Annotated in this window: 105 protein-coding genes and 1 tRNA gene (1 of these 106 only partly in view); 18 read left to right on the top strand and 88 right to left on the bottom strand. The window is 65.8% G+C overall.

Annotated elements, in window-relative coordinates; all coding sequences use genetic code 11:
* From GFD32_RS12870 to prmB, 8 genes are all read right to left on the bottom strand, one after another.
* Window positions 1-1,290, bottom strand: the 5' portion of a protein-coding gene (locus tag GFD32_RS12870) for a sugar ABC transporter ATP-binding protein (protein ID WP_240455640.1). It extends 252 nt beyond the left edge of the window; only the first 1,290 of its 1,542 coding nucleotides appear in the window; its start codon is at window positions 1,288-1,290; the stop codon falls past the left edge of the window.
* Window positions 1,287-1,706, bottom strand: coding sequence for a D-ribose pyranase (rbsD, locus tag GFD32_RS12865; protein ID WP_163577012.1), 420 nt, complete (start codon window positions 1,704-1,706; stop codon window positions 1,287-1,289). Before rbsD ends, GFD32_RS12870 begins: the two co-directional genes overlap by 4 nt.
* 148 nt (window positions 1,707-1,854) lie before the next feature.
* Window positions 1,855-2,628: an enoyl-CoA hydratase-related protein gene (locus GFD32_RS12860; RefSeq protein ID WP_163577011.1), complete on the bottom strand. Its 774-nt coding sequence runs from the start codon at window positions 2,626-2,628 to the stop codon at window positions 1,855-1,857.
* A gap of 242 nt (window positions 2,629-2,870) precedes the next feature.
* Window positions 2,871-4,712 (bottom strand): class I poly(R)-hydroxyalkanoic acid synthase, encoded by a 1,842-nt coding sequence (phaC, locus tag GFD32_RS12855; protein WP_163577010.1) that lies wholly within the window; start codon window positions 4,710-4,712, stop codon window positions 2,871-2,873.
* Window positions 4,713-4,848: 136 nt separating this feature from the next.
* Window positions 4,849-5,301 carry a phasin family protein gene (locus GFD32_RS12850; protein ID WP_163577009.1) on the bottom strand — a complete coding sequence of 151 codons (453 nt, stop codon included), beginning with the start codon at window positions 5,299-5,301 and terminating at the stop codon, window positions 4,849-4,851.
* Between the two features lie 122 nt (window positions 5,302-5,423).
* On the bottom strand, window positions 5,424-5,825 hold the full coding sequence (locus GFD32_RS12845; protein ID WP_163577008.1) for a DUF6489 family protein: 402 nt from the start codon (window positions 5,823-5,825) through the stop codon (window positions 5,424-5,426).
* Between the two features lie 55 nt (window positions 5,826-5,880).
* Window positions 5,881-6,966, bottom strand: coding sequence for a chorismate synthase (aroC, locus tag GFD32_RS12840; protein WP_163577007.1), 1,086 nt, complete (start codon window positions 6,964-6,966; stop codon window positions 5,881-5,883).
* A gap of 28 nt (window positions 6,967-6,994) precedes the next feature.
* Complete coding sequence (gene prmB, locus GFD32_RS12835) at window positions 6,995-7,948, bottom strand: 50S ribosomal protein L3 N(5)-glutamine methyltransferase (protein ID WP_163577006.1); 954 nt, start codon at window positions 7,946-7,948, stop codon at window positions 6,995-6,997.
* A gap of 116 nt (window positions 7,949-8,064) precedes the next feature.
* Here prmB and GFD32_RS12830 point away from each other — a divergent pair, with 116 nt between their 5' ends.
* Window positions 8,065-8,640 carry a Smr/MutS family protein gene (locus GFD32_RS12830; RefSeq protein WP_163577005.1) on the top strand — a complete coding sequence of 192 codons (576 nt, stop codon included), beginning with the start codon at window positions 8,065-8,067 and terminating at the stop codon, window positions 8,638-8,640.
* A 10-nt stretch (window positions 8,641-8,650) separates the two neighbouring features.
* Here GFD32_RS12830 and GFD32_RS12825 read toward each other — a convergent pair whose 3' ends face one another.
* The 3 genes from GFD32_RS12825 to GFD32_RS12815 are packed head-to-tail and all read right to left on the bottom strand — an operon-like array spanning window position 8,651 to window position 11,420.
* Entirely contained in the window at window positions 8,651-9,715 is a 1,065-nt protein-coding gene (locus GFD32_RS12825; RefSeq protein WP_163577004.1) for a patatin-like phospholipase family protein, read from the bottom strand.
* An 18-nt stretch (window positions 9,716-9,733) separates the two neighbouring features.
* The gene (locus GFD32_RS12820) at window positions 9,734-10,609 is read right to left on the bottom strand and encodes an alpha/beta fold hydrolase (protein ID WP_163577003.1); all 876 of its coding nucleotides are present in this window, start codon (window positions 10,607-10,609) and stop codon (window positions 9,734-9,736) included.
* Window positions 10,602-11,420, bottom strand: a complete 819-nt coding sequence (locus GFD32_RS12815) for an alpha/beta fold hydrolase (RefSeq protein ID WP_163577002.1) — start codon at window positions 11,418-11,420, stop codon at window positions 10,602-10,604. Before GFD32_RS12815 ends, GFD32_RS12820 begins: the two co-directional genes overlap by 8 nt.
* A 238-nt stretch (window positions 11,421-11,658) precedes the next feature.
* On the opposite strand from GFD32_RS12815, the gene GFD32_RS12810 reads away from it, so the two are divergent.
* Window positions 11,659-12,606, top strand: coding sequence for an AEC family transporter (locus tag GFD32_RS12810; RefSeq protein ID WP_163577001.1), 948 nt, complete (start codon window positions 11,659-11,661; stop codon window positions 12,604-12,606).
* Window positions 12,607-12,683: 77 nt separating this feature from the next.
* On the opposite strand, the gene GFD32_RS12805 is transcribed toward GFD32_RS12810, so the two are convergent.
* From GFD32_RS12805 to GFD32_RS12720, 18 genes are all read right to left on the bottom strand, one after another.
* Entirely contained in the window at window positions 12,684-14,261 is a 1,578-nt protein-coding gene (locus GFD32_RS12805; RefSeq protein WP_163577000.1) for an aldehyde dehydrogenase (NADP(+)), read from the bottom strand.
* Window positions 14,262-14,284: 23 nt separating this feature from the next.
* Window positions 14,285-15,022: a FadR/GntR family transcriptional regulator gene (locus tag GFD32_RS12800; RefSeq protein WP_163576999.1), complete on the bottom strand. Its 738-nt coding sequence runs from the start codon at window positions 15,020-15,022 to the stop codon at window positions 14,285-14,287.
* 72 nt (window positions 15,023-15,094) lie between these two features.
* On the bottom strand, window positions 15,095-16,426 hold the full coding sequence (locus GFD32_RS12795) for an enolase C-terminal domain-like protein (RefSeq protein ID WP_163577070.1): 1,332 nt from the start codon (window positions 16,424-16,426) through the stop codon (window positions 15,095-15,097).
* Window positions 16,427-16,428: 2 nt separating this feature from the next.
* Window positions 16,429-17,448, bottom strand: a complete 1,020-nt coding sequence (locus tag GFD32_RS12790; RefSeq protein ID WP_276208806.1) for an Ldh family oxidoreductase — start codon at window positions 17,446-17,448, stop codon at window positions 16,429-16,431.
* Between the two features lie 50 nt (window positions 17,449-17,498).
* Window positions 17,499-18,296 carry an NAD-dependent epimerase/dehydratase family protein gene (locus GFD32_RS12785; protein ID WP_163576997.1) on the bottom strand — a complete coding sequence of 266 codons (798 nt, stop codon included), beginning with the start codon at window positions 18,294-18,296 and terminating at the stop codon, window positions 17,499-17,501.
* A 74-nt stretch (window positions 18,297-18,370) separates the two neighbouring features.
* Window positions 18,371-19,234 carry an amidohydrolase family protein gene (locus GFD32_RS12780; protein ID WP_163576996.1) on the bottom strand — a complete coding sequence of 288 codons (864 nt, stop codon included), beginning with the start codon at window positions 19,232-19,234 and terminating at the stop codon, window positions 18,371-18,373.
* A 2-nt stretch (window positions 19,235-19,236) separates the two neighbouring features.
* Window positions 19,237-20,373 carry a mandelate racemase/muconate lactonizing enzyme family protein gene (locus GFD32_RS12775; RefSeq protein WP_163576995.1) on the bottom strand — a complete coding sequence of 379 codons (1,137 nt, stop codon included), beginning with the start codon at window positions 20,371-20,373 and terminating at the stop codon, window positions 19,237-19,239.
* A gap of 27 nt (window positions 20,374-20,400) precedes the next feature.
* On the bottom strand, window positions 20,401-21,681 hold the full coding sequence (locus tag GFD32_RS12770) for a TRAP transporter large permease (protein WP_163576994.1): 1,281 nt from the start codon (window positions 21,679-21,681) through the stop codon (window positions 20,401-20,403).
* A gap of 2 nt (window positions 21,682-21,683) precedes the next feature.
* On the bottom strand, window positions 21,684-22,226 hold the full coding sequence (locus GFD32_RS12765) for a TRAP transporter small permease (protein WP_240455639.1): 543 nt from the start codon (window positions 22,224-22,226) through the stop codon (window positions 21,684-21,686).
* Between the two features lie 58 nt (window positions 22,227-22,284).
* Window positions 22,285-23,280, bottom strand: coding sequence for a TRAP transporter substrate-binding protein (locus GFD32_RS12760; protein WP_163576992.1), 996 nt, complete (start codon window positions 23,278-23,280; stop codon window positions 22,285-22,287).
* Between the two features lie 40 nt (window positions 23,281-23,320).
* Complete coding sequence (gene kdgD / locus GFD32_RS12755) at window positions 23,321-24,238, bottom strand: 5-dehydro-4-deoxyglucarate dehydratase (protein WP_163576991.1); 918 nt, start codon at window positions 24,236-24,238, stop codon at window positions 23,321-23,323.
* Window positions 24,239-24,512: 274 nt separating this feature from the next.
* On the bottom strand, window positions 24,513-24,995 hold the full coding sequence (gene sixA, locus GFD32_RS12750) for a phosphohistidine phosphatase SixA (protein WP_163576990.1): 483 nt from the start codon (window positions 24,993-24,995) through the stop codon (window positions 24,513-24,515).
* Complete coding sequence (locus GFD32_RS12745; protein WP_163576989.1) at window positions 24,988-26,073, bottom strand: NAD(P)H-dependent glycerol-3-phosphate dehydrogenase; 1,086 nt, start codon at window positions 26,071-26,073, stop codon at window positions 24,988-24,990. The genes sixA and GFD32_RS12745 overlap by 8 nt, the downstream gene beginning before the upstream one ends.
* A 111-nt stretch (window positions 26,074-26,184) precedes the next feature.
* Window positions 26,185-27,627, bottom strand: coding sequence for an NAD(P)(+) transhydrogenase (Re/Si-specific) subunit beta (locus GFD32_RS12740; RefSeq protein WP_163576988.1), 1,443 nt, complete (start codon window positions 27,625-27,627; stop codon window positions 26,185-26,187).
* Between the two features lie 16 nt (window positions 27,628-27,643).
* Complete coding sequence (locus GFD32_RS12735) at window positions 27,644-29,215, bottom strand: Re/Si-specific NAD(P)(+) transhydrogenase subunit alpha (protein ID WP_163576987.1); 1,572 nt, start codon at window positions 29,213-29,215, stop codon at window positions 27,644-27,646.
* 266 nt (window positions 29,216-29,481) lie between these two features.
* Window positions 29,482-31,386 carry a molecular chaperone HtpG gene (gene htpG / locus GFD32_RS12730; protein ID WP_163576986.1) on the bottom strand — a complete coding sequence of 635 codons (1,905 nt, stop codon included), beginning with the start codon at window positions 31,384-31,386 and terminating at the stop codon, window positions 29,482-29,484.
* Between the two features lie 95 nt (window positions 31,387-31,481).
* Window positions 31,482-31,958 carry a PaaI family thioesterase gene (locus GFD32_RS12725; protein ID WP_163576985.1) on the bottom strand — a complete coding sequence of 159 codons (477 nt, stop codon included), beginning with the start codon at window positions 31,956-31,958 and terminating at the stop codon, window positions 31,482-31,484.
* On the bottom strand, window positions 31,951-32,475 hold the full coding sequence (locus tag GFD32_RS12720; protein ID WP_240455638.1) for a PaaI family thioesterase: 525 nt from the start codon (window positions 32,473-32,475) through the stop codon (window positions 31,951-31,953). The genes GFD32_RS12725 and GFD32_RS12720 overlap by 8 nt, the downstream gene beginning before the upstream one ends.
* Before the next feature lie 210 nt (window positions 32,476-32,685).
* Between GFD32_RS12720 and GFD32_RS12715 the strand changes: the two genes are divergently transcribed.
* The gene (locus tag GFD32_RS12715; RefSeq protein ID WP_163576984.1) at window positions 32,686-34,641 is read left to right on the top strand and encodes a transglycosylase SLT domain-containing protein; all 1,956 of its coding nucleotides are present in this window, start codon (window positions 32,686-32,688) and stop codon (window positions 34,639-34,641) included.
* 164 nt (window positions 34,642-34,805) lie between these two features.
* Here GFD32_RS12715 and GFD32_RS12710 read toward each other — a convergent pair whose 3' ends face one another.
* A complete protein-coding gene (locus GFD32_RS12710; RefSeq protein ID WP_163576983.1) occupies window positions 34,806-35,453 on the bottom strand; it encodes a LysE family translocator in 648 nt (215 codons plus the stop codon).
* 361 nt (window positions 35,454-35,814) lie between these two features.
* Between GFD32_RS12710 and GFD32_RS12705 the strand changes: the two genes are divergently transcribed.
* Window positions 35,815-36,021 carry a cold-shock protein gene (locus GFD32_RS12705; protein WP_089687709.1) on the top strand — a complete coding sequence of 69 codons (207 nt, stop codon included), beginning with the start codon at window positions 35,815-35,817 and terminating at the stop codon, window positions 36,019-36,021.
* A gap of 99 nt (window positions 36,022-36,120) precedes the next feature.
* Here GFD32_RS12705 and GFD32_RS12700 read toward each other — a convergent pair whose 3' ends face one another.
* Both GFD32_RS12700 and GFD32_RS12695 read right to left on the bottom strand, forming a co-directional pair.
* Window positions 36,121-36,894 (bottom strand): putative sodium/potassium/calcium exchanger, encoded by a 774-nt coding sequence (locus tag GFD32_RS12700; protein WP_163576982.1) that lies wholly within the window; start codon window positions 36,892-36,894, stop codon window positions 36,121-36,123.
* Between the two features lie 72 nt (window positions 36,895-36,966).
* Window positions 36,967-37,395, bottom strand: coding sequence for a VOC family protein (locus GFD32_RS12695; protein WP_163576981.1), 429 nt, complete (start codon window positions 37,393-37,395; stop codon window positions 36,967-36,969).
* Window positions 37,396-37,557: 162 nt separating this feature from the next.
* Between GFD32_RS12695 and GFD32_RS20090 the strand changes: the two genes are divergently transcribed.
* The 4 genes from GFD32_RS20090 to GFD32_RS12675 are packed head-to-tail and all read left to right on the top strand — an operon-like array spanning window position 37,558 to window position 40,113.
* Window positions 37,558-39,054 (top strand): DUF1538 domain-containing protein, encoded by a 1,497-nt coding sequence (locus tag GFD32_RS20090; protein WP_163576980.1) that lies wholly within the window; start codon window positions 37,558-37,560, stop codon window positions 39,052-39,054.
* Window positions 39,051-39,401 (top strand): P-II family nitrogen regulator, encoded by a 351-nt coding sequence (locus GFD32_RS12685; RefSeq protein WP_089687723.1) that lies wholly within the window; start codon window positions 39,051-39,053, stop codon window positions 39,399-39,401. The genes GFD32_RS20090 and GFD32_RS12685 overlap by 4 nt, the downstream gene beginning before the upstream one ends.
* Before the next feature lie 21 nt (window positions 39,402-39,422).
* Window positions 39,423-39,809: a CBS domain-containing protein gene (locus GFD32_RS12680; RefSeq protein WP_163576979.1), complete on the top strand. Its 387-nt coding sequence runs from the start codon at window positions 39,423-39,425 to the stop codon at window positions 39,807-39,809.
* Window positions 39,810-39,825: 16 nt separating this feature from the next.
* Entirely contained in the window at window positions 39,826-40,113 is a 288-nt protein-coding gene (locus tag GFD32_RS12675; RefSeq protein WP_163576978.1) for a hypothetical protein, read from the top strand.
* Between the two features lie 161 nt (window positions 40,114-40,274).
* Here GFD32_RS12675 and pepN read toward each other — a convergent pair whose 3' ends face one another.
* The 5 genes from pepN to GFD32_RS12650 all read right to left on the bottom strand — a co-directional run bounded on the left by pepN (window position 40,275) and on the right by GFD32_RS12650 (window position 45,263).
* Window positions 40,275-42,914 carry an aminopeptidase N gene (gene pepN / locus GFD32_RS12670; protein ID WP_163576977.1) on the bottom strand — a complete coding sequence of 880 codons (2,640 nt, stop codon included), beginning with the start codon at window positions 42,912-42,914 and terminating at the stop codon, window positions 40,275-40,277.
* Between the two features lie 72 nt (window positions 42,915-42,986).
* Window positions 42,987-43,388, bottom strand: coding sequence for a YbaN family protein (locus GFD32_RS12665; RefSeq protein ID WP_163576976.1), 402 nt, complete (start codon window positions 43,386-43,388; stop codon window positions 42,987-42,989).
* 174 nt (window positions 43,389-43,562) lie between these two features.
* Entirely contained in the window at window positions 43,563-44,099 is a 537-nt protein-coding gene (locus GFD32_RS12660; protein ID WP_163576975.1) for an Hsp20/alpha crystallin family protein, read from the bottom strand.
* 148 nt (window positions 44,100-44,247) lie between these two features.
* Entirely contained in the window at window positions 44,248-44,733 is a 486-nt protein-coding gene (locus tag GFD32_RS12655; protein WP_163576974.1) for a YajQ family cyclic di-GMP-binding protein, read from the bottom strand.
* A 53-nt stretch (window positions 44,734-44,786) separates the two neighbouring features.
* The gene (locus GFD32_RS12650) at window positions 44,787-45,263 is read right to left on the bottom strand and encodes a GNAT family N-acetyltransferase (protein WP_163576973.1); all 477 of its coding nucleotides are present in this window, start codon (window positions 45,261-45,263) and stop codon (window positions 44,787-44,789) included.
* A gap of 163 nt (window positions 45,264-45,426) precedes the next feature.
* On the opposite strand from GFD32_RS12650, the gene GFD32_RS12645 reads away from it, so the two are divergent.
* Window positions 45,427-46,926 carry a RimK family protein gene (locus tag GFD32_RS12645; RefSeq protein WP_163576972.1) on the top strand — a complete coding sequence of 500 codons (1,500 nt, stop codon included), beginning with the start codon at window positions 45,427-45,429 and terminating at the stop codon, window positions 46,924-46,926.
* A 121-nt stretch (window positions 46,927-47,047) separates the two neighbouring features.
* Here the strand turns inward: GFD32_RS12645 and GFD32_RS12640 are convergent, their stop codons facing one another.
* From GFD32_RS12640 to GFD32_RS12590, 11 genes are all read right to left on the bottom strand, one after another.
* A complete protein-coding gene (locus GFD32_RS12640; protein ID WP_163576971.1) occupies window positions 47,048-48,343 on the bottom strand; it encodes an adenylosuccinate synthase in 1,296 nt (431 codons plus the stop codon).
* 125 nt (window positions 48,344-48,468) lie between these two features.
* Complete coding sequence (locus tag GFD32_RS12635; RefSeq protein WP_163576970.1) at window positions 48,469-49,650, bottom strand: ATP phosphoribosyltransferase regulatory subunit; 1,182 nt, start codon at window positions 49,648-49,650, stop codon at window positions 48,469-48,471.
* 154 nt (window positions 49,651-49,804) lie between these two features.
* Window positions 49,805-50,689, bottom strand: coding sequence for a protease modulator HflC (gene hflC / locus GFD32_RS12630; protein ID WP_163576969.1), 885 nt, complete (start codon window positions 50,687-50,689; stop codon window positions 49,805-49,807).
* Complete coding sequence (gene hflK, locus GFD32_RS12625) at window positions 50,690-51,904, bottom strand: FtsH protease activity modulator HflK (RefSeq protein ID WP_163576968.1); 1,215 nt, start codon at window positions 51,902-51,904, stop codon at window positions 50,690-50,692.
* A 125-nt stretch (window positions 51,905-52,029) separates the two neighbouring features.
* Window positions 52,030-53,346, bottom strand: coding sequence for a ribosome rescue GTPase HflX (hflX, locus tag GFD32_RS12620; protein ID WP_163576967.1), 1,317 nt, complete (start codon window positions 53,344-53,346; stop codon window positions 52,030-52,032).
* Window positions 53,347-53,355: 9 nt separating this feature from the next.
* A complete protein-coding gene (hfq, locus tag GFD32_RS12615) occupies window positions 53,356-53,607 on the bottom strand; it encodes an RNA chaperone Hfq (RefSeq protein WP_163576966.1) in 252 nt (83 codons plus the stop codon).
* An 87-nt stretch (window positions 53,608-53,694) separates the two neighbouring features.
* The gene (gene miaA / locus GFD32_RS12610) at window positions 53,695-54,633 is read right to left on the bottom strand and encodes a tRNA (adenosine(37)-N6)-dimethylallyltransferase MiaA (protein WP_163576965.1); all 939 of its coding nucleotides are present in this window, start codon (window positions 54,631-54,633) and stop codon (window positions 53,695-53,697) included.
* A 155-nt stretch (window positions 54,634-54,788) separates the two neighbouring features.
* Window positions 54,789-56,717: a DNA mismatch repair endonuclease MutL gene (gene mutL / locus GFD32_RS12605; protein ID WP_163576964.1), complete on the bottom strand. Its 1,929-nt coding sequence runs from the start codon at window positions 56,715-56,717 to the stop codon at window positions 54,789-54,791.
* A gap of 81 nt (window positions 56,718-56,798) precedes the next feature.
* Window positions 56,799-58,277 carry an N-acetylmuramoyl-L-alanine amidase gene (locus tag GFD32_RS12600; RefSeq protein WP_163576963.1) on the bottom strand — a complete coding sequence of 493 codons (1,479 nt, stop codon included), beginning with the start codon at window positions 58,275-58,277 and terminating at the stop codon, window positions 56,799-56,801.
* Window positions 58,274-58,774, bottom strand: a complete 501-nt coding sequence (gene tsaE / locus GFD32_RS12595) for a tRNA (adenosine(37)-N6)-threonylcarbamoyltransferase complex ATPase subunit type 1 TsaE (RefSeq protein WP_163577068.1) — start codon at window positions 58,772-58,774, stop codon at window positions 58,274-58,276. The genes GFD32_RS12600 and tsaE overlap by 4 nt, the downstream gene beginning before the upstream one ends.
* Window positions 58,775-58,779: 5 nt before the next feature.
* Window positions 58,780-60,318 (bottom strand): NAD(P)H-hydrate dehydratase, encoded by a 1,539-nt coding sequence (locus tag GFD32_RS12590; RefSeq protein ID WP_163576962.1) that lies wholly within the window; start codon window positions 60,316-60,318, stop codon window positions 58,780-58,782.
* A gap of 142 nt (window positions 60,319-60,460) precedes the next feature.
* On the opposite strand from GFD32_RS12590, the gene queG reads away from it, so the two are divergent.
* Window positions 60,461-61,561: a tRNA epoxyqueuosine(34) reductase QueG gene (gene queG, locus GFD32_RS12585; RefSeq protein ID WP_163576961.1), complete on the top strand. Its 1,101-nt coding sequence runs from the start codon at window positions 60,461-60,463 to the stop codon at window positions 61,559-61,561.
* A 102-nt stretch (window positions 61,562-61,663) separates the two neighbouring features.
* Here queG and orn read toward each other — a convergent pair whose 3' ends face one another.
* Window positions 61,664-62,257, bottom strand: a complete 594-nt coding sequence (orn, locus tag GFD32_RS12580) for an oligoribonuclease (protein ID WP_163576960.1) — start codon at window positions 62,255-62,257, stop codon at window positions 61,664-61,666.
* A 95-nt stretch (window positions 62,258-62,352) separates the two neighbouring features.
* Here orn and rsgA point away from each other — a divergent pair, with 95 nt between their 5' ends.
* From rsgA to asd, 3 genes are all read left to right on the top strand, one after another.
* Window positions 62,353-63,402 carry a small ribosomal subunit biogenesis GTPase RsgA gene (rsgA, locus tag GFD32_RS12575; RefSeq protein WP_163576959.1) on the top strand — a complete coding sequence of 350 codons (1,050 nt, stop codon included), beginning with the start codon at window positions 62,353-62,355 and terminating at the stop codon, window positions 63,400-63,402.
* Window positions 63,403-63,433: 31 nt separating this feature from the next.
* Window positions 63,434-64,264, top strand: coding sequence for a sulfurtransferase (locus GFD32_RS12570; protein WP_163576958.1), 831 nt, complete (start codon window positions 63,434-63,436; stop codon window positions 64,262-64,264).
* 95 nt (window positions 64,265-64,359) lie between these two features.
* Window positions 64,360-65,244 carry an archaetidylserine decarboxylase gene (gene asd / locus GFD32_RS12565; RefSeq protein ID WP_163576957.1) on the top strand — a complete coding sequence of 295 codons (885 nt, stop codon included), beginning with the start codon at window positions 64,360-64,362 and terminating at the stop codon, window positions 65,242-65,244.
* 93 nt (window positions 65,245-65,337) lie between these two features.
* Here the strand turns inward: asd and epmA are convergent, their stop codons facing one another.
* Window positions 65,338-66,312, bottom strand: coding sequence for an EF-P lysine aminoacylase EpmA (epmA, locus tag GFD32_RS12560; protein WP_163576956.1), 975 nt, complete (start codon window positions 66,310-66,312; stop codon window positions 65,338-65,340).
* 194 nt (window positions 66,313-66,506) lie between these two features.
* Window positions 66,507-67,073: an elongation factor P gene (gene efp, locus GFD32_RS12555; protein ID WP_163576955.1), complete on the bottom strand. Its 567-nt coding sequence runs from the start codon at window positions 67,071-67,073 to the stop codon at window positions 66,507-66,509.
* Between the two features lie 99 nt (window positions 67,074-67,172).
* Between efp and epmB the strand changes: the two genes are divergently transcribed.
* Window positions 67,173-68,213 (top strand): EF-P beta-lysylation protein EpmB, encoded by a 1,041-nt coding sequence (gene epmB / locus GFD32_RS12550; protein ID WP_163576954.1) that lies wholly within the window; start codon window positions 67,173-67,175, stop codon window positions 68,211-68,213.
* 3 nt (window positions 68,214-68,216) lie between these two features.
* Here epmB and GFD32_RS12545 read toward each other — a convergent pair whose 3' ends face one another.
* The 11 genes from GFD32_RS12545 to pgi all read right to left on the bottom strand — a co-directional run bounded on the left by GFD32_RS12545 (window position 68,217) and on the right by pgi (window position 81,155).
* On the bottom strand, window positions 68,217-68,531 hold the full coding sequence (locus tag GFD32_RS12545) for an AzlD family protein (RefSeq protein WP_163576953.1): 315 nt from the start codon (window positions 68,529-68,531) through the stop codon (window positions 68,217-68,219).
* Window positions 68,528-69,250, bottom strand: a complete 723-nt coding sequence (locus GFD32_RS12540) for an AzlC family ABC transporter permease (protein WP_320416219.1) — start codon at window positions 69,248-69,250, stop codon at window positions 68,528-68,530. Before GFD32_RS12540 ends, GFD32_RS12545 begins: the two co-directional genes overlap by 4 nt.
* 172 nt (window positions 69,251-69,422) lie before the next feature.
* Window positions 69,423-71,129, bottom strand: coding sequence for a 2-isopropylmalate synthase (gene leuA / locus GFD32_RS12535; protein WP_163576952.1), 1,707 nt, complete (start codon window positions 71,127-71,129; stop codon window positions 69,423-69,425).
* The gene (locus tag GFD32_RS12530; protein WP_163576951.1) at window positions 71,116-71,304 is read right to left on the bottom strand and encodes a hypothetical protein; all 189 of its coding nucleotides are present in this window, start codon (window positions 71,302-71,304) and stop codon (window positions 71,116-71,118) included. The genes leuA and GFD32_RS12530 overlap by 14 nt, the downstream gene beginning before the upstream one ends.
* Window positions 71,305-71,431: 127 nt before the next feature.
* A complete protein-coding gene (locus tag GFD32_RS12525; protein ID WP_163576950.1) occupies window positions 71,432-72,292 on the bottom strand; it encodes an ion transporter in 861 nt (286 codons plus the stop codon).
* Window positions 72,293-72,888: 596 nt separating this feature from the next.
* Window positions 72,889-73,149 (bottom strand): TIGR02647 family protein, encoded by a 261-nt coding sequence (locus GFD32_RS12520; protein ID WP_320416218.1) that lies wholly within the window; start codon window positions 73,147-73,149, stop codon window positions 72,889-72,891.
* A gap of 65 nt (window positions 73,150-73,214) precedes the next feature.
* Window positions 73,215-74,438: a phosphoserine phosphatase SerB gene (serB, locus tag GFD32_RS12515; protein WP_163576949.1), complete on the bottom strand. Its 1,224-nt coding sequence runs from the start codon at window positions 74,436-74,438 to the stop codon at window positions 73,215-73,217.
* Window positions 74,439-74,587: 149 nt separating this feature from the next.
* Window positions 74,588-76,849 (bottom strand): DNA topoisomerase IV subunit A, encoded by a 2,262-nt coding sequence (parC, locus tag GFD32_RS12510; protein ID WP_163576948.1) that lies wholly within the window; start codon window positions 76,847-76,849, stop codon window positions 74,588-74,590.
* Between the two features lie 89 nt (window positions 76,850-76,938).
* The gene (gene parE / locus GFD32_RS12505) at window positions 76,939-78,819 is read right to left on the bottom strand and encodes a DNA topoisomerase IV subunit B (RefSeq protein ID WP_163576947.1); all 1,881 of its coding nucleotides are present in this window, start codon (window positions 78,817-78,819) and stop codon (window positions 76,939-76,941) included.
* Window positions 78,816-79,451: a YqiA/YcfP family alpha/beta fold hydrolase gene (locus GFD32_RS12500; protein ID WP_163576946.1), complete on the bottom strand. Its 636-nt coding sequence runs from the start codon at window positions 79,449-79,451 to the stop codon at window positions 78,816-78,818. The genes parE and GFD32_RS12500 overlap by 4 nt, the downstream gene beginning before the upstream one ends.
* Before the next feature lie 39 nt (window positions 79,452-79,490).
* Entirely contained in the window at window positions 79,491-81,155 is a 1,665-nt protein-coding gene (pgi, locus tag GFD32_RS12495; RefSeq protein ID WP_163576945.1) for a glucose-6-phosphate isomerase, read from the bottom strand.
* 82 nt (window positions 81,156-81,237) lie between these two features.
* Here pgi and cmoA point away from each other — a divergent pair, with 82 nt between their 5' ends.
* Entirely contained in the window at window positions 81,238-82,005 is a 768-nt protein-coding gene (gene cmoA, locus GFD32_RS12490) for a carboxy-S-adenosyl-L-methionine synthase CmoA (protein ID WP_163576944.1), read from the top strand.
* Window positions 82,002-82,997, top strand: a complete 996-nt coding sequence (gene cmoB, locus GFD32_RS12485) for a tRNA 5-methoxyuridine(34)/uridine 5-oxyacetic acid(34) synthase CmoB (protein WP_163576943.1) — start codon at window positions 82,002-82,004, stop codon at window positions 82,995-82,997. Before cmoA ends, cmoB begins: the two co-directional genes overlap by 4 nt.
* Before the next feature lie 51 nt (window positions 82,998-83,048).
* On the opposite strand, the gene GFD32_RS12480 is transcribed toward cmoB, so the two are convergent.
* From GFD32_RS12480 to GFD32_RS12440, 9 genes are all read right to left on the bottom strand, one after another.
* Window positions 83,049-83,324, bottom strand: coding sequence for a DUF2442 domain-containing protein (locus GFD32_RS12480; RefSeq protein ID WP_163576942.1), 276 nt, complete (start codon window positions 83,322-83,324; stop codon window positions 83,049-83,051).
* Entirely contained in the window at window positions 83,305-83,547 is a 243-nt protein-coding gene (locus GFD32_RS12475; RefSeq protein WP_163576941.1) for a DUF4160 domain-containing protein, read from the bottom strand. Before GFD32_RS12475 ends, GFD32_RS12480 begins: the two co-directional genes overlap by 20 nt.
* Before the next feature lie 173 nt (window positions 83,548-83,720).
* Entirely contained in the window at window positions 83,721-84,395 is a 675-nt protein-coding gene (locus GFD32_RS12470) for a zinc metallopeptidase (protein WP_163576940.1), read from the bottom strand.
* Between the two features lie 234 nt (window positions 84,396-84,629).
* Complete coding sequence (cysN, locus tag GFD32_RS12465; protein ID WP_163576939.1) at window positions 84,630-86,054, bottom strand: sulfate adenylyltransferase subunit CysN; 1,425 nt, start codon at window positions 86,052-86,054, stop codon at window positions 84,630-84,632.
* Window positions 86,055-86,258: 204 nt separating this feature from the next.
* On the bottom strand, window positions 86,259-87,248 hold the full coding sequence (gene cysD, locus GFD32_RS12460; protein WP_163576938.1) for a sulfate adenylyltransferase subunit CysD: 990 nt from the start codon (window positions 87,246-87,248) through the stop codon (window positions 86,259-86,261).
* Between the two features lie 116 nt (window positions 87,249-87,364).
* Window positions 87,365-88,099 carry a phosphodiesterase gene (locus tag GFD32_RS12455; RefSeq protein ID WP_163576937.1) on the bottom strand — a complete coding sequence of 245 codons (735 nt, stop codon included), beginning with the start codon at window positions 88,097-88,099 and terminating at the stop codon, window positions 87,365-87,367.
* Between the two features lie 43 nt (window positions 88,100-88,142).
* Window positions 88,143-88,589: a DUF1249 domain-containing protein gene (locus tag GFD32_RS12450; RefSeq protein WP_163576936.1), complete on the bottom strand. Its 447-nt coding sequence runs from the start codon at window positions 88,587-88,589 to the stop codon at window positions 88,143-88,145.
* 1 nt (window position 88,590) lies between these two features.
* The gene (locus GFD32_RS12445) at window positions 88,591-89,229 is read right to left on the bottom strand and encodes an NUDIX domain-containing protein (protein ID WP_163576935.1); all 639 of its coding nucleotides are present in this window, start codon (window positions 89,227-89,229) and stop codon (window positions 88,591-88,593) included.
* Window positions 89,230-89,566: 337 nt separating this feature from the next.
* Window positions 89,567-90,196, bottom strand: a complete 630-nt coding sequence (locus GFD32_RS12440) for a tetratricopeptide repeat protein (protein ID WP_163576934.1) — start codon at window positions 90,194-90,196, stop codon at window positions 89,567-89,569.
* Window positions 90,197-90,340: 144 nt separating this feature from the next.
* On the opposite strand from GFD32_RS12440, the gene greB reads away from it, so the two are divergent.
* Window positions 90,341-90,880, top strand: a complete 540-nt coding sequence (gene greB / locus GFD32_RS12435; RefSeq protein WP_163576933.1) for a transcription elongation factor GreB — start codon at window positions 90,341-90,343, stop codon at window positions 90,878-90,880.
* Here greB and GFD32_RS12430 read toward each other — a convergent pair whose 3' ends face one another.
* From GFD32_RS12430 to GFD32_RS12405, 6 genes are all read right to left on the bottom strand, one after another.
* On the bottom strand, window positions 90,881-91,888 hold the full coding sequence (locus GFD32_RS12430; RefSeq protein ID WP_163576932.1) for a class I SAM-dependent methyltransferase: 1,008 nt from the start codon (window positions 91,886-91,888) through the stop codon (window positions 90,881-90,883).
* Window positions 91,885-92,712 (bottom strand): methyltransferase domain-containing protein, encoded by an 828-nt coding sequence (locus GFD32_RS12425; RefSeq protein ID WP_163576931.1) that lies wholly within the window; start codon window positions 92,710-92,712, stop codon window positions 91,885-91,887. Before GFD32_RS12425 ends, GFD32_RS12430 begins: the two co-directional genes overlap by 4 nt.
* Window positions 92,713-92,939: 227 nt before the next feature.
* On the bottom strand, window positions 92,940-94,439 hold the full coding sequence (locus GFD32_RS12420; protein ID WP_163576930.1) for an amidase: 1,500 nt from the start codon (window positions 94,437-94,439) through the stop codon (window positions 92,940-92,942).
* 66 nt (window positions 94,440-94,505) lie between these two features.
* A complete protein-coding gene (thpD, locus tag GFD32_RS12415; RefSeq protein ID WP_163576929.1) occupies window positions 94,506-95,411 on the bottom strand; it encodes an ectoine hydroxylase in 906 nt (301 codons plus the stop codon).
* Between the two features lie 96 nt (window positions 95,412-95,507).
* Complete coding sequence (locus GFD32_RS12410) at window positions 95,508-98,639, bottom strand: efflux RND transporter permease subunit (RefSeq protein WP_163576928.1); 3,132 nt, start codon at window positions 98,637-98,639, stop codon at window positions 95,508-95,510.
* On the bottom strand, window positions 98,636-99,880 hold the full coding sequence (locus tag GFD32_RS12405; protein ID WP_163576927.1) for an efflux RND transporter periplasmic adaptor subunit: 1,245 nt from the start codon (window positions 99,878-99,880) through the stop codon (window positions 98,636-98,638). Before GFD32_RS12405 ends, GFD32_RS12410 begins: the two co-directional genes overlap by 4 nt.
* Before the next feature lie 173 nt (window positions 99,881-100,053).
* Between GFD32_RS12405 and GFD32_RS12400 the strand changes: the two genes are divergently transcribed.
* Window positions 100,054-100,130, top strand: a tRNA-Arg gene (locus GFD32_RS12400).
* 96 nt (window positions 100,131-100,226) lie between these two features.
* On the opposite strand, the gene fnr is transcribed toward GFD32_RS12400, so the two are convergent.
* The 11 genes from fnr to GFD32_RS12345 form a co-directional block, all read right to left on the bottom strand.
* Entirely contained in the window at window positions 100,227-100,994 is a 768-nt protein-coding gene (gene fnr, locus GFD32_RS12395; protein WP_276208808.1) for a fumarate/nitrate reduction transcriptional regulator Fnr, read from the bottom strand.
* A 186-nt stretch (window positions 100,995-101,180) separates the two neighbouring features.
* On the bottom strand, window positions 101,181-102,275 hold the full coding sequence (locus tag GFD32_RS12390; RefSeq protein ID WP_163576925.1) for a porin: 1,095 nt from the start codon (window positions 102,273-102,275) through the stop codon (window positions 101,181-101,183).
* A gap of 559 nt (window positions 102,276-102,834) precedes the next feature.
* Entirely contained in the window at window positions 102,835-103,785 is a 951-nt protein-coding gene (locus tag GFD32_RS12385) for a ProQ/FINO family protein (RefSeq protein ID WP_240455637.1), read from the bottom strand.
* A 95-nt stretch (window positions 103,786-103,880) separates the two neighbouring features.
* Entirely contained in the window at window positions 103,881-104,399 is a 519-nt protein-coding gene (locus tag GFD32_RS12380; protein ID WP_163576923.1) for a dihydrofolate reductase, read from the bottom strand.
* Window positions 104,396-105,223 carry a thymidylate synthase gene (locus tag GFD32_RS12375; protein ID WP_163576922.1) on the bottom strand — a complete coding sequence of 276 codons (828 nt, stop codon included), beginning with the start codon at window positions 105,221-105,223 and terminating at the stop codon, window positions 104,396-104,398. Before GFD32_RS12375 ends, GFD32_RS12380 begins: the two co-directional genes overlap by 4 nt.
* Before the next feature lie 250 nt (window positions 105,224-105,473).
* The gene (gene lgt / locus GFD32_RS12370; protein WP_163576921.1) at window positions 105,474-106,253 is read right to left on the bottom strand and encodes a prolipoprotein diacylglyceryl transferase; all 780 of its coding nucleotides are present in this window, start codon (window positions 106,251-106,253) and stop codon (window positions 105,474-105,476) included.
* A gap of 10 nt (window positions 106,254-106,263) precedes the next feature.
* On the bottom strand, window positions 106,264-107,058 hold the full coding sequence (locus GFD32_RS12365; RefSeq protein WP_089688259.1) for a sulfite exporter TauE/SafE family protein: 795 nt from the start codon (window positions 107,056-107,058) through the stop codon (window positions 106,264-106,266).
* Entirely contained in the window at window positions 107,055-108,434 is a 1,380-nt protein-coding gene (locus GFD32_RS12360) for a response regulator (RefSeq protein WP_163576920.1), read from the bottom strand. Before GFD32_RS12360 ends, GFD32_RS12365 begins: the two co-directional genes overlap by 4 nt.
* A 57-nt stretch (window positions 108,435-108,491) precedes the next feature.
* Window positions 108,492-109,277, bottom strand: coding sequence for an NRDE family protein (locus tag GFD32_RS12355; protein ID WP_163576919.1), 786 nt, complete (start codon window positions 109,275-109,277; stop codon window positions 108,492-108,494).
* A 4-nt stretch (window positions 109,278-109,281) separates the two neighbouring features.
* Window positions 109,282-111,543 (bottom strand): phosphoenolpyruvate--protein phosphotransferase, encoded by a 2,262-nt coding sequence (ptsP, locus tag GFD32_RS12350; protein ID WP_163577065.1) that lies wholly within the window; start codon window positions 111,541-111,543, stop codon window positions 109,282-109,284.
* 103 nt (window positions 111,544-111,646) lie between these two features.
* Window positions 111,647-112,138, bottom strand: a complete 492-nt coding sequence (locus tag GFD32_RS12345) for an RNA pyrophosphohydrolase (protein ID WP_163576918.1) — start codon at window positions 112,136-112,138, stop codon at window positions 111,647-111,649.
* Window positions 112,139-112,184: the final 46 nt, after the last annotated feature.

Below are 112,184 nucleotides of genomic sequence, written 5' to 3'. Positions count from 1 at the left end.
CACCACCTCGGGCTCGCTCATCAGCGCCTTGGCCAGCGAAACCTTCTGCTGGTTGCCGCCCGATAAGGTCTGAACGCGCTGTTGCGGATCGTTGAGCTTGATGCGAAACGCCTCGATGTAGTGATCGACGGCCGCCCTTGCACGGGCGTGCCGTATGATGCCCAGCGGCCCGCAAAACGCCGGTAGCGCGGTCAGTGACATGTTGTCGGCCACCGAGTGGTCGAGCACCAGGCCCGACTGCTTGCGATCCTCGGGCACATACACCAAGCCGGCCCCCAGCCCTTGCCCGGGCGAGGTAAAGCGCACGCCGCGGCCATGAATCCTGACTTCGCCCGATTCGCGTGGCACGTCGCCGCACAAGGCGCGGCACATTTCGGTTCGCCCGGCTCCCATCAGGCCACCGAACCCCAGCACTTCGCCGGCACGCGCCGAGAACGTCACGCCCTGCACGCCCGGGGCTACCATATCCTTCACCTCGAGCACCGTCTCACCCAGGCGAGGCGGTTCGTAGGGATAGCGATCGGCGAGTTCGCGTCCGACCATGCGTTGAATCAGCTGGTCCTCGCTGGAACTCGCCGTGGGCCCCTGGTGAACCAGACGGCCATCGCGCAGGACGGCGACGTCGTCGCACATACGGAAGATCTCGGCCAGCCGATGGGTGATCAGCACCAGCGACTTGCCGGCCCCTCTCAGGGTACGCACCACCCGCTCGAGAACGGCGGTCTCGACGTCGGTCAATGCATCGGTGGGTTCGTCCATGACGATGATCTCGGCATCCAGCGACAGCGCTCGGGCGATCTCGACCATTTGCTGCTGCCCGATGCTCAGCCGCGCCACCGGAGTCCGCGGATCGGTCGATTGCTCCAGGGACTCGAGAAGCTCGCCAGCCCGGCGGAACAGACGCTTCCAGTCGATGCGACCCCACCTGAGCGGCTCGCGACCCAGAAAGATGTTCTCGCCCGCGGAAAGAGTCGGCACCAGGTTGAGCTCCTGGTGGATGATGGCGATGCCGGCATCCATCGCCTGGCGCGGCGTGACGAAGCGCACGGCACGACCGCGCAGCGTCAATGTGCCGGCATCGGCCTGGTGAACCCCGCTGAGCACTTTCATCAGGGTCGACTTGCCGGCGCCGTTTTCCCCGGCCAGCCCCAGCACCCGGCCGGAAAACAGGGAGAAGTCGACGTCTTCCAGTACCGCAACCCCGCCGAAGGACTTGCCGATGCCCTGGAGCACCATCAGCGGTTCGGCGGCTTCGGACCGGGCAGTGCTGTCATGCGTGGCCAGGCTCAAAACGCGACTCCACTGTGCAGGGCAATGTTGGCGTAAGGGGAACACTCCCCGGTGCGGATCACGGCACGCGCCGAAGGCAGCAGGCGCTTGAACGCGTCGTGGGACACGAAATCACGCGCCAGCGACTGACCGTCGCGACGTTCGAGTGCCACCAGTCGCTGCTCGACCTGGTCATGCAGCCCTGAATTCGCCTCGCGAATTTCCTGGGCCAGGGTCACCCCTTCGACACACAACTCGTCGGCCAGGACATCGAAGACCTCGAGGAATCCCGGCAGACCGGGACGCAGTGCCAGATCGACCCTGGGCACGCCCGGGGGGATCGGCAATCCGGCATCGGCAATCACCAGCATGTCGGTATGGCCAAGCTCGGCAATGAGCCTGGAAAGGGGCGCGTTGAGCAGGCCTCGGCGTTTCATGGAGCGACACGATCTCGAGCTGTGGGACTCGTCTCAGCGTAGGACGCAAACGTTTGCGCACGCGATTAGCCATAAGTCTACTTGTGCAACGAATACGGCCGTGGCATTGCCGCCACGGCCGCGTCGTTTCGAGATAACCGCTAACGGTTCAGAAATTCGGCTTGCGCTTCTCGACGAAGGCGCTCATGCCTTCGCTCTGCTCCTCGCCGGCAAAACAGAAGGCGAACAGTGCCGTCTCCAATGCCAGGGCGCTGTCGAGGTCCTGATCCATGCCGTCGTGCACCGCCTGCTTGGCGGCACGTACCGCCTGGGGGCCGTTGCCACCCAGCTGCTGGGCGAGTTCCTCGGCGTAGGCCTCGAGTTCGGCCTGGGGCATCACGCGATTGACCAGACCGATGCGCAGGGCTTCCTGGGCGTCGATCTTGCGACCGGTGGTGCACAGATCGAGCGCCATGGCGGGGCCGACACGGCGCGGCAGGCGCTGGGTACCACCGAAGCCGGGAATCACCCCCAGCAGCACCTCGGGCTGGCCGAACACGGCATTGTCGCTGGCTACCGCCCAGTCGCAGGCCAGTGCCAGTTCGCAGCCGCCGCCAAGACAAAACCCGTTCACCAGGGCGACCACCGGCACCGGAAGCGTCTCGAGCCGCTTGATGGTACGCAACGCCTGGCTGGCGAAGGCGCGGGCTTCCTCGGGGGTCTTCTCACGCATCTCGGCGATGTCGGCGCCGGCCACGAACGACTTTTCGCCCGCACCGGTAATCAGCACGGCGCGCAGGTCATCGCGGCCTTCCAGTTCGGTGAGCACGCCTTCGAGCTCGGCGAGCACGGCACTGTTCAACGCATTCAGCGCCTTGGGGCGGGCGATGGTCAGGCGCACGACGCCAGCGTCGTCGACCACTTCGATCAGTTTCTCGCTCATGGCAGGCTCCTGCAGGTGATTGTTGGTGGGAATACCGCTCAACCCTAGCGAACGCTTGGTTGGTCGGCAATCCTTTCTTTCGTCGGAAGACGGCAGCGCTCTTCTGCAGGCCAACGCCGACGCAGGGGCGGGTGTACTCCGAGGGGAGTCGGGCGGCCATGGAACGCACCTCGCCCAGGACGGCAAAAGCCCCGTCATCGCGGGGCTTTTGCCAATGGCCAGGATGTCGCGAACGAAGCGAGTCAGCCCTCCGAGGAGGTGGCAGTCTCTCCCAGCACCTCGGGAATGGTCGTCTTGACGTAGCGGCCCGGCGCCTCCTCCAGCAACGGCAGTTCGCCGTCGCCCGGCTGGCGAGCCGGTACCATTTTCTGCGGGTCAGCGTAGCCATTGCCGGTCATCCACGCCTGCCAGTGCGGCCACCACGAGCCCTCGTGATACTCGGCACCGGCCAGCCACGCCTCGTGGTCGTCGGGCAGCTCGTCGTTGGTCCAGTAGCCGTACTTGTCCTTGTGCGGCGGGTTGACGATGCCGGCGATATGGCCGGATCCACCCAACACGAAGGTCGCGGGCCCCTTCGGCAACAAAGCCCCGTAGTAGGTGCTGTTCCATTTGGCGATGTGATCGTCGCGAGTGGAGATGAAGTAGCTCGGCGTGGAGATCTTGCGTAGGTCGATCTTGACCCCGTCGAGCTCGATGCCATCCGGCTCCACCAGGCGATTTTCCAGATACATGTGGCGCAGGTACCAGGCGTGGGTGCCGGCCGGCAGATTGGTGCCGTCGGTGTTCCAGTAGAGCAGGTCGAAGGCGGCGGGTGTCTCGCCCTTCAGATAGTTGCTCACATAGAAGGACCAGAAGAGGTCGTTCTCACGCAGCAGGTTGAAAGTGTAGGCCATGGAGCGGCCGTCCAAATAGCCGTCCTGCTCCATCTTGGCCTCGATGCCCTCGAGCACCGGCTCGCTGAGCAGCACGCCGAGTTCGCCAGGGTCGCGGAAATCCTGCAGGGTGGCCATGTAAGTCACCGACTTGACCTTGCGCCCGCGTCGGGTGCTGGTGAGGTAGGCCAGGGTAGAGGCCGCCAGCGTACCGCCGATGCAGTAGCTGAGCAGGTTGACCGATTTCTCGCCGGTAGCCTGCTCGATGGCCCCCATGGCGTCGATGGGGCCCATTTGCAGGTAGTCGGCCCAGGTCAGGTCGCGCTGTTCGGGGCCGGGGTTGCGCCAGGAGATCAGAAATACGGTATGCCCCTGGTCGACTAGCCACTTGACGAAGGAGTTGTCTTCGCGCAGGTCGAGGATGTAGTACTTGTTGATCCACGGCGGCACCACCAGCAGAGGCGTCTTGAATACCGTCTCGGTGCTCGGTGCATACTGGATCAACTGGATCAGTTCGTTCTCGTAGACCACGTGCCCCGGCGTCACGGCAATGTTCTTGCCCACCTCGAAAGCGCTGCGGTCGGTCATGGTCACGTTGAGACCGTCAGCGGAATTGGCCAGATCCGTGCGCAGCCGCTCGAGCCCTTCCACCAGATTCTGCCCGCGGGTCTCCATCGTGCGCCGCATCACCTCGGGGTTGGTGGTAATGAAATTGGTCGGCGCCATGGCATTGACCATCTGTCGGGAGTAGAAGGCGAGGTTGCGCTTCTGCTGCTCGGGCAGGCCGTCGAGGTCGTCGACGAGTTCATCCACGGCATGGGCGAACAGCAGGTACTGCTGCATGATCGCCTGGTAGTAGGGGTCGCTATGCCAGGCCTCGTCCTTGAATCGGCGGTCGCCCTTGGCCGGCGTCACGAGGGGCTCGACCGACTCGCCGGCCAGTGCACGCCACCCTTGCTGCCAAAGCTGGAACTGATCCTGCACGAGACGCGCCTGGGTTTCCCAGAGCCGTTGAGGATTGCGCATCAGCGACTCGGCCGCCGCTTGAAAGGCATCGCGAATGTCGGCCTGGATGGAATCGGCGGCCGCATCCGGAGCTCTCTGCTCGAACAGTTCCTGCATCAAGGCCTGGTACTGCTCACCGATCTCCTGCAGCTGCGTATTCCACTCTTCCAACTCGGCCTGTGATGGACCTTCCAACCCTGGCTGCATAGCCCCTCCTGCGCTTCACTGACGACTCAACGACACCACTGGTGCCATACCGTACTCCCCTGCCAACCCAGCCGGCGCGAAATCGGCTGGGCACCGGCGAGGAGGAAACCGCACGCGCTGCGTGCGTTCCGCAGGCTCAGCTCTTGCCGGAAGACTGACTGCGAGACGACTGGCTGGTCGCCTTGGCCGGAGCCTCGGACTTGGGTTGCGCGGCGCTCTTGACGCTCTCGCCGGCTTGGCGCGCCTGCTCGGTCATCTGCTGACCGGCTTCGGTGAACATCTGCTCCAGCTCGCTCTTGAAGGCCATGCTCATTTCGCTGAGCGCCTTGGCATCTTCCATCATCTGCTGGGAGAGCTCGTTCATCATTTCGGCCTGCTTGGCACCGAACTCGCGCAAGTCATCCGCATCCTGAATTTCGGTGGCGGTCCGCATGCGCTCGGTGCCCATCTGGCTGTAGCGCTTCATGGCTTCCAACTGATACTCGGTCATCTTCTCCATGTTGCCGAGCATCAGGGAGTTGAGCCGGCGCATGGGCTCGAAGAACTGACGAGACTGCTGGTTGAAGCTGTCGATCATCTTGTCTTGCATGGGGATATCCTCCTGTCAAGCGGGAACGCAAGGCGCGCAGCCTCGGCACCATCGCCATGCTGCACTGCACAAAGCGTAGTTCTCCTTGCCATGCCTTGCAAGCGATACTTCGCCTCAGCCACTCATTGGCTGCGCCGCGAGCGAGACGAAGCACTCGCGGAGGACGCAGTGCCGCTCTTGCTCTCGGCGCCGGTGCGGCTCCCCGCATTCTCTTTGGCGGCAGCGTCGTCTTCGTTGCCGCGACTGGCCTGACTGCCGGCCTTGCGAAGCATGTCGAGCATCATCTGCTGATAGGTGCCGAAGCTCGCCAACCCTTGAGAGAGCCCTTGAGAGAGGCCCTGCGGCATGCCCGGCTGCTGCAGGAAGGGCTGCATCAGACTCATGGGATCGTAGCCTTCCACGCCGGACTCCATCTGTTTCTGGATCCGGTCGAGCAGCTCCTGCTGGAAGGCTTCGACGTCCGGCAGGCCCAGAGCACGACGGAATTCCTCGGGGGTCAGGTCGAACTCGACGTTGATCTTCATGACGAACCTCACCTTGAGTGTGACTTCAGTGTAGCAGCCATGAACCGCCCATCGCTCAGCGCAGCACCGGCGTACTCACCTGAACGCCGGCATTCTGCGCCCGGTGGCGAAGTAGGTGATCCATCAGCGTGAGCGCCATCATTGCCTCGGCGATGGGCGTGGCGCGGATGCCGACGCAGGGATCGTGACGGCCCTTGGTCACGACCTCGACGGGATTGCCGTGCACATCGATGGAGCGCCCCGGCACGGTGATGCTGGAGGTAGGCTTGAGCGCCAGATGGGCGATCAGCGGCTGCCCCGAGGAGATGCCGCCCAGCACGCCGCCAGCGTGATTGGAGAGAAAGCCTTGCGGGGTCATCTCGTCACGGTGTTCGCTGCCGCGCTGTGCCACCGCCGCGAAGCCGGCGCCGATCTCCACCCCCTTGACGGCGTTGATGCTCATCAGCCCGTGGGCCAGTTCGGCGTCGAGGCGGTCGAACACCGGTTCGCCGAGCCCCGGCGGCAGCCCCTCGGCCACCACGCTGATCCTGGCCCCCACCGAGTCCTGGTCGCGGCGCAGCTGGTCCATGAACGCTTCGAGCTCCGGCACCTTTTGCGGGTCGGGACAGAAGAAGGGATTCGCGTCCACCGCCTCCCACGTCTTGAAGTCGATGGCGATGGGCCCGAGCTGGCTCATGTAGCCGCGTACCGTGATTCCCTGAGCGGCTAGGTAGCGTTTGGCGATGGCACCCGCGGCGACGCGCATGGCGGTCTCGCGGGCGCTGGAACGCCCGCCGCCGCGGTAGTCGCGAATCCCGTACTTGTGATGGTAGCTGTAATCGGCGTGGGCCGGGCGGAAACGGTCCTTGATCTCCGAGTAGTCCTTGGAGCGCTGGTCGGTGTTCTCGATGAGCAGACCGACGGCAGTCCCGGTGGTCACGCCCTCGAAGACGCCGGAGAGAATGCGCACCCGGTCAGGCTCGCGGCGCTGGGTGGTGTGACGCGAGGTGCCGGGGCGGCGACGATCGAGGTCGCGCTGCAGGTCCGCCTCGCTGAGCGGCAGCCCCGGCGGGCAGCCGTCGACGATGGCGCCCAGCGCCGGCCCGTGGCTCTCGCCGAAGGTGGTGACGGTGAACAGTTTGCCGAAGGTGTTGCCGGACATGGGCGTTCCTCGCAGGTGAAATCAGGGATCAGGCGAAGGCCTCGGCGTGAGCATCGAGCTGCGCGGCAGTGAGCGCAAAGACGCCATGCCCACCGCGCTCGAAGTCGAGCCACAGGAAGGGCACTTCGGGGAAGGCGGCCTCCAGATGGTGGTCGGAATTACCGACCTCCACGATCAGCACACCGTCATCGTTCAAGTGCCCACGCGCCTCGCGCAGGATGCGCCGCACGATATCCAGCCCATCGGGGCCAGCGCCCAGCGCCAGAGTCGGCTCATGGCGGAACTCGGCAGGCATGGTGGCCAGATCTCGGGCGTCCACGTAGGGCGGATTGGCAACGACCAGGTCATAGCGCTGCCCGCCGAGGCCGTCGAAGACGTCAGAGAGCACGGCGCGGACGCGGGCACCGAGGTCGTGGCGAGCGATGTTGCGCTTGGCCACCGCCAGGGCCTCGGCACTGATGTCGGCCAGATCGACTTCGCAGGTCGGCAGGTGCAGCGCCGTGGCGATGCCGATGCAGCCGGAGCCGGTGCACAGATCGAGGACCCGGGCCGGCGGCTCCTCGCCGAACCAGGCAGCAAAGCCATCCTCGATCAACTCGGCGATGGGCGAGCGCGGTATCAGCACCCGCTCGTCGACGTGGAAGGGCACGCCGGCGAAGAAAGCCTCGCCCAGCAGGTAGGGCAGCGGACGGCGCGTGGCGATGCGCTCGCGCACCAGGGCCACGAGACGTGTGCGCTCCATGGGCAGCAGGCGGGCGTCGAGCACGGCGGGGTCGACGTTCCAGGGCAGGTGTAGCCCGCCGAGCGTCAGCGCCACGGCTTCGTCCCAGGGTGAGTCGGTACCGTGGCCATGGAACAGCCCCGCCAGGGTGAACTCGCTGGCCGCCCAGCGCAGATAATCGCGCAGGGTGACGAGACATTCGCCAATCTCGCCATCGGTGAGTTGCAGCGTGGAAGCGTTGGCGGCAGGAGAATCAGCCACGAGAGTACCTGTGGTCGGTTGGCGGGGCTTGTAATTGTACCCGGGCTGGCAAGCGGTTCACAGCCGCTGCCAGGCCGCTATACTGGGCAGCCCGCCAACCGTCACGCGAGTCCTGCATGAGCCGCCGCCGCCCCCCTCCGAACGATGACGACGTCAGCGCCTTTCGCCAGGCGCTGCGCGATGCCGGCGTGCGGCCCATCGACAGCAACCGCGCCGACCCCGGTCGCCCACGCCGCGAGGACCCAGCGGCCGCCGCACGGCGTGCCGCGGCCGAGTCGGCCGCCGATGACACTGCCCCCAGCCGCACCAGCGACGGCCGCGTGGAAGCGGTGCGCCCCTCGGAGCCACTCGACTTCGCCCTGCCCGATCTCCCCTGGCGCACTCGCAGCCAGCTCAAGCGCGGCCGCATCGCCTGGGAGGCAGGGCTCGACCTGCACGGCTACACCCTGGACGAAGCGCGTGACGAACTGGAGAGTTTCCTGCGCGATGCCGCGGCACGCCGCCAGCGCTGCGTGCTGGTGGTCCACGGCAAGGCCTGGGGTGCCACGGCGGACTATCCGGTGATCAAGAGTCACGTCAACGCCTGGCTGCGCGAGTGGCCCGGCGTGCTCGCCTTCTGTTCCGCCCGCGATGCCGATGGCGGTACCGGCGCCGTCTACGTGCTGTTGCGCCGCCGCGGCCAGCAGGCGTGAGCGTCGGTCGTCAAGACTCGCCTTCCCGCTCATCTCCGGGTACCGGTTCGACCACCACTCCCGAGCTGCCCCAGCCGGGGTGCGACCTTCCTTCGAAGCGATCCAGCGCTTCCTGCGCCAGGTGCTCACCGAGCCGGATCAGTTCGCTCGCACGGTGGAATTCGTAGGCGCCGCATACCGTCTTGGGAACCTCGATCAGCACGTCGGGCGGATAGCCGGCAATCTTGTACTTGGCCAGCGAGGCCTGGGTGATATCGAAAGAGGCGAGAATCATGTCCAGGCGCCCCCAGGCACGGGTGCCACGCGTCTGGCCGTCGCCCTCTTCCTCACCGCTACCGGCACTGCCCAGCCCGTCGATCAGCCGCCGGGTGGCGTCGCGCACGTCGTCCATCCAGCCGGAGAGCTGCAGACTACCCGGGGCATCATCGGCCTGCACATCGCGCGACGCCGGTGCTGGACCCTGGGTCTGGGGCAACAGCTCCTCGAGGCTGATCGGTCGCGGACTGTGCGCCGTGACGTTGACGGCGAGCACAAAATCGGCGAGAGCCGCCACCGTGGGGGTGATGGGCAGCGGATTGAGCAAACCGCCATCGACCAGCACCTGCTCACCGCGGTGCACCGGGGTGATCACGCCGGGCACGGCAATGGAGGCGCGAATGGCCTCCAGCAGCGAACCGTTCTGGAACCACACCTCGCGCTGGCGCGTCAGGTCCGTGGCCACGGTGGTCACCGGCACGCTCAGCGCCTCGATCTGCGTGGTGCCAATCAGCGATTCGAGCTTGTTCATCACCTTGCTGGCGCGCATCGCCCCCATGGGGCTCCAGGTCACGTCGACCAGCCTGAGCACGTCGAAGTAATCGAGCTTGGTGACCCAGTCACGGTAGGCCGCAAGCTGGCCGGCCGCATAGACGCCACCCACCAGGGCGCCCATCGAGCAGCCCGAAATCGCCACGATCTCGTAGCCGCGCGCCTCGAGCGCTTCGATCACACCGATGTGCGCATAACCACGTGCCCCGCCGCTGCCTAGCACCAAGGCCACTCGCTTGCCCGATCCGGGTTGGGGTCGTTCGTGCATCGCTTCCTCCCGACCGTGCTACGTCATTTGCCTGTCACGCGCCATTATCCACTCGGCGAGACGCTCGGCCACCATGGGTGCTGACGATGGCTCGAGATGCAAGTGGTGGCCGCCCGGCAGTACGTGGCGAACCAGCCCGTCGACGGCGGCCCGCGCGGCCATGGCAGCCGAACGCTCGCCGAGGATGCCATTCTCGCCCTCGATCAACAGCGTCGGGCAGCGAATCGCCTCGAGCACCGCCCGAGCCTGCTCCGGGGACAGCCGCAACGGCGAAGGCCACAACAGACGCCCATCGGTGCGCAGCCGCATATGGCCATCCGCCAGCGGCTCGAGGTTGCGTCTCACCAGTGGCCCGGCGGTTTCGGCATCGATGGGTGTGACGCCACCGGCCACCCGCGCCGCCACCGCCATCCTTTCATCAGGATAGCGCGGCGGCGGCGACAGGGGGCGCCGCGCGGCCGCCAGCCCCTTGCGCAACTGCGCCGGCATCTCGGCTGCAGGCGTGGTCAGCGCTCCCAGGCCGTCGATCAGCAGCAGGCGCATCACCCGCTCGGGCAGCGCCGACGCGGTGAGACAGGCCACACCGGCGCCCATGGAGTGGGCCAGCAGAGTGAGACGCTCGATACCCAGCTCGTCGGCGGCATCCAGGACATCGTGGCAGTAGTCCCACAACGCATAGTCGCCGGAGCGATACGCCGACTCACCATGGCCGGCGAAGTCGATGGCCACCACGCGAATGCCGAGGCGCTCGACCAGCAACGGCGCGAGCCGGGTGAAGCTCGCCGCATTGTCGAGCCATCCATGCAACGCCAGCCAGGTGGGCGCCTCCCGCTCGCCCCAGGCCAACGCTGCCAGCCGCCCTTCGGCCAGGCGCAGGGATTCTGGCTCAGTCATCAGGCGCCTCCTGCAGGTCAGCGAGCATCGTCAGCAGTGACGCGCGGGTCTCCTCGGGATGCTCCATGGGGAACATGTGGCCGCCGGGCACCTGCGACAACGCAATGCCGTGGCGCATCAGGCGTCGCCGACGTCTGGGGGTGATCAGATCCGAGTCGCAACCGGCCAGAATGCCGAACGGCACCTGCAAGCGCTGCGGCAAGTGAGTCAGGTGGTCGGGCAGGTGGCGGAAGATCGCCACCTCGACGGCCGGGTCGAAGACCAGCTCCGCCTGGCCGTCATGCCCCAGGCGCGTGCCGCCAAGAACGTAATCGTCCAGCGCCTCCTCGGTGAAACGACGAAACAGGCCGCGACGCCGCAGGTAGTAGGCCATGGCATCGCGGTCGGGCCATACCGCACGGCGCCCGCGCGTCTTGCCCGCCGGCGTTACGCGGTCGACGAAGCCGAAACGCTTGGCCACTTTCATCCCCCAGGCATCGAGCCCCAGCATCAGCGGCGGGTCGAGCATCACCACGCAGCGGAAGCGATCGGGGGCGCGCTCTGCCGCCATGGCCATCAGCACTCCACCCATGGAGTGACCGACCCCGATGGCCGGCTCGTTGCCGGCGGGCAGGTGGTCGAGCAGCTCGTCGCGCAGCGCCAGCCAATTGGGCCCGACCGGGTAGTCGGGATGATGGCCGAGCCGGTCGACGGGATGGACATCGAAACGCTGGCGAAGCGGTTCGAGCAGGCTACGGTAGCTCATGCCGGGAAAACCGTTGGCATGCGCGAAAATCAGGCGGGGACGCTCAACATCGTGAGAGGACGGCATGGCACGGATTCCAATGGTGGGAAAACCTCTCGCCAGTGGCGATAGCAGGCTAACGGGTTTACCATCCCGACAGCAGTAACGCAAGCCATATCAAACGCTAGTTTACCAACCCAGCCAGCCGCCAGGAAAGCAACGTGACCGATCACAATCCCCGGCCCCGCGATACACGTCTGCGCAACCGCCTGTTCTTCGCCACCGTATTCGCCGCGATCGTCGTCGGCCTGTGGCTGGCGCGCTGATGGGCATGCTCGAGGTCTTTCAGTCGACGCTGGAGATCACCCTGCCCGTCTTCGCCATGGTGTTCGTCGGCTTCGCTCTGAAACGACTGAAGTGGATCGACCAGGCCTTCGTCAGCACGGCCTCGTACCTCGTCTTCAAGGGCACGCTGCCGATGCTGATCTTTCTCAGCATCATCGACGCCGACCTGGACGCCACGCTCAATCCGCACCTGCTGCTCTTCTTCGCCCTGGCCACCCTGGGCAGCTTCCTGCTTGCCTGGGGCTGGGCGATCCTGCGGGTACCGCGTATCGAGCGCGGGGTCTACGTACAGGGCGCCTTTCGCGGCAACTGCGGCATCGTCGGTCTGGCCCTGGCCGCCGGCATGTACGGCGACTACGGTCTCTCCACCGGCGGGCTGCTGCTAGGCGTGGTGATCGTCACCTACAACGCCTTCTCGGTCGTGGTCCTGGCCAGCTACCAGGACGATCGAAGCACCGATTGGCGCCACATCGCGGCGCACATCATGCGCAACCCGCTGATCCTCGCCGTGGTGGCGGCGGTACCGATAGCCGCCATGGAGTGGCGCCTGCCCGGCTGGCTGATGACATCGGGAGAGTACTTCGCCTCCCTGACGTTGCCCCTGGCGCTGATCTGCATCGGCGCCACCCTGTCGCTAGGCGCCCTTCAGCGCTCGGGACGCATCGCTCTCGGCGCCAGCTTCATGAAGATGGTCAGCCTGCCGCTGCTGGCCACCACGGCCGCCTGGCTGACCGGCTTCTCGGGTCGCGAGCTGGGGGTGCTGTTCCTGTTCTTCGCCAGCCCCACCGCCGCCGCCAGCTTCGTGATGGTCAAGGCGATGGGCGGCAATGCCGCACTTACCGCCAATATCATCGCCATCACGACCCTGGCGTCGCTATTCACGATCAGCACGGGCGTCTTCCTGCTCAGGCTGACCGGCCTTGCCTGACCTTCCACGAAAAAGGCGGCCCTAAGGCCGCCCAAAAGAGCTTCCATCGCCTGGCCGTGAACAGCCAGGCGATTTGGTTAGATTTCCCGCTTGCCATCCACCAGCCGGCTCACGCCCAGTGGATTGCCGTCCTGAAGTGCCTCGGGCAGCAGGCCTGCCGGCAGGGCCTGATAGCATACCGGGCGCAGGAAGCGGTGGATCGCCGCACTGCCCACCGAGGTGGTGCGCGAGTCGGACGTGGCCGGGTAGGGCCCGCCGTGGACCATGGCGTGGCACACTTCGACGCCGGTGGGCCAGCCGTTGGCGAGAATCCGCCCTGCCTTGCGCTCGAGGATCGGCAGCAGCGACTTGGCCGTTGGCGTGTCGCCGTCGTCCATCTGCAGGGTGGCGGTGAGCTGGCCTTCCAGGGCTTCGGCCACGCTGCGCATCTGGGCGAGGTCGTCGCACTCGACGATCAGCGAGGCGGCGCCGAACGCCTCGGCGTGGAGCGCCGCGTCAGCGAGGAAGTCACCGGCACTGGCCGCGAACAGCGCCGCCTGGCACTGATGCGGGCCCTCGCCAGCCTGACCGCGGGCCACTTCCCGCACCTTGGCGTGCGCCGCCAGGGCGCCGACAGCGTCCGCATAGGCGGCGTGGATGCCTGGCGTGAGCATGGTCTGGGCGGCGCTGCCCGTGACCGCCTTGCCGGCAGCCTCGGCGAAGGCGTCGAGTTCGGGACCCTTGACGCCAATCACCAGGCCGGGATTGGTGCAGAACTGCCCCGCCCCCATGGTCAGCGAGCCGACGAAGCCCTCGGCGATCTGGTCGGCGCGTGCCTTCAGCGCCTCAGGAAGCAGGAACACCGGGTTGATGGAGCTCATCTCGGCGTAGACCGGGATCGGCTGCGGGCGCGACTGGGCGGTCTTCATCAGCGCCGTGCCGCCACCGCGGGAGCCGGTGAAGCCGACGGCTTGAATGCGCGGGTCGGCGACCAGCGCCTGGCCGATCTCGCGTCCGGAACCGAACAGCAGCGAGAACACGCCTTCGGGCAGGTGGCACTTGGCCACTGCCGATTGCACGGCACGGCCCACCAGCTCCGAGGTGCCGGGATGGGCGGAGTGGGCCTTGACGATCACCGGACAGCCGGCGGCCAGCGCCGAGGCGGTGTCGCCGCCGGCCACGCTGAAGGCGAGCGGAAAGTTGGAAGCGCCGAATACGGCGACGGGGCCGAGCGGAACATGACGCTGGCGCAGGTCGACGCGGGGCATGGGCTCGCGCTCGGGTAGCGCCGGATCGTGGCGCACGTCGAGCCATTCGCCGGCGCGCACCACGGAGGCGAACAGGCGCAACTGGCCGCAGGTGCGGCCGCGCTCGCCCTGGATGCGCGCCTGGGGCAGGCCGGTCTCGGCCATGGCACGCTCGACCAGGGCATCGCCCAGGGCCTCGATCTCGCTGGCCACGGTCTCGAGGAAGGTGGCGCGGTCCTCGAGGGAGGACTCGCGATAGCTGGCGAAGGCCGTTTCGGCGAGTTCGCAGGCCTGGACCACCGCATTGTGGTCCAGCCCAGGATAGTCCGGGGCCAGGGCCTCGCCGGTGGAGGGATCGATGGCGCGGATGACCGCCTGGCCGCCGGTAACGGCTTGCTGGCCAATCAGGGAAGTGCCTTGTGGGGTCATGCTGTCTCCTTGGATTGCCGGATTCAGTTTTCCTGATACTGCAGATAGAGGTTCCGTGACCTGTTGAGGTGCTGGAACATCGTCTCCCTGGCCGCCTCGGGATCGCGGGCCAGGATCGCCTCCAGGATGTAGGCATGCTCTTCCTGGACGCGTTCCAGATAGCGCGCCGCCGCGGCGGGATTGATATCGATGCTGAGCAGCTTGGCCCGAGGGATGCCACTGGGACTGAGCTGCTCGTAGAGTTGATCGAAGACGGGGTTGTGAGTGGCCCGAGCAATGGCATGGTGGAACTCGTAATCCTCGACCCTGGCCAGGCTCTGCTCGGCGTGAGCCTGAACGAAGGCGGCATGCGTGGCCTCGAGACGACGACGATCCTCGGCATCGTGGCGCAGCGCGGCAAGCTCGGCCGCCGCAGGCTCCATGGCCAGGCGCAGCTCGAGGACGTGCAGGATGTCCTCTACCGTAGTGGAACTGATGCGCTCTGCCGGACGCGCCTCGACGGCCTCGGCACGCAGCACCGTGGTGCCCACGCCGCGCCGGGTCGCCACCAGGCCCAGGGACTTGAGATGCGTCATCGCCTCACGGATCACGGTGCGGCTGACGCCAAAGGAATCGCACAGTTGGCTCTCGGTGGGCAGTTTTTCACCCACCTTGACCTTGCCTTCGAGGATCAACGCTTCGAGCTGATCGGCGACGTGGGCGGAAAGGCTGCCTTGCCTCGCCACCCTGTTCAGCTTGAGTCCCGCTGTCTCTGCCGACATCTCCCTACCCCTTGCTAAGCAATGACGCCACGCCCAAAAAGTATGACTTTTAGTCTAACAGCCAGTTACCCCTCAACGCACCAGCGCCGGACGCTTGGGATCGAACTCCCAGCCGGGGATCAGGTACTGCATCGCCATGGCGTCGTTGCGACTCGTCACTTCGAGCCTCTGGTAGAGGCGGTGGGCCTCCATCAGCTTTTCCTCGTCCAGTTCGACGCCCAGCCCCGGAGCCGATGGCACCTCGAGCTTGCCGTCGCGAATCGGGAACGGCTCCTTGGTGATACGCTGCCCATCCTGCCAGATCCAGTGGGTATCGATGGCCGTGATCTTGCCGGGACAGGCCGCGGCCACATGGGTCATCATCGCCAACGAGATATCGAAGTGGTTGTTGCTGTGCGAGCCCCAGGTCATGCCCCACTCGTTGCACAACTCGCCGACCATCACGGCGCCCTGCATGGTCCAGAAATGGCAGTCCGCCAGGGGGATGTCCACCGAGTTGAGCTGTACGGCGTACTGCAGCTGCTTGCAATCGGTGGCGATCATGTTGGTGGCGGTGGCTAGGCCGGTACGCTTCTTGAACTCGGCCATGGTCTCACGGCCGGAGAAACCGCCCTCCTGACCGCAGGGATCCTCGGCATAGCTGAGCAGGTGCTTGATCGGCTCCAGCACGCGCACCGCCTCGTCGAGCTTCCAGGCACCGTTGGGGTCGAGGGTCAGACGCGCCTCGGGGAAGGCCTCGTGCAGCGCACGGATGCAATCGGCTTCTTCCTCGCCGCGCAGCACCCCGCCTTTGAGCTTGAAGTCCTTGAAGCCATAGCGGTCGTAGGCGGCCCTGGCCAGGTTGACGACGGCATCCGGGGTCATGGCCTCGCGGTAGCGCACCTCATCCCAGGCATCCTGCGGTGCGTCCGCCTTGGGATACGGCAGGTCGGTCTTGTCCGGGTCGCCGAGCAGAAACAGGTAGCCCAGCGCCTCGACCTCGTCACGCTGGCGACCGTACTGGCCCAGCAGATCGGCCACCGGCATCTGCAGGGCCTGGCCGAAGAGGTCGTAAAGCGCCGACTCGATGGCGGTGATGACGTGAACCGCCACCCGCAGGTCGAAGGTCTGACGGCCGCGCTCCTCGCGCCCATTCTTGGCCAGACGCTGGCGTGCCCGGTTCAGGGTCTGCTTGACGGCGTTGACGTACGAGCCCTCGACCAAAGAGCGGCACCGCTCCAGCCCTTTGAGGATGCCGTCACTCGAGGGGATCTCCCCCACCCCCTGGTTCCCGGCATCATCCTCGAGAATGACCACGCAGCGGATGAACCAGGGCGCGTGCCCGCCGCTGAGGTTCAACAGGAAGCCGTCGTAGCCGGCCACGGGAACGACCCGCATGCTCTTGATCTTGGGAAACCAAGCCATTGTCACGGTTGCGCTCCATCGCCATCCCTGAACTTGACCAGTTCATCGTAAAGCTCAGCGGGAATCGCCACGCCCTCAGCCTGACTGCGCTCCCGGGCCGCATGACGACGCTGGGACGGTAGGCGCGCCCCCTGTACCACGACACCCTCGAATAGCGCTTCGGCCTGCTGTAGTCGTGCCTCGGCATCGGGTCCCAGGAAAGAGCGGGGGTCCAAGGCCAGGAGGAATTCACCGTGCTGAGGGGTTCCTTCTCCGCTGCCGTTCGCTGGCTGGGTCTGATGGCCCAGGCGATCACCGATCAGCGGACCGGCGAGCAGCTCGATCATCATCGATAGCGCCGATCCCTTGTGGCCGCCAAAAGGCAGTAGCGCGCCAGCCAGCGCGGCCGTCGGGTCGGTCGTCGGCCGACCCTCACCGTCCAGCGCCCAGCCTTCCGGAATCCGCTTCCCGGCACGGCGATGGAGCTCGACCTCGCCGCGTGCCACCACACTAGTGGCGAAATCGAAGGTGAACGGCATGCCATCCGGACGCGGCCAGGAGAAGGCGATGGGATTGGTGCCCATCAGCGGCGACCGCCCTCCTTCGGGGGCAACATAGGCATGGCTCGGCGTCATCGCCAATGCCACCAGGCCCCGCTCAGCCAGGGATTCCACCTCGGGCCATAGCGCCGAAAAATGAAAGGCGTTGTTGACGGCCAGTGCCGCGACCCCATAGGAACGGGCCTTCTCGACCAGGTGTTCCCGAGCGGTCTCGAAAGCGAGCAACGAGCAACCACCCCGCGCATCGACACGTACCACCCCCGGTGCCTGGTCGATCACCTCGGGAACGGCGCGCGGGTCGACCCCGCCGTGCCGGAGAGTGCGCACACAGTCGATGAGTCGATACAAGCCATGCGAGTGACACTCGTCGCCCTGGGCCGCCACGACGCTGCGAGCGATGGCGGCCGCATGGGCCGCGGAATAGCCATGCCCCTCGAGAATGTCGACACTCAGTGTCCAGGCCTCATCGAGCGACAGTCTCACTGCTTCATCCATAGGTTGCCCCCGTCGATATACAGGTCTTCGTATGCCACTCAAGCGTCATCGGGATGCCCAAAGGTGACGAACTTGCCGCCCTGATAGACGACGGCGGGATCGTCGGGATCCTGCGCTAGCTGCCGCGCGATCTCCTCACGCCAGGGTTCGGAACTGTCCTTGGGCACCCAACCGAGGAAGGCTGCCTTGCCGTTGTCCCACCAGGACTCGTGATTGTTGGAGGCGCCGTAGACCACCGTATGCTCCAGCTTGGGCGCCATGAAGGCGCGCTCGAGCAGGTTCACGAAATCCTCGACGCTCATCCAGGTCGCCATCATGCGGGCATCTGCCGGTTTGGGGAAACAGGAGCCGATGCGCACGCTCAGCGTCTCGACGCCGAACTTGTGGTAATAGAGGCTCGCCAGGTTCTCGCCGAAGCACTTTGACACGCCGTAGAGCGAATCCGGGCGCTGGGGAACCTCATTGTCGATGCGCGTGGTGCGTGGGTAGAAACCGATAGCGTGATTGGAACTGGCGAAGACGACGCGTGGCTTGCCGAGCTTGCGGGCCGCCTCGTAGAGGTTGTAGGTACCGACGATGTTGGCCTGCAGAATGTCATTCCAGGGCTTTTCCACGGACATGCCGCCAAGGTGGATGACGCCGTCGCAGTCGGCCACCAGGGCGCTGACGGCCTCCGCGTCGGCCAGGTCACAGCTGACCGCTTCTTCATGAGCGGCGAGATCGCTAAGCTCGCTCACGTCGGACAGCCGAACCTGGTGAGCCAGGCGCATCAGGTGTGGACGGATAGCCTGCCCGACGCCACCGGCCGCACCGGTAACCAGAAGCCGATTCAACATGAGAACTCTCCTTGCTTGATTGCCGTGGCGAATGACCCGGGCTGCAGGTCACGCGCCGATCACGAACACCGGGGTTAGAAGCCGTACAGGGCGGCCGGGTTGTCGACCAGTATGCGCTGTTGCAACTCGGGGGAGGCCCAGTCGAGCAGCACGTCGAGCTGCTCGGCGTCGTCAGGATACTGTTCCCGGGGAACGCCCACATGCGGCCAGTTGCTGCCCCAGAGGATGCGCTCGGGGGCATGCTCGATGACTCGCCGCGCGATGGCCCCGATGTCGCCGTAATGCGGCCCGCCGATGACGCTGGCCTCGTAGCCGGCACAGATCTTGAACCAGGCATTGCCGCGATCCAGCAGGCGCAGAATCTCGTCGACACGTCGGTCGTCGGCCGCCACCGGCGGCATGAACTTGCCGATATGGTCGATGATGTAGTCGCCCTCGATGCGCTTCAGGCCATCGAGGTAGTCGTCGAGATAACGGCCGTTGAACTGCACCATCAGGTGCCAGCCGAAGGGACGAATACGGCGTTCCACGGCCAGCATGTCGTCATGCGTCACGGCGCCGCCGGGCAGATTCATGATGCGTGCGCCACGCACGCCTCGCGCGTGCCAGTCGCGCAGCGTGGCCTCCGAGGTATCCGGCACCACGGCGGCCACGCCACGGGCCGCCTCGGTGCCCAACTGGTCGAGCGCTTCGAGCAGCGCACCGTTGTCGAGTTGATAGGCGTTCGACTGGGTCACCACCACCCGCTCCAGCCCCAGGCGCTGCTGTACCCGGCGGTAGTCGGCCACCGTGGCCAACTCGGCAATCGGAGGCCCCCCTGCCTGGCCGTTATGGCCCGGCAGGTAGAGATGGACATGGCAGTCGGTGGCGCCCTGCGGTGTCTCGAGCTGCGGTCGTGGTCCATCCAGCGGGCGGGTATTGGGGGGAATCGTCGCCATGCTTACGCCTCCTTCAATGCGTAGCGTGCCAGCGCATCACGATCGATCTCGATGCCCAAGCCCGGCCCATCGGGAATGGAAACCACACCGTGACAGTGCTCGAGGGGCGTCTTGACCACCGCTTGGCGGAAAGGATTGTCGGTGCGGTCGAACTCGAGGATCGGCTCGATGGGGTCGCGCCGCGGCGGATTGGGCAGCATCGCTGCCATGAACTGCAGGCTGGCAGCGATGCATACGGCGGTACCCCATACGTGCGGCACCAGACGCACGCCATGCAGGGCCGCCATGTCGGCCACGCGGCGCATCTCGGAGAAGCCCCCCACGCCGCAGATATCGGGCTGCACGACGTCCACCGCGCGCGTAGTGAGCGGCTCGAGCATGGCATAGCGGCCGTGCCAGGTTTCGCCGCCGGCCACCGGGATGGGTTGGTCGGCACGCACCGCCCGATAAGCCGAGAGATGCTCGGGCAACACCGGCTCCTCGAACCAGTCGACCCCGAAGCGGGCGGCACGCTTGCCCACTTCCACCGCCTCCAGACAGTCGTAGCCGTGGTTGGCGTCGATCATCAGGCGCATCCCGGGGCCGATGGCCTCGCGTACCGCCTCGATGACGCGCAGATCCTCCTCGACGTCGAAGCCGATCTTGATCTTCACGGCGTGGAAGCCCTCGTCTCGATAGCCGGCCACCTCATGCGCGATGTCATTGACTCGGTCCACCCCTTCGCGACGGAAGGAACCGGTGGCGTAGGCCTTCACGCTGTCGCGAAAACGCCCACCCAGCAGTGTCGAGACGGGCACCCCGAAACGCTTGCCCTTGATGTCCCAAAGCGCAATGTCGATACCGCTCAGAGCGGTGACGGTCAAGCCTCGCTGGCCCTGATCACGCAGACGGTTGTAGAGCTCGAGCCAGAGTTTCTCGGTCTCCAGCGGATCGCGGCCGATCAGGCCCGTGGCATAGGCTTGGACGACGGCGGCATTGAGCAGGGCCGGTCCCAGGCACTCGCCCCAACCCACGGTGCCATCATCGCAGACGATCTCCACCAGACAGTGCTGGCGTCGCTTGAAGTGCATGGAAGCACTCTCGAAGGCCGTATCCAGCTCGTGGTCGAGAACATGAGTGTGTACAGCAGCAATCTTCATGGCGTATCAATCCTGTTGAGCGGGTCGTCACTGAAAGAAACGGGGTAGCGTCATCGACACCGCCGGCACGTAGGTCACCAGCATCAAGGCCACGAACAGGGCGAGATAGAAGGGCCAGATGGTGCGCACGGCCTGCTCGATCTTGATCTTTCCAATGACGCAGCCGACGAACAGACAAGCTCCCACGGGCGGGGTGCACAGGCCCAGGCCCAGGTTCATCATCATGATGATGCCGAACTGGATCGGATCCATGCCGAACTGAGCGGCGACCGGCAGGAATATCGGCGTGCAGATCAGGATCAGTGCCGCCATGTCCATGATCATGCCGAGCCCCAGCAACAGCAGGTTGAGCAGCAGGAAGATCACGATGGGATTGTCGGAGAGCGCCATCAGCGCTTCAGTGAGCAGCTGCGGCACGTTGTACATGGCCAGGAGATAGGAGAACGCCGAGGCGCAGCCCACCAGGATCATGACCAGAGCCGTGGTACGTACCGACTGCAACACCGCGGTCTTGAACGATTCCCAGCGCAGTTCGCGGTAGACCAGCCCAGTCACGACGATGGCGTAGATCGCCCCGAAGGCCCCGGACTCGGTCACGGTGAGAACCCCGGAAAGCACGCCACCGACGATGATCACTGCCGTCATCAAGCCCGGCAAGGCCTGGGCCAGGCTGATGATCAACACGTACCAGCCCGGAAAGGTCTCTCCCTTGTAACCGCGCCGCACGGCCACCAGATAGGCGGCCAACCCCAAGGTCAGGCACATGAGGATACCCGGCACGATGCCCGCCATGAACAACTGGGTAACCGAAATGCCGCCCCCGGCAGCCACGGCATAGAGAATCATGTTGTGGCTGGGGGGGATCACCACCCCGGCCACCGACGAAGTGACCGTGACGTTCACCGCATAATCCGCGTCGTAGCCCTTTTCCTTCATGACCGGCACGAGAATGGAGCCCAGCGCCGAGGTATCGGCCACCGCGGATCCGGAAATTCCACCGAACAGCATGGAGGAACTCACGTTGACGATGCCCAGCCCACCGCGCAGCCTGCCCACGGCCGCCGAGGCCAGGCGGACCAGACGGGTGGAAATGCCGCCGTGCAGCATCAACTCACCGGCGAAGATGAAAAACGGAATGGCCAGCAGGGAAAACACCGAGATCCCCGACAGAATCCGCTGGAAGGCCACGAACAGGGGTAGACCTTCGTACATGAAGGTGACTACCGCAGCCAGGCCCACGGCAAAAGCGACGGGCGCCCCGGCCAGCAGGCCCAGGAAGAACAGGCCAAACAGAATGGCAAGCCCCATGGTCAGTGTTCCTCTTGACGATTGATGCCAAACAGGCGAGCCAGAATGTTGGCCAGAGCGAACACCGTGATGAGAACGCCACAGATCACCAAAGGAGCCGCACGCCAGCTTTCCGACAGACCGATCATGGGTATCGCCCTCTCCAGGTTGGTAGCGACCAGCCCCCAGCCTTCATGGGCCATGAAGCCGCCGAAGACGACCACGAAAAGATCGGCCAGGTAACGCCCTAGGATTCGCAACGGTTCGGGCAACCCCTCACGCACGAAATCGATGCTCAGATGGGTATTGGCACGCACGCCGGCGGCGGCGCCCAGGCAGGTGATGTAGACCACCATCACCAGCGAGGCCTGCTCGACCCAGGTTGGCGTGTCATTGAGCACATAGCGCCCGAACACCAGCCAGCCGAAGATCGCGATCAACGCAACGAGCAGCACACCGGCCACCACCATGCAGCACCAGGCGATACCGTCCAGAATGCGACGGAGGATTTGTTGGAGTTGGTCCAGGTTCACGGTTGCCTCGGGCGATTCGAGATGAACTCTCACGCAGTACGCCTCCTGCCCTCCCGGCTTCATACCACCGGGAGGGCACCATGGTCAGCGATCAGTTGGATGAACGGATGGCGTCGATGAGCTCTTCCAGATCGGGGTTTTCCTCGATGAAGCCGGCATAGACCGGTTCCATCAGGTCCTGGAAGGGAGTCTTGTCTTCGATCTCATTGATTTCGACGCCGGCATCCAGAACGATCTCACGGCTCTCTTGCGAGCCCTCGACCCAGAGTTGGCGCTGCATTTGGGAAGCCTTGATCGCCTCTTCGCGAACGATCTCTTGGTCTTCCTCGGAAAGCGACTCCCAGCTCGCCTTGGCGATGCACAGGCACTCCGGAATGATCAGGTGCTCGGTGAGTGAATAGTATTCAGCGACCTCATAATGGTTGCTTGACTCGAAGGATGGGTAGTTATTCTCCGCGCCGTCGAGCACGCCCGTCTTCAAGGACTGGAAGACTTCCCCGTAGGCCATGGGCGTCGCATTGCCGCCCAGCGCCTCGATCATCTCGACATAGAGGTCGTTGTTCATGACGCGAATCTTCAGACCTTCGACATCCTCCGGCGCCTCGATCGGATGGCTTGTGTTGTAGAGGCTACGTGCCCCGGAATCGAACCACGACAAGGCAATCAGGTTCTTATCGGCCAAGGCATCGGCAAACTGCTGACCGATTTCGCCGTCCATCACCTCATGCATATGATCGATGCTATCGAAGATGAATGGTAGAGAAAGCACGTTGGTTTCATTCACGATGGGACCCATGGGACCCATGTTGAAGTTGGCGAAATCGAGGGCGCCATTGCGGGTCTGCTCGATGGCATCCGGTTGATCGCCGAGCACGGCATTGTTGTAGACCTGCGGCTCGATGCGACCTTCCGTTCTCTCGGCCACGCGCTCGGCGAAGGCCTCCAGTGCCTCGGTATTGGGGTAGCCCTCGGGGTGGATGTTCCAACCCCGCCAGCCTTCTGCCTGCACCGGCAGCGACATGGCACCCATGGCAGCCGTAACGGCCGCTGCGCAGACGGTTTTCTTCATGAACGTTGTTGTTTGCATGATGATTCCTCGTAAGGTTTCTGGCGATTCGGGAAAGGCGTTATAGTTGTTTGGCAGTTTCCACCAACGTCTCCAGCTGATGGCGCTCTTCGGAATTCGGCATGACCAAAGGCGCCCGGACACTGCCGGCCGGGCGGCCGATGATCTCGGCGCCGGCCTTGACCAGGCTGACGGCATAGCCTTTCTTCCGATCCCTGAGGTCCACGAAGGGAATGAAGAAGTCATTGGTGATCTGCTTGACGACCTCACTGTTTCCCTTGCGCAGCTCCTTGTAGAACTTCACGGCCATCTCGGGCACGAAGTTGAACACGGCAGATGAATAGGTATTGACACCGATGGCCAGATAGGCTTCGGCAAAAATCTCGGCGGTCGGCACGCCACCTACGTAAGCCAGTCGATCGCCGACCGTCTTGACGATCTTGTTGAGTGCTTGTATGTCGCCCTTGCCATCTTTCAAACCGACGAGATTCGGGCACTGGGCAACGAGCTTCTGTACCGAGAAAGCATCGAGCACCCCGTTTCCACGGTTGTAATAGATGACGTTGAGCTCGGTCGAGCCGCAGATCTGGCGTGCATACTCGACCAACCCCTCCTGAGGACACTCCGTCAGGTAAGGAGGCATCAACAGGATGCCGTCAGCACCCGCCTCTTCGGCTACCCTGGCAAAGGCCTTGCCGCTCTCGACGCTCAACCCCGCACTGGCGATCACCGGCAGCTTGCCGTCAACCGTCTCCACGGCCACGCGCACTACCTCACGGAACTCGTCGAGTGACAGATTGAAGAACTCTCCGGTACCGCCGGCCACGAAGATGGCGGAAATATCGTGGCTGATGAACCATTCCAGCCGCTGACGATAGCTCTCGCCATCGAAACGACCCTCGGTATCGAAGTCGGTGATGGGGAAGGACAAGAGCCCATCGCTCAGGGCCTGCTTGACGTCTGCTCTGGAAAACTTCACCCGGTCGTCCTCTCGTTTCGCCGCTAGTGAAGTCGACTGACATCGCGCGTACGGCACGGCAATCGACTTTGTAATACATCATACAACAAACCCTAGACGGAGAGCGCATGTATGACAATATCGACCATGGTCGAATCCCATGAACGCGTGATGAGCCTGCAGAAAAGCGACGGCCGTTCCTGAATCGTCGATTCGGTACGGCAATGGCGGCAACCGTGTCAGCCGCGACGCTGAATCACCGCCCGGCTCCCGGTCACCGCCTGAGGCGGTTCGCTCAAACGAGATCCGCCGGGGTGGTGAAACGAACGAAGTGCGCGCAGCCGGCCGCCCAGACGTCGGCCTCGAGTTCGGCCACGGCGGCGGTGGGAAAGCCGAGACCACGCTCGGCTCGCCCCTCGACCAGCAGACCGGTGAGCGCGCCGACCAACGGCATATGGCTCACCAGCAGCAGCGGGCCCTGCCCGGCCCGTTCGAGTAGCCAGTCGACGACGGCCTCAGGTGGATCGTCGGGAGTCACGATCGGCAGCGTCTCGAACTGGATGGCCAAGGCCTCGGCAACCGCTTCGGCCGTCTGCTGCGCACGCACGTAGGGGCTGGCGAACAGCCGTAGCCGTGACGCCGCGATTTCATCCCGTGCGGCCAGCCAGTCCGCCATGCGCTGCGCCTCCTGCTCCCCCTGGGCGGTCAGCTCGCGGGCGGCATCGGGGCTGCCCGGGCCAGCCTCGCCGTGGCGCATGATCAGTAGGCGCTCACTCATCGCGGGCCTCACCTTCATCGCCGGCCTCCACGCGTCGATGGGCCTTCTGGACGTCTTCCCGCGGCAGGATGAACTCCACGTCGCTACTTTGTTCGCCGCGCATCAGCAGACGGGCCATCTCGCGCGCCGGCACCCCCTCGAAGAGCACCTGATAGAGACCCTCGGCGAGCGGCATGTAGACCCCCTCCTCGCGCGCCTTGTTGCGCACCAGGCGGACGGTATTGACGCCCTCGGCCACCTGTCCCAGTGCCGCCACGGCCTCGTCGAGAGACCTGCCCTCGCCAAGGGCGAAGCCGACCCGGTAGTTGCGCGACAGGTTCGATGAGCAAGTGACGATCAAGTCGCCCACGCCGGCCAGCCCGAGAAACGTCATGGGATTGGCACCGCGCGCCACGGCGAAGCGGCCCATTTCCGCCAGGGCCCGGGTCAGCAACATGCTGCGGGTGTTCTCGCCCATGCCCAGCGCCGCAGCCATCCCGGCGGCGATGGCGTAGATGTTCTTGAGCGAGCCGCCCAGCTCGACCCCATAGCGGTCGTTGCTGGCATAGACGCGAAAGTAGTCGCAGCCCAGCGCCTGCTGAACCCGGGTACGCGTCAGGGCATCGTCGCTGGCCACCACCGTGGCGGTGAGCTGCTTCTGGGCGATCTCGGTGGCCAGGTTGGGGCCCGAGATCACGCCGATGTGAGTGAACCCCGTCTCCTCCTCGAGGATCTGGCTCATCAGCTTGAAGCCCGTCTCCTGAATGCCCTTGGTAGTGCTGACCAGAATCTGGTCGGCCTCGAGCCAGGGAAGCGCCTGACGCACCACATCGCGAAACGCCTGGGAAGGAATCGCCACTAGAACCAGCTCGGCCCCGACGAGCACCTCGGCCATGTCGTTGGAAGCCCGCACGTCAGGGTTGATGGCATAGTCGGGCAGATAGCGGTCGTTGCGGTGTTCCCGGTTGATCTGGGCGGCGAGGCCGGGGTCGCGCAGCCACTGGCGCACCTCGGCACCGTTGTCGGCAGCAATGCTGGCCAGCGCCGTGCCGAAGCTGCCGCCACCGAGCACCGCCACACGTCTGGGTTGATCGGACATGGTCGCCCCATAGCAAGTCGAAGATGCGGGCATTGTAACGAAAAACGCCTTCACTACGGGACGATCCCGGTGAAGGCGTCTCGATCCCGGGCGCTGCGGCCAGGGGCAGCCTCAGTCGATCAGCGGCAGCAGGTCGTCGATACTCTTGCGCGCATCGCCGTAGAACATCCGGGTGTTCTCCTTGAAGAACAGCGGGTTCTCGATGCCGGAGTAGCCCGTACCCTGGCCTCGCTTGCAGACGAAGACGTGCTTGGCTTTCCACACCTCGAGCACCGGCATGCCGGCGATGGGACTGTTGGGATCCTCCTGGGCGGCGGGATTGACGATGTCGTTGGAGCCGATGACGATCACCGCATCGGTATCGGGGAAGTCGTCGTTGATCTCCTCCATCTCCAGCACGATGTCGTAGGGCACCTTGGCCTCGGCGAGCAGCACGTTCATGTGCCCCGGCAAACGCCCGGCCACCGGATGAATGCCGAAGCGCACGTTCTTGCCGGCGGCGCGCAGCTTGCGCACCAGCTCACTGACCGCATTCTGGGCCTGGGCCACGGCCATGCCGTACCCCGGCACGATGATCACGCTATCGGCGTCATTCAGGGCACTGGCCACGCCGCTAGCATCGATGGCCACCTGCTCGCCTTCGATGGCCGCCGCTTCACCCTGGCTGCCGCCGAAGCCGCCGAGAATGACGTTGATGAAGTTGCGGTTCATCGCCTTGCACATGATGTACGACAGAATGGCGCCCGAAGAGCCCACCAGCGCCCCGGTGACGATCAGCAGATCGTTGGAGAGCGTGAAGCCGATGGCCGCCGCCGCCCAGCCGGAGTAGCTGTTGAGCATCGACACCACCACCGGCATGTCGGCACCGCCGATCCCCATGATCAGGTGCCAGCCGATGAAGAACGACAATGCGGCCAGCAGCAGCAGCGTCCAGAAGCCCGCCCCGTTGAGGTAGGCAACGGCCAGCACCAAGCACAGTACGGCGGACACCGCGTTGAGCATGTGTCCGCCGGGCAGTTGCTTGGGCTTGCCATCCACCTTGCCGGCCAGCTTGCCGAAGGCGACCACCGAACCGGTGAAGGTCACCGCGCCAATGAAGATGGCGAACACCACCTCGAGCTGCAGGAAGGTCAGCTCGGCCGGCGTCTTGGTGGCCACCAGGGCGGCGAAGGCCGAGAAGCCGTCGGTCGCGGCACCGGCAGCCTGGGCTGCAGCGACCCGAGTACGCTCCATGTCGGCATTCCAGGCCACGAAGACCGCGGCCAGGCCGACGAAAGAGTGCAGCGCCGCCACCAGCTGCGGCATCTCGGTCATCTCGACCTTCTTGGCCACGTACCAGCCCGCTCCGGCGCCGACGATCATCATCGGAATCATCCACCAGTAGCCGCCGATGCCCGGCCCGAAAGCGGTGAAGAACACCGCCACCGCCATGCCGACGATGCCGTACCACACCGCCCGTTTGGCCTTTTCCTGGTTGCTCAGCCCCCCCAGCGAGAGGATGAACAGCACGCTTGCCGCGATCGAGGCGGCAGACACGAATCCTTGACCCAACATAGTCTCTCTCCGCCGCTCAGGATTTCTGGAACATGGCAAGCATCCGGCGCGTGACCAGGAAGCCCCCCACGATGTTGATGGTGGCGATCAGCACCGAGATCGCTGCCAGCAGCGTCACGATGCCGCTGCCCGAGCCGATCTGCAGGATCGCCCCCAGCAGGATGATGCCCGAGATGGCATTGGTCACCGCCATCAGCGGCGTATGCAGTGAGTGGCTGACCCCCCAGATGACCTGGAAGCCGACGAAACAAGCCAGCACGAAAACGATGAAGTGCTGCATGAACGACGCCGGCGCCACTTGGCCGAGCAGCAGCATCAAAGCCCCGCCGACGCCCAGCAGCGTCACCTGACGCTTGGTCTGCGCCTTGAAGGTGGCGAGTTCGGCGGCCTTCTTCTCCTCCGGCGTCGGCTCCTTCTCCTTGGGTTTGGGCTTGGCCGAAGCGATGGCCTTCACCTTGGGCGGCGGCGGCGGGAACGTGATCTCGCCCTGGTGGGTCACCGTGGCACCGCGGATCACGTCGTCTTCCATGTCATGCACGACCGTCCCGTCTTTCTCGGGAGTCAGATCGGTGAGCATGTGACGGATGTTGGTGGAATAGAGCAGCGAGGCCTGCGTGGCCATGCGCGAGGGAAAGTCCGTGTAGCCGACGATCGTCACGCCATTGTCGGTCACCACCTTCTCGTCCGGCTTGGTCAGGTCGCAGTTGCCGCCCTTCTCGGCGGCCAGGTCGACGATCACCGAGCCCGGCTTCATGGCCTTGACCATGTCTTCCAGCCATAGCTTGGGCGCCGGCTTGCCGGGAATCAGCGCCGTGGTGATGACGATGTCGACGTCCGGGGCCTGCTCGCGGAAGCACTCGAGCTGCTTCTCGCGGAACTCGGGACTGGAGGGCGCGGCATAGCCGCCGCTCTCCGCGCCGTCCTGGCTCTCGTCGAAGTCGAGGAACAGGAACTCGGCGCCCATGGACTCAATCTGCTCGGCCACCTCGGGGCGCACGTCGAAGGCGCGCACCACGGCACCCAGGCTGGCGGCCGTGCCAATGGCGGAGAGCCCCGCCACGCCAGCGCCGACCACCAGCACCTTGGCCGGCGGCACCTTGCCCGCGGCGGTCACCTGGCCGGTGAAGAAGCGCCCGAAGTTGTTGCCGGCCTCGATCACCGCACGATAGCCGGCGATGTTGGCCATGGACGACAGGGCGTCCATCTTCTGCGCCCGCGAGATGCGCGGCACCATGTCCATGGCGACGACGGTGGCGCCCTTGGCGCGGCACTGCTCGAGCAACGCCTCGTTCTGTGCCGGCCAGAAGAAGCTGATCAGCGTCTGTCCTTCACGCAGATGGCCCACCTCTTCGTCGAGGGGCTCGCGCACCTTGATCACCACCTCGGCATCGCGCCACAGCGCCTCGGCACCATCGACCACGGTGACGCCGGCGCGGCGGTAGGCGTCGTCGTCAAAACCGGCAGCGGCGCCGGCCCCGGATTCTATCAAGCAGTCGTGTCCAAGCTTCTGGATGAGCTGCGCGCTGTCAGGTGTCAGCGCGACGCGCGCCTCACCGTTGGCGAGCTCCTTGGGTGCACCAATCTTCACGTTGGATCTCCCTTGTGGTTATTGATAAACCTGCAAGTGTCGGCACGGTCATTCATACCTGACGGTGCCGCGATGCACAACCGGCGGCCGGCCAGACAACAGCCCCACCAATGTAGCACTATCCGGCTGAAATTTCGGAAGAAGCGCATGCTCTTACGTTGACGTAAAGCGCGCCGACAACGCCGCGCCGGATACGCGAAGGCCGCCCGAAGGCGGCCTGTGCAGGAGATTGGCACCGCCGTGGCGGCACCGACAGCAGGGCTGGATCAAGCGCTCAACAGGGCATTGAGCCGCTTGACGTAGGCGGCCGGGTCGTCGAGCTGACCGCCTTCGGCGATGATCGCCTGATCGAGCAGTACGCGCGCCAGATCGCCGAAGCCCTCGCCCTCGGCCGCCTCGAGGCGGGACACCAGACCGTGTTCGGGGTTGAGCTCTAGGATCGGCTTCACCTCCGGCAGCTTCTGGCCGGCGGCCTCCATGATGCGGCGCATCTGAAAGCCCATCTCATGCTCGGGCAGCACCACGCAGGCCGGCGAATCGGTCAGGCGATGGGTCACCTTGACCTCTTGAACCTCGTCGCCGAGCGCTTCCTTGACGCGCTTGACCAGATCCTCCTTGGCCTTGGCGGTCTCCTCCTGGGCCTTCTTCTCCTCCTCGCCCTCGATCTCGCCGAGGTCGAGCTCGCCCTTGGCCACGTCGACGAAGCTCTTGCCGTCGAACTCGGTGAGGTGGCTCATCAGCCACTCGTCGATGCGGTCGGAGAGCAACAGTACCTCGATGCCTTTCTTGCGGAAGATCTCGAGATGCGGGCTGTTCTTCACCGCATTGAAGCCGTCGGCCACGATGTAGTAGATCTTCTGCTGCCCTTCCTTCATGCGCTCGACGTAGTCGGCCAGGGACTGGTCCTGGGTGGCGCTGTCGGTGTGGGTGGTGGAGAAGCGCAGCAGGCCCGCGATCTTCTCGCGGTTGGCGAAATCCTCCGCCGGGCCTTCCTTCAATACGCTGCCGAAGGTGTTCCAGAAGGTCTGATAGGCCTCCTTGTCCTTGGCCAGTTTCTTCAGCATGTCCAGCGCCCGTTTGGTCAGCGCGCTCTTGATCTTCTCGACCTGCGGGTCCTGCTGCAGCAGCTCGCGGGAAACGTTGAGCGACAGGTCTCGGGTATCGAGCACGCCCTTGATGAAGCGTAGGTAGAGCGGCAGGAACTGCTCGGCGTCGTCCATGATGAAGACGCGCTGTACGTAGAGCTTGACGCCACGGGCGCCATCGCGTTCGTAGAGATCGAAAGGCGCGCGCCCCGGCACGTAGAGCAGGCTGGTGTACTCCAGCTTGCCCTCGACCTTGTTGTGGCTCCAGGTCAGCGGATCGCTGAAGTCGTGGGCGACGTGCTTGTAGAAGGCCTTGTACTCGTCGTCGGAGATCTCGCTCTTGGGGCGCACCCACAGGGCGGTCGCCTCGTTGACGGTCTCCCACACGGTGCGCTCGGTGCCTTCGATCGGCTTGCCCTCGTCGTCGCGATCACTCTCGACCTTGGGCATGCGCACCGGCACCTCGATGTGGTCGGAGTACTTGCGCACCAGGTTCTTGAGACGGAAGTCGTCGGCGAACTCCTGGGCGTCTTCCTTCAGGTGCAGGACGATCTCGGTACCGTGACGCGCCAGCTCGGCGTCGGCTACGGTGAACTCGCCCTCGCCCTTGGAGTGCCACTCGACGCCCTCTTCGGCAGAGGTGCCCGCCTTGCGGGTGCGCACCGTCACCTCGTCGGCGACGATGAAACTGGAGTAGAACCCCACCCCGAACTGGCCGATCAACCGAGCGTCCTTCTGCTGCTCGCCGGTGAGCTGCTTGAGGAACTCGGCGGTGCCGCTGCGTGCGATGGTACCGAGATTCTCGATCACCTCGTCGCGATTCATGCCGACGCCGTTGTCGCGCACGGTGACGGTACCGGCCTCGCTGTCGTGCTCGATCTCGATGCGCAGTTCGCTGTCGCCTTCATAGAGCTCATCGTTGTCCAGCGCCGCATAACGCAGCTTGTCGCAGGCGTCGGCACCGTTGGAAATCAGCTCGCGCAGGAATATCTCCCGGTTCGAGTACAGGGAGTGAATCATCAGATGCAGCAGCTGCTTGACCTCGGTCTGGAAGCCGAGCGTTTCCTCGCGGGTAGCAGTGGACATGGACCTTTCACCTCATGGCTTGAACCAGCGACGACGCCCCGATGGCGTCGCCCGTCAATGAACTGCCAAGCGATATGGGGGTGGGTCCGACGATTTCAAGCACCCTCTTCGAGGCTTTCGGGGGCACTCAGCACGAAATGCAGGCGTGCCGTGGCCACGGGTTCGGATTCGCTGCGCTGCCAGGCCGAGACCTGCACGTTAGCCAGGCGCCGGCCCTCGCGCAGCAGCGCGCAACGCGCCTGGGTGGGCTCGACGCGGGCGGTACGCAGGTAGTCGATGGAAACGTCGACGATGCGCGGCAGGCGCGGCTCGCGGGCGGCGAGCATCAGGTCCAGCGTCGCGGCGGTTTCCATAAAGGCCGCCACCACGCCGCCGTGCAGTGCCGGCAGCAACACGTTGCCCACGTTGCCCTCCCGGGGCTCGAGCCGAAAGAGCAGCCCCTCGCCCTGCGGGTCCAGCTCGGCGCTGACACCGATGCGCTGCGCATAGGGAATCAGCGCCAGCCAGGCGGCGACATCACCCTCGGCGCGGGTCTTCTCCAGCCAGGCCACGTCGTGGAAGCCTTCAAACATGGGACGGCTCCTCGTCCTCGGCAAACAGCGCCTCGACGAACCCCGCAGGGGTATTGCGTGGCCCCAGACGCACGAAGTTGGCGATACCCCTGGCGACGGGACGTTCCACCGACTCCTGCCATAGCAGCCCCTCGGTGAAGACGACCGACTCGGAGACGCGCACCGCCCGCGCGCTGGCCCAGATCGGCTGCCCCCCCGCGGCCGGCCGGAAATGATCGACGCGCAGGTCGAGCGTCGGGCACACCTCGGGAGTGGGCAGCGCACAGAGCACCGCGGAGCCGCAGGCCGTGTCGAGCAGCATGGTGAGAACCCCGCCGTGGACCAGGCCGCGTGCGGCATCACCGAGTAGGTCGTCGCTCCAGGGCAGGCGCAGGCGAACTTCGGGCGGGTCGACCGCCATCACCTCCAGCCCCAGCTCCCGAGTATGGGGAATCACGGTCACGAAACGCGTCAGCGCCCGTTGCCACGCTTCGCCACTCACCGTCGCAGTCGCCCCGCCTTGCTCTCGCTGACTCACGCCACTCTCCCGACTTAAAACAATCGTTTGATCGCCATTCCGGAAGCCTAGCCGCGAGCCGCGAACAAGGCAAGCGAGGCAAGCGAGGCAAGCGCTCACTATCCGCGCAGCTCTCTAATGTACGGAGATTTCGCATTCACCCTCTACTCAAAACCCTCATCATGGGCGAGGATGACGGTCGATGACTCCAACCGGCCTGAGACCGATATCATGCGCCCATGCCTCCTGAATCGCCATATCGCCACCTGGCTGACCGCTGCCACCCTGTGCCTCATAACACCCTCACTGTTCGCCCAGCCCAGCGATGCCTCACTGCGCAATGCGCTGGAGGCAGCACGCGCGCAGCAGTGGGACAGGGTCGACATGGCGGCCATCGAGGGGCATCCGCTGATCGGGTACATCGACTATCACCGCCTGCGCGAGCGACTGCCCGAGATCGGGCCCGAGCGCATACTCGCCTTCATCGAGCGCTATGCCGACTCGCCGCTGGGCGAGTGGCTGCGCGGCCAGGCCATCGCCCGCTACGGGGCGGCCGGCCGTTTCCGCTTCCTGCGCCAGGTCGCCGATGGTGAACCGCAAGGCACGCATCGCCGGTGCTACTACTACACGGCCCTGTTGGACGTCGATCCCGAGACGGCCGCCGAAGGTGGCCGTGCCCTCTGGCACACCGGCAGCTCCCAGCCCGAAGCCTGCGACACCCTGTTCGACACCCTGCGCACCCGCGGCGAGATCGGCAATCAGGAGATCTGGGAGCGTCAGGCCCTCGCCTGGCAGCAGGGCGAGTCCGGCCTCGTGCGCTACCTCGGGCGCTTGCTGGGCAGCCGCTGGCAAGAGGCCAACGACGCTCTGTCTCGTTTGCAGCAGGATTTTGCCGCCGTCACCCAGGTACCGCGCTGCATCGGCCCTGAGTGCCGCGGCAGCGATGCCCTGTTCGCCGCAGCCATGCACGGCTTCACGCGTGCCGACACCGAGGCGGCACTGGAGTCCTGGCGGCAGATCGCCCCACATCTTCCCCTGTCGGACAGCGTCCACGATGCCATCGAGCACGATCTGGCCTTCTATCTGATGGTGCGCGACATCGACGCTCACGCCGGCTGGCGCGACGCTATCATCGCACGCCAAGCGGAGCCGGACCTGCTCGAACTGCGGGTGCGCACGGCACTCGCCGAGCGCGACTGGCAGGGGGTGATCGACTGGGTTCACCGCATGCCCGACGAGCCGCGGCAGGAAGCACGCTGGCAGTACTGGCTGGGACGCGCCCTGGAACGGCTCAGCGATCCGGCTACGGCACGCCAGGCCTACGCCGCCGCGGCCGATCAGCGCAGCTTTTTTGGCTTTGCCGCGGCCGACCGCCTCGGCCAACCCTATGCGCTCAACTTGGAGCGCAACGCCGTCTCTGCCGCAGCCCGTGAACGGGTGGCCGCCTTGCCCATCGTCGAGCGCACCGAAGCGTTGCTGCGAATCGACGAACCGGGGCTGGCCGCCAGCGAGTGGTACGCCGCCGTGGCCCGTGCCGAACCACAGGAGGCGCGAGCCCTGGCCGACTACGCCGCCCAGCGCGGCTGGCATGCCAAGCTGGTACAGACCACCATCGCCGGCCGACTCTGGGATGCCCTGGAATGGCGCTTCCCCGAAGCCTACCGCGATGACTTCCTGCACTGGGGGGATGCCACCGGTGTCGACCCCTACCTGCTGATGGGTATCGCCCGGCGCGAGAGCGCCTACAACCCGGAGGCACTCTCCCCCGCCGGAGCACGCGGGCTGATGCAACTGATGCCGGGCACTGCCCGCCAGGTAGGCCAGCAGTTGGGCATCGGCGACCCGGGACTCCATGGAGTGCTCGACCCGGCCCTCAACATCCGCCTGGGCAGTACCTACCTGCGTGACATGCTGGAGCGCTATCGCGGCAACCGCCTGGCCGCGGCCGCGGCCTACAACGCCGGCCCCGGCCGTGTCGACCGCTGGCTACGTGATGGGCCGCAAGACTTCGACCTATTCGTCGAGAGCATCCCCTTTCGCGAAACCCGTGACTACGTTCAAGCCGTACTCGCGTACCGGGTGATCTTCGAAAGCCTCGCCAACGGTGGCGACAGCGAAGGCGTCTCGCTGCTCAGCGCGGCAGAGAAACGCGTGCGCTACGACGCCTCGCTGCTGGCCAGGAACTGACCGGCTTCGCCGGGAGCTGGAAGAACGCCTGCTTCGCAGGCTTAAGCTTGAAGCTGAAAGACAGCATGAATTCGCCACCCTGGGTTTCACAAGCCCTTTCTTCCAGCTTCCAGGAGCGAAGCGACGCTCTTCAGGCTTCAAACTCCCGGACGCAGTCCGGGCGGTCAGCCCGGCTGGCGCTCCAGCGCCAGCTTCAGTCCAAAGACGATCAGCACCGTGCCGGTCAGTCCATTGAGCCAGCGGGAAAACGTGCGGCTCGCCAACAGGCGCCCAAGCCTGCCCACCATGACGGCGATCGCGATCTGCCAGAGATTGGCGATCACGAAGTGCACGCCGGCCAGAAACAGCGACTTGACCAGCGCCGGGTCGCCCGAGGCAATGAACTGCGGCAGAAAGGCCATGTAGAAGACCACCGTCTTGGGGTTGAGCACGTTGGACAGCAGTCCCTCGCGCAGCGGCCGCCACGCCGGCACGCGCTCGTGCTTCTCTTGCCCCACGCCAGCCACCGGCAACGCCTGCCCACGACGCGCGGCCAACAGGCTGGCTAGCCCCAACCAGATCAGATAGGCCGCCCCTGCCAGCTTGAGCACGCCAAAGGCCCAGGCTGACTGCAGCAGGATCAGCGAGATGCCCAGCGCCGAGATGGCCGCATGCACGAAGAGCCCACAACAGATCGCCAGGCTGGTCAGCACGCCGTCGCGTACGCCACCCCGGGCGGTATTGCGGATCACCAGCAGGGTATCCACACCAGGGCTCAGGGTCAGCAAGGTGATGGCAATCAAGAACGGCCAGAACTGGGCATCCAGCAGCATGATGGGGCTCCCGCAAGTCGAAGCGTCAAAGGCAGTGAGGCGTCGATTCTACCCGATCCCGCCTTTCAGGAGGCGCCACGCCCCCTCCCGGCACGCGACATTTCTTCCCTGGACGCTCTCGAGTTTTCACTCTACATTGGGATTGGCGGGCACCGGTGCCGGGGGTGGCGCTCAGCTTGACGCTCCCTTCGGCCCTGATGCATCATCCGCTGCGTTGGACAGCAAGTAGAACGACGTCAGTTGTATTTCGATTTGTCGATACACCCGAAGCGCACTCTCACTTGTCTTGCCCACGCACTTCGGGCCCGGCACGGCCGTGTGCCCAGCACGATCCATCAGTAAGCATGCAAGGAAATCGACAATGGCAACTGGCACTGTCAAGTGGTTCAACGACACCAAGGGCTACGGCTTCATCTCTCCGGACGACGGCGGTGACGATCTGTTCGCCCACTTCTCCGAAATTCAGGCTGAAGGCTTCAAGTCCCTGCAGGATGGCCAGAAGGTCTCCTTCGAGGTCACCCAGGGCAAGAAAGGCCTTCAGGCCTCCAACATCCGAGTGACCGACTGAGGCATCGCCTCAGCCGAATCGCCATCGCCGGAGCGATGGCGATTCGCAAGAAAAGGCCCACCTTGGTGGGCCTTTTTCATGTCCGGACGATCTTGAGCCTCAATCGTTAGTCTCGGTGGGCTCCGGTACATCGAGCTCTTCGAGCCCTTCGGTGGGATCGCGGCGTTCGGCTTCCTCGAACTGCTCATCGAGCTCGCGCTGCGCCTCCTCGAAGCGCCGCTCCTGCTCCTCGATGATCGCGTCGATGTCACGGCGGGTCGGCTCACCGGCCTGGGCGGCCTGCTCGTCGAGCTCGCTGCCGCTGACTTCGGGCATATCGCCGGATGGCTCGAGTTCGGTTTCGAACTCCATGGAGTCGCCGTTCATCGGCTCGGGAACCGACGGCTCGCTCTCGACCTCCTCGAACTGCTCGTCAAGGCGGCGCTGGGCTTCCTCGAAACGACGCTCGGTCTCCTCGATGATGGCATCGATATCAGAGCGGGTCGGTTCTCCCGGCAGCGCACCGCCCTCTTCCAGGGTTTCCGTCGGAGATTCGCCAAGCGTCTCCGCATCGGCATCGATCTCCTCGTCCTCCGGCACCAGGGGAGCTTCCCCGTCTGCAGCCAGGCCACCTTCCTCGGCATCCGCGGCCGCCCCACCTTCCGCCGTTGGTTCGGCAGCGTCGCCCTCGCTCACGGCCTCACCAGAGCCGTCACTCTCTGCCGTTTCCTCGACGACACCGCTCTCACTCTCGCTAGCGCGCTCGTCCGCGGCGGGAGCCTCGGTCTGCTCGGGCGCCTCGGCAGCGGTGTCATCACCGTCGTCACCGCAGCCTGCCAGGCCGAGGGCCAGCACGAGCGCCACGACTGCAGATTTCCATGGCGTCTTCACCATTGGCTGTCTCCTGAATTCGGGGGGCTCATTGCAGCAGAGCCAAGGCTTTCAAGCAAGGCAGGACGACCAAAATCAGCTGGCGAACAGTTGCCCTTCGATATCACGAAACGCCTTGAATTCGATGGCATTGCCGCTGGGGTCGCGAAAGAACATCGTGGCCTGCTCGCCGGGCTCGCCCTCGAAGCGGATGTACGGCTCGATCTCGAAACGCACCCCAGCTCCGGTCAAGCGGTCGACCAGCGCTTGCCAGTCGGCCATCGTCAATACCACGCCGAAATGCGGCACGGGCACGCCGTGGCCGTCCACCGGGTTGCGATGGTCACCGACGCCCTCGGCGCCCAGAGCCGGGTTGAGATGGCAGACGAACTGATGACCGTACAGGTTGAAATCGACCCAGGCATCGCTGGAGCGGCCCTCCGGACAGCCGAGGAGCTCGCCGTAGAAGCGCCGCGCCTCGGCGAGATCGCGAACCTGCACGGCCAGGTGGAAAGGAGTCAGCATCGTTTCGCCTCCGGTTCGGTCAGGGGTAGTCGTATCATCTTGCCGCAGCCTGCAAGCGTTGGACAGGGCATTCGATCCACGCCGCGAGGCTGACATGAAATATGATAGATTGCTTCTACGGCATGACTGCCGAATGTGCCGATCAGTACCAGGGAGCCGGACTTGAAAGAACAGTTAAGGGACTTTCTCCACGCCCTGCTTCATGCCCTGCGCAACTTGCTGCCCATCATCGTGGTGGTCGTGGCCTTCCAAGGCCTGCTGCTGCGCGAGTGGCCGGAAGGTGGCCTGGGCATGGCCGTCGGTCTATTGATCGTGGCGGTGGGAGTCGCACTGTTTCTGCAGGGGCTCGAGCTGAGCATCTTCCCCGTTGGCAAGCGGCTCTCCAACCAGTTCGCCCGACGCGGCTCGCTGCCCATACTGCTAGCCTTCGGCTTTGCCATCGGTTTCTCGGCAGTGGTCGCCGAGCCGGCGTTGATCGCCGTGGCCGAGCAGGCCGAGCAGATCAGCGAGGGCCGTATCGATGGCCTCACGCTGCGGTTGATCGTGGCGGCATCCGTGGGACTGGTCATGGCGATCGGCGTGTTGCGGGTGATCCTGGGCCATCCCATCCACTGGTACATGATCACCGGCTACGTACTGGTGGTTCTCGTCACCTTCTTCGCCCCCGAGGAGATCGTCGGGCTGGCCTACGATTCAGGTGGCGTCACCACCAACATCGTCACCGTTCCACTCATCGCGGCCTTGGGCATCGGCCTCGCCTCTTCGATTCGCGGCCGTAACCCGCTGATCGATGGCTTTGGCCTGGTCGCGTTGGCCGTCATGGTTCCCATGATCAGCGTTCAACTGTACGGCACCCTCGTCTATGCCGACGGTGGCAACATGCCTGCCAACGCCGACCTCATCAGCGCCGGTAATGACACCCAGCCAACGTCCGGCCCGCTACAAGCCATCCTCGACCTACTGGGCATGCTGCGCGACGTACTGCCCATCATTCTGGTGGTTCTGTTCTTCCAGTATATCGTCCTCAAACGTCACTTATCCGACCCCATCAAGGTGGGGATCGGTTTTGCTCTGGTGATCGTCGGCCTCTACGCCTTCGTCATCGGCCTGAAGCTCGGTCTGTTTCCCATCGGCCAGCGCATGGCCGAGCAACTCATCGCCTTCGACAGCTGGCTTTGGGTCTATCTCTTCGCCTTTGCCATCGGTTTCGCCACCACCATGGCGGAACCCGCTCTGATCGCCGTGGGGCATCAAGCGGAAGAAGCCGCCGCCGGCAAGATCCAAGGCAACGTGATTCGCCTGCTGGTCGCCCTCGGCGTGGCCGTGGGCATCACCATCGGCGTGCACCGCATCATCAGCGGTGACTCCATCCACCACTACATCATTGCCGGCTACCTGCTGGTGATCCTGCTCACGGCCCTGGCACCACGCTACATCGTGGCGCTGGCCTTCGACCTGGGAGGGGTAACCACCTCCGAGGTTACCGTACCGCTGGTGACGGCACTGGGCATCGGCCTGGCCAGCCAGATCGACGGACGCAACGTGCTGATCGACGGCTTTGGGCTCATCGCCTTTGCCTCGATCTTCCCTATCGTGACCGTAATGACCTATGCCATTCTCATGGAGAGGGTGGTGCGACCACGAGGTGAGACATCATGAAGTTTTCCCTGCTGGTGGCGATCGTCCCAGAAGACATGGAACAGGAGTGCATCGATGCCGCAACGGAAGCGGGTGCCGTCGGCATGACGCTGATGACGGGCCGGGGCATCGGCGGCGAGCGCAAGAAGACCTTCTTCGGACTGACCTACGAGGGGAGTCAAAGCATCTTGCTGGTGACCCTGGAGAAGAGCCTGTCGCTAAAGGTGCTCAAGGCGATTCGCCATGTCCTCAACCCCACTGGCGAGGACTCCAAGGGACTGGTGATGACGCTGCCCGTGGAACACCTCGGAGGTATCGAGATGTCGCAGGTCAAACGCTTCGAAGAACGGATCCGACACGAGGTCTGACCCACTGGACGGAGAAAAACCATGCTGGTCAAGGACATCATGATGCGCGACGTGGTGACGGTCTCCCCCTTCGCCACCCTGCGAGACGCCCTGAGCCTGATGAAGAAGCACAACCTCAAGTGCCTGGTCGTGGAACAGCAGGACGCCCACGACGCCTGGGGGCTGATCACCTATACCAATGTTCTCAAGACGATCGTCGCCGAAGCGGGTGACATCGACCTGATCAACGTTTACGACGTCTGCGCCAAGCCGGCCATCGGCGTCGGTGAGTCGCTGGACGTGCGTCACGTCGCCCGGCTGATGACCGACAGCGTGGTCAAGCGGGTTCTGGTACTGGACGACAACGAGCTCGTCGGCCTGGTCACCATGGACGACATCGTCGGCACCGTGCTCGACATGATCGAGTGATAACCTCGGAAGGCCCATGCAAGATTTCTTTTCCTGGCTCGGCAGTTTCCTGGGCGAGTTGATCCGTTTCGTGGTCGACCTGCTCAGCCGCCTCTACCATCACGTCAGCGACGCCGCCCGCGGCTTTCTGGACGGCCTCACCGAATCGCTGGGCATCGCCCCGTCACTGATCAGCGTGGCCATACTGGCCATCGGGCTGTGGCTGCTCTATCTCGCCCTGCGCGCGCTGCTGCGACGGCGGCTGATCGCCACCGTCGTGTGGGGCGTGTTGGGGGTGATGGTACTGAGCTGGCTGATCACCTGATTGTGCGGAGGATTTGCTACTGCGCTCGATATCCTGGCCGCCGGCGGTGCTCGCTCTCCTCATGTAGCAGGCTACACTCCGGGAGCTGCGCTCCGGCGGCGACCAGCCTATCTTCGCTCGTGACGCAAATCACTCTCGCCCAATGAAACAGCTGAAAGCCATTACGCTAGTGCTTTCTCCACCACTTCGTAGACGTTGGGCGAGAGCTCCTCGGCGCGGATGCGTTCGAGCTCGCGCTTCATGAGCGCCTGGCGCGTCTCGTCGAAACGCTGCCAACGGGTCAACGGCGTGATCAGGCGCGCAGCGATCTCCGGGTTCAGGCGGTTCAGCTCGATCACCACGTCGGCGAGCAACTGGTAGCCCTGGCCGTCGGGGCGATGGAAGTTGACGCGGTTCTGCCCGGCGAAGGCGCCGACGAGGGCGCGTACGCGGTTGGGATTCTTGAGCGAGAAGGCCGGGTGCTTCATCAGGAAGCGTACCCGCTCCAGGGCATCCGACTGCGGCCGGGTGACCTGAATGCTGAACCATTGATCCATCACCAGCGGGTCGTGGGCCCACTTTTCGCCGAAGGCGCGCAGCGCCGGGTCGGACAGGTCGTCGCGCGAGCTGTGGGTGAGCAGGGTCAGGGCCTGGCGCACGTCGGTCATGTTGTGGTCTGCCGCAAACTGCTGCTGGGCATTCTCCATGCCCGCCTCGTCCTCGATGGCCACGAGATACGCAAGCGCCACGTTCTTGAGGCTGCGTGCAGCGATTTGCTCGGGCTCCGGCACATAGGGGGCGTCGCTGCGGTTCGCCTCATAGACGGCGAGGAAGTCGTCGCGCAGGGCGAGTGCCAGCGACTGCTTGACGAAGGTGCGCGCAGCGTGAATGGCATCGACGTCCACTAACGGCTGCTGCTCGGCGATGTAGGCCTCGGAAGGCAGAGTCAGCATCTCGGCGAGCACCGCCTTGTCGTCGGTCGAGCCGGCCTGGGCGAGCAGACTGCGGAAGGCCTCGACGACACGCGGGTCCATCACCTTCTCGACCCCGTTGCGGTGAGCGGCGATGAGATCGTCCAGTGCCAGCAGGGCCAGGCGCTGGCCGGCATCCCAACGATTGAAGCCGTCGGAGTCGTTGGCCAGCAGGAAGGCCAGATCCTCGCGGCCGTAGGGAAAGCGCAGTTTGGCCGGCGCCGAGAAGCCGCGCGCCAGCGACGGCACCGGCGCTTCGGGGACATCAGTGAAGACGAAGGTCTGCTCTTCCTCGCGCAGGTGGATCACCGTATCGCGCTCCAGGCGCTCGCCGTCCAGCGTCAGCGTCAAATCTTCGCCCGACTTGGTGCCCACCAGCCCCATGCGAATGGGTATGTGCAGCGGCAGCTTCTCCGGCTGGTCCGGCGTGGCCGGGGTGCGCTGACGCAGGGTGAGCCGATACTCGCACTCGGCGTAGTCGTACTCGCCGTGGGCATCGATCTCCGGCGTACCGGCCTGAGAATACCAACGCAGGAACTGGGAAAGGTCCTGGCCGGAAGCTTCGGCCATGCAGGCCACGAAATCCTCGATGGTCACCGCCTGGCCGTCGAAGCGTTCGAAGTAGCGGTCGCTGCCGCGGCGAAACGCTTCCCACCCCACCAGGTTGCGCAGCATGCGCACGATCTCGGCACCCTTCTCGTAGATGGTCAGAGTGTAGAAATTGGAGATCTCGATGTAGTGGTCGGGACGCACCGGATGGGCCGTGGGGCCGGCATCTTCGGCGAACTGGGCGGTGCGGAAAAAGGCCACGTCCTGGATGCGCTTGACCGGCGCCGAGTTGGTATCGGCGGAAAAGCACTGATCGCGAAAGACCGTGAAACCCTCCTTGAGCGAGAGCTGGAACCAGTCACGGCAGGTCACCCGATTGCCCGACCAGTTGTGGAAGTACTCGTGGGCGACGATACCCTCGACGCGCTGGAAGGCTGCATCGGTGGCGGTTTGGGGATGAGTCAGCACCGCTGCCGAGTTGAAGATGTTGAGCCCCTTGTTCTCCATGGCGCCCATGTTGAAGTCGTTGACCGCCACGATCATGAATCGATCGAGATCGTACTCGCGGCCGTAGGTCTCTTCGTCCCAGCGCATGGCGCGCTTCAGCGAGGCCATGGCGTGGTCGGTCTTGTCGAGATTCTCCTCCTCGACCCAGATCTGCAGGGTCACCTCGCGACCGCTGGCGGTGGTGAAGCGATCCTCCACCTTCACGAGATCGCCGGCCACCAGAGCGAACAGATAGCAAGGCTTGGGAAAGGGGTCATCCCAGGTGACGAAATGCCGGCCGCCAGGCAAGGTTCCCCGCTCTACCGGATTCCCGTTGGAGAGCAACACCGGCTCGCGCTCACCGTCGCCGATCACCGTGGTGGAGAAGGTGGCCATGACGTCGGGGCGATCGGGGTAGAAGGTGATGCGGCGGAAACCTTCCGCCTCGCACTGGGTGCAATACATGCCACTGGACTGATAGAGCCCCTCCAGGGCGGTGTTCTCCTGGGGCGCGATCTTGACCTCGGTGTCGAGCTGGAAGCGCTCGGGCACCCGATGCACGGTCAGCCCGTGATCATCCACGGCGTATTCGTCCTCCCCCAGCGGCTGGCCGTCGATGGCGATGGCCTCCAGCGCCAGCTGCTCACCGTCGAGGACGAGGGGCTCACCCGCCTCGCGCTGGGGATGACGCTCCACGTGCAGGCGAGTCTTCACTCGCGTCGCCGCCGGGTCGAGGTCGAAAGAGAGCTCGACATGCGTCACACGGTAGGCAGGCGGTCGATAGTCGCTCAGGTAGGTGGGCTTGGGTTCGGACATCGGGAAATGGCTCCTGTCGGAAATCGACCGCCATTGTACGGTGGCCGCGCCCCGAACCTCAAAGCACCACTCTCAGCGCCGCGACGGCGACGCCGAAACCGACCCGAGACTCGGTTCCGGGCGGGTCACTATCCACACGCCAACGAGTACCAGGCCGACTACCAGAGCGGCTTTCAACCACACCAAGCTGACCGTCAGGGCAAGCACCAGAATCGACACGCCCAGGGCCAGCACGGCGAGGTACTTGGCATGACGCGGAATGGCCCGCTCGCCTTCCCAGGCCACCACGGCAGGGCCGAATCGCGGGTGTTCGCGAATCCACAGGGCAAAACGCGGCGAGCCTCGCGAGGCGGCCCACACCGCCAGTAGCATGAAGCAGGTGGTGGGCATCAGCGGCAGGAACGCGCCGATCACTCCCAGCGCGAAGCTCACCCAGGCGAGAGCGAGATAGGCGGCACGGCGCACTGACGGCATGAACGTCCTCCCGATCGGGCCCCTGACGGCCACCGCCCGCGAGTGGCGGCAGCGTTGATGCGTTCATTCAAGCGCATTCTGTGTCGGCTTGCCAATCGGCAGTGTCTATGACGGCAGTGATTCATGCATAAGGAAAAGCCCGCCGGAGGCGGGCCGAAAGAATCATCACACGGTCTACTCGATGGGAATCTCGCGCCGGCTGGACCTGACCTCGCCGCTGCGCGGTACGGTCACCGTCAAGACGCCGTTGGCAAAGGAGGCCTTGATATCCTCGGCCTTGGCATCCGCGGGCAGGTCGAGCATGCGGCGGAAGCTGCCATAGGAGCGCTCGACACGCTGATAACGGTCCTCCTCGGTGGTGCTCTCCTGACGCTTCTCGCCCTCGATGATGAGCCGCTGATCGTCGAGGGTCAGCTTGACGTCCTTCTCGTCGACGCCCGGCACCTCGACGGTGATCACGTACTCCTGCTCACGCTCTGCGATGTCCAGCTGCGGGCGCAGCAGGGTCTGCATGTCGCCGAAACGCCCCTCCAGCGAGGGCATGCCGAACTGGCGCATGGCGTTGTCCATCCAGCGGTCCAGCTCCTGATGCATGCCCAATAGCGGTGACAGCTCGCCTCGGCGCGGCTGCTCGACGGGTGATGCGCTGGACGGTGCATCGCTGGCTTCGCTCTTGAACCAGTTCCACGGAGAAAACTTCTGTAGATTCATACGCCACCTCCTCTTCAATGAACACGTGACGCAAATCCCAAGGAATACTGCCTGTCTTCATTCATAGATTTGGTGACGCGCGGACGCTTTTCAAGGCGCCCTGCAGTGATCCTGATTTGGATCAACAAAATCCAGAGGCTTTTGCGCATCAGTCACGGAAGTTATTGAACTGCAAAGGAAGGTCGGGGCCGTCTTCGGCTCTGAGCAGCGCCATGACGCTCTGCAGATCGTCGCGCTTCTTGCCCGTCACTCGCACCTGGTCGCCCTGGATCTGTGCCTGCACCTTGAGCTTGCTGGCCTTGATGCGCTTGACGAGGTCCTTGGCCTCCTGGGCCTCGAGCCCCTGCTTGAGATGAACGGATTGGCGGGCACGCACTCCCGAAAGCTCCGGCTCCTTCACGTCCATGCAGCGAGGATCGATGCCGCGTGCGATGAGTCGGTTGCGCAGCACGTCGAGCATCTGCTTGAGCTGGAAGTCGACTTCGGCTTCCAGCGTCACCGTTTCCCCGTCGAGCGCAAAGCTGGCGGTGACACCGCGGAAATCGAACCGCCCCTGGATTTCGCGGTTGGCCTGATCCACCGCATTGCTGGCTTCGTGCTTGTCGAATTCGGAAACGATATCGAAGGAGGGCATATTGGCATCCTGCGCTGCATGAAAACGGAAACGAAAGGTCGCAAGGCGGCAGTCTACACCACTCGTTGGCAACACGGCGCGGCCAGCGCTTTCTCCATTTGCCAGCCGTCACAGCCATCGGCGTAGTAATCGGCCAGCCAGCGACGCAGGCGAAAGCCCATGCGCCGGTATAGCCCCAGCGCGACCCGGTTGTCGGCACGCACCTCCAGGCTCAGAGACTCCGCCCCCCGCTCGCGCGCCTCTCGTTCCAGCGCCTCCAGCAGGCGACGACCAATGCCGGCGCCGCGAGCATCGGGATGCACGCAGAACGAATAGAGGCGTGCCCGCACGCTGCCTCGCCGAAACAGCAGCATGCCATAGCCCAGCAGCGCGCCTTGCTCGTCCTCTGCCACCAGAGTCTGGGCATGACCCCGGTTGAGCAGGTGCCAAAGCTGGCGGCGACTGAAGCGGTCATCGGCGAAGGCGATCTGCTCCAGGTGAACGATGGCATCCAGGTCCTCGGCCCGTCCCTGGCGCAGGGTGATGTTCATGGCGACACTCCCGGGTCTATGTAGCGGATTGTCACCACGCCTGGCGCGCCTGTCAGCGCCTGACTCGATGAATTTTTTTCAGCTGAGGCCCGACTTGTCCACCGCCCCCCTCAAGGGCATGCTTGGCGGGCACGACTCTTCTCCACTCGCCGGAACTCCGCCCATGTGCCCACTGCGTATCGTCGTCGACCGCCTGGATGACTGGCGCCCCTATTACACCACCGAAGACCTGATCAGCGCCGACGACTTCCTCGCCATCGACCGTCGCCACCGGGCGGGCAGCGGCGAGGCGGAGCGCGCCACCCACGTCATCAACCTGTGCAGCGACCTGGACTACCTGGGCAACGGCTACTACGTGTCGCTGCTCGCCCAGGCGCGCAGCCAGCGCGTGCTGCCCACGGTGGAGACGCTCAACGCTCTGTCACGCAAGGCGCTCATCGACCTCGAGCTGGCGAGCCTCGCGCCGCTGCTCGCCGACCTGGCACGCAAGGAGCAGCTGGCCGGCGAGTCCCTGGTGCTGCGGGTACTGTTCGGCGAGAGCCTCGAGCCGGGCCTGGCCAAGCTCGCACGGCGTCTCTTCGAGCGGCTGCCCTGTCCGTTGCTGGAGGCCCGCCTGGTCAAGCGACAACGCGAATGGCGCCTGGCCCGCTTGAAGCCGCTGCGCCTGCGCGATCTGGCCGCTGCCGAGCAGGATCTCTTCGCCACGGCCCTCAATCGCCATTCGCGCAAGGTGTGGCGCACCCCCAAGGCGCGCCGGCGCTACCGTTTCGACCTGGCGATTCTCGTCGACCCCCAGGAAGCCCTGCCCCCCAGCAACCGCAGTGCGCTGCGCGCCTTCATCCGCGCCGGTCGCCGGCTGGGCATCGACGTCTCGCTGATCACCAAACGGGACGCGGGGCGTCTGGCCGAGTTCGACGCCCTGTTCATCCGCGAGACCACCGCACTCGACCACCACACCTACCGAATGGCCCGCCAGGCCGAACACGAGGGACTGGTGGTGATCGACGCGCCTCAGGACATCCTGCGCTGTACTAACAAGGTCTATCTCCACGCCCTGCTGCGCGCCCGCGGCGTCCCCGCCCCGGAAGGCCGCCTGCTGCAGCGCCGTGACCGCGGGCGGCTCGCCGAGCGCCTCGCCGGGCTGAGCTTCCCCCTGGTGCTGAAGGTGCCCGACGGCAGCTTCTCGCGCGGCGTGGTGAAAGTCACCGACCCCGAGCATCTCGAACGCGAGGCGGCCAAGCTTTTCGAGGCCTCCGCGCTCCTGTTGCTGCAGGAGTGGCTGCCCACCGAGTACGACTGGCGCATCGGCGTACTCGACGGCCAGGTGCTGTTCGCCAGCCGCTATTACATGGCACGCGGGCACTGGCAGATCTACGATCACTCCGGCTCACGGGTGAAGAGTGGCGGCTTCACCACGCACGATCCCACCGAAGTGCCTCCCGCCGTGCTGCAGGCGGCCCTCAAGGCGTGCCGTCTGATCGGCAGCGGCCTGTACGGCGTCGACCTCAAGCAGTGCGGTGAGCGTGCCGTGGTCATCGAGGTCAACGACAACCCCAACGTGGATGCCGGCATCGAAGATGCCCGACTGGGCCGCGCCCTCTTTGACCGCATCATGGGCGTCTTTCTGGCACGCATGGAAGCACAGCGCCGACAGGTCAGTTGAACGGCAGCGGCTGCATCGCTCGCATTGCCGGCCGCCTTCCGCGGGCGATACGCAAGAAACGCCGAAGGCCGGGCAAGAGCCCGGCCTTCGGCGATGCAGCACCATTTCCAGCTCCGGCGAACTATCCGTCGAAGGGATTACGCAGCACGATGGTCTCGTTGCGCTCCGGTCCGGTGGAGATGATGTCGATGCTGGCGCCCACCTTCTCCTCGAGGAAACGGATGTAGGAGCGGGCATTGGCCGGCAGCTCCTCGACGCGCTTGATCCCCAGGGTCGATTCGCTCCAGCCGGGAAGGTCTTCGTAAAGGGGCTCGATGGCTTCGTACCCCTCGGAATCCACTGGCGTGTCCAGCACCTCGCCGTCCTTGCTTCGATAACCCACGCAGACACGGATGTTTTCCAGTCCGTCGAGCACATCGAGCTTGGTCAGGCACAAGCCGGAAACCGAGTTGATCTGCACCGCATGGCGCAGAGCCACTGCATCGAACCAACCGCAGCGCCGCGGGCGGCCAGTGGTGGCACCGAACTCGTGGCCCTTCTCGGCCAGGTGGCGACCATGCTCGTCGAACAGCTCGGTGGGAAAGGGTCCGGAACCGACGCGAGTGGTGTAGGCCTTGGTGATGCCCAGCACGTAGTCCAGATAGAGCGGCCCCACGCCGGAACCGGTGGCGGTACCGCCGGCGGTGGTGTTGGAGCTGGTGACGTAGGGATAGGTGCCGTGGTCGATGTCGAGCAGCGAGCCCTGGGCCCCTTCGAAGAGGATGTTCTCGCTGGCACGGCGAATCTGATGTACCAACCCTACCGTATCGGCCACCATGGGGCGCAGCTCCTCGGCCATCTGCATGGCGCCGTCGAGCACCTGCTGGAAATCGACCGGCTCCTCGCCATGGTAGTGGGTCAGCACGAAATTATGGTAGTCGAGCACCTCACCGAGTTTGGAAGCGAACCGCTCGCGATGGAGCATGTCTCCCAGGCGCAGGCCGCGACGCGCCACCTTGTCCTCGTAGGCCGGGCCGATGCCACGCCCGGTGGTGCCGATCTTGGCCACGCCGCGCGCCTTCTCACGAGCCTGGTCGAGGCGCACATGGTAGGGCAGGATCAGCGGACATGCCGGAGACAGGCGCAAGCGCTCGCGCACCGGCACGCCCTTGGCCTCGAGCTCGCGGATCTCCTTGATCAACGCTTCCGGTGACAGCACCACGCCGTTGCCGATGACGCAGGTCTTGTCGGGACGCAGTATGCCGGAAGGGATCAGGTGCAGGACAGTCTTCTCGCCATCGATCACCAGGGTATGCCCGGCATTGTGGCCGCCCTGAAAGCGAACCACGGCCGCGGCAGACTCGGTGAGCAGGTCGACGACCTTGCCCTTGCCCTCGTCACCCCACTGGGTGCCCAGTACCACTACGTTCTTGCCCATTGCTCTCTCGTCTCTCGTTGCTGCACCGCCGGCTGGCGTCTGCCAGGTTCGGCCGGCGGGCCGGATTGGATATCGGTCAAGCCCGACAGCCTGCTGGCGGACAGTCCGCTTGCCTCACGCCGCGCTCACTCTTCCAGGTCCGCAACCTGCCACTGCTCGTCGCGCCACACTAGCTGTCGGCTGCAGCGATGGTCGCCAGGCCCCGTCGACTGCCCGGGCAGCGCCTGCACCACACGCTCGCCGTCACGGCGCAAGTCGGCGATCGCCTCGGCTACCCCCTCGCCTTCGGCGGGCGCCCAGATGCCGTCGCAGGGCGGCTCGTGCTGTCCCAGGGTGGCCAGCAGCTTGAGATCCATGGAAAACCCCGTCGCCGGCCGGGCCCGGCCGAAGGCGCGTCCAGTATCATCGTAGCGCCCACCCTTGGCCAGTGCCTGGCCATAGCCGGGCACGAAGGCGGCGAACATCATGCCGGTATGATAGCGGTAACCGCGCAGCTCACCCAGGTCGACGTACAAGGCCACCTCAGGGTGCTCGACAGCCACGCCCGCAGCGAGGGCACGCAACCGAGCCAACGCCTCGCCGACTGCTGCCGGCGCCCCGGCCAGGGCATCACGGGCGGCATCCAGCACCTCGGGACCACCGTGCAGGGTGCCCAGACTTTCGATCATGCCGGCAACGCCCGGGTCGCGGACACTAGCCGCGACTTCGCTGGCCAGCGCCCCCGGTGACTTGAGCGCCAGCGCCTCGTAGAGCGCACGCTCTTGGTCGGCATCCAGCGCCGCGGCCTCGACCAGGCTGCGGTAGATGCCGACATGGCCCAGTGCCAAGTGGAGTTCATCGGCTCCAGCTGCCTGAAGACTGGCCAGCGACAGGCGAAGAATCTCCAGATCCGCCTCGGGGCCGGCATGGCCGAACAGCTCGACGCCCACCTGTACCGGGCTACGCCCTCCCTGGTTCTGATCGGCCTTGGCACGCAGCACGTTGGTGCAATAGCACAGCCGCGATGGCCCCTGATACCGCATGGAGTGGGCATCCATGCGCGCCACTTGTGGAGTGACGTCGGCACTCACCCCCATCAAGCGACCGGTGGCCTGATCAGTGAGTTTGAAGGTCTGCAGGTCGAGATCGCTGCCGGTGCCGGTCAACAGCGAGTCGAGAAACTCCACCGGCGGCGGCATGACTTGATCGTAACCCCAGCGGTGGTAGAGATCGAGCAGCGCCCGACGCAGCTCCTCCATGCGGCTCGCCTGGGGCGGCAGCACTTCATCCATGCCGTCGGGCAGCAGCCAGCGGTCAGCAATGGTCATGGCATCCATCCTGAAAACGAGGGAATCGAGGCGGAGAGCGACCGGGAACGCCCACAAAAAAACCGGGCTACCGCCCGGTTACAGGAGTCTACCACGTTTGTTCCGGGGATGAACCCCGCCCGGCATGAGCGGGCGGGGCATCCCGACAGCGCGACTACTCCACGTCGAGCGTTTCCGGGCTCTTGAGATAGCGGAAGAAGTCGCTCGACGGATCGAGCACCAGCATGTCCTGGTCGCCGCTGAAGCTGTCGCGATAGGCGTTCAGGCTGCGCCAGAATCGATAGAACTCCTGGTCCTTGCCATAGGCTTCCGAGAAGATCGCCGCGGCTTCGGCGTCACCCTCACCGCGCAACGTCTCGGCTCGCTCGGTGGCCTGGGCCAGCAGCACCTGACGGCGCCGGTCGGCGTTGGCACGAATGCGTTCCGCCTCTTCCTGGCCCTGGGCACGCCATTCGCGAGCCTCACGCTCACGCTCGGAACGCATCCGCTCGTACACCGCCGAGGAGACGTCCTCGGGCAGGTCGATGCGCTTGACGCGGATGTCGAGGATCGCCACCCCTAGTTCGTCGCGCAGCAGGTCGTCGAGCTCGTCGGTAGGCCCCGTCATGAGATCGTCGCGCCGCTCGGCGATGATCTGTTGCAGATCGAGGCGACCGAATTCGTTACGCAGGCTCTCATCGACCCGTGGCTGAATCAGCCGGGTGGCCATCATCTCGTCGCCCGAAGTGGCCTCGTAGTAGCGCGTCGGATTGACCACCTGCCACTTGACGTAGGAGTCGACGATTACCGCCTTCTGCTCCAGGGTCAGATAACGGCTGGGGTCGGTGTCCAGCGTCAGCACACGAGTGTCGAACTTGCGCACCGTCTGGGTGATCGGCACCTTGAAGTGCAGGCCCGGCTGAATGTTCTCTTCGATGACCTCACCGAAGCGCAGCTTCACGGCACGCTCGGTCTCGTCGACCACGTAGAGGCTGCTGCTGGCCAGCCATGCTGCAGCGGCAAGGCCACCGACGATGAGCAGGGAACGGTTATTGATCATTTAGCGGCCCTCCCTGCGGATCCCACTGGAGTTGCTGTTGCTTTGACGACCGCTCTGCGAGTCGAGGTTGCGCATGCGCTCCAGCACGCGCGGGTCGAGCTCGCCGCTTTCGCCCTGTTCGGCGTCGGCATTGCTGCGCGCGCCCCCCGGCCGCTGGTCGAGCGGCAGGTACATGAGCGGCGTGTCGTCGCTGACGTCCACCAGTACTTTCGGTGTCTTGCCGAATACTTCGGCGATGGCATCCAGGTAGAGGCGTTCGCGCATGATCTCCGGCGCATTGCGGTACTGGGCCAGCAGTGCATTGAAGCGGTTGGCCTGACCCTGTGCCTCGGCCACCACCGACTCGCGGTACCCCTGGCCCTGCTCGACCAGGCGCTGCGCCTGACCTTGCGCCGCGGGAATGATGGCATTGGCGTAGGCCATGCCTTCGTTGATGGTGCGCTGGCGATCCTCGCGGGCGCGAATCACGTCGTCGAAGGCATCGATGACCGGATCGGGCGCCGAGGTGGACTCGATGTTGATGGTCTGCAGACGAATGCCGGTGCCGTAGCTGTCCAGGTAGGACTGCAGACGGCTACGCACGGAGCTACCGAGAATCTCACGTCCCGAGGTCAGGATCTCGATCATGTCGGTTCCGCCCACCACGTGGCGCAGAGCGCTGTCCAGCGCATTCTCGATGGAGAGCTGCGGGTTGCGCACGTTGAGCATGAAGTCACGTGGGCTCGCCACCTGATACTGAGCCGAGATCTCGACCTCGACGATGTTCTCGTCGCGGGTGAGCATCGACTGAGTCTGGGTCAGCGAACGCACGCGGGTCACGTTGACCATGCGTACGTCGTCGATCAGCGGCGGGTTCCAGTGCAGGCCCGGCGTCACCACTTCCTGGAACTTGCCGAAGCGCAGTACCACACCGCGTTCGGCCTGGTCGACCAGGTAGAATCCGGAAGCCGCCCATACCGCCAGAGCGATGACGATCAGTAGCCCCGGCAGGGTAAAGGCGTTGCGAGGACGACCACCGCCGCCCTTGCCACCTTTGCCGCCGCCCTTGCCGCCACGGCCGCCCAACAGGCCGTTGAGCTTGTCCTGAAACTTCTTCAGCGCCTCATCGAGGTCAGGTGGCCCTTGATTGCCGCCGCGGTTGCCGCCGCCTCCGCGTCGCCCCCCGCCGCTCCACGGATCATGCTGGTTGCCACCACCAGGCTCGTTCCAAGCCATACGTCGTCTCCACTCTAGCGTTGTCTGCCGATACCGTCGCACGGTCGGCGCGGCCTCGGTTGCCATCCTGTCGGCGCCTCAGGCGCCATGGCCCTGTTCTGTACTGTGCGTATCGTCCGGCGGGATCACGATTCCCACACCGGACGCTCCTGCAATTCGCGCGGCAGGTAGTCCTCGGCGCGCTCGCCGAGCCGCGCCATCAGTTGAAAGAAGTCGCGGCGCGGTAGGCGAATCACCAGGCGCGTGTGCCCGGCTTCGTCAAAACGTTCCTCGCGAACCGCCCCGAGCTCGTGCAGCCCAGCGCGCAGGCGGCCCTGTTCGGGAGCGAGCGTGAGCGAAAAGTCGATCACGTCATCGGCCAGGCACTCCGAGAGTGCCTGGTAAAGCAGGTCGATGCCCCGCCCCTGCTGAGCCGAGAGCCACACCACCTCGGGGCGCCCTTCACCGTCGCGCTCGATGCGCGGAGCGCTGTCGAGCAGATCGATCTTGTTCATCACCTTGAGCATCGGCACCTCGAGGGCGCCGATCTCGTCGAGCACACCTTCCACCTGCGTGACGTTGAGCTCGCGATCCGGGTCGGCAGCGTCGATCACGTGCACCAGCAACGCCGCCTCGGCGGCTTCCTGCAGCGTGGCCTGAAACGCCTCGACCAGCTTGTGAGGCAGGTGACGAATGAAGCCCACGGTATCGGCCAGCACCACCGGCCCGACGTCGTCGATTTCCAGACGCCGCAAGGTCGGGTCGAGGGTAGCGAACAGCTGATCCGCCGCATAGACCTTCGACTCGGTCAACGCGTTGAAGAGCGTTGACTTGCCGGCATTGGTGTAGCCCACCAGCGAAACGCTGGGAATCTCGGCCCGCGAGCGCGCCCGCCGATTCTCGCTGCGCTGGCTACGCACCTTGTCGAGGCGCTTGTGGATCGCCTTGATGCGCGAACGCAACAGCCGGCGGTCGGTCTCGAGCTGGGTCTCGCCCGGCCCGCGCAGGCCGATGCCGCCCTTCTGACGCTCCAGGTGGGTCCAGCCGCGCACCAGGCGCGTGGACATGTACTCCAACTGGGCCAGCTCGACCTGCAGCTTGCCCTCATGGGTGCGTGCCCGTTGAGCGAAGATGTCGAGGATCAACCCCGTGCGATCGAGTACGCGGCAGGCAAGCGAGCGTTCCAGATTGCGCTCCTGCGACGGGCTCAGTGCATGATTGAAGATCACCAGTTCCGCCCCATGCACGGCCAGCGCCTCGCGCAGCTCCTCGACCTTGCCACTGCCGACGAAGGTGCGCGGATCGGGGCGCTGCCGGCTTCCGGTCAGCAGCGTGGCCGGCTCCGCGCCCGCAGAGCGCACCAGCTCCAGGAATTCGCCCGGATCTTCACGTTCACGCTCGTCCTGAAAGTCCACATGCAGGAGTACTGCCGTCTCGCCGGCGTCGGGGCGCTCAAAAAACAATCACTGACCTCACTCGTTGCTTTCCGGCTGGGCAGAGGGATCCTGAGGCGGCAGACGCACGTTGCGCGACGGAACCACCGTGGAAATGGCGTGCTTGTACACCATCTGGCTGACGGTGTTACGCAGCAGGATCACGAACTGGTCGAAGGATTCGATCTGCCCCTGCAGCTTGATGCCGTTGACCAGAAAAATCGATACCGGAATGCGCTCCTTGCGCAGAATGTTCAGGTATGGGTCTTGAAGGGACTGCCCTTTGGACATTTTGCCTCTCCCTAATGGTTTTCTTTGAGGGGTGGAAGTCGTGCTATTGGGGCGGGTCACCCGGCCGCTCGAAGCGCTCATCTTACGCTAACCGACCGATTCGCGCACGAGTTTCAGTAGCCTTTGCCGCGCATCGCCGGCATCGGAATCGATCCATTCCAGCCCCGGCCAGCGGCGCAGCCACGTCAGTTGCCGCTTGGCCAACTGCCGCGTCGCCACCACGCCGCGATGTCGCAGGCGTGCGAGGTCACCCTCGCCCTCCAGGTACTCCCAGACTTGACGATACCCCACACTCTTCATCGACGGCAGCCCAGCATGCAAATCGCCTCGCCCCTTGAGCGCTGCCACTTCGTCGATCAGCCCGGCTGCCAGCATGGCGTCGAAGCGTTCGGCAATGCGCGCATGCAAGACACGGCGCTCAGAGGGACCGACCCCTATCGACAGCGTTCGCCAGGGAAAGGTTTCAGGACGCTGCTCGTGCCACAGCGCAGTCAGCGTGCGACCGCTGATGCGGTAGACCTCGAGGGCCCGCAGCAACCGCTGCGGATCGTTGTGGTGAATGCGCGACGCCGAGGTGGGATCGACCCGGCGAAGCTCGGCATGCAGAGCCGCCAGCCCGTGCTCCTGCGCCTCACGTTGCAACTCGGCGCGCACGACCGGATCGGAAGCCGGTAGATTGGCCACGCCCTCCAGCAGCCGTTGGGCATACATCATGGTACCGCCCACCAGCAACGGGATGCGCCCAGCCGCGGTGATCGCGGTCATCTCGCGCCGGGCATCGGCGCGAAACTCCGCCGCCGAGTAGGGCTCGGCCGGATCGCGGATGTCGATCAGACGGTGTGGCGCCCGCTCGAGTTCCTGCGGCGACGGCTTGGCGCTGCCGATGTCCATGCCGCGATAGACCATGGCGGAGTCCATGCTGATCAGCTCGACGCCCAGCCGCTCGTGGAGCTCGATGGCCAGGTCGGTCTTGCCGGCGGCGGTAGGGCCCATCAGGAGGATGGCGAGGGGACGTTCGTCGAGCATGCGGGCTCCTGAAGAGGCTGATCCGGCGACAGGTCTACGGGGAGGCGCTGTGAATCCTTCCCTGGACGCTACCGATTCCATCCCCGGAATCGGACCACCTCTGCGATCTGTCCCCGGCGCCTCTTGCAAAACGGCACGGTTCATTACATCGAAGTTCACTGGCCACGCAGGAACAGGCGATCCAGCTCCTTCAGGCTCATCTCGGTCCAGGTGGGCCGGCCATGGTTGCACTGGCCGCTACGCTCGGTACGTTCCATGTCACGCAACAGGGCATTCATCTCGGCCAGGGTCAACTGGCGGTTGGCGCGAACGCTGCCATGACAAGCCATGGTAGCCAACAGCTCGTTGACGTGCGCTTCGAGCCGGTCGGAACGCCCATAGCGATCTAGATCGCCAAGCATGTCGCGCACCAGCGCTTCCACGTCGGCATTGCCAAGCAGCGCCGGCACCTGACGCACCAGCAGCGTCTCCGGCCCGGCCACATCGAGTTCCACGCCGAAGCGCGCAAAGGCCTCCCGCTCGGCCTCGGCAGTAGCCACCTCGGCGGCACTCGCCGCCAGTGACACCGGCACCAGCAGCGGCTGCGCTTCCAGGGTGCCCTGATGCACCTGGGTCTTCATGCGTTCGTAGACGATCCGCTCGTGGGCGGCGTGCATGTCGACCACCACCAGGCCCCGCTCGCTCTGGGCGAGAATGTAGATACCATGAAGCTGGGCCACGGCATAACCCAGTGGCGGCGGACGTGTCGCATCTTCCGGGGCGAGCCGGGGTGCCGCAGATGCCGGTGCGTCCTGACGCTCGGCAGTGGCCATGTCGGCTGCCGTTCCCCCAGCACCCGGGGAAGTTGGCTGCGGCGTCAGCAGCGTCTCTTCGTGCTGGGGATGCAAGGCACGGTAGCCCTCCATGAAGGCGCGAACGCGGTCCGGACTCGCACGCTCTTCACGCTCGTGCAACGCCATGGGCTGCTGCTGCCAGCGACCGGCGGCCTCGCGAACCTCGCGCTCGTCGGCCGCCGAGGCCGCTGGGGCTCCGTCGGCGGCAGGGGCATCGGTGCCCTGCCCCTCACCAGGGCGCGCCTCGGCCAGGGCACGGTGCAGGCTGGAAAAGAGAAAATCGTGCACCAGGCGACCATCGCGGAAACGCACCTCGTGCTTGGTGGGGTGGACGTTGACGTCCACCACTGCCGGATCGAGCTCCAGATAGAGCACGAACACGGGATGCCGGCCATGGAACAGCACGTCGCGATACGCCTGGCGAATGGCATGCGCCACCAGCCGGTCGCGCACCACGCGACCGTTGACGAAGAAGTACTGCTGGTCGGCCTGGGCACGCGAATGGGTCGGCAAGCCCACCCACCCCGACAGACGCAGATGACCGGCAGAGAGGTCGAGGTGCAGAGCATTGTCGAGGAACGTCTTGCCCAGCAGCGCGGCCACACGCCGCTCGTGCCCCGCCGGATCGTCGGCGGCCGGTAGCTGATGCACGGTCTTCTGGTTATGACGCAGCGTCCAGGCCACGTCGAAGCGAGACAGCGCCAGGCGCCGAAAGGCTTCTTCCACATGCCCATACTCGGTCTTCTCCGTACGCAGGAACTTGCGCCGCGCCGGCGTATTGAAGAACAGATCGCGCACCGTCACCGAGGTGCCACGAGGGTGCGGTGCCGGAGACACCCGCGGTTCCATCTGGCGTCCCTCGGCAACCACCCGCCAGCCGGCAGTCGGATCGTCGTCGATGTTGGAGGCAAGTTCCAGGCGCGATACCGAACTGATGGAGGCCAGCGCTTCCCCCCGAAACCCGAGACTGGGCAAGCCCTCCAGCTCTTCGAGGGAAGCGATCTTGCTGGTGGCATGCCGCGACAGCGCCAGCGGCAGGTCGGCTTCCTCGATGCCGCTGCCATCGTCGCGCACGCGAATCAGCCGCGCACCGCCCGCCTCCAGATCGACCTCGATGCGGCGGCTGCCGGCGTCGATGGCATTCTCGACGAGCTCCTTGACCACCGACGCGGGGCGCTCCACCACCTCACCGGCGGCGATCTGGTTGGCGAGTCGCGGGTCGAGAACCCGGATGCGACGCTGTTCTGACATATCACTCCTCAAGACCGGCGGCGAGCTGGGCGCCTCGGGCCGCGGGCTTCCGCTCGCAGCCCGAAGCTCGTGGCCCGGCGCTCAGGAACGGGGGATCCGCAACACCTGCCCGACGCGGATCACGTCACCGTTGAGCTCGTTGGCCTGCTTGAGCTGGGCGACGGGCACCTGATGTCGGGCCGCGATCTCGGACAGGGTATCACCCGGCTGGATCCGATACTGGTTGCCGGCAGTGCTGCGCTGGTTGTCGCGCTGCCAGGCCAGTAGGCTGGCCGGCGGTGGGTTGCGCTGAAAGTGTTCGCGCAGCCCGCTGAACAGGGCTTCGGCGAGCCTTTGCTGGTAAGCCCCGTCGCGCAGGCGGCGTTCCTCGTCGGGGTTGGAGATGAAGCCCGTCTCGACCAGCAGCGAGGGAATGTCCGGCGACTTGAGAACCATGAAACCGGCCTGCTCGACCTGCGACTTGTGCAAGCGGTTGACGCGCCCGAGTCGGTCCAACACCTGGCCACCGATCGACAACGAATCGTTGAGCGTCGCGGTCATGGTCAGATCGAGCAACACCCCGCGAAGCACTTCATCCTTGTCCTTCAGCGACAGGCTGCCATCCACGCCGCCGATCAGGTCGGCCTGATTCTCGCTCTCGGCCAGCCACTGAGCGGTCTCCGAGGTGGCCCCGCGCTGAGACAGCGCATAGACGGAACTGCCGTTGGGACGCGGACTGTTGAAGGCATCGGCGTGAATCGAGACGAAGAAGTCCGCCTTCTGCTCGCGAGCAATGCGCGTTCGCTGGCGCAGCCCGATGTAGTAATCACCGTCACGGATCATCACCGCGCGGAAGCCGTCAGCACCATCGACCTGCCGTTGCAGGCGCCGCGCGATCTCCAGAACGACATCCTTCTCGCGCGTACCGCTGGGGCCGATGGCGCCGGGGTCCTCTCCACCGTGACCGGCATCGATGGCAATGATGATATCGCGCTTGGGATGCGGCTTGGCCGGCTGCGTCACGGTATCGGCGGACTCGACCGACGAGGTCGCTTCGCCCGTACCTTCACGATGCGCGCGTTCGGCAGCGATCTCCTGTTCGCGGATCATCGCCTCGATGGGGTCGATGGGGTTCTCCACCGCGCTCTCGCCGGGATACTCCATGTCCACCACCAGCCGATGGCCGTACTGATCGTTGGGGGGCAGCGAGAAATGACGCGGCTCGACGTCGCGGGCGAGCTCCAGCACCACACGCAGGCCGGTTCCATCACGGATGCCGCTGCGTACCTCGCTGATGGCGCTGCCCTCGAGATCGAGGCGCGCCAGATCGGTATTGAGGCCACTCTGTTCCAGGTCGATCACCAGACGTCTCGGATCGTCGAGCAGAAAGACATTGGCATCCGCGGCAGTGGAAAGATCGAAGACCAGTCGTGCGTGGTCGGGAGCCGCCCATAGGCGCACGTTATCCACCTCGGCGGCGCCAACCGGCAGCGCGAACAGCACGAGGCACGACGTCAGCCACGCGCTGAGCCATCGCTTCGGGAGGTTACACCAGCGACACAGACGCCGTGATCCGCTCATGTCGCGTCACGCTCCTCAGCAGGGGGGATAACGGTCAATGAAGGCATTTCCGCAATCCGGGCCAGGGCTTCGCGACCCAGTGCAGTGTGAGCGACAAGAAGCGCTTCGCGCCCCGGCACGGTCACCTGCAGGTCGACCTCCAGGTCGGGCTCCGGAAGCCAGCCAGCTCCGCGACTCGGCCATTCGACGAGAATCAGCGCCTCCTCGCCGAACAGGTCGCGTCCTCCGATGAACTCCAGCTCCTCGGGATCGCCCAGCCGGTAGAGGTCGAAATGAAAGAGACGCCGACCGTTCAGCTCATAGGGCTCGACCAGCGTATAAGTCGGGCTCTTCACCGGCCCGCAATGGCCGTAGGCGCGCAGCACGCCGCGAGCCAGCGTGGTTTTGCCGGCCCCCAGCTCGCCGGCCAGATACACGCGGCCACGCCCGCCCAGGGCTCGCCCCAAGCATTCGCCGAAGGCGACCTGGCGCTCTTCATCATCGAGTCGCACGCGCATCATCGCTACCTGTCCTGCACCATGCCCCAGGAAGGGGCATCGGGGTTGACCAGTTGTCGCGCATAGGATGCCAGATCGCCCGCCAGCAGGCCACGCTCGCCCGACTCTCCCGCCGCTTCGTCGGCCGCCCGCGCATGCACCACGACCCCGGCCCAGGCGGCGAGCGCTGGCGCCAACCCCTGAGCGATCAGCGCACCGAGCATTCCGGAAAGTGCATCGCCCATGCCGCCGGAGGCCATGCCGGGGTTGCCGTAAGGACACACGGCGAGCCCCTCGGCGGTGGCCACCAGGCTGCCGGCCCCCTTGAGCACCACCACGCCGCCGCGACAGCGCTGCAGCTCCATGGCAGCGGCAGGTCGGTCAGCCTCCACCTCGGCGGGGCTAACGCCCAGCAGCCGGGCGGCTTCACCGGGGTGCGGGGTGAGCACCCAGTCGTCGCGCCGCTCGTCCGGCCAGCGCGAAGCCAGCAGGTTGAGACCGTCGGCATCGACTACCAGCGGACGCCGGGCAGCCAGCGCCGCCTGCAGCATGCCCTGGCCCCAGGCGCCCTGCCCCAACCCCGGCCCCACCACCACTACGTCCGCCGCCACAGGCAGCTCGCCCAGGTCGGTAGCGCCGCGCATGGCGTGCACCATCACCTCGGGGCGGCGTACCAGGCTCGCCGTGACATGCTCCGGCGCCGTGGCGAGGCTTACCTTGCCGGCGCCGAGTCGTCCCGCCGTCTCGCTGGCCAACAGTGCCGCCCCGCCAAAACCGGGCGCACCGCCCACCACCAGGACATGGCCCATGCCACCCTTGTGAGCATCACGGTCACGCGGCGGCAGCAGCGGCGGAATCAGCGCGACATCGAGCAGTTGGGCCGCCGGCAACAGATCCCGCTGGGACGATGCATCGACGCCCAGGGGCTGGAAGTCCACCTCGCCGGTGAGCGACGGCGCACGACCCGTGTGCAGGCCCAGCTTGTCGCCGATGAAGGTCACGGTGCATGCGGCACGCACGGCGATGCCCAGCTCGGCGCCGCTGTCGGCGGCCAACCCCGATGGGATGTCGATGGCCAGCACCGGCCGGTCGCAGGCGTTGATCGCCGCGATGGCCTCGCGCATGGCGCCACGTACCTCACCGCCAAGCCCGGTACCGAGCAACGCATCGACGATCACCTCGCCGGTGAGCGCCATGTCGGGCTGCCAAGGCTCGACCCCCACCCCGGCAGCGCTGGCCATTTGCGCGGCGCGAGCGGCATCGCCCTGGAGCGCCTCGGGTTCCTTGAGCACGATGCGTTGCACCCGAACCCCGGCCGCAGCGGCCAGCGCCGCCAGCACATGGCCGTCGCCGCCGTTGTTGCCACCGCCACACAGCACCGTCAGCCGACGCACGTCCGGCCAGCGGGCCAGGAGGCGCTGCCAGGCGGCCGCGGCGGCACGCTGCATCAACGCGAAGCCATCGATGCCACCGGCGATGGTACGGCGGTCGAGCTCACGTACCTGCTCGGCGCGGTACAGGGGGCGCAGGTTGGGCAAGGTCGTGGCAGGATGCGGGTCGATCATGCGGTGTCTCCCCTTTCAGCAATGCCGTATCATGGTCGCCACCGCTGTACGGCAATTATCAAACAGCGGTTCGTTACTTCTGTGAAGTGTGTCCGCTTATTGGCGGCTTCGCCAACCTCTCTTGCGCGATATTTTCCCGATCATGAGCCGAGTGACATCCGCTCCCGACACCGACCTGCACAGCCTCGCCGACACCATCAAGCAATGGGGGCGCGAGCTCGGCTTCCAGCAGGTGGGGATCACCGACATCGACCTCGCCGAGGACGAACGCCGCCTGGCGCGCTGGCTCGACGCCGGTTACCAGGGCGAGATGGGCTTCATGGCCAAGCACGGCACTAAGCGCACTCGCCCCGCGGAGCTGGTGCCGGGCACCCTGCGCGTGATCAGCGTACGTCTGGACTATCTGCCCGCCGAGGTGGAGAGCGCCAAGGTGCTGGGCCAACCGCAAACGGCCTACGTGTCACGCTATGCCGTGGGGCGCGATTACCACAAGCTGATGCGCAAGCGCCTGGCGACGCTGGCGCAGTGGATCGAGGGCAAGGTCGGCCCTTTCGGCCATCGCGCCTTCGTCGATTCCGCCCCGGTGATGGAGCGGGCGCTCGGGCGCAAGGCCGGGCTCGGCTGGGTGGGCAAGAACGCCATGCTGCTCAACCCGCGGGCCGGCTCGCTGTTCTTTCTCGGTGAACTCTACGTCGACCTGCCGCTGCCCGTGGACCCGCCCTTCGAAGGCGACCATTGCGGCAGCTGCAATGCCTGCCGGACCGCCTGCCCTACCGAGGCCATCGTCGACGATCGCGTGGTCGATGCCCGAGCCTGCATCTCCTACCTCACCATCGAACTGCACGGGGCCATTCCCGAGCACTATCGCGAAGCCATGGGCAATCGGGTTTTCGGCTGCGACGACTGCCAGTTGGTGTGCCCCTTCACCCGCTTTGCCCAAGCCACCGCAGAGGATGACTTCGCCCCACGGCATGCCCTGGACCGAGCGAGTCTGCTGTCGCTGTTCGCCTGGGGTGAGGAGGAATTCCTGGAAAAGACCGCCGGTAGCCCGATACGGCGCATCGGCTATACGCGTTGGCTGCGCAACCTTGCAGTGGGGCTCGGCAACGCGCCCTGGAGCGAGGCCGTCGAAGCTGCCCTGTACGCGCGCCTTGCCTACCCCTCGGACCTGGTCCGCGAACACGTACGCTGGGCGCTGGCGCGTCAGCGGGAGAAGCGCCAGAACACCATAGCTAGAAGCTAGAAGCTGGAAGCTACCACTCAGTCTCATCCTTGGGGTTCTCTTCCAGCTTCTAGCTTGAGCCCGCGAAGCGGGCGTCCTTCCCGCTCCGGACGAAGTCCGGGCTCATTCCTCCTCGTCGCTGTCGTCCTCCTCCAGGCGCAGAAACGTCCGGCGGTAGTGGGCCAGCTCGGCAACGGACTCCTTGATGTCGTCCATGGCCAAATGCACATTGCGCTTCTCGAAGCCCGCCGTGGCGCCGGGATTCCAGCGTTTGGCCAACTCCTTGAGGGTCGAGACATCCAGGTTGCGGTAGTGGAAGAAGGCCAGCAGCTCGGGCATCTCGCGCTCCAGAAAGCGACGGTCCTGATGCACGCTGTTGCCGCACATGGGGGAAGTGCCGGGCTCCACGTACCGGTGCAGAAAGGCCAACGTCTCACGCTCGGCCTCGGCGGTGGTCACGCGACTGTGCCGCACGCGCTCGGTCAGCCCCGACGCTCCGTGGGTCTTGGTACACCATTCGTCCATCGACTCGAGCAGCGTGTCGGGCTGGTGAACGGCGATGATCGGCCCCTCGGCGACCAGATTGAGGTCGTCGTCGGTAATCAGCGTCGCCACCTCGATGATGCGTTCGCGTTCGGGGTCGAGTCCGGTCATTTCCAGGTCGATCCATACCAGGCGCTGCTTGCGCGGGTCCGGCTCGTTGCTCGTCTTGGCCATGGCCACTTCCTTGCAGGGCGTCGCGTCGCCAGGCTGGCGACAGCGCACGCAATGGGTGAGTACAATGCTGCCATTGTACCGATCTTCAGGGGCCCATGAGCAAACGCAAGCTGAGTCGCCAGCAGCGCTGGCGCATCGACAAGATCCAGGCCGAACGCGCCGCCAGAGCCGCCAAGCGCAGTGCCCGAGAGGACACTGCTCTCGCAGCCGGAGAGCTGAGCGCCGAGCGGTCGGGTCGGGTGATCGCCCACTTCGGTCGCACCATCGAAGTACGCCCCGACGAAAGCGACACGCCGATACGCTGTCACCAGCGCGCCAACCTCGACGGTTTGGTCACCGGCGATCGCGTCGTGTGGCGCGCCGCCTGCGATGCCGACGGCCAGATCGTCGATGGTGTGGTAGTGGCGCGCGGCGAGCGCGACAACGTGCTCGAGCGTCCGGACGCTTACGGCCAGCTCAAGCCGGTGGCCGCCAACATCGACCAGATCCTGATCGTCTTCGCCGTGGAGCCCGCCCCCCACGCCAACCTGATCGACCGCTACCTGGTGGCGGCCGAGGCCACCGGCATCGCCCCGGTACTGGTGCTCAACAAGATCGATCTGCTCCCCGAGAAGGGCGGCGAGCTGCGAGAACTGCTCGAGCGTTACGCGGCTCTCGGCTACCCGGAGATTGCCACGACCACCGCTCGCGACACGGGGCTCGATGACCTGTGCGCCCAGCTCGCCGGACGCACGTCGGTGTTCGTGGGCCAGAGCGGGGTGGGCAAGTCCTCGCTCATCGACCGTTTGTTGCCGGGTGAAGCCTTGCGCATCGGCGCGCTCTCGAAGGACACCCGCAAAGGCACCCACACGACCACCACCGCGCGGCTCTACGCTTTCCAGCACCGCGGCGCCGCCGAGATCGGCAGCGGTGAACTGATCGACTCTCCCGGCATCCGCGAATTCGGCCTGGGTCATCTCGACGAGCGTCAAGTCGCCGAAGGCTTCATCGAGTTCCGCACACACCTGGGGCACTGCCGCTTCCGCGACTGCCGTCACCGCCAGGAGCCCGGCTGTGCCCTGCGCGAGGCCGTGGAGCGGGGCGAGATCCACCCCGAGCGTTTCGCCAGCTATCGTCGCATCGTCGATAGCCTGAATGAATCCTAGACTCAACAGGATCCGAGATCAGGAGATCGCCATGAGTTCCGAAGACAATCTATTGCCGCTGATCGTCGAGCCCGAGCAGCTCGCCGAGCATCTGGATGCCCCGTCGCTGTTGATCGTCGACGTGCCGCTCCGTCCCGAGAGTCATGCCGAGGGCCACGTGCCGGGCGCCGTCTTCCTCGACCACCGTCGGCTGCTGCGTGGCGAGGGCGAGGCTCCCACCGACGCCCCTTCCGCCGAGGCGTTGTCTCGGCTGTTCAGCGAGCTGGGCCTGACCCGCGATACCCACGTGGTGGCCTATGACGACGAGGGCGGCGGCTGGGCAGGACGTCTGCTATGGACCCTGGAGCTGATCGGCCATACCCGCTACTCCTACCTCAACGGCGGCATTCATGCCTGGCGGGATAGCGGCCAGCCGGTATCCCGGGAAGGCCGCACCCCCACCCCCAGCGACTACCAGGCAGAATTCTTGCACCCCGAGGTGCGCATCGACCGAGCGGAGCTTCAGGATCGCCTGGGCGAGCCGGGAATGGCGATCTGGGATGCCCGCTCGCGCGAGGAGTATGATGGCCAGCGCGGCAACAACCGCCGCCTCGGACATGTGCCAGGCGCGGTGAACTTCGAATGGACGCAGGCCATGGACCGCGAGCGTGGATTGCGCATCCGCGACTACGCCGAGCTGATCACCGAGCTCGAGGCGCTGGGCCTCACGCCCGACATGGAGATCGTCACTCACTGCCAGAGCCACCACCGCAGCGGCTTCACCTGGCTGGTGGGGCGAGCGCTGGGCTTCACCCGGATGCGCGGCTACGGCGGCTCCTGGCAGGAGTGGGGCAACCGCGACGACACCCCCGTGGAGCGCTGAGCGCTTCGCGCTGCTCCGAGCTGCGGGCTACGAGCATCGAGCTATTGGTAGTAAGATAGCGGTCTAGTTCGTCGCCCGTTGCCAGAGTATCCCCCTTGTTGCTATCTCGACTCTTCTCCCTGATCCAGTATCCCCTGCCCCACCACCTCCTGTCGCGGCTGGTGGGGTGGCTGGCCGAATGCCGCCTGCCGTGGCTCAAGAATGCCTTGATTCACGCCTTCATCAAGCGATTCAAGGTGGACATGAGCCAGGCGCTGGAGTCCGAGCCCACCGCCTACCCCACCTTCAATGCTTTTTTCACCCGGGCACTCACCGCGGATGCCCGCCCGCTGGGCGACGGCGTACTGTGCCCCGCCGACGGCACCCTTTCGCAGTTCGGGCCCATCGAGGCAGGGCTATTGCTGCAGGCCAAGGGGCACCGCTTTGCCCTGGCCGACCTGCTGGGCGGTGACACCGTGGCGGCGCGCCGCTACCTCGGCGGCAGCTTCGCCACCGTCTACCTGTCGCCCCGTGACTACCACCGGGTGCACATGCCGCTCGCCGGCACCCTCACCGAGATGGTCTACGTGCCGGGGCGACTCTTTTCGGTCAATGCTGCTACTACGGCCCATGTCCCCAACCTCTTCGCCCGCAACGAGCGCCTGGTGTGCCACTTCGACACCGAGCACGGGCCCATGGTCATGGTGCTGGTGGGGGCGATGATCGTCGCCGCCATTGAGACGGTGTGGGCCGGCCAGGTCACGCCGCTGTCGGGTCAGGTCCAGCGCACGCGTTTCGACCGGCCGATCCACCTGGAAAGGGGGGCGGAGATGGGTCGCTTCAAGCTCGGCTCCACCGTGGTGGTGGGCTTCGCCGAGCCGGTGGATTTCGCCGATACGCCACCCGGTGGCATGGTCAGCATGGGGCAGACGCTGGGGCACTTTGCAACGCTTTGCGAGGAACGCCGGGGACAGGCCACAGAGGGGGAATGGTCTAGGTAGCAGCCCCCGGGAAGAGGGTATGGCACTCCCTCGTAGGCCCGTCGACGGATCGCCTCCGAGCGGTGAGGATGGTATACCGCTAGCGATGCATCGCTAGCAGTGCGGTGTGGCAAAGGCCATCACCTCCGCCACGCTCGCCTTGCCCAGCGCCAGCTGGATCAGCCTGTCGAGGCCCAGCGCCACCCCGCTGCCTGCCGGCATGCCGTGCGCCAGGGCCGCCAGCAGCCGAGTATCGACATCCACTTCCGGCAGCCCCGCCGCACGGCGGGCGGCGTTGTCGGCGGCGAAACGCTCGGCCTGCTCGGCGGCGTCGGTGAGCTCGTCGTAGCCGTTGGCGAGCTCCAGCCCTTCGCAGTAGAGTTCGAAGCGCGAGGCTAGCCAGGCACCGTCCTCAGGGTCGCGATGGCGCCGCGCCAGGGCTGCCTGGCTGGCCGGATAATCCACCACCACGTCGAGGCCACCGCGGCCGAGCGTCGGCTCGATGACCAGGCTCATCAGCAGGTCGAGGCAGTCGTCGCGGGGCGCATCGCCCATGTCCAGTCCGCCACGCTCGCCGGCCAGCCGTCGCAACTCGGCCAGCTCGGCGACAAAGGGGTCGAGGCCCAGCGACTCCCGGAACAGCTCGCGATAGCGGCGAGGCCGCAGCGGCCCTGGTTCGCGGCCGAGCACGCGGCAAGTCAACGCCGCCGTCTCCTCGATCAGCGCATCCAGGGCAAAGCCGGGGCGGTACCACTCGAGCATGGTGAACTCGAGGTTGTGGCGACGGCCCACCTCGCCGTCGCGAAAGCTCTTCGCCAGTTGGAAGATGGGCCCGCTGCCCGCGGCGAGCAGGCGCTTCATATGGAATTCCGGCGAGGTCTGCAGCCACAGGCGTTCTCGCCCCGCCGGGGTGGTCGCCTGGCAGGAGAGCGACGCCAGGTGGAGGTCGGTGCTGCCAGCGTGGCCCAGCACCGGCGTCTCCACCTCCAGCACGTCGCGCTCGGCAAAAAAGGCGCGCACCTCGGCCAGCAGCCGCGCCCGTGCGCGCAGGGTCTCGATGGATGCGGTGGGGCGCCAGTCGGTAGGCATCGAGAATTCCTCCAGCAAAGACGAAGGCCACGCCAGAGTGCAGCGTGGCCTTTAGAGCCGTAAGCCGTAAGCCGTAAGCCGTAAGCCGTAAGCCGTAAGCCAAGAAGCTGCCACCGACCTGGTTTTCCTTCCAGCTTCCAGGCGCGAAGCGCCGCTCTTCCAGCTTCAAGCTCTAGCCCCGGGCGAAGCCCGGCTCAGGCGCGGGAGACGTACTCGCCGGTCCGCGTATCGATCTTCAACAACTCGCCCTCGTTGATGAACAGCGGCACGCGCACCACGGCGCCGGAGGAGAGGGCCGCCGGCTTGGAACCGCCCTGGGCGGTGTCGCCCTTGACGCCCGGGTCGGTCTCGGTGACTTCCAGTTCGATGAAGTTGGGCGGCGTGACGTTGATGACGTTGTCGTTCCACAGGGTCACGGTGTAGGCCACCTGTTCCTTGAGCCACTTTTCGGTATCGCCCAGTGCCTTCTTTTCTACCGGGTACTGCTCGAAGGAGCCATCCGTCATCATGAAGTACCACATCTCGCCGTCGCTGTAGAGAAACTCCATCTCCAGCTCCAGCACATCGGCAGCCTCCAGGGATTCACCGGATTTGAAAGTACGCTCCCAAACCCGTCCGGTCATCAGGTTGCGCAGCTTGACGCGGTTGAAGGCCTGTCCCTTGCCCGGCTTGACGAATTCGTTCTCGAGAATGGTGCAGGGATCGCCGTCCAGCATCACCTTCAGACCGCCCTTGAATTCGTTGGTAGAATACGTCGCCATGATCGCTCCATGTTCGAGCGCGCCCCCGATGCCGATCGGGGGCGCGCATGAGGTGACATTCGGCGAGAACGAACTCGCCAACATTGACTGGTGGACTGCATGATAACCCGAAGCCCCGCCGATTTGCAGCGAGCACGCCAGCGGGACGCCATCCCGCTGGCCGTGACGCCCGACTGGCAAAGCCAGCTCGCTCGCGCGCTTCGCGACCCTCACGCGCTGTGCCAAAGGCTGGGGCTCGATCCGGCATGGCTGCCCGGCGCCGAAGCGGGCCACCGACTCTTCGAGGTGCGCGTGCCGGAAGCCTTTCTGGCCCGCATGCGCCACGGCGACCCACACGACCCGCTACTGCGCCAGGTTCTGCCCCTGAGCGAGGAGGCCCAGCCTGCGCCGGGCTACGTAGCCGACCCCCTCGATGAAGCCGCGCATACTTCGGCCCGCGGGCTGATCCACAAATACGCGGGACGCGTGCTGCTCATTGCCAGCCCTGCCTGTGCGGTGAACTGTCGCTACTGCTTCCGCCGCCACTTCCCCTACGACGACAACGCCCCCTCTCGGGCCCAGTGGGACGAGACCCTGGAGCACCTGCGCAACGACCCCTCGATCCACGAGGCGATCCTCTCCGGCGGCGACCCACTGGCCGCCAGCGACCGCCAGCTCGCCTGGCTCGTCGCGCGACTCGACGCCATTCCCCACCTCAAGCGCCTGAGAATTCACACGCGCCTGCCGGTGGTGATCCCCGACCGCATCGACGCCGGCCTGCTCGACTGGCTCTCCGACACTCGCCTGCAGAAGGTGGTGGTACTGCACGTCAATCACGCCAACGAGATCGACGACGCCATGATCGCTGCCTGTACCAGACTGAAAGAGGCGGGGGCGACCCTGCTCAATCAAAGCGTGCTGCTGCACGGCGTCAACGACTCGGTGGATGCCCTGGCCGCGCTCTCCGAGCGACTCTTCGAGGCCGGCGTTCTGCCCTACTACCTGCACGTGCTCGACCCGGTGGCCGGCGCCGCGCATTTCGATGTCCCCGACGTTGAAGCCCGCAAGCTGGTTGCGAGCCTCAGGGAGGTGCTGCCGGGCTTCCTGGTGCCAAAGCTGGTCAGGGAGATTCCCGGCGAAGCGAGCAAGACACCGCTATAGCCGCTACCCGCTCCACCACCATCGCCACAGCGCCGCACTGGCCATCCCCAATGCAATGGCCAGCAGCGGATTTCGCCAGGCGATCGCCACACCGCCGGCGGCTAGCGCCGCCAACCTGGTACCGCCATCGCCATGCACGATCATCGGTGTGATCACGGCGATCAGAACCGAGCTCGACATGGCGTCGATGAAGCGACGCACCCTGATGCCCAGCGGCACGTACGACATGATGAGCAACCCCACCACGCGCGACCCATAGGCAATGGCCACCATGAGGCCAATCGCCACCAGCGACTGCCACGACACCGACGCACTCATGAAGCGGTCGCACCGAACCAGCGCCCCGGCAGCATCACGGCCAATACGCCACCGGTCAGTGCCCCGACCATCACGTGCAAGTAGGGCGGCAACCACCAATACGCCATCAACGCACTGGCCGCCGCCGCCAGCCACGGCAACGCCATCACGGCACGCGGATTGCCGCCGACCACGATCATCAGCAGGAAGCAGAGCATGATGACGTCGAGGCCAAAACGCTCCGGCTCGGTGATCCCGCCCCCGAACGCCAACCCTACCCCCGTGCCCACCACCCAGGCACTCCAGAGCGCAATGCCACCGCCCAGCAGGATGCCGAGATTGCGTTCGCCACGGTGATACTCGCCCAGCGCCATGGCCCAGTTGGAGTCGGTCAGCAGTATCACCATGGCGAACTGCTGGTGCCTCGGCAGCGGCTCGAGCCACGGATAGAGCGCGGCACTCATGAGCATGTGACGGGTATGGATGGCCAGGGTGACCGCGGCCAATGCCAGCAGTGGCAAGGGCGGATGCCAGAGCTCCAGTGCCGCGAACTGCGACGGTGCCGCGAACACGAACAGGCTCATCAGCATCGCCTCCCAGTCGGCCAACCCCCGATGGACGGCCGCCACCCCGAAAGCCAGACCGAACGCCACCGTGAAGGCGGCCAGCGGCAGCATCATGCGAATGCCCCGCCAGGTTCCCTTGGCATCCAGCCGGACATGTTTTTCCTTTGACATCATGGCATTACGAACTCATGCCGGTAGCATCGACAAAAAACAAACAGAGCCACAAAGACAAGCAAGGCGTGCGCATCGGTGCCAGCAGTATGCTGTAAGTTGACGCCCCCAAGGCAGGAAACCTTGGGGGCGTTCATATGGCTTGAAGCTTGTAGCTGCTGATCGGCGCAGTCGGTCAGACGAGGGTCTCGGCGGTGACGTTGGCCGCCGGCGCCTGGGTGGAGAGCTTGCGGTTGATGGCGCTCATCACCGCGTTCATCGAGGCGGTGGTGATGCTCTCGTCGATGCCGGCGCCGAACACCGCCTCGCCGTCGATGCGCACTTCCACGTAGGCGACCGCCTCGGCGTCGGCGCCCTGTCCGCGGGAGTGTTCGTGATAGTCGATGATCTCCACGTCCTGTCCCTCGGCAGCCAGCGCACGCACGAAGGCTGCCAGCGGCCCGTTGCCCTCGCCGCGGATGGTGCGTCGCTCGCCGTTCTGGGCAATCTGCGCCTCGAGGTGCACGCGGGGGCTGTCGGGCTCCGACGAGAGGCGATGGCCGACCAGTGCGAAGGGCTCGTTCTGATCGAGGTACTCGTCGGCAAAAGCCTGATAGATCATCCGCGAGGTGATCTCCTTACCCGTGCGGTCGGCGACCTCCTGTACCACCTGGCTGAACTCGATGGAAAGCCGGCGCGGCAGCTCGATGCCGTGCTCCTGCTCCAGCAGGTAGGAGACGCCTCCCTTGCCGGACTGGCTGTTGACGCGGATCACCGCCTCGTAGCTGCGTCCCACGTCCATGGGATCGATGGGCAGGTAGGGAACTTCCCACATCGCCTCGGGGTTGGCGCGGCGCTCGGCCATGCCCTTCTTGATGGCATCCTGGTGGGAGCCGGAGAACGCGGTGAAGACCAAGTCACCGACATACGGGTGCCGCGGATGCACCGGCAGCTGATTGCAGTGCTCCACCTCGCGCATGATCGGCGTGATGTTCGAGAAGTCGAGCTCCGGGTGCACGCCCTGGGTATAGAGATTCATGGCCAACGTCACGATGTCCACGTTCCCCGTGCGCTCGCCATTGCCGAACAGCGTCCCCTCCACACGATCGGCCCCGGCCATGATCCCCAGCTCGGCCGCGGCCACGCCGGTACCGCGATCATTGTGCGGGTGCAGGCTGACGATCAGGCTATCGCGATGCTTGACCTGGCGGCAGAACCACTCGATCTGGTCGGCATAGTGGTTGGGTGTGGCGACCTCCACGGTAGCCGGCAGATTGACGATCATCGGCGCATCGACGCTCGGTGCAAAGGTATCCATCACCGCCTCGACGATCTCCACCGCGAAGTTCAACTCGGTGGTGGAGAACAGCTCGGGCGAGTACTGGAAGGTCCAGTTGGTTTCCGGCGCTGCCGCCATGCGCTTGCGGATCTGCTCGGTGGCCTCCACGGCGATCTGCACGCACTCATCCTTGTCGACGTTGAACACCACCCGGCGGAACACCGGGTCGGTGGCGTTGTAGACGTGCACGATGGCGTTCTTGGCGCCCTCGAGTGCCTCGAAGGTGCGATCGATGAGGTGCTCGCGCGCCTGAGTCAGCACCTGAATGCTGACGTCGTCGGGAACCCTCTCCTGCTCGATCAGCGAGCGAACGAAATCGAAGTCGGTCTGGGAGGCCGAGGGAAAGCCCACTTCGATCTGCTTGAAGCCGATCTTCACCAACAGATCGAAGAAGCGCTGCTTGCGCTCGAGATCCATGGGATCGATCAGCGCCTGGTTGCCGTCGCGCAGATCGACGCTGCACCACTGCGGCGGCACCTCGATGCGCCGATTGGGCCACTGCCGGTCGGGCAAATCGACGGCAACGAAGGGACGGTACTTGTCGGCAGGGTTATCGAGCATCATGGCGGCGGTCTCCCGGAATGCGAGTCGAGGGGGAAAGGTCGGAAACGACTTCGCCCCGCCAGGCTTGGCCAGGCGGGGCGAAGTCGATGTCGGCATTGTTGCCCGCTGCACGGCGCACGACAGGCGCAGTGACGAAAGCGGAATGGGTCATGGGGTGATCGGTGTTGGCAGACATGGTACGACCTCGATGAAACCTGGACAGTGGGCAATGCGGTACGCATCGCCCGGCGCGCTCAGCGGCGGGCTAGTAGTCGTAGGTCTAGATCGAGGCGGTACGCTGTCGGATTCATACCTCTAGAGAATCAGCCCTGGCCGGATTTGTCAACTCCGGAAGGGACCTCACGCGAGGCAAGCGACGCCTCCATGCGGTCGAGCTGGCTGCGTAGCGAGCGCACGTCGTCTCGCAGACCGTGCAGCTCGGCAGCCTCTCCCTCACCGCTCTCCAGTTCGATCGCCAGGTTCTCCTTCTGCATCACGTCGAGCACGATGCCGATCATCATGTTCAGGAAGATGAAGGCCGTCAGAAAGATGAAGGTGAGGTAGTAGATCCAGCTCCAGGCGTAGACCTCCTGAGTGGCGTACATGACGTCCGTCCAGTCCTCGAAGGTAGCGATGCGAAACAGGGTGAGCATGGAAATCGAGATGTTGCCCCACAGGAATTCATCGACATCCGAGAACAGGAAGCTGCCAATGGCGCCATAGATGTAGAAGATGATGAACATCAACAGCACCACGTAGCCCATGCGCGGGATCGACTTGAACAGCGCAGCGATCAGCATGCGCAGCTCGGGTATCATCGACACCAGACGCAGTACCCGGAAGATGCGCAGCAACCGCGCCAGAAGCACCATCTCGGAGTCGTCCATGGGGATCAGACTGGCCGTGACGATCAGGAAATCGAAGACGTTCCAGCCCCGGCGGAAGAAGTCGCGCAGGCGCCGCTCCGCCGCCATGCGGATGAGGATCTCCACCAGGAAGAATACGGTGATCGCCACGTCCAGCATCAGCAGCCACTGCTGGAAGGGACCGATTTCATCTTCGTAGGTCTTGGCACCGATCAGCAGTGCCGAAACGACGATGATGCCGATCACCGTCAACTCGAAGAGCTTGTTCGAGCGCAGCCGCTCGAAGCGCTCGCGCCAAGTGACGAAAGAGGTACTCATGGATGCGACAGTCTCACAGCTGGCTGTATCCGGGGACCGAATGGCGCAGCAGACGAACGAAAACGCCGCTACGCCGATACGACAGAAAACGGCGCGATAGTAGCATGCATGAGAGAAGCACGAACCCTCACTCCAGGTGACCAAGCGCCCTCGGGAGACTTACAGATAGAACGGCATGGCCATGGGCCGGGATGGTGGCGAGCGAAGAGAAAGGAGATCAGGCGTTTCGGGAAGGGGAAGCGACCATCCCTGGTCGATCATGACTCTAATCGGCCGATCAGCCCATGAAGGCGACGATGGCATCGTGCGCCGCTCGCTGAGCCAGGGCGTGTGAAACCCAATGACTGAAGATTTCGCTATTGGGTTCGATGGCGAGCTGGTGAATTGACATGGGGTTTCTCCCGTTTTTTGGTGAAACCTGATCATGCCCCAGCGCGACGCAGTGCGCAAATTAACGAAACCGGATGCATCAAAACAGAAAAACCTTTGAATTTCATGATATTGAAAACAAAAAACCAGCCTGCATCAAATTCTCAACTGACTACTGCACCATTGGCGGGCATGACCTGAATCATGCCCGGGGTGGCGAATGCCGGTCAGGTGGTCAGCGCCGGAGCGGTGAGGATACGCAACAGGTCCTGAGCGTGGCGTGCCGCATCCAGCCCCAGCGACGTCAGGTAACCACCGTCGGCCTGGGTCAGCAGGCCCTTGGCGTGCAGCCGCGAAGCCGCGTCGACGGCCTCCGCCGGGGCACTGCCGGCATGCACCTTGAGGCCTTCCTGGGTGGTATCGAGGTTGAACAGACAAAGCAGGTTGAGCTCGTCGAGCCGTTCGGGGGTGAAGCGCACTTGGGTCATGGCGACCTCCGGGTCGGGTGGGCTTTCCCGAAGGTACGTCAGACACCGGCCGGACGCCAGCACGGTTACACTTCCTCCAGATCCCCCTGGCGATAGCCCATCAGGTACAGCACGGCATCGATGCCCAGGGTGGAAATCGACTGACGCGCCTGGCTGCGCACCAGCGGTTTGGCACGGAAAGCGATGCCGAGCCCGGCGGCGGCGAGCATCTTGAGGTCGTTGGCGCCGTCGCCAACGGCAATGGTCTGCTCCATGGCGAGCCCCTCGCGGGCGGCGATCTCGTGCAGCAGGAGCGCCTTGCGGTCGGCGTCGAGAATCGGCTCGGCCACCTCGCCGGTCACCTTGCCGTTCTCGATGACCAGTTCGTTGGCGTGGATCTCGTCGAAGCCGAGCCTCTCCTGCAGGTGGCGGGCGAAATAGGTGAAGCCGCCGGAGAGAATCGCCGTGCGGTAGCCCAGCCGCTTGAGGTGGTGCATCAGCCGCTCGACGCCATCCATCAGCGGCAGATTCTCGGCGATCTCGGCCAGCACCGACTCGTCGAGCCCGCGGAGCTTCGCCATGCGCTCGCGGAAGCTCTGCTGGAAGTCGAGCTCGCCGCGCATGGCGCGCTCGGTGACCGCAGCCACCTCTTCGCCGACGCCATGGCGGCGCGCCAGCTCGTCGATCACCTCGGTCTGGATCAGGGTGGAATCCATGTCGAAGCAGACCAGACGACGGTGGCGACGCCAGATGGAATCCTCCTGGATGGCGATGTCGACGCCATGCATGGCACCCAGCGCCAGTGCCTTTTCGCGCAGGGCGTCGAGGTCGACCTCCTCGCCGCGCAACCAGCACTCCACGCAAGACCCGCGGGGCTGGGCGTTCTCTTGCGCCACCCCCCCATCGAGCGGCTCGCGACCGGAGAGGCGGTGGATCAGCTCCACGGTGAGGCCATGACCGGCGGTGAGCGCGCCTACCTCGGCGAGGATTCCTGCCGGCAGATGCGGTGCCAGCAAGGTCAGAATCAGCCGCGGCTGGCTGGCCTGCACGCTCCAGCGCTGGTACTCCTCGGCGCTCACCTGGATGGCCTGGACATCGAGCCCCAGCTCGTCACCCACCGCCGAGAGGGCGGTCTCGAGTTCGGCGTCCCGTTCGAGCCCCACCAGCGCTTCCAGCGACACCATGCCGAAAGTCACGCTCTGGTTGATATCGAGCAGCCGGGCCCCGCTCCGCGCCATGGCCTGGCCCAGGCCGGCCAGTTGGCCGGGTCGTGCCGCGCCGGTGGCGCGGATCAGCAGTCGTCGTGTCATTGCAACCCCTTTAATGAGCTGTAAGCCGTAAGCTATAAGCTGTAAGTAACCCCCTGATAGGCATTTTTTTTCTTACAGCTTACGGCTTAAAGCTTACAGCTTTCGGCGAAGCCGGGGACTTCAAGCTTCCAGACGCGTAGCGCCGCTCTTCAGGCTCCCGGCGAAGCCGGGGACAAGCGGTCGACTTTCTGCAGACCACGCGGCAGCTTGCTGCCGCGCCGGCCGCGTTCACCGCGGTAGTAGTCCAGATCGCCGGCCTTGAGGGTCAGGTGGCGCTTGCCGGCATGCACCACCAGTGCCGCCCCCATCGGCAGCACCACCAGATCGCGCACGAACTCCTCGCGACGCGCCGCACGAGCCCCGGGGATGTCGATCATCTTGTTGCCCTTGCCCTTGGCCATCTCGGGAAGCTGGTCGAGCGGGAAGACCAGCAGCCGTCCTTCGTTGGAAACCGCCGCCACGCTGACGCCCTCCCCTTCCGGCACCCTGAGCGGCGGCAGCACGTTGCATCCCTTGGGCACGCTGAGCACCGCCTTGCCCGACTTGTTCTTGCCGGTGAGCTCCTCGAGGCACGCCACGAAACCGTAGCCGCCATCAGAGGCCAGCAGGTAACGGGTGGAAGGCGGGGCCAGCATGACTCCAGCCATGTGGGCCCCGGCCACCACGTTGGCCCGTCCGGTGACCGGCTCGCCCTGGCTGCGAGCACTGGGCAGGTTGTGAGCCTGCAAGGTATAAGCGCGGCCAGTGTCGTCGAGCAGCACCAGCGGCTGGTTGGTCTTGCCGCGGGCAGCGAGGTGGAAGCGATCACCGGCCTTGTAAGAGAGCCCCGCCGGGTCGATCTCGTGCCCCTTGGCGCTGCGGATCCAGCCCTTCTCGGAGAGCACTACGGTGATGGGGTCGGCGCCGAGCAGCTCGACCTCGGAAAGCGCCCGTGCCTCCTCGCGTTCGACCAGCGGCGCTCGTCGCGCATCGCCGTAATCCTTGGCGGCGGCGCGCAGCTCCTTCTCGATCAGATTGGTCAGCTTGGCCTCGCTGCCCAGCAAGGCCGCGAGGCGCTTGCGCTCCGCTTCCAGAGCGTCCTGCTCGCCGCGAATCTTCATCTCCTCGAGCTTGGCGAGGTGGCGCAGACGCAGTTCGAGGATCGCCTCGGCCTGGCGATCGGAGAGCCCGAAGGTGGCCATCAACGCCGCCTTGGGCTCGTCCTCCTCGCGGATGATGCGGATCACCTCGTCGATGTTGAGATAGGCAGCGAGCAGCCCTTCGAGGATGTGCAGGCGGTCCTCGACCTTGCCCAGGCGGTGCTCCAGGCGTCGGCGTACCGTGGTTCGGCGGAAGGAGAGCCACTCACCGAGCATGTCCGGCAGGGGCATCACCCGCGGCCGGCCGTCGAGGCCGATGACGTTCAGGTTGACGCGAATGTTCTTCTCGAGGTCGGTGGTGGCGAACAGGTGCGCCATCAGCGCCTCGATATCGACCCGGTTGGAGCGCGGTTCGATCACCAGCCGGGTGGGGTCCTCGTGGGTCGACTCGTCGCGCAGGTCCGCCACCATGGGCAGTTTCTTGGCCTGCATCTGGGCGGCGATCTGCTCGAGCACCTTGGCCCCACTCACCTGGTAAGGCAGTGCGGTGATCACCACATTGCCCTCTTCGAGGCCGTAGCGAGCGCGCAGCTTCACCGAGCCGCGGCCGCTCTCGTAGACCTTGCGCAGGTCGGCGCGCGACGTGATGATCTCCGCGGCCGTGGGGAAATCCGGCGCCGGCAGGAATTCGACGAGATCGGCGGTAGTGGCCTCGGGGTGGCGCAGCAGGTGGCAGGTCGCCTCGACCACCTCGCCCACGTTGTGGGGCGGAATGTCGGTGGCCATGCCCACGGCGATGCCGGTACCGCCGTTCAGCAGCACGTGAGGCAGGCGTGCCGGCAGCACCACCGGCTCGTTCATGGTGCCGTCGAAGTTGGGGGTCCAGTCGACGGTGCCCTGGCCGAGTTCGCTGAGCAGCACCTCGCTGAACTTGGAGAGGCGCGCTTCGGTGTAGCGCATCGCCGCGAACGACTTGGGGTCGTCGGGGCTGCCCCAGTTGCCCTGGCCATCCACCAGCGGGTAGCGATACGAGAACGGCTGGGCCATCAGCACCATCGCCTCGTAGCAGGCGCTGTCGCCGTGAGGGTGGAACTTGCCCAGCACGTCGCCGACGGTACGCGCCGACTTCTTGTACTTGGCGTTGGCGTTCAGCGCCAGCTCGCGCATGGCGTAAACGATGCGCCGCTGGACCGGCTTCATGCCGTCGCCGATATGCGGCAAGGCACGGTCGAGGATGACGTACATCGAGTAGTCGAGGTACGCCTTCTCGGTGTATTCGCGCAGCGAGAGACGCTCGACGTCGCCCTCCGCGACTTGGATATCCATGGTCATGGGTTCGGGGCCCTATCTGCCATCATGGAAAATTCACGGGAAGTGCCCGCACGAAACGTTCTGGATGAGCTTACAGCTCCCCGAAGGGGCTAGACTTCGATATCCGCCAGATTGCCGTAGTCCTCCAGCCAGCTTTTGCGATCCGAGGCGCGCTTCTTGGCCAGCAGCATGTCCATCATCTCCAGGGTGCCGTCACCGACCTCGCGAGTGAGCTGCACCAGGCGTCGGGTGTCGGCAGCCATGGTGGTTTCGCGCAGCTGCAGCGGGCTCATCTCGCCCAGCCCCTTGAAGCGCTGAACATTGGGTGTGCTGCGCTTGCCCTCGAGGCGGCGCAGGATCGCCGCCTTCTCGCTCTCGTCCAGGGCGTAGTGCACTTCCTTGCCCAGGTCGATGCGGTAGAGCGGCGGCATGGCGACGAAGACGTGGCCGGCATCCACCAGCGCCGGGAAGTGGCGCACGAACAGCGCGCACAGCAGCGTGGCGATGTGCAGGCCGTCGGAGTCGGCATCGGCGAGAATGCAGATCTTATGGTAACGCAGCTTGGAAAGGTCGCTGCTGCCCGGATCCATGCCGATGGCCACGGCGATGTCGTGCACCTCCTGGGAGCCGTAGATGTCGTGGGGCTCCACCTCCCAGGTATTGAGTATCTTGCCGCGCAGCGGCAGGATCGCCTGGGTTTCGCGGTGGCGCGCCTGCTTGGCGCTGCCGCCGGCGGAGTCGCCTTCCACCAGGAAGAGTTCGCTGGCCGCCGGATCCTGGCCCGAGCAGTCGGCGAGCTTGCCGGGCAGCGCCGGGCCCGAGGTGACCTTCTTGCGCGCCACCTTCTTGGCGCTCTTCTGACGGCGCTGGGCGGCGCTGATGACCAGCTCGGCCAGCACCTCGGCCTGATCGACGTGGTGATTGAGCCACAGCGAGAAGGCGTCCTTGACCACCCCGGAGACGAAAGCTGCCACGGTGCGCGAGGAGAGGCGTTCCTTGGTCTGGCCGGCGAACTGCGGGTCGAGCATCTTCACCGAGAGCACGTAGCTGACGCGCTCCCAGAGGTCATCGGCGGTGAGCTTGACGCCCCGCGGCAGCAGGCTTCTGTACTCGCAGAACTCGCGCAACGCCTCGAGCAGCCCCGAGCGCAGACCGTTGACGTGGGTGCCGCCCTGAGGCGTGGGAATGAGGTTGACGTAGCTCTCCAGCAGCGGCTCGCCGCCTTCGGGCAGCCACTGGATCGCCCAGTCCACACCATGCTCGTCGTCGGCGAAGTGGCCCACCAGCGGCGAGGCCGGCAACACCTCGAAGCCGTCGGTGGCCTGAGCCAGATAGTCGCGCAGGCCGTCGGCGTACTGCCATGTGCTCTCAGTGCCATCGGTATCCACCAGTAGCACCTCGAGCCCCGGACAGAGCACCGCCTTGGCGCGCAGCAGGTGCTTGAGACGCCCCATGGCGAGCTTGGGGCTGTCGAAGTAGCTGAGGTCGGGCCAGAAGCGCACCAGAGTGCCAGTGGCTCGCTTGGGTGCGCTGCCCACCACGGCCAGTTCGGCGACCTTCTCGCCGTGTTCGAAGGCCATGGCGTGGCGGCTGCCGTCGCGCACCACTTCCACCTCCAGGCGGCTCGACAGCGCATTGACCACCGATACGCCCACACCATGCAGACCGCCGGAAAAACGGTAGCTGGACTGGGAGAACTTGCCGCCGGCATGCAGCCGGGTGAGGATCAGCTCGATGCCGGAGACACCGTGCTCCGGATGGATGTCGATGGGCATGCCACGGCCGTCGTCGGCCACTTCGATGCCGCCATCCTCGTGCAGGCGTACGGTGATCTTATCGGCATGGCCGGCCAGCGCCTCGTCGACGCTGTTGTCAATCACCTCCTGGACCAGATGGTTGGGGCGGCTGGTGTCGGTGTACATGCCCGGGCGCTTGCGCACCGGCTCCAGGCCGGAAAGCACCTCGATCGAACTGGCACTGTATTGCGTCATGCGTCGTTTTCCTGATGGGTGATGCAGCCGGCAGCCAAACCGTGGCCGCCGTGAGCAAGAATCGCCGGCAGATAGGTCGCCAAGACGGAGAAGCCGTGGTCGCCTCCAGGGTGGATCGCACAGCGCGCCCCACGATAGCAGGCAAAGGCATGGACCGGGTCGAGCGTCTCGTCGGCGGTGCCCAGCAACAGCAAATAGCGTCGGGACTCGACCCGCAGCGGCGTCAATGCTTCGAGCTCCCGACGGTGCGCCTCCGTGACCGTGAAGCGCTCGCCGGTGTAGTCGTTGACGAACGCCTCGCCGATCCACTCGGCCACCAGCGCGGCCGGCTGCACCGCCGGATTGATCAGCACCGCCGGCAGATCGTGACGCTCGGCCAGGCAGGTGGCCAGAAAACCGCCCATGGAGCTGCCCACCAGCAACGGCGAAGCCCCCAGCTCGGCGAGCCTGGCCTCGGCCAGGGCGAGCGCCGCTTGCGGCCAATGTGGAAGCTGTGGCGTGGCGCAGGGCAACGCCAGCTCGGCGCAGGCCGAGCGCATCAAGGCTGCCTTGGGGGAGCCATGGCCGCTGTTGAAGCCGTGAAGATAGAGCACGCCAGTGGCCCGCTGTGTCTGCAACGGCGCACTCAGCATACCCAATACCCTGTATGCATTGCCAGCACTCCCTGCCATTCAGTCATCACCGCCGCTCTCCGCCAGCCACACCGCTTCGACCAGGGCCCGCGTAGAGGCATCCATGCGTTCGTGGCCGGAATGACTCGACAGGATGCGCTCGGTCTCGCCGGCAATCTGCTTGCCGAGCTCGACGCCCCACTGGTCGAAGGGATTGACGTTCCAGATCGTCGCCTGCACGAACACCTTGTGCTCGTATAGTGCGATCAACGCGCCGAGCGTGGCCGGCGTCAGGCGATCGAGCAGCAGCGTGGTGGAAGGCTGGTTGCCGCGGTAGCGCTTGTGGCCGGGCCGCGGCCCCTCTTCGTCGATGGCCTCGTCGCCGAGCATCAGCAAGCGCGACTGGGCGAAGCAATTGGCCAGCGTCAAGCGATGCTGCGACTTGAGGTGTTCGCGGGTGGCCTCGTCGGCCACGTCGTCGTAGCGGCACAGCGGGGCGATGAAATCGCACGCCACCGGCTGGGTGCCCTGGTGCAGTAGCTGATAGAAGGCGTGCTGGGCATTGGGGCCGAGCTGGCCCCACAGTACCGGGCAGGTGGAATAGCCTACCTGGCGGCCGTCGTGGGTGGCCGACTTGCCGTTGGACTCCATCTCGAGCTGCTCGAGATAGGCGGCAAAGAATTCCAGGCGCCCGTCGTAGGGCAGGATGGAGTGAGCGCGAATGTCGAGGAAATTGACGTTCCAGATTCCCGCCAGGGCGAGCAGCACCGGCAGGTTATCGGCCAGCGGCGCCGTGGCGAAGTGCTCGTCCATGGCATGGGCTCCGGCGAGCAGCGCTCGAAAGTTGGCCATGCCCACCACCAGCGCAATGGGCAGCCCGATAGCGCCCCACAATGAGTAGCGTCCGCCGACCCATTCCCAGAATTCGAGCTGGTTGGCCGGTGCAATGCCCCACTCGCTCATCTTCTCGGGGCTGGCCGAGACACCGATGAAGTGCTGGTGCATCACCAGATCGCCGTCCACTCCCTCCAGGCACTCGAGTCGCGCCATCAGCCAGTCACGGGCCGTACGCGCATTGGAAAGCGTGTCGATGGTGGTGAACGACTTGGAGGAGAGCACGAACAGCGTGGTCTCGGGGTTGAAGCGACTCAGATAGTCGACGAGCTGCGAGCCGTCCATGGTCGAGGCGAAATGGATCTCGACGCGATGCACGTCCGCGAGCCGGTAGTCGGCCAGGGCATGAGTGACCATCAGCGGCCCCAGATCGGAGCCACCGACCCCGAGGTTGACCACGTCGCGGATGGGGCGACCGGTGGCACCGCGCCACTGACCGGCATGGAACCGCGACACCATGTCGTCCATGCGCGTCAGCGTCGACTGAACCCTGGGTACCAGATCCTCGCCGTCCACCTCCAGGCTGGCATCGGCCGGCAGGCGCAGCGCGGTATGCAGTGCCGGGCGGTTCTCGCTGACGTTGACCCGCTCGCCACCCAGCAGGTCGCCAATCGCGTCCGGCACGCCGGCCCATTCGGCAAGCGCCAGCAAACGCGACAGCGTCTCGTCCGACCAGCGCTGCTTGGAGAGATCTAGCGTCAGCCCTGCAGCACGGCGCGTGAACCGCTCGGCGCGCCGCGGCGCCTCGGCAAACAGCTCGCCAAGATGACACCGGCCCATCGTCTCGGCATGGGCCTCGAGCTCACGCCAGGCGGCGCTCTGGTCGATCATTCACTCCTCCTTGAAAGCGGCGGATGCAGCGGCACGGCGGCGCGCGTAGAATGGCGCCCGTTCCCGCTTTCGTGGCTCGATCATGAGTGATGCATCTTACCGTGACGCCATCTATTCGACACCCCTCGACCGGATGGCGCGCTTTTCCTTCGACGAACGCGTGGTGGCCTGCTTTCCCGACATGATCCGTCGCTCGGTGCCGGGCTACGGGCAGATACTCGGCATGCTCGGGCTGATCGCGCGGCGCCACCTGCGCCACGGCGCCCGCGTCTATGACCTGGGCTGCTCGCTGGGGGCCGGCGGCTTGGCGCTGGCCGGTAGCCTCGCTCCCGACGCCTTCCGCTACACCGGCGTCGACCTCTCTCCGGCCATGGTCGCACGCGCGCGCGAGATACTCGCCGCCGAGTGTCCCAAGTACGCCATGGAGGTCGTCGAAGGCGATATCCGCCACCTGGACTACCGCCCTGCCGGGATGATCCTGCTCAACTTCACCCTGCAGTTCCTCGAGCCCTCGGAGCGCGATGCCGTGATCGCCGCGCTCTACGAGGCACTCGAACCCGGGGGCGTACTGGTGCTTTCCGAGAAGATCGTCGACCCCGACGAAGCCGACAACGCCTGGCGCGTGGAGCGTTACCACGACTTCAAACGCGCCAACGGCTACAGCGAGCTGGAGATCAGCCAGAAACGCACGGCGCTGGAGAACGTGCTGGTACCCGACACTCTCGATGCCCATCACGCCCGACTGGCCCGCGGCGGCTTCGCCCGCTCGTTGACCTGGTTCCAGTACCTCAATTTCGCCTCGCTGGTCGCCTTCAAGGAGCCCCGCGCCGCACGACCGGAGGCCCAATGAGCCGAGAGCGCCCGTTGCCGCACCGCTCGCTCTACCGCGCCTTCGTCGACCAGGGCCTCGACCGCTGGCTGGCACGGCTCCCCGAGCAGCTCGCCGCCGGCCTCGACCGTCAGCGCTACGGCGACCTGCCGGCCTGGGAAAAGGCCGTGGCCAAGCTTCCGGCGCTGCCCAAGGCGCGCGAGGTACGGCTGGACGCCGATACCGTCTCGGTGGAGTGCCAGCTCCCCGACAGCCAGCGCCGCCAGTGCGAGAACCTGCTGAAAAAACTCATGCCCTGGCGCAAGGGGCCTTACTCGCTTGCCGGCATTCACATCGATACCGAATGGCGCTCCGACTGGAAGTGGCAGCGCGTCGCGCCGCACCTGGCCCCGCTGGCCGGCCGGCGCGTGCTCGACGTGGGCGGCGGCAACGGCTACCACGCCTGGCGAATGGCAGGCCAGGGCACCGCCTTTGTGCTGGTGATCGACCCCTCGCCGCGCTTCTTCTACCAGTTCCAGGCGCTGCGCCACTTCGTCGGCAACGCCGACGATGGGCGCACGCACTTCCTGCCGGTGGGTATCGAGGATGTGCCGGAGCGGCTCGCCTTTTTCGACACGGTCTTCTCCATGGGCGTGCTCTACCACCGCCCCTCGCCACTGGAGCACCTCATGCAGCTCAAGGAAGCGCTGCGCCCCGGCGGCGAGCTGGTGCTGGAAACCCTGGTCGTGGCGGGCGACGAAACGACCGTACTGCTGCCCGGCGAGCGCTACGCCGCCATGCCCAACGTCTATTTCCTGCCGTCGTCGGCGGCGCTGTGCCGCTGGCTCGAGCGCTGCGGTTTCGACAACGTGCGGGTGGTCGACGAAGCGGTGACGACCACCGAGGAACAGCGCGCCACCGAGTGGATGACCTTCCAGTCGCTGGCCGACTTCCTCGACCCAGCCGACCCGACGCAAACCCGCGAAGGCTACCCCGCGCCGCGGCGTACAGTGATTATCGCCAACCGGGCCTGACAACTTTGTAAGTCGCCAGTGTCTCGTGCCGCCAGGAGAAACCGTAAAGGCTCAAGCGGCCGGCTTGCTGCGCCGCGTCTGGTCACCTCGCCCGGCGAGCAGGCCAGCCACGGAGATATCTTCGTCCAAAGCTTCCCAATGCAGCCCCTCGCCGCGCCCGATCAGTTCCCACTGCTCGCGCTGCTCCGGTGTACCGTGCAGCAGCCGGGGAAACCATGCGAGCGGGATCGACAGCTCCCGACCGTCTTCCAGCGTGACGCAGAAGGCGTCCGCCGTGAAGCTCACGTCGACCGCGAGCGGCTCGGACTCAAGGTTCAAAGTGTGCATACCATGCCTCCAGAAACTCCTCCCGGTGCCGTTCGACCAGCTTTCGAAGCTGGTTGATCTCGTGGGCACGCAGGCGCTTGCTCGATTGTAGCTCAACGGGCTCCAGCCAGAACTTCGCTATCTGCTCACCAGCTGTCACGTGAATATGGGGCGGCTCTCGAGGATCGCCTTCATCGCTGTAGAAGAAGAACCGGTAAGGGCCTTCCCGCAAAAGCGTTGGCATAAAGGCTCTCCATGCGTCGATCTGATCACAGCATAGCGTCAATTCGCTTTTGGAAAGCCGCCTCATTTCTGGTCTGCTGTGCCCGTACTCACGGAAGCTTTAGGAGCTACCCTCCCCCGATGTGATAACAATGTTATCGTATCGCGTCACCCAAACCACAAGCGCCACTGCCATCAACGCCGCAGTATCACCAGCCAGCGCCCCAGGTTCAGGATGCTGGAAAGCGAGGCCGCGACGTAGGTGAAGGCGCAAGCCGTGAGCACGTGCCGCGCACCGGGCATGTCGTAGGGCGGCACGTACTCCTTGAGCAGCGGCAGGGCACGCTGGAAGCTGGCGTCGAACTCCACCGGCAGGGTCACCAGGTGCACCAGGGCGGCGGTTCCGAAGCTGATCACGGCGGCGACCACCACCAGGGCGAGCCCGCCGGGAAGGCGAGTGATGATGAACAGAAAGGGAGCGGCCATCATCAGCAGCGCGCCGATCTTCTCCGCACGCTGGGCCACCGCAACCAGTCGCGAGCGGGCGAGCAGCGGCGCATAGCCCTGATGATGCTGAATGGCGTGGCCCACCTCGTGAGCGGCCACGGTCACGGCGGTGAGCGAACGCCCGTCGTGGACCTCCGGCGAAAGACGCACCCGACGTGCCTGTGGGTCATAGTGATCGCCCTGATCACTGCGCTCCACCTCGACCCCTTCGATGCCGAGACGACGCAGCAAATGATCGGCCAGCTCCGCGCCAGTGCCCGGATAGTCGTTGCGCCCACGGGCATGGCGCTTGAGCACCCACTTCGCCCAGGCATTGGGCAGCAGGAACACGGCCAGCAAGAAGGCGATCAGCAGCACGATCATCGAACGGGGCTCCAGACAGATCCAGTCATTGGACACAGCCTACCAGAGCCGGTTTCCGGCGCGATGACCGACAACAAGAAACGCCAGGGCTAGCGCAGATAACGGCATCGCTCGCAGGCCCGATGCAGGCCATCCATGGCCAGCCCGTTCAGAGCGTTGCGCCTCACCCCTGGCGCCGGACCTCCTCTTCGGCCGGTTCCCGGCGCCCCTCGTGCCACGAAACCGGCGAGTGAATCACTTCAGCAGCTCGCGAACGTCCTTGGCTTCCCAGTGCGGGAAATACTTGCGCACCAGAGCGTTGAGCTCGATCTCGAAACCGGCCCAGTCGACTTCCCCGGAGGCGTCGGCCTCCTCCGTCAGGACATCGCGTACCATGCCGGCCCCCACCGTGACATTGGTCAGCCGGTCGATGACGATGAAGCTGCCGGTGCCGGGACTGCGCGAATAGCGATCCAGCGGCACCGCAGCGGTCAGCTCCATACGACAGCGCGCGATGGCATTGAGATCGAGGCGGTCGGCGGAATGGCGTTCGAGGGTGTTGACGTCCGCCTGATGCAGGATCTCGCTCACCCGCCCCGACACAGCCCGGCCGGCCAGGCGAAAATCGACCTGGCGCCCCGGCTCGAGAGGCTCGTCATGCATCCACACGACATCGGCCTCGAAGGCGCTGGCCAGCGACACCTCGTCATCCTCGGCGACCAGCCAGTCACCGCGCGAGACGTCGACCTCGTCATCAAGCGTCACGGTAACCGCCTGGCCGGGGAAGGCCGCTTCGAGGTCGCCGTCGTAGGTCACGATACGCGCGACGCGGCTGGTCTTGCCGGAAGGCAGCACCTTGACCGCCTGCCCCGGGCGCAGCACTCCCGCCTCCAGCGTGCCGGCATAGCCGCGGAAATCGAGGTTGGGCCGGTTGACGTACTGCACCGGCAGGCGCAGATCGGCGAGGTTCTGGTCGCGTACCACCTCGACGGTCTCGAGCTGGGCGAGCAGCGGGGCCTCGTCGAACCACGGCATGGCGGCGCTCTCGTTGACCACGTTGTCGCCCTCCAGCGCCGATATCGGCACGAAGCGGATGTCGCGTACCGCGAGCTGCTCGGCAAAATCGCGATACTCGGCGACGATCTCCTCGAAACGTGCCCGGGAGTAGTCGACCAGGTCCATCTTGTTGACCGCCACCACCAGGTGCTGAATGCCCAGCAGATCGCAGATGAAGCTGTGCCGCCGGGTCTGGGTCTGCACCCCGTAGCGTGCGTCGATCAGAATGATGGCGAGACTCGCCGTGGAAGCGCCGGTGGCCATGTTGCGGGTGTACTGCTCGTGCCCCGGGGTGTCGGCGATGATGAACTTGCGCTTGTCGGTGGAGAAGAAGCGGTAGGCCACGTCGATGGTGATGCCCTGCTCACGCTCCGACTGCAACCCATCCACCAGCAGAGCCAGGTCCACCGAGTCGCCGGTGGTACCGCTGGTCTTCGACGCCTGGGTGATCGCCGCGAGCTGGTCGTCGAAGATCATCTTGGAGTCGTGCAGCAATCGCCCGATCAGCGTCGACTTGCCGTCGTCGACGCTGCCGCAGGTGATGAAGCGCAACAGATCCTTCTGCTCGTGCTCGCGCAGGTACTGCTCGATGTTGTCGGCGATCAATGCGGACTGGTGTGACATTGCCAGAGCCCCTAGCTGTAAGCTGTAAGCCGTAAGCTGGAAGAAATCCACCTGCTTCCAGCTTCGCAGCCGATGTCTTTCGTTGGAGAGCCTTGCCGATGGCCTGCATTGCTGAAGCTCGCCGAAAACCAGCAGAAATCCGCCTTTGTGGTTCTTACAGCTTCGAGCTTCTAGCTTCCGGCTTTCTAACGCGCCTCCGGCGCGTTAGAAATACCCCTCGCGCTTCTTCTTCTCCATCGACCCCGCCTGGTCGTGATCGATGGCCCGCCCGCTGCGTTCCGAGGTGCGGGTCAGCAGCATCTCCTGGATGATCTCGGGCAGGGTGGCCGCCTTCGATTCCACCGCGCCGGTGAGCGGATAGCAGCCCAGGGTGCGGAAGCGTACCCAGCGTTTTTCCGGCACTTCGCCGGGTTCCAGCGGCATGCGTTCGTCGTCCACCATCACCAGCATGCCGTCGCGCTCCACCACCGGCCGCGGGGCGGCGTAGTAGAGCGGTACGATGGGGATCTGCTCCAGGTAGATGTACTGCCAGATATCGAGCTCGGTCCAGTTGGAGAGCGGAAAGGCACGAATCGACTCGCCCTTCTTCACCCGCGCGTTGTAGAGATTCCACAGCTCGGGGCGCTGGTTCTTGGGATCCCAGCGATGGTGCTTGTCGCGGAACGAGAACACCCGCTCCTTGGCCCGGCTGGCTTCCTCGTCGCGCCGCGCCCCGCCAAAGGCCGCATCGAAACCGTACTCGTCCAGCGCCTGCTTGAGCGCCTGGGTCTTCATCACGTCGGTGTAGGCACTCGAGCCATGGTCGAACGGATTGACGCCCGCTTCGACGCCCTCCCGGTTGATATGCTCGATCAACTCCATGCCCGATTCCGCTGCCATGCGGTCGCGAAACTCGATCATCTCGCGGAATTTCCAGGTAGTGTTGATGTGCATCAGCGGAAACGGCGGCGGCCCGGGGTAGAAGGCCTTGCGCGCCAGATGCAGCATCACCGAGGAGTCCTTGCCGATGGAGTAGAGCATCACCGGGTTGGAAAACTCGGCGGCCACCTCGCGAATGATGTGGATCGACTCGGCCTCGAGCTGCTGCAGATGCGTCATCCGCCGCGGGCTGATGGCGCTGGTTTCGGCACTAGCCGCCCGAACGGCCGGTTCACGAGTCGCGGCGTGTCGCGCAGGAGCATGGAGACTGGTCATCGGCCCGTGTACCTCGCATGGCAGAATGGAGAATCTGCGCACAGGGTACGCTGGAGCGGTAATAACATGAAAGAATGATTGCCTATCTTTTTAGGCAAAATAGCTATACTTGGGCGCTACAGCTCCACCCGCTCCACCCATGTCAGCCAACCATCGCCATACAGGTCGACGACGCGATAGCCAGGCCGCGACGCCTCATCGATGGCGAACTCCGCCGAGCCGGCGAGGAACTGGTCCGTGGTGGAGGGGCAGCCGTAAACCGCCACCCGGCCCTCGCCACAGCGCTGCCGGCTGGCAAAGGCCTGATGGATGTGGCCACACAGAATGACCTGGACCTGGGGATGGGCGGCGAGCGTCTGCCACAGCGCTTCACGATCCACGAGACCAATGGCATCCAGCCATTGCGAGCCAACGGCCAGCGGCGGATGGTGCATGGCGATCAGCGTCGGCCGGTCGTCCGCCGCCAGGCGTTCGCCCAGCGTCGAGAGCTGCGTATCGCCCAGTTCGCCGTGGGGCTGGCCACTCACGCGGGTATCGAGCCGCAGCAGGCGCCAGCCGCCCAGGTCGATTTCCGACTGGCACTCGCGCACCACCGCCATCAGCTCGGGATCGTCGTGGTTGCCGGCCAACCACGACCAGGGGCAGTCGAGCCGCGACAGGATGCGCTCAGCCAGTTGGTAGGAAGCCGGCGTCTCGTCCTGGCTGACATCGCCGGTGACCAGGACGATATCGGGGCGCTCGCCCGCGACGGCCTCCACCACGCGTTCGAGCTGACGCAACGGAAAACCCGCCCGGGAACGTGCACCAGGGTCGGCATGCAGGTGGCAATCGGTGATCTGGACCAGTCGCATCAGGGCAACATCTCGTCAGAACGACTCATTCACGGTCACGGGGTCAAGGCAACTGGGGCAGGTCGGCGACATGACCGTGAGCCAGGCCATGGGCGAGCCACTCGCCGAGGAAACGGTTGAGCTGCAGTTTTTCGTCGGGCTGGTGCATGCGCACGTTGGGGTAGCGATAGCGGCCATGGAAATGGCGCTCGCGTTGAAAGTCGGTGACCTCGGCCATGCGCACATCGTGATAGAGGTGCACGCGCATGCGCGGCGGCTCGATCAACGCATCCATGATACCGCGCTGAGTGACCCGCACGATGGTCGTGTAGGGCGCCCGTTCCTGAATCGCCAGGCGCAGCACACCGAAGAGGCCATGCTCGCCGATCAGCTCGAACTCCCGTACCTCGCCGGTCGGCAGATCGCCCAGCAGGCGCATCAGGCGCAGATAATTGGCACTGCATTCGCCCTGCAAGCCCTTCAGGTCGGTGACGTAAGCGCTTCTTGTCAAGCTACCTCCTTGCTCTCAGGGACGCCCGCTGTCCAGCCAGCCAATGGAAGGCGATCAGACACATGGCATTGTCGAGTCGCCCTGATTCGAGGAGTTCCCAAGCCTCGGCATACCCTAGCACATGCACTCGAATGTCTTCGTGTTCCTCGTCGAGGCCATGCACGCCCCCCAGGCCGCTGCTGTCGACCAGGGCACAGAACAGCGTCACTCGCTCGTTACAGGCACCGGGGCTCGGATAGTAGGTATGCAGCTCGATGAGCTCGCCCACCGCACAGTCTGCCTCTTCGCGCGCTTCGCGGCGAGCGACGTCGGCGGGACTCTCCCCCGGCTCGACCAGGCCGGCCACCACTTCCAGCTTCCACGGCGAGGCCGGATCATCCAGTGCCCCGGCACGAATCTGCTCTACCAGCACCACGGCATCGCGTTCCACATCGTAGAGCAGCACGCCCACGGCATCGTGGCGGCGGTGCACTTCACGCACGACCTCTCCGCTCCACCCTCCCTCGAACAGGCGGTGACGCAGGTGAACTTCCTCCAGGCTGAAAAAACCCCGATGCAGGCAGCGTCGCTCCAACAGTTCGACATCGGCCGACGTGAAGCGCGCCGGCGTCGGGGCCGGTGCCTCTCGCGAGTCGCTCATGGCGGTCTCCAAGTCACGCAATTGGAACCATTATCGTGACCGCGGGCATCCCTGCCAACCGTCGACGCCGTCTGCCTAGGACTATCGCAGTTAGCAAGTTGACTCGGCGCTGCTCCGTCGACAGGTCTTTAAGGAGGCGCTGCGAACCCATCCCTGGGCGCTACTTTTGCCCTGCTTCGCTCTCGCATCCTGCTCCGCTTGCAGGACCGGGGCTGGCCATCCATGGCCAGCCCGTTCGGAGCCATGCTCCTCACCCATGGCAAAAGACCTCCTCTTCGACCTGTCCCCGGCGCGCCTCGTCGTGTTCAACTGCAATTGCTCTGACCGCCTGCCGGGCTCACAACCGCGACAGTAGCTCCCGCGCTTGCTCGCGCAGCGCCGCGTCGGAGCCTTCACGGCCCTCGCGTACCTCGCCGGCCATGGCCCGCTCGGCGTGCTCGCGAGCCTCTTCGGTACGCCCCTCCTCTGCCAGGAAGGCCGCGTAGTAGTAGTTGACGTCGATCCCCTCGGGGCGGATCGCCAGCGCTTTCTCGAACATCGACTCGGCCGTCTCCTCGTCGCCGAAGCCCAACGGCCAGCCCGGCGCCCGATCGTAGAGCGCGCCCAGCGTCACGTAGGCCGAACCGTCGTTGCCATCCGCGTCCAGCTCCACGGCTTTCTCCAACGCCGCCCGCGCCTTCTTGGCGCTGTCCAGTGCGCCCAGCCCGCTGCGCTCGCGAGCGTGGGACGCCTCGATGATGCCGTACCAGACCTGCGGTTCGGCGGTATCGGGATGCGCCTCGGCCAGCGCCGCCGCCTCTTCGGCCAGCCGCTCGAACGCCTCCCGACGCTCGCCCTCCGGTCGCTCCGTGGTGATGCGCTCCCAGCGCTGCTCAAGGTCGGCCACCTCGCTCTCCCAGGCAACGGCAACGGTTGCCATCAGCGACAGCAGGCTGGCAGCGACGATGCACACATGGCGTCGAATCATACAGAGTCTCCTCGGTGATGTTGTCGTTGTTCCACCCAGGAAATGTAACGAACGTTTGAATGATTCGCCAGTCACTGGCCATGGCTCATGTCATGACGCGACAATGTGGCCAACCCAATCAGCGACCGCGGAGGCCCACAGCCAATGAAAGGCCGCAACATGACACGCTGGCGCGACCCCGCCAAGGATCCGCGCCAGGAGCCCAAGAGCAATCTGATCACCGCCGAGGGCGCGGCACGCCTGCGCGGCATCCTCGACCACCTGTCGCGCGTCAAGCGTCCGGCACTCTCCACCAAGGTGGGCGAGGCCGCGGCGCTCGGCGACCGCTCGGAGAACGCCGACTACACCTACAACAAGAAGGAGCTCAACCGGGTCATCGCGCGCATCCGCTACCTCACCAAGCGCCTCGACGAACTGCAGATCGTGGATCGGCTGCCGGCCGACACCGGAAAGGTCTATTTCGGCGCCTTCGTGACGCTGGAAGATGACGACGGCGAGGAGACGAAGATTCGCATCGTCGGCCACGACGAGACCGATACCGCCAAGCGCTGGATCAGCATCGACGCGCCGCTGGCCAAAGCACTACTCGGCAAGGCGCTGGACGATGAGGTCACGGTAGCCGCCCCCGGCGGCGAAACGAGCTACGTCATCACCGAGATCGACTACCGCGACCCGCAAGGGTAATCAGCGCTTCACCGCCCGGTAGACCCGAAAGCGGCGGTCATCGGCGAGTATCTCGAAACCGCCGAAGGCGCGCTCGAGGCGCTCTGCATAGGGCAGGAAGGCGTTGGCCACCAGAATGAGCTGCCCACCGCGCTCGAGATGTTCGGGTGCTTCGCCAATCAGCCTTGCCGCCGGGCCGTAATCGATGGCGCGCTCCTGATGGAACGGCGGATTGCTGACGATGGCCGCGAAGCGCCGCCCACCCAGCGCCGAGTAGACGTCGCTCTCAATCGCCTCGCCAGCCAGGCCGTTGGCAGCCAGGGTGCGCCGGGTCGCCGCCACCGCAAAGGCGCTGACATCCACCGCCGTCACGTCGTGGCCACGCCTGGCCAGCCAGGCGGCGAGGATGCCGTCGCCGCAGCCCAGGTCGAGAACGTCGCCCGCGTCGGCCCGCAGTGCCCCGGGCAGAGCCTCGAGCAGCAGCCGCGTGCCTGCGTCGAGCTTGTTGTGGCCGAACACGCCGGGATGGCTGGCCAGGGTCAATCGCCCATCTTCAAGGTCAGCGTCGAAGGTCGTCCAGACGGCTTCCGGCGAGAGATCGACCGCGGCCAGGCGCGTGGCGAACAGCGAACAACGCCGGGCGCTGTCCACCTTGCGGCAGCCCAGCCCCAGCGCCGCCAGCACCTTGAGCACGCGCTTGATGCCGCCCTGGTTCTCGCCGACGAGCTGCAGCGGCGTTCCCGCCGGCAAGGTGGCGCAGAGCCACAGCAGCCACCACTCGCCCAGCGCATGGCTCTTGGGCCAGAACAGCACCGCCCCCGGCGGTGCCTCGGGCAGCCTCGCAGCGAACGGCGAATGGGCAGGCCGGCCCTGGGCTCGCCATGCCTCGCGGACGGCGAGATCGGCACTCACCGCCGCGCCCTCGCCCGTCTCCAGCCAGGCATCGCGCGGCGGCGACACCCACCACCAGCCACGGTAGTCGGCAGCCTGGCGTTCGAGCAGCTGGCAGACCGGTGTTTCGGCGCTCATGGCAAGGACTCCTGGGTTGGAAGCATGGCGGGTTCGACCACGGCGGGACGAACCAGGGTGTAGAGCAGGTAGCGCCCCAGTCGCCAATGCGGCTCGGCGCGGCAGTAGCGCCATTCCAGTTCGAACAGCCGGTCGCGTTCAGCGGCGTTCTCCACGGGGCTGTGCATGTAATCGTGAAAGACACGGATGCCCGCCACCGCGCGCAGTTCGAGGCCGCACTCGGCGCTCCATGCCACGACCTGAGCGTGAGTCAGCGGCGAAATGGGCGTCAGCCGCCGGCGGCGCCCCTGCCCTTCCAGCCGATCGGCCAAGGCCTTTTCCAGGTTGCCCTTGACCACGTTGGAAAAGCGCAGCGCATCGCGATTGAACACCATCAGCGACAGCTGCCCGCCCGGCGCCAGCCGGTCGGCCAGCATCGCCAGGGCGGCACGTGGCTCGGCGAGCCACTCCAGCACCGCATGGCAGGCGATCAGCGACCAGGGGCCCGGCGCGCGTTCGGGCAGCGCCTGCAACGGCGCCTCGATGAAGCGCACCGGCTCTCCCTCTAGCGCCTGGCGGGCGCGGTCGAGCATCTCGCGGGAGGGCTCGACCAGCGTCACCGCATGACCGCGAGCGGCGAACCAGCCGGCCAGCTGGCCCAGGCCACCGCCCACGTCCAGCACCGGCTGGTCGTCGAGATCGAGCAACTCCGGCAGCAGCCGGTCGAGGAGTGCCAGGCGCAGCTCGCCGCGCGGCGCTCCGTAAAGACTGTCGGCGAACTTGTCGGCCAGACCGTCGAAGTGACGGTCGCCGGCTGGCGACAGCGGTGAGGGGTAATCGGACATGGGCAACTCATTGCGTGGCTGATGCAAGGCGATGGCAGTCGGCTTTCCCACCTGGGCTGCACCGTCGACAGGTCCCGGGGCGCCGGACCGTCGAGGAGGCACTGTGAACCCCTCCATGGGCGCTACATTTGCCATCCATGGCAAATGACCTCCTCTTCGACCTGTCCCCGGTGCCATGCAATGCGGAACTGAGGTTGCCGTGCTGGTTGGCGAGCATTCTAACCGGATCAGACCCCGAGCGGCAGCCGCTGCGCCCAGAGCGTAGCGGCTTCGAGCTGCGCGGCCAGCGCCAGCAGGCGGCGCTCGTCGCCCATGGGCCCCAGCACCTGCACGCCCACCGGCAGCCCCTCCGGAGTGACATGCAGCGGCAACGACATGGCCGGCTGGCCGGTGAGGTTGGCAAGCTGCGTATAAGGCGTGCGCGCCAGAGAATCGCTGGCCAGACGTTTGAGCGCCCCCGCCTTGAGCGCCAAATGAGCCGCGCCGGGAATCGCCAACAGCGCCATCAGTCGTTCTCGGGCCTGCGTCGGGTAGAGTTCGCCGCGTCGCGGCGCCGGCGCAGCCGCCACCGGCATCAGCAGCGCATCGAAACGTCGATGGAAGGCGCCCATGGCCCGCGCCGCGCTGTTCCAGTCGCGTTTGGCGAGCTCGTAGTCACGAGCCGGCAGGCAGCGCCCCAGCCGACCGATGGCACGTGTGGCCGGCTCGATGGCCAGGCGCGACACGGGCACGTCGGTCTCACGGGCGATCCACGCCAGATCGGCGGCCAGGTGTCCCAGGTAGAGCGTCAGGTAGCTGTTGGCCAGCGCTGCACCGTCTACCGGCGGGTCGGCCCACTCCACGTCATGGCCCAACCCTTCGACCTGGCGCGCGGCGCTCTCCACGGCCCCGCGCACCTCGGGATCGAGCCGCGTGCCGAGTGGGCGGCCCAAGGGTTCGCCCAGCGAAACGGCGACCCGCAGCCGCCCCGGCGGGCGTTGTAACGCCGCGAGAAAGCCATTTTCGCGAGCCACCGGATAGGGACCGCCCTCGTCCATGCCATTGGTGGCATCGAGCAGCGCCGCACTGTCGCGCACGCTGCGCGTCACAGCGTGCTCCACCACTGCGCCCTGCCACACCTCGGCGTGACCGGGCCCCAGCGGCACCCGCCCGCGGGAGGGCTTCAGGCCGAACAGCCCGCAGTAACTGGCGGGGATGCGGATCGAACCGCCACCGTCGCCACCCATGGCCAGCGGCACCAGCCCGCCGGCCACCGCCGCGGCCGCCCCACCGCTGGAGCCACCCGGCGAATGCTCGGGCTTCCAGGGGTTGACCGGATGCGGAAAGGCTTGCGGCTCGGTGATGCCCATCAGTCCCAGTTCGGGCGTGGCCGTCTGGCCGAGTATCGTCAAGCCCGCGCGCCGCAGGCGCGTCACCAGGGTCGAATCCGCCCCCGGCCGCCAGTCGGCGAGGGCCGCACTGCCGAAGGCCAGCGGTTCGCCGGCCAGTGCCATCAGCAGATCCTTGGTGAGCGTCGGCACACCGGCAAAGGGGCTGTCGTGAGTCACCGCACGGTTCTCGATACGAGCCCGTTCGAAACGCGTGCGCACCACGGCGCCCAGCCGTGGGTCGTCCGTCTCGATGGCGGCACAGGCGGCTTCGAACACCTCGTCGCGGCTCACCTCGCCACCTTGGATGAGTGCCGCCAACCCTGTGCCGTCGAGGCGACGGTACTCGTGCTGTTCCATTGCGCTCCCTCAGGTGGCAAGTGTGGCCAGGGGCCTCCGATGCAGCCCCTGATGCGGCCCGCTCCGTCAGCCGGCGGGCTCGAGTGGCTCCCAGTTGGTGCGGTTGGCCAGAAACTCGGGTCTCGGCTTGTTCCCGCAATAGGGATCGTGAAGGGTGTTCTCGACGCTGTTGTAGACGAAGAACAGATTGCTGCGCGGCCAGCACGACATGTTGATGTTGGAGCCGTGCAGGGTATTGCATTCGAAAATGATCAACGAACCGGCCGGCCCCTTGGGTGCTTCGATGTCGCCCTTCGCCATCAGTTCGCGCAGGCTTCGCTCGTCCGGCACGCCGATGTATTGGCTTTTCAGCGACTCCTTGTAGTTGTTCTCCGGCGTACGCCCCACACAGGGTACGAAGTAGTTGTGAGAGCCGGGAATCAGCATGAGCGGGCCGTTGAACTCGCCGTTGTCGGTGAGCACGATCGAACAGCTCAGCGAGCGCATGCGCGGCATGCCATCCTCGCTGTGCCAAGTCTCGAAGTCAGAGTGCCACTCGAAGCCCTTGCCCTTGAAGCCGGGCTTGTAGTTGATGCGCGACTGGTGGATGTAGACATCGCTACCCAGCAGCTGCTGGACCATGGCCAGCAGGCGCGGGTCGCGCGTCAGGCGGCTGAAGCGCTCGGAGATCTCGTGGATCCCGAAGATCGAGCGGATCTCCTCCCGCCCCGGCTCGAGCACGGTGCCCTCGGAGAGCTTGAGGTCGGCATCATTCTCATAGTCCCTCAGATCCTGGATGAAGTCGTCCATCTGCGCCTTGTCGAAGAAACTATCGAAGGAGATGAACCCCTTGCGCTCGAATTCGTCGACCTCCTCGGCACTCAAGGGGCCACTGTTGCGCTGCTCGGCACTGTGCACGACCGGATCGATCCGCTCGAACATGCCCAGCTTGCGCTCCAGCCGCGTGGGAAACAGGTCCTGAGTATCCTTCATGAAAACCTCCATGCTGGATCAGACATTGCTACGTACACTGTCCAACGTGGGAGCGGGAGAAGCGTACTGCAACCACCCCCTGCTTTTCGTCCGGTTTCAGACCGTGGCGTCACGCCCACGCGACCGGGCGGACCAGCGCTCGCGGCCGTTCTCCAGCCAGGAGAGCAGCGCCGGGATCACCAGCAACACCAGAAAGGTGGAACCGGCCAGGCCGAAGGCGATGGAGGCCGCCATGGGAATCAGGAACTGCGCCTGCAGCGAGGTCTCGAAGAGCAACGGCAAGAGCCCCCCGATGGTGGTCAGGCCGGTGAGCAGCACCGCCCGCATCCGCTGCACCACCGCCTCGTTGAGCGCCTCGTCGATGGCCAGGCCACGGTCGCGCTGCTGACGGTAGAAGCTCACCAGGATGATGGCGTTGTTGACCACGATTCCCGAGAGTCCGAAGAGTCCGAACAGCGAAAGAATCGTGAGCTCCAAGCCCATCGCCCAGTGGCCGAGCAGCGCCCCGATGAGCGAGAAGGGAATGATCGCCATGACGATCAGCGGCAAGCTCCAGGAGGCGAACACCCAGGCCAGCACGCCGTACATCAGGCCCACCCCGACCAGCAGCCCGACGCGCATGTCGGCCAGCGTCTCGCGCTGATCGGCGGCGCGCCCCTCGAAGCTGTAGCGCAGGTGGTGCTCGCTGGCGAGCTGCGGCAGCGTCTCGGCATCCAGGCTCGCCAGCACCTCCTCGGCACTGGTCACCCGGGAATCGAGCTCGGCGGTGACCTCCACCGCCAGTTGGCCGTCGGCATGGCGCAGCGCCTCGAACCCCTGGCGGTAGTCCACAGCCATCACCTGCTCCAACGCCACCTGGCGGCCATCGTCCAGGGTGATCGCCAGGCTCGAGAGCGTGGATAGACGCTCGCGCTGCTCGCGGGGCAGCTGCACGCGCACCTCCATCTCATCGGCACCCGATTGGTAGATCTGGGCGATCTGCCCGTCGAAGGCCGTGCGCAGCTGGCGACCCAGGCTCTCGGTGGTCAGGCCCAGCGCCTCCCCGAAAGCGTTGACCCGGTAGATGAGCTGTTCGCGCCCCCAGGGCATGTCATCCTCGGTATCGATCACGCCGGGCAGGCTCGACAGCGACTCGGAGAGCGAGTCCGCCGCGCGACGCAGCGCCACCGCATCCTCCCCGGTCAGGCGGATGTTGACGTCCTTGCCCGGCGGGCCGGCACTGCGCTCGTTGATGGTGAGATTCTCCAGACCCGCCGGTTCCGCGATGCGCTCGCGCCAGGCGCGGATGAAATCGGCGTTGCGCACCTCCCTGTGGTCGGGCGACACCAGCTCGATCATCAGCGAGCCCACTTCCTCGGCGCTGCGGCTCGGCGCTCCACCCTCCAGGGTGGCACCGTGGCGCGCCACCACGGTATCCACCAGCTCGCCGCCCAGCTCCCGCTCGGTGTCGTCCAGGGTCTGCTGCAGGTGGTCGAGAAAGCGGTCGACCCGCTCCTCGGGCGTACCGGCCACGAAGCTGGCGTTGGCGTACACCACGCTGGCCTCCGGCGTAGGAAAGAAGAGGAAGCCCAGGCGGCCGCCCGCCAGCAGCCCGGCGGTGAACAGCGCCACGGCCACCGCCATGGCCAGGGTGGCGCCGCGGTGGCGCAGCGTCAGCGCCGAAAAGCGCCGGAAGGGCCCCTCGCGAAACGCCTCGAAGCGCGTCTCGAAGCCGCTGCGCCATCGCGCCGGGCCGCGCAACGGCCGCCCTTCGTCCGCGCGCGGCACGAAAGCGTTGCGCAGGTGTGCCGGCAACACCACGAAGCACTCCAGCAGCGAGGCGATCAGCACGCAGATCATGATCACCGGAATGTCGCCAAGGATATTGCCGATCACCCCGCCTACCATCAGCAGCGGCATGAAGGCGGCGATGGTGGTCAGCGACGAGGCCACCACCGGCCACAGCATGCGCCGCGCCGCCCCGGCCGAGGCGTTGCGCGGCGCCTCGCCCAGGCGGTGGTGAGCGTCGGCATCCTCGCCCACCACGATGGCGTCGTCGACGATCACCCCCAGCGCCATGATCAGTGCGAACAGCGACATCATGTTGATGGAGCCGCCCAGCCCCCAGAACACGCCCAGCGAGGCCATGAAGGCCGTGGGGATGCCCACCGCCACCCACAACGCCACCCGCCCCGGCAGGAACAGATAGAGCAGCACCAGCACCAGCAGCAAACCGCCCAGGCCGTTGTCGATGAGCAGCGAGATGCGCTCCGCGATCAGCTGCCAGGTCTCGTCGTGCACTTCCAGCGTCACGCTGGGCGGCAGGGACGGGCGCGTCTCGGCCAGCCACGCCTCGAAGCGGCGCGCCGCCTCCAGCGAGTTGCCGTCCTCGGCGCGCTGCAGCATCAGCTCCACCGCCGGCGCCCCATGGCGGCTGAGCTGCACCGTTCCCTCGCGGGGCTCCTGGCGGATCGTGGCGATGTCGCCCAGCTGCAGCGTGAAGCGATCACCGCTCATCACCGGCAGGCTCTCGAAGCCCAGCGGGTCGCGGCGCTGCTCCAGCGAGCGCAGTTCGCGAGCGCTGTCCTGCTGGCCGAGCACCCCGGCGGGCAGATCGCGCGACACGTTCGCCACGCGGGCGGCGATGTCATCCAGTGACAGCGACAGCGCCTGCAGCCGCTCCGCCGGCACCTCGATGCTGATCTGCTGCTCGGGCAGGCCGCTCATCTCCACGCGATCGATGCCGCGCGACAGCAGCTCGTCTTCGAAGCGGTGTGCCAGCTGGCGTAGCTCCCGTTCGTTCAGCTCGCCATGCACCAGCAGCCGCGCCACCGGCTCGTAGCGAGCCACTCGTTCGATGTCCGGCGTTTCGGCATCCGCCGGCAGGTTGGTGAAACCGTCCACTGCCTGGCGCACGTCGTCCAGGGCGAGAATCGGGTCGCTCTGTTCGGTGAACTCCAGGGTGATGCTGGACACCCCCTGGGCCGAGGTGGAGGTCATGCGCTTGAGCCCCGAGAGGCTGCGCAGGCGCTGCTCCAGCGGGTCGGTGATGCCCGCCTCGACGTCTTCGGCGGAAGCGCCGCTCCACGCCACGCGCACGGTGACCACATCGAGGGCGAAGGTGGGAAAGAACTGGATGTTCATGCGGCTCAGCCCGAGCACGCCGCCCAGCAGCATGACCAGCATCACCAGGTTGGCCGCCACCCGGTGATGCACGAAGAAGCCGATGATTCCGCGCCGCCGGCTCATGCCCCGGGCTCCTCGTCGGCCGACTCGGCCACCTCCACGCGCAGCCCGGTCATGGCATTGGGCAGATGGGTCACCGCCACCCGGTCGCCGTCGGCCAGCTCGGCGGCGGAAACCAGCGCCCAGCGCGCACCGTCGGGCCCGGGCAGCTCGCCGTGGCGCTGCACCTGGACGCGCTCCAGGCGCGAATCGTCACTCACCCGATAGAGCACGTCGCTGCCGTGCAGGGCGCTGAACGGCACCGCCAGGGCATCGCTCACCGCGGGCCGCTGCAGCCACACCGGCACCAGGCTGCCCGGCCGCAGGCCCTCGGCGGGACCATCGAGCGCGAGGATCGCCTCGGTACCCGTGGGCTCGCTCTCGCCGGCCAGGCGCTCGAACACGAAGCGCTGGCCGCCCTCCTGGGCCACCGCCTCGAGAGCCTCGCCGCGCTCCAGCCTGGCGGCCAGCTCCGCCTGATAGCGACGCGGCACGCGCGCGCGCAGTTCGAGCCCATCCTGCGGGTAGAGCGACAGTAGCGCCGCCCGCGCCGCGACCTGATCTCCCGGCGCCACCTGCACGCCGGTGACGACGCCATCGAAGGGCGCGGTGACACGGCTGCGCTGGGCATCGCGCCGGGCCGCATCGCGCACCGCCTCGGCGCGCGCCAGGCGCGCCTCCAGGCTCTTCATCCGCGAGGGGTACTCGGCCACGGTACTGGCGCGGGTGGTGACGTTGAGCCGCGCCCGCGCCAGGGTATCGCGCGCCTCGTCCAGCTCCGCCCGCGAGGCCAGGTTGCCCTCCACCAGCGACTCCACCCGCTCCAGCGACCGCTGCGCATTGGCCAGGATGTCGCGCTCGCGCGCCAGCGCCTCCTGTTCGTTCTCGTGGCGGATGCGTTCGCTGTCGATCTGCGCGCGCAGATCCGCCACCTCGGCCTCGGCCTGGCGCAGCGGCGGCTGACTGTCGGCTTCGTCCAGCGCCACCAGCAGCTCGCCCGCCGCCACTCGCTGGCCCTCGCGCACCGGCCGCTCGGCGATGCGCCCCGCCAGCGGCGCCACCACTTCCAGGCGCTCCGGCGCCACGATCTCACCGAACAGGGGCAGCACCGGCGCATGCTCGGCCAGCTCGACGGTCAGCGTCTCGACCTGCCAGCTACGTTCCCGGGCGGAGACCTCCGCCGGCTCCGGTCGCGTCAGGCGCAAGGCCATGAACGCCGCCACGCCAAGGGCGAGAATCAGCAGAGGTATCAGGCGTTTGATCATCGAGGCATCCTGGCACGAGCAAAGAACGAAAGGCTATAACGCAGCGCCAGTATACCGACCGCCCCCGCCTGCGCGAGAGGTCGAGTTAGCGGTGTGACAACGTTTCGCAGCAGTGCCAGCGGTTTCGCTCATCGCCCGCTTTCCTTATAATGCGCGTCGTTTCACGCCCGTTTGCCCTCTTAGCTCAGTCGGATAGAGCAGCCGCCTCCTAAGCGGCAGGTCGCAGGTTCGAATCCTGCAGAGGGCGCCACCGCTTCGCTCTTTCCCCTGAATGAGGGGCCCACCTCGCATCTCACCGAGGCGTACACGGGTAGGTAGTCTTCAAGACGAAAGCGGCACACTCTCTTCACGCCCCGGAGTGGCGCCCCACGCCCTCTTCGGCCAGGGCCACCAGGGCGGCGTGGTCTTCGATGCACACTTCGCGTCCTTCGACGCTGACCAGGTTCTGCTCCTGGAAGCGGGCGATCACGCGGCTGACGGTTTCCAGCGCCAGGCCGAGATAGCTGCCGATGTCGGAGCGCGACATGGAGAGGTGAAAGCAGTAAGGCGAGCAGCCACGCGAGCGGAAGCGCTCGGAAAGGCCCAGCATGAAGCTGGCCAGGCGCTGGTCGGCGGTGCGGCCGGAGAGCAGGCACATCATGCGCTGGTCGTTGCACAGCTCGCGGCTCATGCAGCGGAAGAGCTCGCCGCGCAGTTCGGGCACCTGCTCGGCCAGGTCGTCCAGGCGATGGAAAGGAAGCTCGCAGACGAAGGTCGATTCCAGCGCCACCACGCTGCCGTAGCAGCGGCTTTCTGCGATGCCGTCGAGCCCGACCAGTTCGCCGGGCAGATAGAAGTGGGTGACCTGGTCGCGCTGGCCGGGCTGCTCCACCACCTGCTTGAGGCTGCCCGAGCGCACCACGAAGAGGCTTTCGAAGCCCTGGTTCTGACGCATCAGGCGCTGGCCGCGCTTGAGGGGGTGGGGGTGCTCGATGATCGCATCGAAGCTCGGCAGCGCCTCCATCTCCAGCCCCAGCGGCAGGCAGCGGGCTTGCAGCGCACAGCGCTCGCAGCGCGTCTCGCGAGCCTTTCGCGCGCGTGCGGGCGCCGCTCTGGTGGTTCTCTCGCCGACGATGGCCGTCACCGCTCTCCTCCCCGGTTCGCACTGCCAAGCCATGGTTCAAACCAAGAGCGTACGCCTTCACCGTGCTCGGCGAGTTGATGCGGGTCAAGCCTTTTCGGGAGAACGTACCGCGCACGCACGAAAAAACCGGCCCCCGAAGGGGCCGGTTTCGTAGCGCTTTCCTGCTAAGCCAGGGGCTTAGAAGAAGTAGCGAGCGCCGACGATGCCGTAGGTCTTGTCATCGCCGTCCTCAGACTTACGATCCTTGTCATGGAACTCGGTGAAGACGTCGACGTTGTCGGCCACACGATAGTAAGCGCCGAAGGCGAACTCGTCACTGTCGTAGTCGAGACCAACACCATCACTGTCGATGTAGTTGTCGTCACGATCTTTCCGATAGTAATCGGCAGACAGAGTCAACTGATCGCTGACGCTCAGCAGACCGCCGATACCATAGACTTTTTGATCACGAGTCGCAGTAGTGCTCGGCTCGGTCGGGTTCTGGTCTTCGTAACCGACGCGCAGGCTGAACATGTCGTTGAAGGCGTAGGTGCCGCTGATACCGGCATTGTAGCCCGCATCGAATTCGCCGTTGCTGCCGACGACCACAGCGTCAGTCTCGCTCAGGCCGGCAGCAACGCGCAGACCGCCCACTTCGTAGCTGACGGCACCGGCGAACAGCACTTCGGAGCTAACGTCGTTATTCACACCAGTACCAGCGCCTTGCACGACGTTACCATTGGAGTCAATTGACCAACTGGTGTCACCGACAACATCGGATTGGCTGTAATGCTTAGCCTGCAGGGCCGCCTGGAAACCGGAGAGGTTCGGCGTGATGTAGGCGATGGCGTCGCCGCGACCGTTGTCGCCCGGGGCGTGGAAGCCGTAGCCGGAAGACATGGCGTAGTAGTCGAACGCCTGGAACACCTGAAGCTTGTAGATGTTGTCGAAGTTACCGGCCTGCAGGGTACCCCAGTTGGCGCTCTCGGCACCGATCCAGGCGTGACGCACTTCGCTGAAGCCAGAGTCCTGATCACGCTCGTCGGAGGTGAAACGCCACTCGACGTGACCGAAGAAACGCAGGTCGTCGCTGACCTGGTTGGCCACGTCCAGCTTCAGGCGCGAGCCGGCAGTGACGAAGTCGCTGTTGCCGTCGTAGCCGGACTGAACGCCCATGCCGATACGGCCGCTGAGATCGATGCTCTTGCCGTCCTGGTCGTAAACGGTGGCAGCCTGAGCGGCGGAGGCGACCATGGCGCCGGCAATGGCAGTCGCTAACAGTGTCTTTTTCATCGCGATGGTTCCTTTTTGACTAGCTTACTGTTTCGATCGTTGTGGCACCGCTGAACGGTACCGCCGGCTTGCCGGGCATGCGTCCCGCCTCTGGCGGCCTCGCTCCTTCTCAGGAGGCAGACCGGGCCGGGCATGGCCGCAGCGAAGCCTTGTTATAGTCCAATGCTCGCAGGTAGAACTCTATACCGGGATTAGCAGGAACGCAACAAGAAAAAACACTGTTTTCCTACGCCGCGAACACTGTTCCTCGATACGTCTCTCTGAAACGGCGGAACGCGCCCGTTGCCCCGCGTGCCGCCGCCCCAGCCCGCCGCAGCGAGTACCTGGCAACGATGAGCAGGCACATGATGCCCAGCCACCGCGCCGCTGGCAAGCCAAAGGGATATCAACGTTCGGTTACAAGGGCGATTGCAGTGAGGGACGCCGGGGACAGGCCGAAGAGGAGGTCTTTTGCCAGGGAAGGCAAAAGTAGCGCCCAAGGATGGGTTTACAGCGCCTCCTGGTAGGCCTGTCGACGGCTTAGCCCCGAGCGACTTGCTCACGAGCGACAGTTCGAGCTTCAGCGTCGGCCGTTGTGCTTGGCCACCAGCGCCGAGAGCTTGGCTTCCATGCGTACCTCGGGGGAGGCGCACTCGCCGGGGGGCGTGGCATCGGGAGCCGGTTCGGTACCCGCCTTGGGGCGGGGCGAATCCGGCTGTGGGGCATGGCGGCGAGCCTTGGTGCGCTTGGCATCGTCACCCTTGCGCTTGGGCGCCCTGCCCTGGCCGCCGCGGCGCTGGCGTTCGGCCTGCAGGCGCTCCAGCTTGCGGTGGGCGTGCTCGGCGGCCTGGGCGTCCACCGTGCCCTGGGGCTGGCCGTCGAGGCCGATGCGCTCGGCACCTTCGCGCACCCCCTTGAGATAGCGCGGCAGATTGACGTAGCCGGCCAGAGCCCGGCGCACCAGTTTTTCCGGCCAGGGCTCGCGCTCGGCGAGGTCGAGATGGATGCCCACCTTGAGCGGCCGGGTGTGGCCCTTGAAGAAGGTCTGCGGGTAGCGCTGGTACCACTGGGCAAGCAGGGCCTCCGGCGATGGGGCCTGCTCGATGGGCAGGTTGGCCTGGCGTTCGGCATGACCGCTCGCCGGTTGGTCGCCAGAGCCCTCGCCGGTGCTGCCCCGGTCGGCCTCCTCGGGGGGATGGCCCTTGGTGGCCTCCGGCGATGGCTTGGCGGCCCGCGGGCGGTGGCCGATCAACGCCGAGAGGCCCTGGGCGGGCCGCCCCGCGGCGAAGGCGGGCGCCGGCTCGCCGCGCTGCAGGCGCTCGCGCAGCCGGGCGTTGTCCTCGTCGAGCTCGCGATTCTGTTCGCTGAGCTCGCGGTTCTCTTCGCTGAGCTCCAGGCGCAGGGCCTCAAGCTCGCTCACGCGCTCCTTGAGCGCTCGCAGTTCGCGGCGGCGCGCCACCAGCTCGTCCAGAGCGGCGCCGGCACGGTCCTCCAGGGTGGCGAGCAAGCGGTGTGAACGTTCCTCGGTCAAACCGGTTTCCTCCAACTCGGGCGGGGCGGCAGGCCCATCAAGAGTCAGTCTGTGCCAGAAGCTCAGCGGTGACAAATGTCGCGGCGAAGCGACGGCTACCGCCGCCGATAGGCCACGAAGGCGTAGGCCGGCTGGCCTTCGGCGGGCTCGCCGGGTACGCGCTGCACTTCCTCCCATTCGGCGGAATCGAGAGCGGGAAAGCGGGCGTCGCCTTCCACCTCGACGTCCACCTCGGTGAGGTAGAGCCGGCTGGCCAGAGGCAGCGCCTGGGCGTAGATCTCGCCGCCGCCCATCACCATGATCTCCTCCGCGGCATCGATGGTGGCCTGACGGTCGGCCAGGGCCAGCGCCGATTCGATGTCGTGGCAGACGCGCACGCCATCGTGATGAAAGTCTTCGGCGCGGGTGACGACGATGTTGAGCCGCCCCGGCAGCGGCCGGCCGATGGACTGGAAGGTCTTGCGGCCCATCACCAGCGGCTTGCCCTGAGTCATGCGCTTGAAGAACTTGAGATCCTCGGGCAGGTACCAGGGCAATTGACCCTCGACGCCGATCACGCCGTTGCGTGCCACGGCGGCGATCATGGCCACGGGAACCAGGGTTTCGTCGTTCATACGGCGACCTCGGCCTTGATGTGGGGGTGCGGGTCGTAGCCCTCGATGGCGATGTGCTCGAAACGGAAGTCGAACAGGTCGGTCACGCCGGGATCGAGCGCCAAGCGCGGTGCCGGGCGCGGCGTGCGGGTGATCTGAAGTTCCGCCTGTTCCAGGTGGTTCAGGTAGAGATGGGCATCGCCCAGGGTGTGGATGAACTCGCCGGGTGCCAGGCCGGTGACCTGGGCGATCATCCGGGTGAGCAGCGCATAGCTGGCGATGTTGAAGGGCACGCCCAGGAAAATGTCGGCACTGCGCTGGTAGAGCTGGCAGGAGAGCCGCCCTTCGGCCACGTAGAACTGGAACAGGCAGTGGCACGGCGGCAGCTGCATCTCGTCGACCTGGGCGGGGTTCCAGGCCGAGACGATCAACCGCCGCGACTGGGGGTTCGTGCGGATCTGCTCGAGCACCTTGGCGATCTGGTCGACGTGGCCGCCGCGGGGGTCGGGCCAACTGCGCCACTGATAGCCGTAAACCGGGCCGAGATCGCCGTTCTCGTCGGCCCACTCGTCCCAGATGCGCACGCCGTTTTCCTTGAGGTAGGCGATGTTGGTGTCGCCGGCCAGGAACCACAGCAGTTCATGGACGATCGAGCGCAGGTGCAGCTTCTTGGTGGTGACCAGCGGAAAGCCGCGGGCGAGATCGAAGCGCATCTGGTGGCCGAACAGCGAACGCGTGCCCACGCCGGTGCGGTCGCTGCGCTCCACGCCGTGCTCGAGCACTTGGCGCATCAGATCGAGATAGGGCTGTTCGAGAGGCGGTCTTGAATCGGTCACGGCGTTCATCCGGACTCATGAATGGGTTAGCCATTCTACAGGCTGGAAGCTGGAAGCTGGAAGCTGGAAGCTGGAAGCTGGAAGCTGGAAGCTGGAAGGCAGCCTGTTGTCACCCAATCAGGTGTCACGGTTTTTCTTCCAGCTTCCAGGCACGAAGTGCCGCTCTTCAAGCTTCAAGCTCCCGGACGAAGTGCCGCTCTTCAAGCTTCAAGCTCCCGGACGCAGTCCGGGCTCTTCCAGCTCCCGGGCGAAGCCCGGGTCAGGGGGTCGGCTGCTTGCGCGACCAGACGATCAGCGCCGCGCCGACGGCGATCATCGGCAGGGTGAGCAGCATGCCCATGGTCATCCAGCCGAAGGCGATGTAGCCGATGTGCGCATCGGGCAGGCGCACGAATTCCACGCCGAAGCGAAACACGCCGTAGAGTGTGAGGAACAGGCCGGAGACCAGGCCGCGACGCCGCGGCGAGGCGGAGACGAACCACAGCACGGCGAACAGCACGGCCCCCTCCAGTACAGCCTCGTAGAGCGAGGTGGGGTGGCGGGGCTCCGGCCCCATACCGGGAAAGGGCATGCCCCACGGCAGCTCGGTCACCCGGCCGGGCAGCTCGCGGTTGATGAAATTGCCGATACGCCCGGCCCCCAGGCCAATGGGCACCAGCGGCGCCACGAAGTCGGTGAGGGTAACGAAAGCCAGCCCCTTCCTGCGCGCGAACCACAGCGCGGCAAGCAGCACGCCGGCCAGGCCGCCGTGGAAGCTCATGCCGCCATCCCACACGCGGACGATCCACAGCGGATCCTCGGCCCACTGGCCGAGGCCGTAGAAGAGCGCATAGCCCAGGCGACCGCCGAGCACCACGCCGAGGGCGGCGTAGAAGAGCATGTCGCCCACGTCGTCGGCGGTGAGGCCGAAGCGCGCGGCTCGCCGCCGCCCCAGCCACCAGGCGGCGACGAACCCGACCACGTACATCAGGCCGTACCAGTGCACCTGGAAGGGGCCGAGCGAAATGGCCACGGGGTCGATATCGGGGTAGTCGAGCATGGTCGGTCCTTCAGAGCAGAAAACGGATGCCCACCACCGCGAGCAGCGTGGCAAAGGCGAGGCGCAGCACGTGGGCCGGCAGCACGTGGGCCAGGCGCGCGCCGACGCGGGCGAAGGGAACGCTGGCGATGACGATGCCGAGGAAGGCGGGCCACATCACGAAACCCGTGGCGCCGGCGGGCAGCAGAGGATGGCCCCAGCCGACCACGACGAAGGTGACGGCCCCGAACAGCGCAATGGGCAGCCCGCAGGCCGCCGAGGTGCCCACGGCCTGGGTCATGCTGGCCCCGCAGCGCGACAGCCAGGGTACGGTGAGCGTGCCTCCGCCGATGCCGAACAAGGCCGAGATGCCGCCGATCGCCACGCCGGCCACGCCCATGGTCAGCTTGCCGGGCCGCGCAGCTCCCGCCTTGGGGGTCAGGCCCAGCGCCATCTTGACCGCTACCGCCAGCACGAAGAGGCCGAACAGCGTGCCGAGCAGCCCGCCGGAGAGGTTGCCCGCCACGAAGACACCGGCCACGGCGCCCAACATGAGGCCGGGCAGCAGAGCCATGAACCAGGGGCGATGGATGCTGCCCTTCTGGAAGTGCGCCCAGGCCGACGAGGCCCCCGTCACCACGATGGTGGCCAGCGACGTGCCCACCGCCAGGTGCATGGCGATGCCGGCATCGACGCCCTGCAAGCCGAAGGCGAACACCAGGGCGGGCACGATGATCAGCCCGCCGCCCACGCCGAACAGGCCGGCCATGGTGCCGGCGGCCGCGCCGAGGGCCAGGTAGCCGATTAGCGTCGCGATCAAGCTCATGTCGTCGTGGATTCCTTGAAGGCATCGGGGCGCCAGTGGCGCAGCATGGCAATCAGCGCATTGGGACGATAGGGCTTGGCCAGGTAGTCGTCCATGCCGGCGTCGCGAAAGCGCCGCTGGTCGCTCTCCGAGGCGTTGGCGGTGAGTGCGATCAGCACGCTGCGCGTCGCGCTGACCTCGTTCGCTTCCGCTTCGCGCCAGTGGCGCACGGTTTCCACGCCGTCCATGTCGGGCATGTAGATGTCCATGAAGACCAGATCGTAATGCTCGCGCCGACGGCGCTCCAGTGCCTCGCGACCGCTGGCCACGCAATCCACCGCCACCCCCTGCCCTTCCAGCACCTGGGTGGCGAGCATGCGGTTGACGGGGCCGTCGTCGACGATCAGCACGTGCACGCCCTGGCGAGAGGTCACCACGCGCGTGTCGAGCCCGGGCTGATGCTGCTCGTCGACCAGACTGTCGAGCAGCAGGCGGACGTCGGCAGCCCGCTCGCGCAGCTCGCCCCGGCGCTGCGCCTCGACACGGCCCAGGGCGCTGTCGAGCTCCCTGTCGAGATCGTCGAGCAGCGGCCCCAGCTCGCGATTGAGCAGCGCCAGGTAGCGGGATTTCAGCCGCGACTCCTCGCGGGCGCGCTCGCGGGCCGTGAGCAGCTCGTCGAGTTCGCGAAAACGGTCGCGTGGCTCGGCGAACAGCATCAGCTCGTAGCCGGGGGTGGCGAACCGTTCCACCTGACGGTGATGCCAGTGTCCCTTGGCATCGAGTATCTGCATCAGCTCGGGTCCTGTCTCGCCATTCCCCAGGCTGTGCAGGCGCGGCAGGGGATCCTGCCCCAGCAGCGCGTCGAGCGGTTCACCGAAAAGCTGCTCCATGGACCGGTTGATGGCCACGATTCGCCCGTGGAACAGCAGCACGCCGGGCCGCGGCGTGGCACTGAGCAGCCGCGGCAACGATGGTTGCTGCTGCCAGCCCGACTGCAGCGCCAGCAGCGCTTCGTTGAGGTTGCCCAACCGGGCGATCAAGGCGGACTCATCGCCGGCGGACAGGTCCGCTTCGTGCAACCAGGGCGGGAGCAGCGTGCCGAGTTCGTGGGTACGCCGCTCGAGCTGCTCCAGCCCGTGGTCGAGCTCCGACTGGCAAGCACGCAGACGATGGCGAAGCTGCAGAAGGAAGGCGGCGGTGGTGAAGGTCGTGCCCAGCAGCAGTGCCAGCAGCAGCCAGCCGACGGCCGTCCAGGATGCCGGCTCGGGCTGCCCCAGCCACAGGAAGAGCGCCACGGCCAGACACAGCAGCACGACCGCCAGCTGGGCCAGCAGCAAGGGCCACAGCAGCGGCCAGACGAGGCGAGTCCAGAAGCGATCCGTGCGCAGCGCGGGCATGGTCATCCCTGTGGCGAGTCGACGATGGCCTGAGTGTACGCGGCCGGACGGAGACTGTCATGACGGGGAACGCCGCAGCACGACGTCGAGTTCGTTTTCGCCAAGGGGCGCACCGTGGGGGCCGAAGCGACGCTCGCCGAGCCGGATGCGCTGCGCGTCGGCATCCCACTCCAGCCAGGTCGTGGCGCGGGTACCGTAGCGCTCGCCCAGGATGAACGGCGATGACAGCTGGCGCTCGCGCTCGAGACCCACGCCGGTATCGGGTAGATGTGCCACATCGGCCGGCTGGGTATCGGCCAGTGCCGCCAGCGCCCGCTCCGGCCACACCTGGGGCTCCTGGGCATGCTGAAGCGCCTGGCGAGCACGAATCAGCTTCGGCCAGGGAGTGTTCAGGCTGGCATTGGAGAGCCCATGAGTACCGGCGGCGATTGGCGCGAGCTGCAGACGGTCGCGACCGCGGTGCAGGTGCCACAGCCGCTGGCCATCGCCGGCCAGCAGGTTGAAGCCGGCGTAACGCCACCCCTGCCCTGCCGCCAGCCGCTCGAGCCAGGCCGGCAGGTCGTCACACTCCAGGGCCTCGCGCACCAGTTGCCCGCGGCTGGGCGCATCGGATGCCACCTTGAGCGCGGGATCGCGCACGTTGGTGACGGCGGCAAAGCGACCCCGGCGATGCACGGCCAGCCAGGTACCGCCGGCTTCGAGGTCGCGACCTCCGACGATATCGGGCGCCTCTTCCCAAACCCCTAGCGGCGCCGCCGGCCGCGCATGGAATTCGTCGCGATTGGCGACCAGCCGTAGCGGCACCGGCGTACCGGGAGCAAAGCGAAAGACGATCAGGCACATGCCGTCAATCCCGTGGCGGCAGCAAGTGAGCGAGCTGCCATTCTTCGAGCCGGTCGATCAGGTGGCTACGCACGGCCGCGGGGGTGTTGAGAGCTAGCGTCTCCTGCACCAGGCGCTCCGCGGCCTCCAGGGGAACGCGTCGAATGGCGGCGCGCACGCGCGGCAGGCTGGGAGCGTTCATGGAAAGCGCGTCGAAGCCCATGCCCATCAGCAGCAGGGCTCCGGCGGGGTCTCCGGCGAGTTCGCCGCACACCGAAATCGGCTTGCCAAGACGCCGGGAATCCTGGGCCAGGCGAGCCAGAGCGGAGAGCACCGCCGGGTGGCAGGCGTCGTAGAGGCCGGCTACCCGCGGATTGTTGCGATCCACGGCAAGCAGGTACTGGGTGAGATCGTTGCTGCCCACCGAGAAGAAGTCGGTACGCTCGGCCAGGGCGTCGAGCTGGTAGAGCGTGGCCGGCACCTCGATCATCACCCCCACCTTGGGACGCACCACGCTCACGCCCTCTTCGCCCAGCTCGCGAATGGCCCGGTCGAGCATGCGCATGGCATCGTCGACCTCGTCGACGTTGGTGACCATGGGCAGCAGAATGTGCAGGTTTTCGAGCCCCTGGGAGGCGCGCAGCATGGCACGCAGCTGCACCATCAGCACTTCGGGATGGTCCAGCGTGACGCGAATGCCGCGCCAGCCGAGAAAGGGGTTGGCTTCCTCGATGGGGAAATAGGGCAGATCCTTGTCGCCACCGATGTCCAGGGTGCGCATCACCACCGGTAGTGGCGCGAAGCTCTCCAACTGGTCGCGGTAGAGGCGCGTCTGCTCCTGCTCACCGGGGAAGCGTTCGGTGATCATGAACGGCACTTCGGTGCGGTAGAGCCCCACGCCGCTGACACGCTTCTTGAGCGAAGCCACGGCATCGATGGCCAGGCCGGTGTTGACCATCAGCGGCATGGTGTGGCCATCCGGCGTTTCGCTGGGCAGATCCTGCTCGTGCTCGAGCACTTCGGCGAGCGCCTGCTCCTCGGCGATGAGGCTCGCGTAGTGGCTACTGAGCTCCTCGGTGGGACGCACGAAGAGCCGCCCGCGGTGGCCATCGAGCACCACCGGCGCGCCGGAAAGCCGTGGCAGCGGCAGGTCGACCATGCCCAGCACGGTGGGAATGCCCATGGCGCGAGCCAGTATGGCCACGTGGGAGGTGCTCGAACCGCGCACCGACACCAGCCCCGCCAGCCGTTCGCGGGGAACTTCTCCCAGCATGGCGATGCTGATTTCGTCGCCCACCAGGATAGTGCTCTCGGGGAAGGTCTCCGGCGTCTGCGGGCTCTCCTCCTGCAGGTGGGCCAGTACCCGGCGCCCCAGGTCGCGCACGTCGGCGGCACGCTCACGCAGGTAGTCGTCGTCGACCCGCTCCAGGTACTGCACATGGCGGCGCACCACGTCGGCCAGCGCCCCGGGCGCCCACTGCCCTTCGCGAATGCGCTTCTCCACCTCCTGGGAGAGCGCCGCTTCACCGAGCATCTGCTGGTAGACCTCGAACAGCGCCAGCTCCTGGGCGGAAATGCGGTTGGCCAGGCGTTCCCCGGCGGATCGAATCTCCTCGCGAACCCGCTGGATGGCCTCCTTCAGGCGCGCGGTCTCGTAGTCCACGTCGGTGGGGATCAGATCGGGAACGCTGTCGAGGTCGGCAGGCGGAGCGATCACCACCGCCTCGCCGATGGCCATGCCGGGCGAGCCGGCTACCCCGGTGAACACCGCCTGTCCGCCGCTGAGACTGGGGCGGTTCAGGCTGCCGGTCGCCAGGGCATGGGCCAGCACGCCAGCGAGCTGCGCCCCCATGGTGACCAGGAAGGCTTCGTCCTCCTCGTCGTAGCGACGCTTGTCGCTCTGCTGCACCACCAGGACGCCGAGCATGCGGCGCTGGTGGATGATCGGCACGCCGAGAAAGCTCGAATAGCGCTCCTCGCCGGTCGCGGCGAAGTAGCGAAACTTGGGGTGGGCCGTGGCATCTTCCAGATTCAGCGGCTCCTCGCGTTCGGCCACGAGACCCACCAACCCCTCGCCCACACGCAGGCTGACACGCCCCACTGCCTGGCTGTGCAGGCCGATGGTTTCCATCAGCACCAGCTCGTCGATGTCGCCGTCGTAGAGATAGAAGGAACAGACATCGGTACGCATCGCCTTGCGAATGCGGCGCACCATGGTGGCCAGGGCCGCATCCAGGTTGCGGGCCCCATTGACCTCCTGAATGACCCGGCGCAAAACCTCGAGCATCGGCGTCTTGCTTTCCATGATTCTTTTCTCCGGCTGAGGAAGCCGTGACGCGCAAGGCGCATCTTCGCCCCCGGACCGGGCCTTCCCGGCCCGGTGATTGGTATCAGCTTCCTTCCAGGGCGAGGCGCTGGGCGCGGGGCGAGAGCTCCCGCAGCGCCCGGCGATACACCTCGCGCTTGAAGGGCACCACCTGGCCCAGGGGATACCAGTAACTGACCCAGCGCCAGCCGTCGAACTCCGGCTTGGCCGTGCCATCCATGCAGATGCGGCTTTCCTGGCAGCGAATGCGAAGAAGGAACCACTTCTGTTTCTGGCCGATGCATACCGGCCGGGAATTGGTGCGAATCATGCGTCGCGGCAGGCGATAGCGCAGCCATCCTCGGGTACAGGTCAGCACTTCGACGTCATCGGCGGTGAGGCCGATCTCCTCTTCCAGCTCGCGATATAGAGCCTGCTTGGGTGTCTCGGTTGCCTTGATGCCTCCCTGAGGAAACTGCCACGCATTCTGTCCTACCCGACGCGCCCAAAGCAGCTGCCCCTGGGCGTTGGCAATGATGATGCCAACGTTGGGGCGAAAGCCGTCAGCGTCGATCACGGACGTCACCTTGTTAAAACATCATTGAATCCATTCTTCCACAAGG

Origin of the sequence: Halomonas faecis (genome assembly GCF_010993975.1) — a bacterium.
GTDB lineage: Bacteria > Pseudomonadota > Gammaproteobacteria > Pseudomonadales > Halomonadaceae > Halomonas > Halomonas faecis.
The sequence above is the reverse complement of the archived record's forward strand: the minus strand, read 5'-3'. Positions and strand labels throughout refer to the sequence as shown.

What these genes read in the sequence shown, in the direction of transcription:
- leuA (WP_163576952.1), bottom strand. Translation starts at nt 71,129, where the DNA reads ATGATGCTCGATAACCCTGCCGACAAGTACCGTCCCTTCGTTGCCGTC.
- GFD32_RS12525 (WP_163576950.1), bottom strand. Translation starts at nt 72,292, where the DNA reads ATGAGTACCTCTTTCGTCACTTGGCGCGAGCGCTTCGAGCGGCTGCGC.
- GFD32_RS12570 (WP_163576958.1), top strand. Translation starts at nt 63,434, where the DNA reads ATGAGTTCCGAAGACAATCTATTGCCGCTGATCGTCGAGCCCGAGCAG.
- GFD32_RS12640 (WP_163576971.1), bottom strand. Translation starts at nt 48,343, where the DNA reads ATGGGCAAGAACGTAGTGGTACTGGGCACCCAGTGGGGTGACGAGGGC.
- GFD32_RS12390 (WP_163576925.1), bottom strand. Translation starts at nt 102,275, where the DNA reads ATGAAAAAGACACTGTTAGCGACTGCCATTGCCGGCGCCATGGTCGCC.
- GFD32_RS12600 (WP_163576963.1), bottom strand. Translation starts at nt 58,277, where the DNA reads ATGAGCGGATCACGGCGTCTGTGTCGCTGGTGTAACCTCCCGAAGCGA.
- GFD32_RS12845 (WP_163577008.1), bottom strand. Translation starts at nt 5,825, where the DNA reads ATGAAGATCAACGTCGAGTTCGACCTGACCCCCGAGGAATTCCGTCGT.
- hflK (WP_163576968.1), bottom strand. Translation starts at nt 51,904, where the DNA reads ATGGCTTGGAACGAGCCTGGTGGTGGCAACCAGCATGATCCGTGGAGC.
- GFD32_RS12800 (WP_163576999.1), bottom strand. Translation starts at nt 15,022, where the DNA reads ATGTCGGCAGAGACAGCGGGACTCAAGCTGAACAGGGTGGCGAGGCAA.
- GFD32_RS12680 (WP_163576979.1), top strand. Translation starts at nt 39,423, where the DNA reads ATGCTGGTCAAGGACATCATGATGCGCGACGTGGTGACGGTCTCCCCC.
- htpG (WP_163576986.1), bottom strand. Translation starts at nt 31,386, where the DNA reads ATGTCCACTGCTACCCGCGAGGAAACGCTCGGCTTCCAGACCGAGGTC.
- rsgA (WP_163576959.1), top strand. Translation starts at nt 62,353, where the DNA reads ATGAGCAAACGCAAGCTGAGTCGCCAGCAGCGCTGGCGCATCGACAAG.
- GFD32_RS12590 (WP_163576962.1), bottom strand. Translation starts at nt 60,318, where the DNA reads ATGATCGACCCGCATCCTGCCACGACCTTGCCCAACCTGCGCCCCCTG.
- greB (WP_163576933.1), top strand. Translation starts at nt 90,341, where the DNA reads ATGAAAGGCCGCAACATGACACGCTGGCGCGACCCCGCCAAGGATCCG.
- miaA (WP_163576965.1), bottom strand. Translation starts at nt 54,633, where the DNA reads ATGCTCGACGAACGTCCCCTCGCCATCCTCCTGATGGGCCCTACCGCC.
- GFD32_RS12860 (WP_163577011.1), bottom strand. Translation starts at nt 2,628, where the DNA reads ATGAGCGAGAAACTGATCGAAGTGGTCGACGACGCTGGCGTCGTGCGC.
- GFD32_RS12545 (WP_163576953.1), bottom strand. Translation starts at nt 68,531, where the DNA reads ATGAGTGCGTCGGTGTCGTGGCAGTCGCTGGTGGCGATTGGCCTCATG.
- tsaE (WP_163577068.1), bottom strand. Translation starts at nt 58,774, where the DNA reads ATGCGCGTGCGACTCGATGATGAAGAGCGCCAGGTCGCCTTCGGCGAA.
- GFD32_RS12785 (WP_163576997.1), bottom strand. Translation starts at nt 18,296, where the DNA reads ATGTTGAATCGGCTTCTGGTTACCGGTGCGGCCGGTGGCGTCGGGCAG.
- GFD32_RS12685 (WP_089687723.1), top strand. Translation starts at nt 39,051, where the DNA reads ATGAAGTTTTCCCTGCTGGTGGCGATCGTCCCAGAAGACATGGAACAG.
- GFD32_RS12805 (WP_163577000.1), bottom strand. Translation starts at nt 14,261, where the DNA reads ATGACCCCACAAGGCACTTCCCTGATTGGCCAGCAAGCCGTTACCGGC.
- GFD32_RS12410 (WP_163576928.1), bottom strand. Translation starts at nt 98,639, where the DNA reads ATGAGCCGGCGGCGCGGAATCATCGGCTTCTTCGTGCATCACCGGGTG.
- pepN (WP_163576977.1), bottom strand. Translation starts at nt 42,914, where the DNA reads ATGTCCGAACCCAAGCCCACCTACCTGAGCGACTATCGACCGCCTGCC.
- phaC (WP_163577010.1), bottom strand. Translation starts at nt 4,712, where the DNA reads ATGCAGCCAGGGTTGGAAGGTCCATCACAGGCCGAGTTGGAAGAGTGG.
- epmA (WP_163576956.1), bottom strand. Translation starts at nt 66,312, where the DNA reads ATGCCTACCGACTGGCGCCCCACCGCATCCATCGAGACCCTGCGCGCA.
- GFD32_RS12375 (WP_163576922.1), bottom strand. Translation starts at nt 105,223, where the DNA reads ATGAACGCCGTGACCGATTCAAGACCGCCTCTCGAACAGCCCTATCTC.
- GFD32_RS12500 (WP_163576946.1), bottom strand. Translation starts at nt 79,451, where the DNA reads ATGCTGAGTGCGCCGTTGCAGACACAGCGGGCCACTGGCGTGCTCTAT.
- GFD32_RS12725 (WP_163576985.1), bottom strand. Translation starts at nt 31,958, where the DNA reads ATGTTTGAAGGCTTCCACGACGTGGCCTGGCTGGAGAAGACCCGCGCC.
- rbsD (WP_163577012.1), bottom strand. Translation starts at nt 1,706, where the DNA reads ATGAAACGCCGAGGCCTGCTCAACGCGCCCCTTTCCAGGCTCATTGCC.
- queG (WP_163576961.1), top strand. Translation starts at nt 60,461, where the DNA reads ATGAGCCGAGTGACATCCGCTCCCGACACCGACCTGCACAGCCTCGCC.
- thpD (WP_163576929.1), bottom strand. Translation starts at nt 95,411, where the DNA reads ATGAAGGATACTCAGGACCTGTTTCCCACGCGGCTGGAGCGCAAGCTG.
- sixA (WP_163576990.1), bottom strand. Translation starts at nt 24,995, where the DNA reads ATGAGTGAGCGCCTACTGATCATGCGCCACGGCGAGGCTGGCCCGGGC.
- serB (WP_163576949.1), bottom strand. Translation starts at nt 74,438, where the DNA reads ATGACACGACGACTGCTGATCCGCGCCACCGGCGCGGCACGACCCGGC.
- ptsP (WP_163577065.1), bottom strand. Translation starts at nt 111,543, where the DNA reads ATGCTCGAGGTTTTGCGCCGGGTCATTCAGGAGGTCAATGGGGCCCGC.
- GFD32_RS12715 (WP_163576984.1), top strand. Translation starts at nt 32,686, where the DNA reads ATGCGCCCATGCCTCCTGAATCGCCATATCGCCACCTGGCTGACCGCT.
- GFD32_RS12850 (WP_163577009.1), bottom strand. Translation starts at nt 5,301, where the DNA reads ATGCAAGACAAGATGATCGACAGCTTCAACCAGCAGTCTCGTCAGTTC.
- GFD32_RS12760 (WP_163576992.1), bottom strand. Translation starts at nt 23,280, where the DNA reads ATGCAAACAACAACGTTCATGAAGAAAACCGTCTGCGCAGCGGCCGTT.
- GFD32_RS12440 (WP_163576934.1), bottom strand. Translation starts at nt 90,196, where the DNA reads ATGATTCGACGCCATGTGTGCATCGTCGCTGCCAGCCTGCTGTCGCTG.
- GFD32_RS12530 (WP_163576951.1), bottom strand. Translation starts at nt 71,304, where the DNA reads ATGTCTGCCAACACCGATCACCCCATGACCCATTCCGCTTTCGTCACT.
- parC (WP_163576948.1), bottom strand. Translation starts at nt 76,849, where the DNA reads ATGACCATGGATATCCAAGTCGCGGAGGGCGACGTCGAGCGTCTCTCG.
- GFD32_RS12645 (WP_163576972.1), top strand. Translation starts at nt 45,427, where the DNA reads ATGTGCCCACTGCGTATCGTCGTCGACCGCCTGGATGACTGGCGCCCC.
- GFD32_RS12740 (WP_163576988.1), bottom strand. Translation starts at nt 27,627, where the DNA reads ATGTTGGGTCAAGGATTCGTGTCTGCCGCCTCGATCGCGGCAAGCGTG.
- hfq (WP_163576966.1), bottom strand. Translation starts at nt 53,607, where the DNA reads ATGTCCAAAGGGCAGTCCCTTCAAGACCCATACCTGAACATTCTGCGC.
- GFD32_RS12360 (WP_163576920.1), bottom strand. Translation starts at nt 108,434, where the DNA reads ATGCCCGCGCTGCGCACGGATCGCTTCTGGACTCGCCTCGTCTGGCCG.
- pgi (WP_163576945.1), bottom strand. Translation starts at nt 81,155, where the DNA reads ATGATCGACCAGAGCGCCGCCTGGCGTGAGCTCGAGGCCCATGCCGAG.
- GFD32_RS12830 (WP_163577005.1), top strand. Translation starts at nt 8,065, where the DNA reads ATGAGCCGCCGCCGCCCCCCTCCGAACGATGACGACGTCAGCGCCTTT.
- GFD32_RS12825 (WP_163577004.1), bottom strand. Translation starts at nt 9,715, where the DNA reads ATGCACGAACGACCCCAACCCGGATCGGGCAAGCGAGTGGCCTTGGTG.
- GFD32_RS12780 (WP_163576996.1), bottom strand. Translation starts at nt 19,234, where the DNA reads ATGGCGACGATTCCCCCCAATACCCGCCCGCTGGATGGACCACGACCG.
- hflC (WP_163576969.1), bottom strand. Translation starts at nt 50,689, where the DNA reads ATGATCAATAACCGTTCCCTGCTCATCGTCGGTGGCCTTGCCGCTGCA.
- GFD32_RS12355 (WP_163576919.1), bottom strand. Translation starts at nt 109,277, where the DNA reads ATGTGCCTGATCGTCTTTCGCTTTGCTCCCGGTACGCCGGTGCCGCTA.
- GFD32_RS12660 (WP_163576975.1), bottom strand. Translation starts at nt 44,099, where the DNA reads ATGAATCTACAGAAGTTTTCTCCGTGGAACTGGTTCAAGAGCGAAGCC.
- GFD32_RS12655 (WP_163576974.1), bottom strand. Translation starts at nt 44,733, where the DNA reads ATGCCCTCCTTCGATATCGTTTCCGAATTCGACAAGCACGAAGCCAGC.
- epmB (WP_163576954.1), top strand. Translation starts at nt 67,173, where the DNA reads ATGATAACCCGAAGCCCCGCCGATTTGCAGCGAGCACGCCAGCGGGAC.
- GFD32_RS12695 (WP_163576981.1), bottom strand. Translation starts at nt 37,395, where the DNA reads ATGCTGACTCCTTTCCACCTGGCCGTGCAGGTTCGCGATCTCGCCGAG.
- GFD32_RS12810 (WP_163577001.1), top strand. Translation starts at nt 11,659, where the DNA reads ATGGGCATGCTCGAGGTCTTTCAGTCGACGCTGGAGATCACCCTGCCC.
- GFD32_RS12820 (WP_163577003.1), bottom strand. Translation starts at nt 10,609, where the DNA reads ATGACTGAGCCAGAATCCCTGCGCCTGGCCGAAGGGCGGCTGGCAGCG.
- GFD32_RS12650 (WP_163576973.1), bottom strand. Translation starts at nt 45,263, where the DNA reads ATGAACATCACCCTGCGCCAGGGACGGGCCGAGGACCTGGATGCCATC.
- GFD32_RS12365 (WP_089688259.1), bottom strand. Translation starts at nt 107,058, where the DNA reads ATGAGCTTGATCGCGACGCTAATCGGCTACCTGGCCCTCGGCGCGGCC.
- GFD32_RS12770 (WP_163576994.1), bottom strand. Translation starts at nt 21,681, where the DNA reads ATGGGGCTTGCCATTCTGTTTGGCCTGTTCTTCCTGGGCCTGCTGGCC.
- aroC (WP_163577007.1), bottom strand. Translation starts at nt 6,966, where the DNA reads ATGTCCGGCAACACCTTCGGCAAACTGTTCACCGTCACCACCTTCGGC.
- GFD32_RS12710 (WP_163576983.1), bottom strand. Translation starts at nt 35,453, where the DNA reads ATGCTGCTGGATGCCCAGTTCTGGCCGTTCTTGATTGCCATCACCTTG.
- GFD32_RS12445 (WP_163576935.1), bottom strand. Translation starts at nt 89,229, where the DNA reads ATGAGCGACTCGCGAGAGGCACCGGCCCCGACGCCGGCGCGCTTCACG.
- GFD32_RS12425 (WP_163576931.1), bottom strand. Translation starts at nt 92,712, where the DNA reads ATGTCCGATTACCCCTCACCGCTGTCGCCAGCCGGCGACCGTCACTTC.
- parE (WP_163576947.1), bottom strand. Translation starts at nt 78,819, where the DNA reads ATGACGCAATACAGTGCCAGTTCGATCGAGGTGCTTTCCGGCCTGGAG.
- efp (WP_163576955.1), bottom strand. Translation starts at nt 67,073, where the DNA reads ATGGCGACGTATTCTACCAACGAATTCAAGGGCGGTCTGAAGGTGATG.
- cmoA (WP_163576944.1), top strand. Translation starts at nt 81,238, where the DNA reads ATGAGTGATGCATCTTACCGTGACGCCATCTATTCGACACCCCTCGAC.
- GFD32_RS12455 (WP_163576937.1), bottom strand. Translation starts at nt 88,099, where the DNA reads ATGCGACTGGTCCAGATCACCGATTGCCACCTGCATGCCGACCCTGGT.
- GFD32_RS12705 (WP_089687709.1), top strand. Translation starts at nt 35,815, where the DNA reads ATGGCAACTGGCACTGTCAAGTGGTTCAACGACACCAAGGGCTACGGC.
- GFD32_RS12480 (WP_163576942.1), bottom strand. Translation starts at nt 83,324, where the DNA reads ATGCACACTTTGAACCTTGAGTCCGAGCCGCTCGCGGTCGACGTGAGC.
- GFD32_RS12380 (WP_163576923.1), bottom strand. Translation starts at nt 104,399, where the DNA reads ATGAACGACGAAACCCTGGTTCCCGTGGCCATGATCGCCGCCGTGGCA.
- GFD32_RS12665 (WP_163576976.1), bottom strand. Translation starts at nt 43,388, where the DNA reads ATGCCGTCAGTGCGCCGTGCCGCCTATCTCGCTCTCGCCTGGGTGAGC.
- GFD32_RS12815 (WP_163577002.1), bottom strand. Translation starts at nt 11,420, where the DNA reads ATGCCGTCCTCTCACGATGTTGAGCGTCCCCGCCTGATTTTCGCGCAT.
- GFD32_RS12700 (WP_163576982.1), bottom strand. Translation starts at nt 36,894, where the DNA reads ATGGTGAAGACGCCATGGAAATCTGCAGTCGTGGCGCTCGTGCTGGCC.
- GFD32_RS12775 (WP_163576995.1), bottom strand. Translation starts at nt 20,373, where the DNA reads ATGAAGATTGCTGCTGTACACACTCATGTTCTCGACCACGAGCTGGAT.
- GFD32_RS12520 (WP_320416218.1), bottom strand. Translation starts at nt 73,149, where the DNA reads ATGACCCAAGTGCGCTTCACCCCCGAACGGCTCGACGAGCTCAACCTG.
- GFD32_RS12635 (WP_163576970.1), bottom strand. Translation starts at nt 49,650, where the DNA reads ATGACCATTGCTGACCGCTGGCTGCTGCCCGACGGCATGGATGAAGTG.
- cysD (WP_163576938.1), bottom strand. Translation starts at nt 87,248, where the DNA reads ATGACCAGTCTCCATGCTCCTGCGCGACACGCCGCGACTCGTGAACCG.
- mutL (WP_163576964.1), bottom strand. Translation starts at nt 56,717, where the DNA reads ATGTCAGAACAGCGTCGCATCCGGGTTCTCGACCCGCGACTCGCCAAC.
- cysN (WP_163576939.1), bottom strand. Translation starts at nt 86,054, where the DNA reads ATGTCACACCAGTCCGCATTGATCGCCGACAACATCGAGCAGTACCTG.
- GFD32_RS12795 (WP_163577070.1), bottom strand. Translation starts at nt 16,426, where the DNA reads ATGGCTTGGTTTCCCAAGATCAAGAGCATGCGGGTCGTTCCCGTGGCC.
- GFD32_RS12745 (WP_163576989.1), bottom strand. Translation starts at nt 26,073, where the DNA reads ATGTCCGATCAACCCAGACGTGTGGCGGTGCTCGGTGGCGGCAGCTTC.
- GFD32_RS12405 (WP_163576927.1), bottom strand. Translation starts at nt 99,880, where the DNA reads ATGATCAAACGCCTGATACCTCTGCTGATTCTCGCCCTTGGCGTGGCG.
- GFD32_RS12420 (WP_163576930.1), bottom strand. Translation starts at nt 94,439, where the DNA reads ATGGAACAGCACGAGTACCGTCGCCTCGACGGCACAGGGTTGGCGGCA.
- GFD32_RS12675 (WP_163576978.1), top strand. Translation starts at nt 39,826, where the DNA reads ATGCAAGATTTCTTTTCCTGGCTCGGCAGTTTCCTGGGCGAGTTGATC.
- lgt (WP_163576921.1), bottom strand. Translation starts at nt 106,253, where the DNA reads ATGCTCGACTACCCCGATATCGACCCCGTGGCCATTTCGCTCGGCCCC.
- GFD32_RS12540 (WP_320416219.1), bottom strand. Translation starts at nt 69,250, where the DNA reads ATGATGTCAAAGGAAAAACATGTCCGGCTGGATGCCAAGGGAACCTGG.
- cmoB (WP_163576943.1), top strand. Translation starts at nt 82,002, where the DNA reads ATGAGCCGAGAGCGCCCGTTGCCGCACCGCTCGCTCTACCGCGCCTTC.
- orn (WP_163576960.1), bottom strand. Translation starts at nt 62,257, where the DNA reads ATGGCCAAGACGAGCAACGAGCCGGACCCGCGCAAGCAGCGCCTGGTA.
- GFD32_RS12470 (WP_163576940.1), bottom strand. Translation starts at nt 84,395, where the DNA reads ATGATCGTGCTGCTGATCGCCTTCTTGCTGGCCGTGTTCCTGCTGCCC.
- GFD32_RS12475 (WP_163576941.1), bottom strand. Translation starts at nt 83,547, where the DNA reads ATGCCAACGCTTTTGCGGGAAGGCCCTTACCGGTTCTTCTTCTACAGC.
- GFD32_RS12430 (WP_163576932.1), bottom strand. Translation starts at nt 91,888, where the DNA reads ATGAGCGCCGAAACACCGGTCTGCCAGCTGCTCGAACGCCAGGCTGCC.